The sequence below is a fragment of the Mesorhizobium sp. M1B.F.Ca.ET.045.04.1.1 genome (assembly GCF_003952465.1).
Taxonomy (GTDB): Bacteria; Pseudomonadota; Alphaproteobacteria; order Rhizobiales; family Rhizobiaceae; genus Mesorhizobium; species Mesorhizobium shonense.
This window is the reverse complement of sequence record NZ_CP034448.1, coordinates 2881211-2992778: the sequence shown is the minus strand read 5'-3', so window position 1 is coordinate 2992778 and position 111568 is coordinate 2881211. Positions and strand designations below refer to the sequence as shown.

At 60.4% G+C, this 111568-nt stretch carries 112 protein-coding genes and 11 pseudogenes (2 of these 123 cut by a window edge); 57 read left to right on the top strand and 66 right to left on the bottom strand.

Annotation, left to right across the window (positions count from 1 at the left end):
* A protein-coding gene (locus tag EJ071_RS14485; protein WP_126098466.1) for a glycosyltransferase crosses the window boundary here: on the bottom strand, positions 1-159 show its beginning. It extends 3633 nt beyond the left edge of the window; the window shows 159 of its 3792 coding nt (coding positions 1-159); it begins with the start codon at positions 157-159; the stop codon falls past the left edge of the window.
* A 1170-nt stretch (positions 160-1329) separates the two neighbouring features.
* Here EJ071_RS14485 and EJ071_RS14480 point away from each other — a divergent pair.
* The 7 genes and pseudogenes from EJ071_RS14480 (at position 1330) to EJ071_RS14460 (ending at position 12652) form a co-directional block, all read left to right on the top strand.
* Entirely contained in the window at positions 1330-1644 is a 315-nt protein-coding gene (locus EJ071_RS14480; RefSeq protein WP_126098465.1) for a hypothetical protein, read from the top strand.
* Between the two features lie 91 nt (positions 1645-1735).
* Positions 1736-2185, top strand: a pseudogene (locus tag EJ071_RS39425) (DUF4347 domain-containing protein); the annotation flags it as partial.
* Positions 2186-4943: 2758 nt separating this feature from the next.
* On the top strand, positions 4944-6557 hold the full coding sequence (locus tag EJ071_RS38475; RefSeq protein ID WP_245460238.1) for a hypothetical protein: 1614 nt from the start codon (positions 4944-4946) through the stop codon (positions 6555-6557).
* 286 nt (positions 6558-6843) lie between these two features.
* Entirely contained in the window at positions 6844-7023 is a 180-nt protein-coding gene (locus tag EJ071_RS39420) for a hypothetical protein (RefSeq protein WP_245460237.1), read from the top strand.
* Positions 7024-7212: 189 nt separating this feature from the next.
* Positions 7213-9501 carry a peptidase domain-containing ABC transporter gene (locus tag EJ071_RS14470; protein WP_245460236.1) on the top strand — a complete coding sequence of 763 codons (2289 nt, stop codon included), beginning with the start codon at positions 7213-7215 and terminating at the stop codon, positions 9499-9501.
* 12 nt (positions 9502-9513) lie between these two features.
* The gene (locus tag EJ071_RS14465) at positions 9514-10920 is read left to right on the top strand and encodes an HlyD family type I secretion periplasmic adaptor subunit (RefSeq protein ID WP_126098464.1); all 1407 of its coding nucleotides are present in this window, start codon (positions 9514-9516) and stop codon (positions 10918-10920) included.
* A 1-nt stretch (position 10921) separates the two neighbouring features.
* Positions 10922-12652 (top strand): SEL1-like repeat protein, encoded by a 1731-nt coding sequence (locus tag EJ071_RS14460; RefSeq protein ID WP_126098463.1) that lies wholly within the window; start codon positions 10922-10924, stop codon positions 12650-12652.
* Positions 12653-12703: 51 nt separating this feature from the next.
* On the opposite strand, the gene EJ071_RS14455 is transcribed toward EJ071_RS14460, so the two are convergent.
* On the bottom strand, positions 12704-13339 hold the full coding sequence (locus tag EJ071_RS14455) for a Crp/Fnr family transcriptional regulator (protein WP_189521471.1): 636 nt from the start codon (positions 13337-13339) through the stop codon (positions 12704-12706).
* Positions 13340-13908: 569 nt separating this feature from the next.
* Positions 13909-14199 carry a DUF982 domain-containing protein gene (locus EJ071_RS14450; protein ID WP_126098461.1) on the bottom strand — a complete coding sequence of 97 codons (291 nt, stop codon included), beginning with the start codon at positions 14197-14199 and terminating at the stop codon, positions 13909-13911.
* 940 nt (positions 14200-15139) lie between these two features.
* On the opposite strand from EJ071_RS14450, the gene EJ071_RS14445 reads away from it, so the two are divergent.
* On the top strand, positions 15140-15361 hold the full coding sequence (locus EJ071_RS14445; RefSeq protein ID WP_126098460.1) for a polymerase: 222 nt from the start codon (positions 15140-15142) through the stop codon (positions 15359-15361).
* Positions 15362-15363: 2 nt separating this feature from the next.
* On the opposite strand, the gene EJ071_RS14440 is transcribed toward EJ071_RS14445, so the two are convergent.
* The 5 genes and pseudogenes from EJ071_RS14440 to EJ071_RS14420 all read right to left on the bottom strand — a co-directional run bounded on the left by EJ071_RS14440 (position 15364) and on the right by EJ071_RS14420 (position 17895).
* Positions 15364-15663, bottom strand: coding sequence for a DUF982 domain-containing protein (locus tag EJ071_RS14440; RefSeq protein WP_126098459.1), 300 nt, complete (start codon positions 15661-15663; stop codon positions 15364-15366).
* Between the two features lie 140 nt (positions 15664-15803).
* A complete protein-coding gene (locus EJ071_RS14435; RefSeq protein WP_126098458.1) occupies positions 15804-16313 on the bottom strand; it encodes an Hsp20/alpha crystallin family protein in 510 nt (169 codons plus the stop codon).
* 79 nt (positions 16314-16392) lie between these two features.
* Positions 16393-16860, bottom strand: coding sequence for an Hsp20 family protein (locus tag EJ071_RS14430; RefSeq protein WP_126098457.1), 468 nt, complete (start codon positions 16858-16860; stop codon positions 16393-16395).
* Positions 16861-17256: 396 nt separating this feature from the next.
* A pseudogene (locus EJ071_RS14425) lies at positions 17257-17525 on the bottom strand (protein usg).
* A 22-nt stretch (positions 17526-17547) separates the two neighbouring features.
* Entirely contained in the window at positions 17548-17895 is a 348-nt protein-coding gene (locus EJ071_RS14420) for a hypothetical protein (protein WP_126098456.1), read from the bottom strand.
* 336 nt (positions 17896-18231) lie between these two features.
* On the opposite strand from EJ071_RS14420, the gene EJ071_RS14415 reads away from it, so the two are divergent.
* The 4 genes and pseudogenes from EJ071_RS14415 to EJ071_RS14400 all read left to right on the top strand — a co-directional run bounded on the left by EJ071_RS14415 (position 18232) and on the right by EJ071_RS14400 (position 20920).
* Entirely contained in the window at positions 18232-18546 is a 315-nt protein-coding gene (locus EJ071_RS14415) for a co-chaperone GroES (RefSeq protein WP_126098455.1), read from the top strand.
* A 59-nt stretch (positions 18547-18605) separates the two neighbouring features.
* Complete coding sequence (gene groL, locus EJ071_RS14410; protein WP_126098454.1) at positions 18606-20234, top strand: chaperonin GroEL; 1629 nt, start codon at positions 18606-18608, stop codon at positions 20232-20234.
* 60 nt (positions 20235-20294) lie between these two features.
* Positions 20295-20525 carry a hypothetical protein gene (locus tag EJ071_RS14405; RefSeq protein WP_189521470.1) on the top strand — a complete coding sequence of 77 codons (231 nt, stop codon included), beginning with the start codon at positions 20295-20297 and terminating at the stop codon, positions 20523-20525.
* 74 nt (positions 20526-20599) lie between these two features.
* Positions 20600-20920 (top strand): annotated as a pseudogene (locus tag EJ071_RS14400) (DUF982 domain-containing protein).
* Between the two features lie 483 nt (positions 20921-21403).
* Here EJ071_RS14400 and aroQ read toward each other — a convergent pair.
* From aroQ to EJ071_RS14350, 9 genes and pseudogenes are all read right to left on the bottom strand, one after another.
* On the bottom strand, positions 21404-21853 hold the full coding sequence (gene aroQ / locus EJ071_RS14390; protein ID WP_126098452.1) for a type II 3-dehydroquinate dehydratase: 450 nt from the start codon (positions 21851-21853) through the stop codon (positions 21404-21406).
* 26 nt (positions 21854-21879) lie between these two features.
* The gene (locus tag EJ071_RS14385; protein WP_126098451.1) at positions 21880-22248 is read right to left on the bottom strand and encodes a 5-carboxymethyl-2-hydroxymuconate Delta-isomerase; all 369 of its coding nucleotides are present in this window, start codon (positions 22246-22248) and stop codon (positions 21880-21882) included.
* A 15-nt stretch (positions 22249-22263) separates the two neighbouring features.
* Positions 22264-23124, bottom strand: a complete 861-nt coding sequence (locus EJ071_RS14380) for a shikimate dehydrogenase (protein ID WP_126098450.1) — start codon at positions 23122-23124, stop codon at positions 22264-22266.
* 15 nt (positions 23125-23139) lie between these two features.
* Positions 23140-23895 (bottom strand): amino acid ABC transporter ATP-binding protein, encoded by a 756-nt coding sequence (locus EJ071_RS14375; RefSeq protein ID WP_126098449.1) that lies wholly within the window; start codon positions 23893-23895, stop codon positions 23140-23142.
* A gap of 24 nt (positions 23896-23919) precedes the next feature.
* Positions 23920-24744, bottom strand: coding sequence for a transporter substrate-binding domain-containing protein (locus EJ071_RS14370; protein ID WP_126098448.1), 825 nt, complete (start codon positions 24742-24744; stop codon positions 23920-23922).
* Positions 24745-24780: 36 nt separating this feature from the next.
* Entirely contained in the window at positions 24781-25431 is a 651-nt protein-coding gene (locus EJ071_RS14365; protein ID WP_126098447.1) for an amino acid ABC transporter permease, read from the bottom strand.
* A gap of 10 nt (positions 25432-25441) precedes the next feature.
* A complete protein-coding gene (locus EJ071_RS14360) occupies positions 25442-26110 on the bottom strand; it encodes an amino acid ABC transporter permease (protein ID WP_126098446.1) in 669 nt (222 codons plus the stop codon).
* Positions 26111-26164: 54 nt separating this feature from the next.
* Positions 26165-26986 (bottom strand): sugar phosphate isomerase/epimerase, encoded by an 822-nt coding sequence (locus EJ071_RS39415; protein WP_126098445.1) that lies wholly within the window; start codon positions 26984-26986, stop codon positions 26165-26167.
* An 8-nt stretch (positions 26987-26994) separates the two neighbouring features.
* A pseudogene (locus EJ071_RS14350) lies at positions 26995-27723 on the bottom strand (GntR family transcriptional regulator); the annotation flags it as partial.
* 261 nt (positions 27724-27984) lie between these two features.
* Here EJ071_RS14350 and EJ071_RS14345 point away from each other — a divergent pair.
* The 4 genes from EJ071_RS14345 to EJ071_RS14330 are packed head-to-tail and all read left to right on the top strand — an operon-like array spanning position 27985 to position 31154.
* A complete protein-coding gene (locus EJ071_RS14345; protein WP_126098443.1) occupies positions 27985-28878 on the top strand; it encodes a dioxygenase in 894 nt (297 codons plus the stop codon).
* Between the two features lie 26 nt (positions 28879-28904).
* Positions 28905-29687 carry a 2-oxo-hept-4-ene-1,7-dioate hydratase gene (gene hpaH, locus EJ071_RS14340; RefSeq protein ID WP_126098442.1) on the top strand — a complete coding sequence of 261 codons (783 nt, stop codon included), beginning with the start codon at positions 28905-28907 and terminating at the stop codon, positions 29685-29687.
* 7 nt (positions 29688-29694) lie between these two features.
* Entirely contained in the window at positions 29695-30459 is a 765-nt protein-coding gene (gene hpaI, locus EJ071_RS14335) for a 4-hydroxy-2-oxoheptanedioate aldolase (RefSeq protein ID WP_126098441.1), read from the top strand.
* Positions 30460-30470: 11 nt separating this feature from the next.
* Positions 30471-31154 carry a transporter substrate-binding domain-containing protein gene (locus EJ071_RS14330; RefSeq protein ID WP_245460234.1) on the top strand — a complete coding sequence of 228 codons (684 nt, stop codon included), beginning with the start codon at positions 30471-30473 and terminating at the stop codon, positions 31152-31154.
* Positions 31155-31984: 830 nt separating this feature from the next.
* Here EJ071_RS14330 and EJ071_RS14325 read toward each other — a convergent pair.
* The 5 genes from EJ071_RS14325 to EJ071_RS38470 all read right to left on the bottom strand — a co-directional run bounded on the left by EJ071_RS14325 (position 31985) and on the right by EJ071_RS38470 (position 34078).
* Positions 31985-32572, bottom strand: coding sequence for a hypothetical protein (locus EJ071_RS14325; RefSeq protein ID WP_126098440.1), 588 nt, complete (start codon positions 32570-32572; stop codon positions 31985-31987).
* Positions 32562-32858, bottom strand: coding sequence for a hypothetical protein (locus EJ071_RS14320; RefSeq protein WP_126098439.1), 297 nt, complete (start codon positions 32856-32858; stop codon positions 32562-32564). Before EJ071_RS14320 ends, EJ071_RS14325 begins: the two co-directional genes overlap by 11 nt.
* 155 nt (positions 32859-33013) lie before the next feature.
* Positions 33014-33274, bottom strand: coding sequence for a hypothetical protein (locus EJ071_RS14315; RefSeq protein WP_189521469.1), 261 nt, complete (start codon positions 33272-33274; stop codon positions 33014-33016).
* Between the two features lie 97 nt (positions 33275-33371).
* On the bottom strand, positions 33372-33773 hold the full coding sequence (locus EJ071_RS14310) for a hypothetical protein (protein ID WP_189521468.1): 402 nt from the start codon (positions 33771-33773) through the stop codon (positions 33372-33374).
* Between the two features lie 146 nt (positions 33774-33919).
* Complete coding sequence (locus tag EJ071_RS38470) at positions 33920-34078, bottom strand: hypothetical protein (protein WP_189521467.1); 159 nt, start codon at positions 34076-34078, stop codon at positions 33920-33922.
* Positions 34079-34239: 161 nt separating this feature from the next.
* On the opposite strand from EJ071_RS38470, the gene EJ071_RS14305 reads away from it, so the two are divergent.
* From EJ071_RS14305 to EJ071_RS14290, 4 genes are all read left to right on the top strand, one after another.
* Positions 34240-34716: a hypothetical protein gene (locus tag EJ071_RS14305; RefSeq protein ID WP_126098438.1), complete on the top strand. Its 477-nt coding sequence runs from the start codon at positions 34240-34242 to the stop codon at positions 34714-34716.
* A gap of 53 nt (positions 34717-34769) precedes the next feature.
* Positions 34770-35009, top strand: coding sequence for a hypothetical protein (locus tag EJ071_RS14300; RefSeq protein ID WP_126098437.1), 240 nt, complete (start codon positions 34770-34772; stop codon positions 35007-35009).
* Positions 35006-35449 (top strand): type II toxin-antitoxin system VapC family toxin, encoded by a 444-nt coding sequence (locus EJ071_RS14295; protein WP_126098436.1) that lies wholly within the window; start codon positions 35006-35008, stop codon positions 35447-35449. The genes EJ071_RS14300 and EJ071_RS14295 overlap by 4 nt, the downstream gene beginning before the upstream one ends.
* Before the next feature lie 124 nt (positions 35450-35573).
* The gene (locus EJ071_RS14290) at positions 35574-35924 is read left to right on the top strand and encodes an antitoxin Xre/MbcA/ParS toxin-binding domain-containing protein (protein WP_126098435.1); all 351 of its coding nucleotides are present in this window, start codon (positions 35574-35576) and stop codon (positions 35922-35924) included.
* Positions 35925-36127: 203 nt separating this feature from the next.
* On the opposite strand, the gene EJ071_RS14285 is transcribed toward EJ071_RS14290, so the two are convergent.
* From EJ071_RS14285 to EJ071_RS14270, 4 genes and pseudogenes are all read right to left on the bottom strand, one after another.
* Positions 36128-37681 (bottom strand): response regulator, encoded by a 1554-nt coding sequence (locus EJ071_RS14285; RefSeq protein ID WP_210211918.1) that lies wholly within the window; start codon positions 37679-37681, stop codon positions 36128-36130.
* Between the two features lies 1 nt (position 37682).
* Complete coding sequence (locus EJ071_RS14280) at positions 37683-38030, bottom strand: Hpt domain-containing protein (protein WP_126098433.1); 348 nt, start codon at positions 38028-38030, stop codon at positions 37683-37685.
* A gap of 224 nt (positions 38031-38254) precedes the next feature.
* Positions 38255-42631, bottom strand: a complete 4377-nt coding sequence (locus EJ071_RS14275; RefSeq protein WP_189521466.1) for a GAF domain-containing protein — start codon at positions 42629-42631, stop codon at positions 38255-38257.
* 245 nt (positions 42632-42876) lie between these two features.
* Positions 42877-43748: pseudogene (locus EJ071_RS14270) on the bottom strand (acetylxylan esterase).
* 275 nt (positions 43749-44023) lie between these two features.
* Here EJ071_RS14270 and EJ071_RS14265 point away from each other — a divergent pair.
* From EJ071_RS14265 to EJ071_RS14240, 5 genes are all read left to right on the top strand, one after another.
* Positions 44024-45130 carry an efflux RND transporter periplasmic adaptor subunit gene (locus EJ071_RS14265; RefSeq protein WP_245460327.1) on the top strand — a complete coding sequence of 369 codons (1107 nt, stop codon included), beginning with the start codon at positions 44024-44026 and terminating at the stop codon, positions 45128-45130.
* Positions 45127-48330, top strand: a complete 3204-nt coding sequence (locus EJ071_RS14260) for a multidrug efflux RND transporter permease subunit (RefSeq protein ID WP_126098430.1) — start codon at positions 45127-45129, stop codon at positions 48328-48330. Before EJ071_RS14265 ends, EJ071_RS14260 begins: the two co-directional genes overlap by 4 nt.
* Before the next feature lie 292 nt (positions 48331-48622).
* Entirely contained in the window at positions 48623-49375 is a 753-nt protein-coding gene (locus EJ071_RS38465; RefSeq protein ID WP_189521465.1) for an MFS transporter, read from the top strand.
* Positions 49376-49486: 111 nt separating this feature from the next.
* On the top strand, positions 49487-49930 hold the full coding sequence (locus tag EJ071_RS14245) for a hypothetical protein (RefSeq protein WP_245460233.1): 444 nt from the start codon (positions 49487-49489) through the stop codon (positions 49928-49930).
* A 36-nt stretch (positions 49931-49966) separates the two neighbouring features.
* Positions 49967-50509, top strand: a complete 543-nt coding sequence (locus EJ071_RS14240; RefSeq protein WP_126098426.1) for a dihydrofolate reductase family protein — start codon at positions 49967-49969, stop codon at positions 50507-50509.
* Positions 50510-50692: 183 nt separating this feature from the next.
* On the opposite strand, the gene EJ071_RS14235 is transcribed toward EJ071_RS14240, so the two are convergent.
* A complete protein-coding gene (locus tag EJ071_RS14235) occupies positions 50693-51595 on the bottom strand; it encodes a LysR family transcriptional regulator (protein WP_126098425.1) in 903 nt (300 codons plus the stop codon).
* Between the two features lie 141 nt (positions 51596-51736).
* Between EJ071_RS14235 and EJ071_RS14230 the strand changes: the two genes are divergently transcribed.
* The 4 genes from EJ071_RS14230 (at position 51737) to EJ071_RS14210 (ending at position 54989) form a co-directional block, all read left to right on the top strand.
* Positions 51737-52138, top strand: coding sequence for a RidA family protein (locus EJ071_RS14230; RefSeq protein ID WP_126098424.1), 402 nt, complete (start codon positions 51737-51739; stop codon positions 52136-52138).
* Positions 52139-52770: 632 nt separating this feature from the next.
* On the top strand, positions 52771-53070 hold the full coding sequence (locus EJ071_RS14225) for a DUF1236 domain-containing protein (RefSeq protein WP_126098423.1): 300 nt from the start codon (positions 52771-52773) through the stop codon (positions 53068-53070).
* A 665-nt stretch (positions 53071-53735) separates the two neighbouring features.
* Positions 53736-54155 (top strand): VOC family protein, encoded by a 420-nt coding sequence (locus EJ071_RS14215; RefSeq protein WP_126098422.1) that lies wholly within the window; start codon positions 53736-53738, stop codon positions 54153-54155.
* A gap of 405 nt (positions 54156-54560) precedes the next feature.
* Complete coding sequence (locus tag EJ071_RS14210) at positions 54561-54989, top strand: nuclear transport factor 2 family protein (protein ID WP_126098421.1); 429 nt, start codon at positions 54561-54563, stop codon at positions 54987-54989.
* A 609-nt stretch (positions 54990-55598) separates the two neighbouring features.
* On the opposite strand, the gene EJ071_RS14205 is transcribed toward EJ071_RS14210, so the two are convergent.
* Together EJ071_RS14205 and EJ071_RS14200 are read right to left on the bottom strand one after the other, a co-directional pair.
* Positions 55599-55859: a DUF4242 domain-containing protein gene (locus EJ071_RS14205; RefSeq protein ID WP_126098420.1), complete on the bottom strand. Its 261-nt coding sequence runs from the start codon at positions 55857-55859 to the stop codon at positions 55599-55601.
* Between the two features lie 45 nt (positions 55860-55904).
* Positions 55905-59459: an adenylate/guanylate cyclase domain-containing protein gene (locus EJ071_RS14200; RefSeq protein WP_126098419.1), complete on the bottom strand. Its 3555-nt coding sequence runs from the start codon at positions 59457-59459 to the stop codon at positions 55905-55907.
* A 309-nt stretch (positions 59460-59768) separates the two neighbouring features.
* On the opposite strand from EJ071_RS14200, the gene EJ071_RS14195 reads away from it, so the two are divergent.
* On the top strand, positions 59769-61151 hold the full coding sequence (locus EJ071_RS14195; protein ID WP_126098418.1) for an FAD-binding oxidoreductase: 1383 nt from the start codon (positions 59769-59771) through the stop codon (positions 61149-61151).
* Between the two features lie 452 nt (positions 61152-61603).
* On the opposite strand, the gene EJ071_RS14190 is transcribed toward EJ071_RS14195, so the two are convergent.
* Together EJ071_RS14190 and EJ071_RS39410 are read right to left on the bottom strand one after the other, a co-directional pair.
* Positions 61604-61882, bottom strand: a complete 279-nt coding sequence (locus EJ071_RS14190) for a hypothetical protein (RefSeq protein ID WP_126098417.1) — start codon at positions 61880-61882, stop codon at positions 61604-61606.
* 1326 nt (positions 61883-63208) lie between these two features.
* Entirely contained in the window at positions 63209-63553 is a 345-nt protein-coding gene (locus EJ071_RS39410; protein WP_126098415.1) for a hypothetical protein, read from the bottom strand.
* 995 nt (positions 63554-64548) lie between these two features.
* Here EJ071_RS39410 and EJ071_RS14170 point away from each other — a divergent pair.
* Complete coding sequence (locus EJ071_RS14170; protein ID WP_245460232.1) at positions 64549-65382, top strand: methyltransferase domain-containing protein; 834 nt, start codon at positions 64549-64551, stop codon at positions 65380-65382.
* A 519-nt stretch (positions 65383-65901) separates the two neighbouring features.
* Here EJ071_RS14170 and EJ071_RS14165 read toward each other — a convergent pair.
* Together EJ071_RS14165 and EJ071_RS14160 are read right to left on the bottom strand one after the other, a co-directional pair.
* The gene (locus EJ071_RS14165; protein ID WP_189521463.1) at positions 65902-66507 is read right to left on the bottom strand and encodes a BRCT domain-containing protein; all 606 of its coding nucleotides are present in this window, start codon (positions 66505-66507) and stop codon (positions 65902-65904) included.
* Between the two features lie 128 nt (positions 66508-66635).
* The gene (locus tag EJ071_RS14160) at positions 66636-67337 is read right to left on the bottom strand and encodes a thermonuclease family protein (RefSeq protein WP_245460231.1); all 702 of its coding nucleotides are present in this window, start codon (positions 67335-67337) and stop codon (positions 66636-66638) included.
* A gap of 128 nt (positions 67338-67465) precedes the next feature.
* Between EJ071_RS14160 and EJ071_RS14155 the strand changes: the two genes are divergently transcribed.
* Positions 67466-67687 (top strand): KTSC domain-containing protein, encoded by a 222-nt coding sequence (locus EJ071_RS14155; RefSeq protein WP_126098414.1) that lies wholly within the window; start codon positions 67466-67468, stop codon positions 67685-67687.
* Here the strand turns inward: EJ071_RS14155 and EJ071_RS14150 are convergent.
* Positions 67684-67869 carry a hypothetical protein gene (locus tag EJ071_RS14150; protein ID WP_126098413.1) on the bottom strand — a complete coding sequence of 62 codons (186 nt, stop codon included), beginning with the start codon at positions 67867-67869 and terminating at the stop codon, positions 67684-67686. The genes EJ071_RS14155 and EJ071_RS14150 overlap by 4 nt on opposite strands.
* 82 nt (positions 67870-67951) lie before the next feature.
* Between EJ071_RS14150 and EJ071_RS14145 the strand changes: the two are divergent.
* From EJ071_RS14145 to EJ071_RS14120, 3 genes and pseudogenes are all read left to right on the top strand, one after another.
* Positions 67952-68850, top strand: a pseudogene (locus EJ071_RS14145) (ATP-dependent DNA ligase).
* Positions 68851-70338: 1488 nt separating this feature from the next.
* Positions 70339-70827: a thermonuclease family protein gene (locus tag EJ071_RS14125; RefSeq protein WP_126098410.1), complete on the top strand. Its 489-nt coding sequence runs from the start codon at positions 70339-70341 to the stop codon at positions 70825-70827.
* A gap of 277 nt (positions 70828-71104) precedes the next feature.
* Positions 71105-71335, top strand: coding sequence for an exopolysaccharide production repressor protein (locus EJ071_RS14120; protein ID WP_126098409.1), 231 nt, complete (start codon positions 71105-71107; stop codon positions 71333-71335).
* Positions 71336-71430: 95 nt separating this feature from the next.
* Here EJ071_RS14120 and EJ071_RS14115 read toward each other — a convergent pair whose 3' ends face one another.
* From EJ071_RS14115 to EJ071_RS14105, 3 genes are all read right to left on the bottom strand, one after another.
* Positions 71431-71709 (bottom strand): hypothetical protein, encoded by a 279-nt coding sequence (locus tag EJ071_RS14115; protein ID WP_126098408.1) that lies wholly within the window; start codon positions 71707-71709, stop codon positions 71431-71433.
* Entirely contained in the window at positions 71699-71947 is a 249-nt protein-coding gene (locus EJ071_RS14110) for a hypothetical protein (RefSeq protein WP_126098407.1), read from the bottom strand. The genes EJ071_RS14115 and EJ071_RS14110 overlap by 11 nt, the downstream gene beginning before the upstream one ends.
* A gap of 1160 nt (positions 71948-73107) precedes the next feature.
* Positions 73108-74127, bottom strand: coding sequence for a GSU2403 family nucleotidyltransferase fold protein (locus tag EJ071_RS14105; protein ID WP_126098406.1), 1020 nt, complete (start codon positions 74125-74127; stop codon positions 73108-73110).
* A gap of 284 nt (positions 74128-74411) precedes the next feature.
* Between EJ071_RS14105 and EJ071_RS14100 the strand changes: the two are divergent.
* Positions 74412-74798, top strand: a pseudogene (locus EJ071_RS14100) (IS21 family transposase); the annotation flags it as partial.
* A 12-nt stretch (positions 74799-74810) separates the two neighbouring features.
* Here the strand turns inward: EJ071_RS14100 and EJ071_RS14095 are convergent.
* Positions 74811-75047, bottom strand: a pseudogene (locus tag EJ071_RS14095) (VOC family protein); the annotation flags it as partial.
* A gap of 661 nt (positions 75048-75708) precedes the next feature.
* Here EJ071_RS14095 and EJ071_RS14085 point away from each other — a divergent pair.
* Positions 75709-76002, top strand: a pseudogene (locus tag EJ071_RS14085) (site-2 protease family protein); the annotation flags it as partial.
* Positions 76003-76007: 5 nt separating this feature from the next.
* Here the strand turns inward: EJ071_RS14085 and EJ071_RS14080 are convergent.
* The 4 genes and pseudogenes from EJ071_RS14080 to EJ071_RS14075 form a co-directional block, all read right to left on the bottom strand.
* Positions 76008-76292: pseudogene (locus EJ071_RS14080) on the bottom strand (DUF488 domain-containing protein); the annotation flags it as partial.
* Between the two features lie 134 nt (positions 76293-76426).
* Complete coding sequence (locus EJ071_RS38460; RefSeq protein ID WP_189521462.1) at positions 76427-76567, bottom strand: hypothetical protein; 141 nt, start codon at positions 76565-76567, stop codon at positions 76427-76429.
* A gap of 262 nt (positions 76568-76829) precedes the next feature.
* Positions 76830-76958, bottom strand: coding sequence for a hypothetical protein (locus EJ071_RS40030; protein ID WP_281058913.1), 129 nt, complete (start codon positions 76956-76958; stop codon positions 76830-76832).
* A gap of 109 nt (positions 76959-77067) precedes the next feature.
* Positions 77068-77343 carry a LysR family transcriptional regulator gene (locus EJ071_RS14075; RefSeq protein ID WP_126098403.1) on the bottom strand — a complete coding sequence of 92 codons (276 nt, stop codon included), beginning with the start codon at positions 77341-77343 and terminating at the stop codon, positions 77068-77070.
* Between the two features lie 121 nt (positions 77344-77464).
* Here EJ071_RS14075 and EJ071_RS14070 point away from each other — a divergent pair, with 121 nt between their 5' ends.
* From EJ071_RS14070 to EJ071_RS14060, 3 genes are all read left to right on the top strand, one after another.
* Complete coding sequence (locus EJ071_RS14070) at positions 77465-78127, top strand: 5-formyltetrahydrofolate cyclo-ligase (protein ID WP_126098402.1); 663 nt, start codon at positions 77465-77467, stop codon at positions 78125-78127.
* Positions 78128-78231: 104 nt separating this feature from the next.
* Positions 78232-79827, top strand: coding sequence for a cytochrome c oxidase subunit I (gene ctaD / locus EJ071_RS14065; RefSeq protein ID WP_126098401.1), 1596 nt, complete (start codon positions 78232-78234; stop codon positions 79825-79827).
* Positions 79828-79872: 45 nt separating this feature from the next.
* A complete protein-coding gene (locus EJ071_RS14060) occupies positions 79873-80490 on the top strand; it encodes a Tim44/TimA family putative adaptor protein (protein ID WP_126098400.1) in 618 nt (205 codons plus the stop codon).
* Positions 80491-80725: 235 nt separating this feature from the next.
* On the opposite strand, the gene EJ071_RS14055 is transcribed toward EJ071_RS14060, so the two are convergent.
* From EJ071_RS14055 to EJ071_RS14020, 8 genes are all read right to left on the bottom strand, one after another.
* On the bottom strand, positions 80726-81022 hold the full coding sequence (locus tag EJ071_RS14055; protein ID WP_126098399.1) for a hypothetical protein: 297 nt from the start codon (positions 81020-81022) through the stop codon (positions 80726-80728).
* 57 nt (positions 81023-81079) lie between these two features.
* Positions 81080-82642, bottom strand: a complete 1563-nt coding sequence (locus EJ071_RS14050; protein ID WP_126098398.1) for an FAD-dependent oxidoreductase — start codon at positions 82640-82642, stop codon at positions 81080-81082.
* Between the two features lie 257 nt (positions 82643-82899).
* Entirely contained in the window at positions 82900-83556 is a 657-nt protein-coding gene (gene fsa / locus EJ071_RS14045) for a fructose-6-phosphate aldolase (protein ID WP_126098397.1), read from the bottom strand.
* Between the two features lie 126 nt (positions 83557-83682).
* Positions 83683-84054: a DUF488 domain-containing protein gene (locus EJ071_RS14040; protein ID WP_126098396.1), complete on the bottom strand. Its 372-nt coding sequence runs from the start codon at positions 84052-84054 to the stop codon at positions 83683-83685.
* Positions 84051-84272, bottom strand: a complete 222-nt coding sequence (locus EJ071_RS14035; RefSeq protein ID WP_126098395.1) for a hypothetical protein — start codon at positions 84270-84272, stop codon at positions 84051-84053. Before EJ071_RS14035 ends, EJ071_RS14040 begins: the two co-directional genes overlap by 4 nt.
* 42 nt (positions 84273-84314) lie before the next feature.
* Positions 84315-84722 (bottom strand): cytochrome c family protein, encoded by a 408-nt coding sequence (locus EJ071_RS14030; protein WP_126098394.1) that lies wholly within the window; start codon positions 84720-84722, stop codon positions 84315-84317.
* 118 nt (positions 84723-84840) lie between these two features.
* Positions 84841-86610 carry a GMC family oxidoreductase gene (locus tag EJ071_RS14025; RefSeq protein WP_126098393.1) on the bottom strand — a complete coding sequence of 590 codons (1770 nt, stop codon included), beginning with the start codon at positions 86608-86610 and terminating at the stop codon, positions 84841-84843.
* A gap of 27 nt (positions 86611-86637) precedes the next feature.
* The gene (locus EJ071_RS14020) at positions 86638-87486 is read right to left on the bottom strand and encodes a gluconate 2-dehydrogenase subunit 3 family protein (RefSeq protein WP_126098392.1); all 849 of its coding nucleotides are present in this window, start codon (positions 87484-87486) and stop codon (positions 86638-86640) included.
* Positions 87487-87555: 69 nt separating this feature from the next.
* Between EJ071_RS14020 and EJ071_RS14015 the strand changes: the two genes are divergently transcribed.
* Positions 87556-88443 (top strand): LysR family transcriptional regulator, encoded by an 888-nt coding sequence (locus tag EJ071_RS14015; protein ID WP_245460230.1) that lies wholly within the window; start codon positions 87556-87558, stop codon positions 88441-88443.
* Here the strand turns inward: EJ071_RS14015 and EJ071_RS14010 are convergent.
* The 3 genes from EJ071_RS14010 to EJ071_RS14000 form a co-directional block, all read right to left on the bottom strand.
* Positions 88433-89290, bottom strand: a complete 858-nt coding sequence (locus EJ071_RS14010; RefSeq protein ID WP_126098391.1) for an ATP-binding protein — start codon at positions 89288-89290, stop codon at positions 88433-88435. The genes EJ071_RS14015 and EJ071_RS14010 overlap by 11 nt on opposite strands.
* Before the next feature lie 106 nt (positions 89291-89396).
* Positions 89397-89921 (bottom strand): plastocyanin/azurin family copper-binding protein, encoded by a 525-nt coding sequence (locus EJ071_RS14005; RefSeq protein ID WP_126098390.1) that lies wholly within the window; start codon positions 89919-89921, stop codon positions 89397-89399.
* Positions 89918-90331: a DUF5602 domain-containing protein gene (locus EJ071_RS14000; RefSeq protein WP_126098389.1), complete on the bottom strand. Its 414-nt coding sequence runs from the start codon at positions 90329-90331 to the stop codon at positions 89918-89920. Before EJ071_RS14000 ends, EJ071_RS14005 begins: the two co-directional genes overlap by 4 nt.
* Before the next feature lie 597 nt (positions 90332-90928).
* Here EJ071_RS14000 and EJ071_RS13995 point away from each other — a divergent pair.
* The 7 genes from EJ071_RS13995 (at position 90929) to EJ071_RS39030 (ending at position 96826) form a co-directional block, all read left to right on the top strand.
* Positions 90929-91453 (top strand): PTS sugar transporter subunit IIA, encoded by a 525-nt coding sequence (locus tag EJ071_RS13995; protein ID WP_126098388.1) that lies wholly within the window; start codon positions 90929-90931, stop codon positions 91451-91453.
* Between the two features lie 469 nt (positions 91454-91922).
* Positions 91923-92387 (top strand): group III truncated hemoglobin, encoded by a 465-nt coding sequence (locus EJ071_RS13990; RefSeq protein WP_126098387.1) that lies wholly within the window; start codon positions 91923-91925, stop codon positions 92385-92387.
* Between the two features lie 60 nt (positions 92388-92447).
* The gene (locus EJ071_RS13985) at positions 92448-92909 is read left to right on the top strand and encodes an Rrf2 family transcriptional regulator (protein ID WP_126098386.1); all 462 of its coding nucleotides are present in this window, start codon (positions 92448-92450) and stop codon (positions 92907-92909) included.
* Positions 92910-92956: 47 nt separating this feature from the next.
* A complete protein-coding gene (locus EJ071_RS38455) occupies positions 92957-93100 on the top strand; it encodes a hypothetical protein (RefSeq protein ID WP_189521461.1) in 144 nt (47 codons plus the stop codon).
* 60 nt (positions 93101-93160) lie between these two features.
* Positions 93161-93370 (top strand): DUF2945 domain-containing protein, encoded by a 210-nt coding sequence (locus tag EJ071_RS13980; RefSeq protein ID WP_126098385.1) that lies wholly within the window; start codon positions 93161-93163, stop codon positions 93368-93370.
* A 671-nt stretch (positions 93371-94041) separates the two neighbouring features.
* Entirely contained in the window at positions 94042-94710 is a 669-nt protein-coding gene (locus tag EJ071_RS13975) for a uracil-DNA glycosylase family protein (protein WP_126098384.1), read from the top strand.
* Between the two features lie 211 nt (positions 94711-94921).
* A complete protein-coding gene (locus tag EJ071_RS39030; protein WP_210211916.1) occupies positions 94922-96826 on the top strand; it encodes a cytochrome ubiquinol oxidase subunit I in 1905 nt (634 codons plus the stop codon).
* A gap of 111 nt (positions 96827-96937) precedes the next feature.
* On the opposite strand, the gene EJ071_RS13960 is transcribed toward EJ071_RS39030, so the two are convergent.
* The gene (locus tag EJ071_RS13960; RefSeq protein ID WP_245460326.1) at positions 96938-97612 is read right to left on the bottom strand and encodes an NYN domain-containing protein; all 675 of its coding nucleotides are present in this window, start codon (positions 97610-97612) and stop codon (positions 96938-96940) included.
* Between EJ071_RS13960 and EJ071_RS39405 the strand changes: the two genes are divergently transcribed.
* Positions 97566-97937, top strand: coding sequence for a hypothetical protein (locus EJ071_RS39405; protein WP_245460403.1), 372 nt, complete (start codon positions 97566-97568; stop codon positions 97935-97937). The genes EJ071_RS13960 and EJ071_RS39405 overlap by 47 nt on opposite strands.
* On the opposite strand, the gene EJ071_RS38450 is transcribed toward EJ071_RS39405, so the two are convergent.
* The 7 genes from EJ071_RS38450 to EJ071_RS13930 all read right to left on the bottom strand — a co-directional run bounded on the left by EJ071_RS38450 (position 97887) and on the right by EJ071_RS13930 (position 100043).
* Positions 97887-98042: a hypothetical protein gene (locus tag EJ071_RS38450; protein WP_189350210.1), complete on the bottom strand. Its 156-nt coding sequence runs from the start codon at positions 98040-98042 to the stop codon at positions 97887-97889. The genes EJ071_RS39405 and EJ071_RS38450 overlap by 51 nt on opposite strands.
* Positions 98043-98166: 124 nt before the next feature.
* Positions 98167-98418, bottom strand: a complete 252-nt coding sequence (locus EJ071_RS13955) for a DUF982 domain-containing protein (protein ID WP_126098383.1) — start codon at positions 98416-98418, stop codon at positions 98167-98169.
* A gap of 82 nt (positions 98419-98500) precedes the next feature.
* Positions 98501-98776, bottom strand: coding sequence for a DUF1488 domain-containing protein (locus tag EJ071_RS13950; RefSeq protein WP_126098382.1), 276 nt, complete (start codon positions 98774-98776; stop codon positions 98501-98503).
* On the bottom strand, positions 98773-99108 hold the full coding sequence (locus EJ071_RS13945; protein ID WP_245460229.1) for a hypothetical protein: 336 nt from the start codon (positions 99106-99108) through the stop codon (positions 98773-98775). The genes EJ071_RS13950 and EJ071_RS13945 overlap by 4 nt, the downstream gene beginning before the upstream one ends.
* On the bottom strand, positions 99093-99335 hold the full coding sequence (locus EJ071_RS13940) for a hypothetical protein (RefSeq protein WP_126098381.1): 243 nt from the start codon (positions 99333-99335) through the stop codon (positions 99093-99095). Before EJ071_RS13940 ends, EJ071_RS13945 begins: the two co-directional genes overlap by 16 nt.
* An 88-nt stretch (positions 99336-99423) precedes the next feature.
* On the bottom strand, positions 99424-99783 hold the full coding sequence (locus tag EJ071_RS13935; RefSeq protein ID WP_126095063.1) for a hypothetical protein: 360 nt from the start codon (positions 99781-99783) through the stop codon (positions 99424-99426).
* Positions 99780-100043 (bottom strand): hypothetical protein, encoded by a 264-nt coding sequence (locus EJ071_RS13930; RefSeq protein WP_126098380.1) that lies wholly within the window; start codon positions 100041-100043, stop codon positions 99780-99782. The genes EJ071_RS13935 and EJ071_RS13930 overlap by 4 nt, the downstream gene beginning before the upstream one ends.
* A 199-nt stretch (positions 100044-100242) precedes the next feature.
* Between EJ071_RS13930 and EJ071_RS38445 the strand changes: the two genes are divergently transcribed.
* The 6 genes and pseudogenes from EJ071_RS38445 (at position 100243) to rpsU (ending at position 103104) form a co-directional block, all read left to right on the top strand.
* A complete protein-coding gene (locus EJ071_RS38445) occupies positions 100243-100407 on the top strand; it encodes a hypothetical protein (protein WP_189521460.1) in 165 nt (54 codons plus the stop codon).
* A gap of 455 nt (positions 100408-100862) precedes the next feature.
* Positions 100863-101054, top strand: coding sequence for a hypothetical protein (locus EJ071_RS13925; RefSeq protein WP_126098379.1), 192 nt, complete (start codon positions 100863-100865; stop codon positions 101052-101054).
* A 104-nt stretch (positions 101055-101158) separates the two neighbouring features.
* A complete protein-coding gene (locus tag EJ071_RS13920; RefSeq protein WP_126098378.1) occupies positions 101159-101341 on the top strand; it encodes a hypothetical protein in 183 nt (60 codons plus the stop codon).
* Positions 101342-101467: 126 nt separating this feature from the next.
* Positions 101468-101686, top strand: coding sequence for a hypothetical protein (locus EJ071_RS13915; RefSeq protein ID WP_126098377.1), 219 nt, complete (start codon positions 101468-101470; stop codon positions 101684-101686).
* Between the two features lie 819 nt (positions 101687-102505).
* Positions 102506-102685, top strand: a complete 180-nt coding sequence (locus tag EJ071_RS13910; protein ID WP_126098376.1) for a hypothetical protein — start codon at positions 102506-102508, stop codon at positions 102683-102685.
* A 121-nt stretch (positions 102686-102806) separates the two neighbouring features.
* Positions 102807-103104, top strand: a pseudogene (gene rpsU, locus EJ071_RS13905) (30S ribosomal protein S21).
* A gap of 298 nt (positions 103105-103402) precedes the next feature.
* On the opposite strand, the gene EJ071_RS13900 reads toward rpsU, so the two are convergent.
* Entirely contained in the window at positions 103403-103714 is a 312-nt protein-coding gene (locus EJ071_RS13900) for a hypothetical protein (RefSeq protein WP_126098375.1), read from the bottom strand.
* Between the two features lie 135 nt (positions 103715-103849).
* Between EJ071_RS13900 and EJ071_RS13895 the strand changes: the two genes are divergently transcribed.
* Positions 103850-104032 (top strand): hypothetical protein, encoded by a 183-nt coding sequence (locus EJ071_RS13895; RefSeq protein WP_126098374.1) that lies wholly within the window; start codon positions 103850-103852, stop codon positions 104030-104032.
* A gap of 334 nt (positions 104033-104366) precedes the next feature.
* Here EJ071_RS13895 and EJ071_RS13885 read toward each other — a convergent pair whose 3' ends face one another.
* Positions 104367-104576 carry a cold-shock protein gene (locus tag EJ071_RS13885; RefSeq protein ID WP_126102573.1) on the bottom strand — a complete coding sequence of 70 codons (210 nt, stop codon included), beginning with the start codon at positions 104574-104576 and terminating at the stop codon, positions 104367-104369.
* Positions 104577-105319: 743 nt separating this feature from the next.
* Here EJ071_RS13885 and EJ071_RS13880 point away from each other — a divergent pair.
* Positions 105320-105748 carry a hypothetical protein gene (locus EJ071_RS13880; RefSeq protein WP_126098372.1) on the top strand — a complete coding sequence of 143 codons (429 nt, stop codon included), beginning with the start codon at positions 105320-105322 and terminating at the stop codon, positions 105746-105748.
* Positions 105749-106113: 365 nt separating this feature from the next.
* Here the strand turns inward: EJ071_RS13880 and EJ071_RS13875 are convergent, their stop codons facing one another.
* From EJ071_RS13875 to EJ071_RS13865, 3 genes are all read right to left on the bottom strand, one after another.
* Complete coding sequence (locus EJ071_RS13875) at positions 106114-109584, bottom strand: AAA family ATPase (protein WP_126098371.1); 3471 nt, start codon at positions 109582-109584, stop codon at positions 106114-106116.
* Positions 109581-110840, bottom strand: a complete 1260-nt coding sequence (locus tag EJ071_RS13870) for a DNA repair exonuclease (protein ID WP_126098370.1) — start codon at positions 110838-110840, stop codon at positions 109581-109583. The genes EJ071_RS13875 and EJ071_RS13870 overlap by 4 nt, the downstream gene beginning before the upstream one ends.
* 426 nt (positions 110841-111266) lie before the next feature.
* A protein-coding gene (locus EJ071_RS13865) for a HipA domain-containing protein (protein WP_126098369.1) crosses the window boundary here: on the bottom strand, positions 111267-111568 show its 3' end. Its footprint extends 928 nt past the window's final position; only the last 302 of its 1230 coding nucleotides appear in the window; its start codon lies beyond the right edge, outside the window; it ends in the stop codon at positions 111267-111269.

Below are 111568 nucleotides of genomic sequence, written 5' to 3'. Positions count from 1 at the left end.
GAAAAACGATCTGATGAAATCCTGGCTCCCGTCATTCGAGCCGGTATCACCTATGACCCAGCAGTCGATATAGTCGGCAACCGCTACAAGACAGCGCTGCAGGTTCGCGATCTCGTTCTTGACAATCATGTTAAGGCAGAGGCGCTTGCCGTTCGTCATCTGAGAATTGCCGGCTCAGTTTGAGTTCCGTTTGATCCTGACGACGACCAAGGCGGCTGACTGCCTAGACACCAACGGCCCGATCGCCCGCTTCTTCACGCAGTGATTTCGTTCAGCATAACCTCCATATCCGAACATCGGATCATTCGTTCTATCGCCCTAATCGTTTGGCGAAACTGCGCTTGACCCTACTCCTTATGGCTTACAGTACCTAATCCTACTCCTTATGGCTATCGCGAGCCAACTTTCGTGCAGCTAGTAGTGCTGGGAGCCGAAAGCCAAGCCTTTGAGGTCTCGAAGTTTTTTTTCAAGCTAAGAGACCTTGAGCAACTGTCGCATGCCTGCCCGCCGTTTCCGAATTCCAGATTTTCATAGTTTACAAATTCCTAATTTTCTAATTTACTAATATTTGGCAGAGGGGGCCGCAAGTCTCGTGGTCATTGCGCCATGAAATTTTCAGACATGTGGGTGAAGAGGGAGTCTGGGGTAATAGAGCCAGTTCGCGTATGAGGAAAGAGCACGCTCGTTTTGCGTGCTTGTTGTAGGCCGCGTTCAACCTGTCATCGGCGGAAGACAGACGGCTTCCCATTCCAGAATCTCCTCGCGAGTGATTGCCGAGCGATCGGTGTCACCTGACGGGAGTGCGTTGTGGTGCTAGCGTCGTTGCGAGCGAGCTGGAGAGGGTTCGATGCGGCCCCCCATTGCAATGCTGTTCCTCGCTTCAGCAGCCCCCCAGCTCAGGTTCAGCCAAGTTGCGATCTCGACGCCCTAGCCGGCGGCCGCGAACTGACGGCCACCACGTCCGACGCTTTCGACCATGACCCACAGCAGGACCGACGCAGCATCGGTCCTTTCGTCTGCCTCGGCAATTCCGCAAAACCTGAGTGCCCGTCCAACCAAGCCCGAAACCTGCGGCCAAAGGTCGAAGCAAAGGCGCTTGGCCCCGCCGTGTTGGCCAGGGGCTTGGCTGCGTCGGCGCTAGCCGGCTGGCGCGTTGAAGCGTCGGAGCGCGCACCATCGGCGCAATCCGCCTGGATTGGCTATCGCACGCTATTTGAGCGAGGGCGGCTTCTACCCTCATCCGACCGCGGGCGTTCGGTGATCTTCGGAAATCAGGAAAGCAAAAACAGGAACACGGCGGTGCTTTAGCCGCTGATCGAGGAGAATAAGATGAGCTACACAGCAGGCTTTGCGGCGATGGAGGTCACTGTTCGCGGCGTTCTGCCAATCGGCGACACGACCGAAAATGTGACCTATTTCATTCTGGATACGCTCAAGAGCGCGATCGTCGGTCAGGTCATGCTCCCCAAGGCGGTCAAACGAAGCCTTGCTGTCTCCCTCACCGTCAAAGTCCCAAGCAGCGCCGGCTCATTGGCGATCGGCACGTTTGATGATGGCGGGAAATTCGAGGTGGCCAGCTTCCTGCGGGTAGAGGTTCCCGCTGTTCAAAATCCCGGCGGCGCCGTCGGGACATCCGGAAGGTGATTCCGTCCAATCCAATTGCCCGTAGCCCTCGCCTGCCAAGCCGGTGGGCGGCTTCCCGCTGAAATGAATTCAAAGCCAACAGGAGCCAGTCATGGCCCGCGCCTCTGAAATTCTTTTTGTGGATCCTTCAGTTTCCGACATCCAGACCGTTCTCGGCAATTTGAGGCCGCAAGTCCGGGCTGTTATGCTCGATGGCTCCCGGCCCGCAGCGCAGCAGATCGCCGCCGCGCTCTCGGGGCACGAAGGGCTCGACGCCGTACACGTGATGGCGCATGGCGCGCCGGGCAGAGTTCAATTCGCTGCCGGAGAGTGGTCAACCGAGACCGTGGACGAGGCGGCCGATGATTTCGCTGCGATCGGCAAGGCGCTTGCCCCAGACGGCGAGTTGCGGCTTTGGAGCTGCAAAACGGCGTGGGGAAATGCCGGTGAGAGGTTCGTAGCGACGCTGGGCGATGCAATGGGCGTGGAGGTGCGCGCGTCGCGATCACTTGTCGGCGCGGCGAGCTTAGGCGGCGCCTGGCGATTGTTCGAACGCGAACATTCGTTGGCGTCTCTTCCGCCGCTGACTGCACACGGAGTAGCAAGTTACGCTGGGATTCTTACGTCTGGTGATATTACTCTTACTGGAACTACCGATACTGGCAGCAGTAAAAATATTAACACATACTATCTTATTGATACAAATGGCACTGTATCTACTGCTGACGATACAGTTGTTGGTAGCTTCGTTCTTAACTCGGCGGCCAACTCCGTAGCTCATAACTTTGCTATAACTATAACAGTCCCTGATATTACTCATACATACCTTATCTACGACTCCGGCTTCCACTTATATGGTACGCTTACTCCTATCGCCGACATTGACCTGGTCACTCCGGGCAACCAACCGGGTTATCATTTCGACACCACGCCTATTAATAGCCCCGGCGGCTCGGGCAATGATGGCAATCATTTTACTGGGGGCGATGTAAGCATCGCCGCTGCCGGCACCCCCGGCCCAACTGGACCCACGGGCGCCACAGGTGCGACTGGTGCAACCGGCGCGACTGGAGCAACCGGGGCGACGGGCGCTACAGGTGCGACCGGTGCAACGGGTGATACCGGCGCAACGGGCGCGACCGGCTCAACTGGAGCCACAGGTGCGACCGGAGCGACGGGCGCCACAGGTGCTACCGGCGCAACGGGTGATACGGGTGCAACCGGGTCGACCGGCGCGACCGGAGCAACGGGTTCAACTGGAGCTACGGGTGCAACAGGGGCGACGGGCGCCACAGGTGCGACCGGCGCAACGGGTGATACCGGCGCAACGGGCGCAACCGGCGCAACTGGAGCCACAGGTGCGACTGGCTCAACAGGAGCCACGGGCTCGACGGGTGACACTGGCTCGACCGGTGCGACGGGTTCAACCGGTGCCACTGGTTCAACTGGAGCTACGGGTGCAACCGGGGCGACGGGCGCCACAGGTGCGACCGGCGCAACGGGTGATACCGGCGCAACGGGCGCAACCGGCTCAACTGGGGCCACAGGTGCGACCGGAGCGACGGGTTCAACCGGTGCCACTGGTTCAACTGGAGCTACGGGTGCAACCGGGGCGACGGGCGCCACAGGTGCGACCGGCGCAACGGGTGATACCGGCGCAACGGGCGCAACCGGCTCAACTGGGGCCACAGGTGCGACCGGAGCGACGGGCGCGACAGGTGCTACCGGCTCAACCGGAGCCACAGGCGATACCGGTTCAACCGGAGCGACTGGTTCAACAGGAGCTACCGGCGCGACCGGTGCGACTGGAGCGACGGGTTCGACCGGAGCGACAGGCTCGACCGGAGCAACCGGTTCGACTGGAGCCACAGGTGCGACCGGAGCGACCGGAGCTACGGGCGCAACGGGTGACACTGGCTCGACCGGTGCGACGGGTTCAACCGGTGCCACTGGTTCAACTGGAGCTACGGGTGCAACCGGGGCGACGGGCGCCACAGGTGCGACCGGCGCAACGGGTGATACCGGCGCAACGGGCGCAACCGGCTCAACTGGGGCCACAGGTGCGACCGGAGCGACGGGCGCGACAGGTGCTACCGGCTCAACCGGAGCCACAGGCGATACCGGTTCAACCGGAGCGACTGGCTCAACAGGAGCTACCGGCGCGACCGGTGCGACTGGAGCGACGGGTTCGACCGGAGCGACAGGCTCGACCGGAGCAACCGGTTCGACTGGAGCCACAGGTGCGACCGGAGCGACCGGAGCTACGGGCGCAACGGGTGACACTGGCTCGACCGGTGCGACGGGTTCAACCGGTGCCACTGGTTCAACTGGAGCTACGGGTGCAACCGGGGCGACGGGCGCCACAGGTGCGACCGGCGCAACGGGTGATACCGGCGCAACGGGCGCAACCGGCTCAACTGGGGCCACAGGTGCGACCGGAGCGACGGGCGCGACAGGTGCTACCGGCTCAACCGGAGCCACAGGTGCGACCGGAGCGACCGGAGCTACGGGCGCAACGGGTGACACTGGCTCGACCGGTGCGACGGGTTCAACCGGTGCCACTGGTTCAACTGGAGCTACGGGTGCAACCGGGGCGACGGGCGCCACAGGTGCGACCGGCGCAACGGGTGATACCGGCGCAACGGGCGCAACCGGCTCAACTGGGGCCACAGGTGCGACCGGAGCGACGGGCGCGACAGGTGCTACCGGCTCAACCGGAGCCACAGGCGATACCGGTTCAACCGGAGCGACTGGCTCAACAGGAGCTACCGGCGCGACCGGTGCGACTGGAGCCACAGGTGCGACCGGAGCGACCGGAGCTACGGGCGCAACGGGTGACACTGGCTCGACCGGTGCGACGGGTTCAACCGGTGCCACTGGTTCAACTGGAGCTACGGGTGCAACCGGGGCGACGGGCGCCACAGGTGCGACCGGCGCAACGGGTGATACCGGCGCAACGGGCGCAACCGGCTCAACTGGGGCCACAGGTGCGACCGGAGCGACGGGCGCGACAGGTGCTACCGGCTCAACCGGAGCCACAGGCGATACCGGTTCAACCGGAGCGACTGGCTCAACAGGAGCAACGGGCTCGACCGGAGCGACCGGCTCAACCGGAGCGACGGGCTCGACTGGGGCCACCGGCGCAACCGGCTCGACCGGGGCAACCGGCGCGACTGGTGCGACGGGCTCGACTGGAGCCACCGGCGCGACCGGAGCAACCGGCTCGACTGGAGCCACCGGCGCGACTGGAGCGACGGGCTCGACTGGAGCCACCGGCGCGACTGGAGCGACGGGCTCGACCGGGGCAACCGGCGCGACTGGTGCGACGGGCTCGACTGGAGCCACCGGCGCGACTGGAGCGACGGGCTCGACGGGCTCGACCGGGCAACCGGCGCGACCGGGGCAACCGGCTCGACTGGAGCAACCGGCGCGACTGGTGCGACGGGCTCGACTGGAGCCACCGGCGCGACCGGAGCAACCGGCTCGACTGGAGCAACCGGCGCGACCGGTGCAACCGGCTCGACTGGAGCAACCGGCGCGACTGGAGCGACGGGCTCGACCGGAGCCACCGGTTCGACTGGAGCAACAGGCTCGACCGGCGCGACTGGAGCGACTGGAGCAACCGGCGCGACTGGTGCGACCGGAGCGACTGGAGCCACCGGCGCGACTGGAGCGACGGGCTCGACCGGGGCAACCGGCGCGACTGGTGCGACGGGCTCGACTGGAGCCACCGGCGCGACCGGAGCAACCGGCTCGACTGGAGCCACCGGCGCGACCGGTGCAACCGGCTCGACTGGAGCAACCGGCGCGACTGGAGCGACGGGCTCGACCGGAGCCACCGGTTCGACTGGAGCAACAGGCTCGACCGGCGCGACTGGAGCGACTGGAGCAACCGGCGCGACTGGTGCGACCGGAGCGACTGGAGCCACCGGCGCGACTGGAGCGACGGGCTCGACCGGGGCAACCGGCGCGACCGGAGCCACAGGTGCGACTGGAGCGACTGGTGCCACGGGTGCGACAGGAGCCACGGGTGCGACTGGCGCAACTGGAGCTACCGGTGCAACAGGCGCGACGGGAGCAACTGGTTCGACCGGGGCAACTGGAGCCACGGGTGCAACTGGAGCCACGGGAGCAACCGGCGCAACCGGAGCGACTGGTGCCACTGGTTCGACCGGAGCGACCGGGCATACAGGTGCGACCGGAGCGACGGGCGCGACCGGAGCAACCGGCGCAACTGGAGCCACCGGGGCAACTGGAGCCACGGGTGCAACTGGAGCCACGGGAGCAACCGGCGCAACCGGAGCGACTGGTGCCACTGGTTCGACCGGAGCGACCGGGCATACAGGTGCGACCGGAGCGACGGGCGCGACCGGAGCAACCGGCGCAACTGGAGCCACCGGCGCGACCGGAGCGACGGGCTCGACTGGGGCAACCGGCGCAACTGGAGCCACAGGTGCCACCGGAGCGACTGGTGCCACTGGTTCGACCGGAGCGACCGGGCATACAGGTGCGACCGGAGCGACCGGGCACACAGGTGCGACAGGAGCAACTGGAGCCACAGGTGCGACCGGAGCCACGGGTGCGACTGGAGCTACGGGAGCAACTGGAGCGACTGGTGCAACCGGCGCGACCGGGCATACAGGTGCGACCGGAGCAACTGGAGCCACAGGTGCGACTGGAGCTACGGGAGCAACCGGAGCAACTGGAGCGACTGGTGCCACCGGAGCGACCGGGCACACAGGTGCCACCGGAGCGACGGGCTCGACTGGAGCGACCGGAGCCACAGGTGCCACCGGAGCGACGGGCTCGACTGGAGCGACCGGAGCCACAGGTGCCACCGGAGCGACCGGCTCGACCGGAGCAACCGGCGCCACCGGTGCAACAGGCTCGGCTGGTCCGACAGGGCCGACCGGAGCAACTGGCCCAGGCGGTGAAACCGGTGATCATGGTGGTCAGCAGGGCAATAATGGGCACGGCAATGGGCAGCAGGACGCGCCTGGTAATTCCGGCGACCATAACAATGGCGACAACAGCTCACACCAGGGACAGGGCAACTCCGCCGGTGGCCAAGGCAAAGGAAACGGTGGTGGCAACGCCACGGTCTCGGCCAATACGCTAGGTCTGAAGGACGCGAAACAGTTCCTGCAGTCCACGTCGGCTGGCGGCGACACTGACGGCCACACCTCGTTCCGGCAGCTTGTCAGCCTCGCTGTGGGCTCGGTGACGACCGACCTCTTGAACGTGCTCAACACAGTCAAGGGTTTTGGTCAGAACCAGAACAAGCCGTCCGGTGCGATCTCCGACCTCACGTCGGACAAGGGCAAGCAGGGCGCCGGATACGCGCAGACGGATGACACGCTGAAGAAGGCTCTGAAGGACATCCTGAAGCCGCATGACTGAGTGTTGGTCCAACAAAGAACGCGCGGACCCCGCAGGAAGCCGGGGCCCGCGCGTTCACCATTTCCAGATGAAGACCGGACTCGCGCGCCGACTCCCTTGCGAGTATGATCGGGTTCGCCAGAAGTCCCGGCTGGGACAGCTTGCCCGGGGCGTTTGTGCACCCTTGCCTGCAGGCAGGAAGGGAAATCGATGGCGAGCGTGATTGTGCAACCGGGTGTGCAGCCCATCCGCTCCGATGCGGAACCGGCTACCGACAATGTGCCCAAATCGGTGCTTATTCCTGGAAGGCCCGAGGGTTTCGACCAGATCGCCCCGCGCCTCAAGGCGATGATCCGGGTGGCCCGCTACCACGGTATCGAGCTTGAACCGAACGAATTCAGAGCCGCGAGCGCAAGCGCGCTCCCAAACGCGGCCGACCTCTCCCAATGGGCGCAGAACGGCGGAATGTGGTCGCGCGCGCTGCGCATCCGCTGGTCACATCTCCTGCGCTTCGAGCACACCGGGCCGGTCGTTCTGCTTTTCAGCGACGGCGGCGCGGGCATCCTTACCGGAGCCAGTCCCGAACGAAATGTCGTTTTCCTCAAGAGCGTCGATGCACCCGACGACGCGCAAGGCGTACCCATTGATGAGCTCCGGTTGCTGCAGGTGTGGTCGGGTGAGACCGTTCTGCTGCGGCCGGCTCGCTCATATATCGCAGCGGACGCGCCCTTCACGTTCGGTTGGCTGGTCGATCTCGTGCGGATCGAGAGCCGACCCCTGCGCGACATCGGCATTGCCTCCTTCACCCTCAGTATATTGACCATTCTGCCCCCGCTTATCGTGATGACAGTGGTCAACAAGGTGCTGCAGTTCAGCAGCATCTCGACCCTGGTATTGCTGACTGCGATCATCGCCGTCGTCTTCGTCTATGAGACGCTGCTCGGTCATGCGCGACGGCTGATCATCAATGTCATCGGCGCCCGCCTGGACACCAAGCTGAACTTGCACGTCTTCAGCCGGCTCTTGCGCTTACCGCTGGACTATTTCGAGCGTCATCCCGCCGGTGAGACCTTGTACCATCTCGCGCAGGTCTACCGGATCCGCGAGTTCCTCACTGGAAAGCTGCTCAGCACATTCCTGGATCTGATCACGCTTTGCGTTCTGATCCCGGTCATGTTCTACATCAACGCGACACTCGCCTGGATGGTGCTCGCCTGCGCGGTCGTGATCATGGCGATCATCTTCGCCTTCCTTGCTCCGCTGCGCCGGAGATACCAGCAGGTGGTCGACGCAGAAACCTCGAAGTCGGCGGCGCTCGGCGAAACCGTCGTCGGCATCAAGACGGTCAAGGCGCTCGGTCTCGAACCGCAACGCAAGGCATTATGGGATGAACGGGTGGCAGAGGCGGGTAAGGCTCGTCTTGCCTTCGGGCAACTCGCCAACTGGCCGCAGACCCTCGTCACGCCGATCGAGCGTGTCATGGTGCTCGGCACCATGCTGATCGGCGCTTATCTCGCGATGAGCGACCGATCCGGCTACATGGTCGGCAGCCTGTTCGCCTTCATGATGATCGCCCAACGTGTGGCGCAGCCGCTGGTCGGCCTGGCTCGACTGGTCGAGGACTACGAAGAGGTCGGGGCTGCGATCGGCGAGGCCGCGTCGGTTCTCAACCGCCCGTTGGAAAGCGGTTCCAATTCCGCTGGCTTGAGGCCGAAACTCATCGGCGAGATTAGTTTCAGCGATCTGACCTTTAGTTATATCGGCACCAAGACGCCGGCGCTCGACAAGGTCAGCTTCGACATACCGGCAGGCGCGATGTTCGGGATTGTAGGGCGCAGCGGGTCAGGGAAATCGACGATTGCGCGGCTGTTGCAGGGTATCAATCGCGACTACAGCGGGTTCCTCAAGTTGGATGGAGTGGATCTCAAGGAAATCAACCTGCGTCATCTTCGGCAGGGACTTGGCGTCGTCCTTCAGGACAATTTCCTTTTCCGCGGTTCGATCAGGGACAACATCATCGCCGGGCGCGCCGGCCTGACGCTTTCCGATGCCATGCGTGCCGCTCACCTTGCCGGCGCCGCCGAATTCATCGAACGCATGCCGAGCGGCTACGATACCTATATTGAGGAGGGCTCGCCCAACCTTTCGGGCGGCCAGAGACAGCGCTTGGCGATCGCGCGGGCGCTCATTCACGATCCGACCATCCTGATACTCGACGAAGCGACAAGCGCGCTCGACCCCGAGAGCGAGGCGGTGGTCAGCGCCAATCTGATGCGCATCGCCAGTGGCCGTACTATGATCATCGTGTCGCACCGGCTCGCTTCTCTGACAGAGTGCGACCAAATCCTCGTCATGGATCAGGGCAAGGTTCTCGACGTCGCGCCTCATTCCGTCCTGCTCGAGCGGTGCGGTGTTTACCGCCAGCTTTGGTTCCAGCAGAATCGCCATCTTGACGGGCGACATGGCCATTTGGCGGCCGTACCGCCTCGGCTGGCTTGAAATCGGCCGGCCATGAGCAGCACCACCTATACCACCCTTCCTGTCCGCCGGCGCCTGACAGACGCTCGCGATCCGACGGCGCCTGCCATCCTCGAATTCCAGTGGCCGTCGACGGCGGTCGCCAATGCGCCCATTCCGCGCGTGGCGCGCGGTATCGTCTGGATCATCTTCAGTCTGGTCGTCGCGTTGATCACGATTGCGGCCCTGATACCGGTCGACCAGGTTGTCACGACGAGGGGCCTCGTCGTCTCGCAATCGCCCAACATGATCGTCCAGCCGCTGGAGACAGCGATCGTCCGCTCAATCGAGGTGCGCGAAGGGCAGCGTGTGAAGGCCGGTCAAGTGCTGGCTCGCCTTGACGCTACTTTCGCCTCGGCTGACCTAACGGCGTTGGCCACCCAGGTCACGACGCTCGAAGCCGAAGTGGCGCGCCTGAAGGCGGAGGCCGATGACAAGCCTTTCAGCTATGACGGACTGGATCCCAGTTGGACATTGCAAGCTTCCATCTTCGAACGCCGCAAGGCTGTCTATGACGCCAAGCTGGAAAGCTTCGACCGGCAGCGCGACGAGCTCAGTTCGGTGATCTCACGCTCGCAGTCCGATGCCGAGGGCTACCGGCAACGGCTGGCAGTGGCGGCGTCGATCGAAAAGATGCGCCAGCAACTCGAAGAACGACAAGTCGGAAGCCGTCTCAATACGCTCCTTGCCGAGGACAACTCCGCGGAAATGTCGCGCTCGCTCAGCAACGCCGAACAGACGACTGAGGCCGCCAGGCGCCAGCAGGCAGCAGTTGTGGCCGAGCGTGACGGCTACATTCAAAGCTGGCGTGCCGAGGTATCGCAGGGCCTGTCGGAAGCCAATTCGCGCATGTCCGACGCCCGCGAGCTGCTCAACAAGGCGAAGCTTCGCAAACAGCTGGTGGAGTTGAGGACCGAAGCCGACGCTACCGTCCAGTCGGTGGCCAAGGTCTCGGTCGGCTCGGTCCTGCAGTCCGGAGAGCGGTTGATCACGCTGGTTCCGGCCGACGCCGTGCTTGAGATCGAGACGAACATTGTCGGGCGCAGCAGCGGCTTCGTCCATGTCGGCGATCCCGTGGCCATCAAGTTCGATACCTTCCCCTATTCGCAATATGGCTTGGCTCACGGAACGGTTCGGACGGTCAGCCCGGACTCTTTTTCGGCCAGGGAACAGGCGCGCGATCCGAACAGCTCGTTGGCGATGCTGCCGTCGGATGCTGACCAGTTCTATCGCACGCAGATCTCCATCGACGACGTCGCCCTCCATGGCGTGCCCGCGGGCTTCGCGATCAGTCCCGGCATGCCCGTCACCGCGGACGTGAAGGTAGGTCGCCGCACGGTCCTCAAATACATTCTGGGTGCGATACTGCCACTAGGTCAGGAAGCGATGCGGGAGCCGTAGAATGGCGATCCTGGATTGGCTGAGCCGCTTGCATCCTGCACTGGCTATGCGAAGAGCTGTCCAGCTTAACGCAGGTGGCAAGCCCGCCGAAGCTTTTCACCTCATGGCGATCGCCGCTCGTGCGGGCATTCCAGAGGCCGAGTACCGCGTCGCTCGTTGCTATCTCGAAGGCTTGGGGGTGCCGCCAAGCGGGTCGGAAGGCACGCGCTGGCTGCGACGGGCCGCCGATCATGGAAGCGCCGATGCGCAGGCGCTTCTCGCCGCGCTTTGCGTCGCTGGACTGGCAGGACACGAAGACAGCGGTGGTGGCCACAATTCGGAAACCCTGTTCAAATCGGAATTCGCACGAGACCCCGATTTCGAGACAGCGCTCCAGTTCGCTCGAAAAGCCGCGCAGGCCGGCTCCCCAACCGGGCAGGCAATACTCGGGTACATCCTGAGCAGAGGTCCGAAGGCAATGCGCGATCTCGATGCCGCGCAGGACTGGTATGAGAAATCCGCGGCAGCCGGTTGTCCGGAAGGATGCCTTGGCCTTGCCTTTTCCCTTTCCCGACGCGGGGAGGCGGAGCACAAAACCAGAATTGCCGCAGAGGTACGGCGCGCCGCGGATGCCGGCCTGCCGACCGCGATTTATCTTCTTGCAATCCTCACCGAGCACGGAATGGGCGTGCCGGTGGATTTGGAGGCGGCTGCGCAGTTGTATCAGCTTGCCGCGGAAAAGGGCCTAGCCTCGGCTCAGTTTCGGCTGGGACTCGCTCTGATCGAGGGCAGCCTGGCGGATCAAGATCCCGTCGCCGGCGAGGCATGGATGCGCCGCGCTGCACTCGCCGGAAATCTCGACGCCGCCTATCGTCTCGGCGAGCGGCATGTGAGGGGTCCTCGACCAGAGTATGCGGAAGCCGCGACATGGTATCGGCGAGCTGCGGAGGGCGGTCACCAGTCGGCAGCCCGCGCTTTGGCTTCGCTCTATCTCTCGGGGAATGGAGTGGCCCAGGACCCCGAAGAAGGAAGGCGCTGGCTGCGTGCCGCCGCAAACAGCGGCAATCGCGAATCTCAAGTCGACCTCGCCAATCTGGTCCTCGAAGGCGCAGGCGATCCCGATGACGGTCTCAGCGTCGCAGGATGGTTCGGGGCGACTGCTTCGTCGGGCGACCTGACCGCGGCCTTCAATCTCGGCCTTTGTTTCGCCGAGGGAGTTGGAGTGCGCAAGGATCAGGAGCGCGCGGCACATTGGATGAGGCGCGCGGCCGAAGGTGTGGCTGAGGCGCAATATATGTATGCTCGCATGCTCCAGAATGGACGCGGTATGACCGCAGACGAGAAGCAGGCCCGCGTCTGGTTTGAACGGGCGGCCAACGCCGGCCTGGCGGAGGCGCAGGTGGCACTCGCCGAAATGCTCTATAACGGGCGCGGTGGAGAACGCTCTTCCGTAGCCGCGGCACATCTTTTCAAGCAGGCTGCCGCTGCCGGTCACGCTGGTGCGATGTTCGCGATCGGTGCGCTGTACGAGACTGGGCAGGGCCTGGCTCTAGATTACAAGGCAGCACAGAATTGGTTCGCGGCAGCCGCCGAACGAGGTCATGGGCACGCGCAACTCATGCTAGGCCACTATCTCTCCAGGGGCATCGCCGGTGAACACGATCCAGTCGCCGGCCGTATCTGGCTTGAGCGGGCAGCTGCTCAGGGTCTTGATGAAGCCGTCGATGAGCTTGCCGATGCCGAGCCAAGTTAGAGCCGATCTTGCCGATAGGCAGAACGCGTGCCTCGCAACACAGCCGGACTGTCAGGTCGAGATATAGGGCCGGTCAAATCCGGCCATTTCGATAAGCCCCTGATGGTCGTGCAACTCCACCACGCCACGGCGGAACGAAGCCAGGCCTGCCTCCCGCAATGTCTTCAGCACGCGACTCACATGCACGGCCGAGAGACCCAACGCATCCGCCAGTTCGGTCTGGGTCAGCGGGCAGTCATAGCGGTCCGGATAGCTCGTTGCCGATCGTTGCGTGCGGCATGCCAGTTCGAGAAGAAGATGGGCGGTGCGCTCGACGGTTCCCCTTCGGCTGACACTCGCCAGATGTTCCGCGACCCTTGAATACCGGCTCGCCGCAGCCGCCAGCACTGCCTCGCAAATGACCTGTGGGTAACGCGAAAAAACGGAACGGATGGGACCTGCGAGCTCAATCGCGGCAACGTTCGACAGTGCCGTCACCGTCTCGCTCATCTCTCCGGTGAACTCGATCAAGGCCATTTCGTGCGGCAGCGCGAAATCGACGATCAGACGCGAGCCGTTCGGCAGCATTTTTGCAAATGCCGCCCAGCCCGCGGTTATGATCAAGATAGTCGATCTGGCCTGATATTCGCGCGCAATCGTTGTGCCCGCCGGATGGACACGCCGGACGGCTCCGGGCAGTTCGGACACACGCTTTACCCAACTTGAGTCGGCCAACGCGGGTGTCCGCCCGGATGCCAGAGACTGTTTTGATAAACCCATCTCGCCCCGAATTAACTCAATGCTCAGGCAACCTGAAGCTGCAAAGCTAATTCAACTACGCCGAAGGGTCCATTCATGATTTCACACAACCGATGTTAAACATAGGCCGATTATATATTTGACAGACCCGTCGAAAAAACACCCGCTGCATCGCGGGGAGCAGCGGGTGTTTAGCTTAGCAGCTATGACTGACGATAAAGGGACTCACAATCGCCAGTCCGGAAGCAAATAAGATAGCGGGCTATATGTTTCCTGGCACGGACCTATGCGCTTGGCTGCGGGACTTCAGTCGCAGCCAAATGACTCGAAGCTGACTTTTTTGGTAGAGCTCGCCGGAATGATCGGTTCGTCATTTGCGAGTCGGGGAACACCGACCTCTTCTGATTGACTGCTGGAGCCTGGGCCGGATTCTCGGGTTTGGCTGGCTGGCCGATTTTAGAAAATCAATTCACGCTAGAAGTCAGTTCCGGCAGAGATGACGCGGGTAGCCACTGGGCTCAGGCGCTTAACCATTCCTGAGCATAGTTAGACGCTGCTCGCTCGAGCGCTTCCTCCGAGAGAATACCCTTGGTGCGGGCAAAGCGCTCGAATGCTCCACGCGCGTCTTCAGCCGTCTGGTCGCCGTTAAGGGCTTTCCTACAGACTTCGAGGGCACCATCATGGTCGAGATCGGGGATGCCATTCCATTCGAGCAGAAGATGGTAGGCGTCCAAAACGGTTGCGACTTCGTGAGGAAAGCCAAGACCTACGAACACTGAAACAGGCTCGTTAAACATACGATTGGTCATAGGTTTCAAACTCCTTCGATGGGCTGCATTTGCAACGCCAGAAATGGGCACGACCGAGATTGGCTTCGTCACAAATGAAGAATGAGCGTCACGAAATGCACCGAGGCAGCTCTGCAGATCCGGTTTAGCGGCGGCCCCCGAGAGTCTGTTGCCGGACAACAGATGCTAAACGCGCTAATTGGGGTCGCCCGACCTCGAGCCCCCGTGCGCACCCGCCGCCGTAGCTGTCGGAGTGACCTTTGCTGAGGTCTATTATGGGCGACCTTGTAGACTTGACCACTAGGGCCGCTGTGAATGTGGTTGTTATCCCCCCATCCGTCGCCCGGACGTAACCCACCCGATTTCGCGATCGCCCTGGAGTTCAAGCTTGTGCCGAGCAGAAGCGTTATGGCTGGTGCTGTCACCGCCGCGAAGCGGCCGGCCTTGTTGAGAAAATCGCGCCGTGCCTGTGCCTCTGAAAATAGATTTTCAGGCATCCGCTTCATATATTTTTTGCTCTCAATTGCCATGTTAGCGACCCTCTATTTTGAGGTTTACTTTAGTCTTTCCTTGCGAACGTAATACTTCTCCAAAGGGCTTAGCCATTGCCGGTTGGCGATTCAGTGTGCATCGCGCCCGGGACCCGCCGTGAGCGCCAAAGGGTGAATGGTTCATGCTTTGAGCTTAGGTGCCGTTGCTGCAAACCCTGCTTGCCTCGGCGGTAGATTCGGCTCGTTGTTAGCCAGGCGGCTGCGCACGGGCTGTCGAGGGTTTGGCGTTTGGCGGCCGGGAGGCAAACTGTTCCCCCTGCTCAAGCACGTGCAATTGCAACAGAAGTCCGATGCGCTGTCGCATTGGACCCAACCCTTTAGGAACCGTCGAAAATGAGTCCCTTCATCGTCGGTTGTGGGACGCCCGCCGTCACCTGCAATGGAGCGGGCGTCCCTTACTGGAGGAGCGCATGCAACTGGGCTCGATCATCGCGAACATTTTCGCCGCACTCTTGCTCATATGCGCTCTTGCAATCGGGTTCTTCATCTTCGGGAAACCACTCTGGCCTGAGGACCGGGCACGCATGGCAATCGTTCTGCCGATCGACACCGCGACCACTGCTTCGGTGAAACCGACCAGCCCGCGCGCCGATGTCCCTACCCTATGCGCGCCCAAGAGCAGCCCGGGCTGAAGTCAGGGCCCGCGCTCAGAAACGGACGGCTTTCGGTCAACCCCTGCCAGTGGCGAAAAATCGGATTTGGCCAGCACCCCAGCTATCCTGGCAAAGCTGACAAATGCCTGTCGCGCCTGTTCGGTTGTCATCTGCCCGGCGATCGCGGCGTTGCAGCTTCTCACTGCGCAGCTGTATACCGGTCCCCGACGGACCTTCGGCCATTGATTCAAGAATACGAGCGCCTCCCGCACCGAGTTGATGTCGTGTATCGCGTCAGTAGTCTTAACCTGCACGGGGGCAAGGAAAGCCAGACCGGTCATTTGTTACCTCCCTGTGATTGCGAGGGCGTGGTCCAGCATCCCATGATGCGGCTCTGTCGAGGCTGTCGGATGTCATTTGGCCATCCTCGCTATCTGCGAGGGCCGGAGCTGGACGAGCCCCGGCCCTCCTTCACGAACCGTCATTTGCTGCCATTGATTGCAATGCGCTTGGCGTTTGCCTGGGCCTTTTTGGTCTTCGGCAGTGTCACGGTGAGCACGCCGTTCTTGAACGTGGCCGCCACCTTGTCTTCTTCAATCTCACGGCCGAGACTGAAGCGCCGCTCAAAGCGCCCATAAAAGCGTTCGCTGAACTGGCGGTCCTTATCCTCGGTCTCTGCCTTCTTCTCGCCGCGAAGCGTCAGAACACCATCATCCAGCATGACTTCGACGTCGTTTTTATCGAGGCCAGGGATTTCGGCCGTCACCCGAATTTCCTGATCGGTTTCCGAGAACTCCACGCTTGGCCAAGTGCCGTTGTTAGGGCTCATGCGGCCCAGCATCGAAGGCGTGTCAAAACCGCGGAATACCTCGTCGAATAGCCGGTTGACATTGCGATGCAGCGACAGGAACGGATCCATTCCTTCATTGCGATAAATGCTCGGCGCCTGGCTGCCGCCACGGCTCCAGGGAATCAAGTCACGCACGCTCATTTGTCCTTCTCCTTTCGAACTTTGGGTCGTAGCCAGGCGCACCACGACAAACGGGGTGGAGGCAGGTCGACCGCTAAGATCAGGCTGCCGCGTTTTCAATGCGCTTGGACGCGGCCTTCTTGCCGGTATCGACATTGATCGCGATGCGGCGCGGCTTCATCTCCTCGGGGATTTCTTTCTTGAGGTCGATGATCAGCAGACCGTTCTCCAGCTTTGCCCTCACAATAGTCACATGGTCGGCCAGCTCGAAGCGGCGCACGAACGGCCTCAGCGCCAGGCCATGATGGAGGTACTGAGCCTCGTCGTTCTCTGTCTTGGCGCCCTCGATCACGAGCATATTTGGCTCGTGCGTGATCGTAAGCTCGTCTTCATCGAAACCGGCGACCGCAAGGACAATGCGATAGGTGTCTTCGCCATGCTTGGCGATATCGTAGGGCGGCCAGTTGTCCGCGTTCTGTGGCGGGCTGGCGTTTTCGAGCAGGGTGAAGATGCGGTCAAAGCCGATGCTCGACCGATAGAAGGGGGAAAAGTCCAGGTTCGTTCTCATAACTACATCCTCCTTGGAGCAACATAGATACGAGGGAACGCCAAGAAGCCTGGCGCTCCCTGACACATCGGTCCCTTACTCGGCGGCCGACAACGATGAGTTGGGAATCGGTTTCCGGGGCGTCAAGGGGGAAAATAATCGCTAAGGCGGCTTAGCGCCGGTCTTCAAATGCTCAATGGCAAGCGCTTCAACGAGTACGCATCTGCTTCGCTGCTATGCACGACCACTGCAATGCTCGTTCTCGTTCCACAGGAACTGATCGATCCGAGCGCATCGGTTTTTTGTGGCTGCTGCACGCCGCCAACCAACAAAGAGGCTTTGGTGTGACGGTCTTTGGCCAATAGCGCTGACGTCGGCAGACCTAGCGGGCCTGGCCGAAGCGAACCCGGGCGCCGTCTATTGAATTGTCACGATGCCGTCTACGGTCCGCCATTCGGAAGGCCGGATCAGGCGGTGATGGGCGGCGCGCACGGAATGGAGCGCGCCTTCGAGTTCGCGCTCCCAGTAGTCCAGGAACCCCTTCAGGGTTGGGAATTCCGTGCAAGATCGTATTCCTGCCAAACGTAGAGCTGCAAAAGGCTTGGATGATCGGGAAGATGGTAGTGGATTTCCGCGGTTGTGAGACCGTAGCCCTCCATTTGCAGCCGGAATTCCCTGCTGACCATGCGTCCCTCCTATAGCACGCGCTCAGGCATCAAGTCTTTGCGGGCGTTTTCTGTCCCGCCGTTGCTTGAAGTCACAGCCAAATTCGGCGCGAGTGTTGTCCAGTCGGCCAAGTGCATCCATGACTGCGTCAAACGTCACCGGGCTCGCAGTGCCCGGTGGCTTTCGCAGCGCAGGCAGGGATTCGACGGCGCAAGCATCCGACGCCCATGAGGCAAGAATGGCGCGCTTTTCCTGAATATCGAGCGTGCGATCGCACACCACCTCGTCGGGGTGATTAAAATGCCGCGCCGGGAACAGCAGGCGATCAAGCGAAGGATCAGACGTTTCAGGGGCGATCGAGGGGATGTTTTTCGGCAAGGTTCGTTCCATCGATGGTCTCCGCTTACTGACAATCTCCTTGGCATCGTTTGTGTTGCAGTGAGGCCTTTTGGGACTCCAACCGCAAAAAATTTCGTGGAGTTCGGGCCGAATTTCAAGACCCAAAAATCGCGCGCCCTAGCAAAATAGCTTCATGATTTCATGTCGCTAGCACTCCGAAGTGCCGCGTGCCAAAAATTTTTCAGCGACCTCTTGAAACTCAAAAAATGCAAAACTAGCTCGATATGCGCGATGCCTGAAGAGGGGTCGCGGCGCCCCGCACCGGCCGATATTGCCGGCCCGGTGTTGAGGAACCTCAAAAATCTGTTTGTCCTGAAGGAGAACGAAATGACGTTCCGTCCATTGCACGACCGTATCCTGGTTCGCCGCATCGAGGCCGAGGAGAAGACGGCCGGCGGCATTATCATTCCCGACACTGCCAAGGAGAAACCGCAGGAGGGCGAAGTGATCGCTGTCGGCCCGGGCGCGCGCGACGAAAGTGGCAAGCTGACGCCGCTCGACGTCAAGGTCGGCGACCGCATCTTGTTCGGCAAATGGTCCGGCACTGAGATCAAGCTCAACAGCGAAGACCTGCTCATCATGAAAGAAACCGACGTGATGGGTGTGATCGAGAACGAAATCCAGGCCAGGAAGGCCGCGTAGGCGACGCGCCTGATCGGGTCTTAATTCGTCAAATGCTGCCTAAGGGAAGGAGGTGCAAAATGGCTGCCAAGGACGTCAAATTCCATACCGAAGCCCGTGAGAAGATGCTGCGCGGCGTCGATATCCTCGCCAACGCGGTGAAGGTCACCCTCGGCCCCAAGGGCCGCAACGTCGTCATCGACAAGTCGTTCGGCGCGCCGCGCATCACTAAGGACGGCGTTACTGTCGCCAAAGAAATCGAGCTCGAGGACAAGTTCGAGAACATGGGCGCTCAGATGGTGCGCGAGGTTGCCTCAAAGACCAGCGATATCGCCGGTGACGGGACGACGACCGCAACGGTACTCGCCCAGGCGATCGTCAAGGAAGGTGCGAAGGCCGTTGCCTCGGGGATGAACCCGATGGATCTGAAGCGCGGCATCGATAAGGCCGTCGAGGCGATTGTGCGGGAGTTGAAGACCAACGCTCGCAAGGTGACCAAAAATGACGAGATCGCCCAGGTCGGCACCATCTCGGCCAATGGCGATGTCGAAATCGGCCGCTTCCTCGCCGAGGCGATGCAGAAGGTCGGCAATGAGGGCGTGATTACGGTCGAGGAAGCCAAGACCGCCGAGACTGAGCTGGAAGTCGTCGAAGGCATGCAGTTCGACCGTGGCTATCTCAGCCCCTACTTCATAACCAACCAGGACAAGATGCGCGTCGAGTTGGAAGAGCCCTATGTGCTGATCCACGAGAAGAAGCTCTCCAATCTCCAGGCGCTGCTTCCCGTGCTTGAGGCTGTGGCGCAGTCGTCCAAACCGCTGCTCATCATCGCCGAGGATGTCGAGGGTGAGGCCTTGGCGACGCTGGTCGTCAACAAGCTGCGCGGTGGCCTCAAAGTCGCCGCTGTCAAGGCGCCCGGCTTCGGCGACCGCCGCAAGGCTATGCTGGAGGATATTGCCATCCTCACCGGCGGCACCGCTATCTCGGAAGATCTCGGTATCAAGCTCGAAAACGTCACGCTCAACATGTTGGGCCGCGCCAAGAAGGTGGTGATCGAGAAGGAGAACACCACCATCGTCGACGGCGCCGGCTCGAAGGGCGAGATTCAGGGTCGCGTCAGTCAGATAAAGACGCAGATCGAGGAGGCGACCTCCGACTACGATCGCGAGAAGCTGCAGGAGCGGCTGGCCAAGCTCGCCGGTGGCGTCGCCGTCATCCGCGTCGGCGGCTCGACCGAGGTCGAGGTCAAGGAGCGCAAGGACCGTGTCGACGATGCCATGCATGCGACGCGCGCTGCGGTCGAGGAAGGCGTGTTGCCAGGTGGCGGCGTAGCGCTTCTGCGGGCGGCAAAAGCACTGGACACCGTGCAGGCCGAGAATGAGGATCAGAAGCACGGTATCGAGATCGTGCGCCACGCGATCGAAGCACCTGTGCGGCAGATCGCCGAGAACGCCGGCGCGGAAGGTTCGATCATCGTCGGCAAGCTGCGGGAGAAACCGGAATTGGGCTGGGGCTGGAACGCACAGACCAATACCTTCGGCGACCTCTACAACGAGGGCGTCATCGATCCGGTGAAGGTGGTGCGGACGGCGCTTCAGGATGCGGCATCGGTTGCCGGCCTGCTGGTGACCACCGAAGCGATGATTGCCGAGAAGCCAAAGAAAGAACCCGCCGTTCCGGCAATGCCCGGCGGCGGCATGGACTTCTGAGGAAAGGCAGCGGTGTCCGCGCTCCATGGGGCGCGTACGTCTCTGACATTGGGTGAGGCCATGAACGTGATGAAACTGGATGTCATCCCGCCGCCCTCGCGCGCGGCCATCGACCTGAACTACGAAGCGGATCTGAAAACCGCGCTGGACCCGATCCTGTCGGAACTGCTTGACCGGGCAGAACACGCAGGTTGGGATCGGCGCAAAGTAGCATACACGGTGATGTTTCTGGCCGCGCGGAATCTTAGCGACGGCAAACAACACCCGGCGAACGGGAGTTCGACAGGCTAAGAGGCCAACCTTTCACGAAACGCGCCGTGGGGAGTCTTGCGATCGATGAACTAACCCCGTGAACGGATGAAAACATGGAACACAATCGATTTCAGCATCCCGTGAAGGGTGCTCGTGGGTCTTGGGTTTCCGACCGACATTCAAAGCGTAAAAGAGGCCTTCGTCCTGCTGGATGAATGGCCGCCATCGAAGCGGAACGCTGCTCAGGGCATCGCGCTCAATGCCTGTCGGGCAGCCCTCGCGGCGAGGTGGATGCCGAAACCGCTCGCAGTACTTTTGTCGCATTTGCCCGCCGCATGGATTTGCTTGTACCGGCCGCGGGAGACATCGTCGCGGCCAATGCAGTCGGCGCCTTCGGAATCGCTTCGGGAGGCCATTACAACAAATCGATGTAATCGATCTGTCGGAACGGAGAAAATCACGAGGGGTGTTCGATTCCCCGAACCAATGAGACCAGTCCGCAAGGGGAGCGCATCGTTGCCAGTTCCTGGGAACCGCTCGAGTGCCTTCACGACCAATGGCCAGAATGGGCGAGAGGACCAAGCTATCGAGCAGGCTGCCGCACGTAGCCCCATGGAAAACGCTGCTAAAGCAACATTATGCGGGCTTGGCAGCGGCTCGCAGGTCCTTCTGTGTCCACGAGTGAACGCCTGAAGAAGCGAATGGGAGCGGTTAGTTGAATCTGTAGGGTTCCGCTTCGCGCGCCAGACCTTCAAGCCTCCTCGGGTAGCTCGTTCGAGTCCATTGCTCTAAAGCCGGAAGCGGATCGGCGATGGCGCTGAGCGTCGCCTCCGGTTCCGACAATACGTGCTGGACATGGCGCTTCCCGATGAGGCCGGCACCCTTGACCGCCAATCGTCGTTCTCGTCATCGCATTCTCATCCTGTGCCCTTGGGCGTGATCAGTGAGGCGACACGTCGAAGCCCAAGTTGATAGCCTTCGGTCCCAAGCCCGCAGATCACACCGTCCGCGCGGTGGGACACGAACGAGTGGTGGCGGAAGCTCTCGCGTTTGTGGACATTCGAAATGTGCACCTCAATCACCGGGCCCTCGAAGGTATTCAGCGCGTCCAGGATCGCCAAGGATGTGTGTGTGAAAGCCGCCGGGTTGATGACGATGCCCGCGCCGTCTTCGCGCGCCTCGTGAATCCAGTCTATGATCTCGTATTCCCGATTGCTTTGATGGAAACGTATTTCTTGGCCCAGTTCGCTCGCAAGTCGCCGGCAATCCGCCTCGACATCTGCCAGCGTCTCATGCCCGTAGATGTGGGGCTGGCGTTTGCCGAGCAGATTCAGGTTCGGGCCGTTCAAGACGTAGATGACGCTCATGGTTGGCTCCTTTGAATGTGGCATCGTCACGGAATCGAGCTGGCCGAAATGGCGAGCTCGGGATTGGACTCATAGAGGTCCGCTCTAAGGCCGATCCGACCGTCGGTGAGCGCGACCGCGGCCACGCCTCGCGCCGCCTCGAACACGCGCTGAAGGAGCTGTTTCTTCACCTCCGGTTCGCGGCCCGGTGCCATGCGCACGATGATCTGGATGAAATGGTTCTGCGGATGCTCGTCGGCCACCAGGGACACAGTCGCCTCTCTGGCCAATGTTCTGACCGCGGTGGGCTTCACGAGCCCTCCATCGCGCACCTCGCGATGAACCGCGCGGGCCAGGGCCTCCAGGTCGACGACTTCGGAAGCGCCGCGGCTGTAGTCGATGATGATGTGCGGCATTTGCCCGTGTCCTCTTCACGCCGACTGGCGGCACAGCACCTCGAAATAGCGAGACATCCTGTCAGCGTCAGGCTCGACGCCTGTGAACAAGTGAAAGGCAGCGGCCGCTTGGAAGACGGTCATGCCTCCTCCGGGCAGTACCCGGCATCCCTTTGCTCTGGCCAGCGACAAGAGCTCTGTCACGAGCGGCATGTAGACGATGTCGGCGACCCAGTGGCGCGGTTGGAGCCATTGCGGTTCTATCGGCAATCCCGGATGGCCCTTCATCCCCATCGGCGTCGCGTGGATCAATCCCGACGACTGCTCCAAGGCCGCCCCTACGTCGGTTATGGCTTGTGCGCATTCGCGGCCGAAGCGTTTGTTGAGTTGGTTAGCCAGGGTATGGGACCTCGATGGGTCCTGGTCGAAGATATAGAGCATCCCCATGTCGAGCTTGATCGCCGCATGTGCGACTGCCACCCCCGCGCCCCCTGCACCGAGCAAGACCGCCCGGGTCTTGTCGACGTCGGCAAGCCCGTTCGAGAAGTTCCGATAGAACCCGTGCCAGTCGGTGTTGTGCCCGATGCGTTTGCCTTCCCGCATCACGACCGTGTTCACCGCCCCTAGCATGTCGGCGTCCTCGGACAAGCCGTTCAGAAGAGGTATGATGGACTGCTTGAACGGATGGGTGACGTTCACCCCCGCAAAGCCTCTCCTGTCCGCCTCCGCGAGCAAGTCGGGCAATGTCGCGCCTACACGAGGCGGTTCGGCGGCATCGAGAAGCTCATAGGCGTATTTCAGGCCTAGCACGCGGGCCTCCTCCTCGTGGAGGGCCGGCGATTTCGACATCTGGATGCCGGCACCGATGAGGCCGACGTGAAAGCCATCGCTGTTCATCTGGGAGTTCCGTGCTCAGTGGTGCGCGAGGATTTCGCCGAGGAAGGCTTTCGTGCGTTCGTGCTTGGGCGAAGTGAAGAAGACCTCGGGTTGCGCCTCTTCGACGATTTGCCCGTTGGCCATGAAGATCACGCGGTCGGCCACCTGCCGAGCGAACCCCATCTCGTGCGTCACACACACCATCGTCATGCCGTCGCGGGCCAAGCTGATCATGGTGTCGAGCACCTCCTTCACCATTTCCGGATCGAGGGCGGACGTCGCCTCGTCGAAGAGCATCGCCTTCGGCTCCATGGACAGAGCCCTGGCGATGGCGACGCGCTGCTGTTGGCCACCCGACATTTGCGCGGGATACTTGTCCGCCTGATCCCCTATTCGGACGCGTTCCAGGTATTTTCGGGCCAGCTTCTCGGCCTCGGCGCGGCCCAAACCCCTGACTCTCATCGGCGCGAGCGTACAGTTTTGGAGTGCGGTCATGTGTGGAAACAAATTGAAGCTTTGAAACACCATGCCGACCTCGCGACGGATCGCGTCGACGGCCTTGGCCGACCCATCGAGCAGTTGCCCCTCGACAGTGATCTTGCCTTCCTGCGTTTCCTCCAAGGCGTTTATGCATCGGATCAAAGTGGATTTGCCCGAGCCAGAAGGTCCGCAGATCACGATTTTCTCGCCTCTGCGGACCTCTAGGTTGATGGACTTCAACGCATGGAAAGGGCCGTACCATTTCCCGACCCCGTTAAGGGCGATCATGGTGGACTGATGATTGGGGGACATGGAACGGTCTCTTCGATCTGCGGTTTACTTGACGGTGAACGGGATGTTGGGGATCGATTCAGGGAATTTCGGAAGATCGATGCCCATCCACTTCTTCGTGATCGCGGCGAGTTCGCCATTTGCCTTGATCTTGTCCAGGAAGGCGTTGACCGTCTCATTCCAATCCTTTTCGCCCAAGCGCGTGCCCACGCCGTTGTAGGTCGTCAGAAAGTCGATCTTGCGCTCGTAGGTACCGGCGCTGGCAGCGTCGAGGCGCTGTCCGTAGAACTGGTTGCCGCCCACCGCCTTGACCTGTCCCGACAGCAGCGCCTGAATCGTCGCGGCGTCGTCATCGAAGCGGCGCACGGTCGCGCTCGAGCCAACTGCTGCGGTCACGGCCTTGTCCTGGGAACTGGACTTTGGCACGCCGATCTCCCAGCCCGCCACATCCGTCGCCGATTTGGCGGCGTCGGTCTTGGCCGCATAGAGGGAGATCGTGTTGGCGGCATAGGGCTTGCTATATTGGATCGACTTCGCTCGCTCTTCGGTCATCGCCATCGTCGCAAACAGGATGTCGACCTTTCCGGTGGTGAGAGCGGGAATGCGGTTGGCGACCGCCAGCGGCTGGAATTGGATTTCGACGCCGAGCTCCTTGCCGAACAGCTTGGCTATGTCCGCGTCGAAGCCGTCCTGGATGCCGCTGGAGTTGACGAAACCCCATGGCGCGTTGTCGCCCTGGATGCCGACGATTAAGGTCCCCTTGGCCTTGATTTCCTCGACCGTCGCGGCGACGGCCAGGCTCGATCCGATCAGGGACATCGCCGCTACCGCCAGGGCCGTTTTCATGACGTTTCTGCGTGAAATGCTCATTCTATTTCCTCCTCTTGGTGTGCTTCCTACGAAGCGTTAGCGGGCGGCTTTCGCCATCCGTTTCTCGATGCCGCTGCCCAGATGGGAAAGCGGCCAACAAATGATGAAGTAGATCAGGCCGACGATCCCGAAGACGAGAAGGGGTCGATAGGTCTGGTTGGAGACGATCTGGCCGGCTCTCGTCAGTTCGATGAAGCCGACGATCGCCGCGAGCGAGGTTCCTTTGATCAACTGGACCAGGAAGCCGATCGTGGCCGGCATCGATATCTTCAGGGCCTGCGGAAGAACGACGTCCTTCATGCGGGACACGTAGTGCAGCCCGAGCGCCTTGGCCGCCTCTGTCTGGCCCCTCGGCACCGCCTCGATCGCGCCGCGCCATATCTCGCCGAGGAAGGCGCTGGCGTGAAGCGTAAAGGCGATCGCCACCGCTATCCAGGCGTTGACGTCAACGCCCAGAAGCGCCACGCCGTAATAGACGACGAACAGCTGCATCAGCAGCGGCGTGCCCTGGAAGACGGCGATGTAGCCGGTCGTGACGGTGCGCGCCACGCGGTTCTGGGCGGTGCGTAGCAGTGCGATCAGCACTCCGAACGCCCCGCCTCCCAGGAAGCCGATGACTGCGAGCAGGATGGTCCACTTGAGGCCCTGCAAGAGGAAAAACAGTTCGTTTTCGCCGATAGGTTCCATCTGGCGCCTCCTATCGGGTCGGATAGTTGAAATAGATGCGGGAGATGATGGTGAAGAAACCCATCATCAGGGTCGAGATCACGAGGTACATCACGGTGACCGAGAAATAGACTTCGAAGCTGCGGAACGTGTCGGACTCTATGATCTGAGCGGCCGAGGTCAGCTCGTAAGCGGCGATGGAGGTGCAAACCGACGTCGTCAGCGTGAGCATGACGAACTGGCTCGTAAGCGAGGGATAGATTGCCCGCAAAGCGGGCTTGAGCACGATCTTCCTGAAGACCTCGCCCTTGTGAAGGCCGAGCGCCAGGCCCGCTTCGATCTGGCCTTTGTTTATGCTTTCGACGCCGCCGCGGATGATTTCGATGGCATAGGCACCGCCGTTGATGCCGAGTGCTATGATTGCGGTCAGTGTCGGATTGAGCCGGATGCCCATGAGCGGAAGAGCGAAGTAGATAAAGAAAATCTGCACTAGGAACGGGGTGTTTCGCACGATCTCCACAAACGCAACGGCGGGCGCGCGCACGGCCCATACCTTTGATGTTCGCGCCGCGACGCCGAAGATCCCGATGACCAACGCGAGAGCCATCCCGGCGAGCGCGAGACCCAAAGTTCCCAGTGAAGCGAGCAGCAGCTCGGGTGCGCGGTCCCAGACCACGCTGAAATCGAACTTGTAGCCCATTGTTTTCTTTACCTCCCCAAGGGGCGCGTCGCCCCTTCGGCTGTGCTGGCACCGTCAACGCCGGCTTCGTTCCAGGAGACTTTTCGCGGCGGTTGCGAGCCGCGAGAGGTGATCGTCTGGAGCCTTGTCGCCCGTCAACGGGACCTCGACCGAGAACCTCGTTCCTGGCCGCGTCGCCGCGACCAGTTCGGCGAGACCGAGCTCTCCTGCACCCGGGGCAAGTCTCCCGCCACGGGCTTCTGCGATCATTTCCTCATTGGTTCGCGGGGCAGGCCCTCGCGCGTCGCAGAGCTGAACATGCGCGACCCGCCAAGAGTGTTCCCGAAACTCCGACACAGTGGCCCCATTGCGGAAGAAGTGGATGCCATCGACGAGGACCCCGGCATTTTCAGCGCCGGCTTCTTTCACGAGGGCGGCACCGTCCTGGAAGGTCTTGATGACCCGCCAGCCCATGTTCTCGATGTCGACGGACATGCCGTGACGCGCAGCGATCGCGCACAACGCGGCGAAATTCGCCACGAGGCGTCCCCGGTCCCAGTCGTCGCCGCAAACGCTCAGCCGCCTCGCTCCGAGGTCGGCGGCGGATTCGATGACGCGCTCCACGGCAGACGCCTCGAAGGAAGGGTCGATGACGAAGAACTCGATGTCAAAGACCTCGAGCCCCTCGGTATCCAGGACGCTCTTGAATTCCCCAGAAGCGCGCGAGCCAAGGGGAAGCTCATAGTAGGGGGCGCCCTGGAAAGCCGGGTGCAGCCTCAAGCCGATGGAGCCGAAACCAGCCCTTGCCGCAGCCCGGGCGAAATCGTGCGGGGGCAGCATGATGGCGGAGAAATGTGCGACGCCGAGCAGATCGACGCCATGCGGCATGTCGACCATTTACTTGATCCCTTCTCGGCCAGATGGTTGCGCAGATTTGTCCCGGTCCGATGTATGTGCTGGCGCAGCTTGTCGCTCGAATACTCGACGTCGCGCGCAACCGCCCCCTGCGCGATCTCGCTGTGCTCCTGGGCGACGTTTCGATCCCCCGACGTGCGGGTGAGGAACACGCGCCTGTAACGGTCGTTAAGGTTGAGCAGCAGGTTGCAGAAATGAAGCAGCAGCGGCTTCTGGCATCCCGAGATCAATGTGAGGTGGAACTCGCGGTGCATAGCTTCCCACTGTTCCAAAGTCTCGGGTCGAGAGGCGTCGCGCTCGGTCCTGCTGAGGCGGTGCAGCGCTCGCATGACGTTGCCTTCCCATTCGACGTCGCCGAGACGCATGGACTCCCGAAGCGCGAAGATTTCCAGCTCCTCGCGCAGGGCTGTAATTTCCTCAAGATTGGCCAAAGATATGGGGGACACCCGGTAGCCGCGGTTGTCCTCGAATTCGACGAGGCCGTCCGAGATCAGACGCGCGAGGCCCTCGCGCAACGGGCTCAGACTCACATTGAACGACTGCCGCGCCCTGTCGAGGTTAATCTTGCTTCCCGCCGCCAGGTCGCCGGAAATGATGGCCTCGCGTAGCCTTGAGGCGAGCTGGCTTCCAATAGTGTTCTTGCCGTCGTCGGCGAAGCCCGAGCCGGAGGATGTTGTCTCCGGCCTCGATCCTTCATCACTGTGGATGTCGGCTTGCATGTTTCCTCCCGTTGGCGACGATGCCGCCAAGTGTCGATGATCAATCTCATAAACGATTATTTTTGTCAATCAGCGGATGGTCGCCGAGGTCGAACTATTGAGGTGGCATTAAGATGTCTCAGATTTTACGTAACGTTATCATGGCATTAGTTCGGATATCGTCTCTCATGATGGCTTTGGTCGGGCAAAAGAACCCCGTAACGAAGCTTGACAAATAATCGATTATTCTCGTAGTCATGGAGGCATTGGAGGGAAGCTTGCATGCCTATCGAATTAGAGAGCGATCTCACACCAGCAGTGCTCGCGGTCATGGAGCGGACGCGCGACCCCCGCCTGCGGGAAATACTGGTCGCTCTGGTGAAGCATCTGCACGCTTTTTGCCGCGAGGCCCGCCTTACTGAACCCGAGTTCCGCGACGCGACGGCCATTCTCAATGAGATCGGACAACTCCAGACAGACAGCCACAACGAGTTTGTGCTGATGGCCGGATCGCTTGGCGTTTCCTCGCTCGTATGCCTCCTCAACAACGGCAACAACGGGCAGACGGAAACATCACAGTCCCTGCTCGGTCCATTCTGGCGGCTCAATTCACCTCGCGTCGAGAACGGCGGCACCATCATCAGATCGCAGACGCCCGGTACTCCGCTATTCGTCCAGGGCAAGGTCGTCGACCGCGTCGGACACCCGATCGCGGACGCGGAAGTCGATATCTGGCACGCATCGCCAGTCGGTCTCTACGAGAACCAGGACCCCGATCAGGCGGAGATGAATCTGCGCGGCAAGTTCACGACGGACGACCACGGTCGTTTCTGGTTCCGAACGGTCAAGATGGTGGGCTACCCGATTCCGACGGGCGGTGTGGTCGGCCGGTTGCTCGCTGCCCAAGGTCGCCATCCCTATCGTCCCGCCCACCTGCACGCGCTCATTTTCAAGAAGGGTTACAAGACCCTGATCTCCCAGGTGTTCGACCCAAGCGACCCCAACATCGATTCCGACGTCCAGTTCGGCGTCACCTCGACCCTGACAGGAGACTTCGTACGCCATGAAGGTCCCCACGGGGAACACGCCGACGTGGCGGGTCCGTGGTTCTCGCTCGACTACACTTACGTGATGGAACCGGGCGAGGCGGTCTTGCCCCGCGCGCCAATTCAGTAACCGGACCGAACAGGAACCACGACAGCATGATATCCGAACGAGATCGGCAGGCCGCCGCAGCCGCGCTTTTGCAGGCCGAGCGTGAGCGCAAACCGATACCCCAGCCGAGCAAGACGTATCCCGATTTGGAACTGGAAGACGCCTACCGCATCCAGGACCTATGGGCGGAGGAGCGAATCGCCCAAGGGGCAAGGATTGCAGGGCACAAGATCGGCCTGACGTCCCGCGCCATGCAGATGGCGTCCAAGATGACCGAGCCCGATTACGGCCGCATCCTGGACGACGCGCTGTTCAACGACGGCGCGCAGATAAAGGCCGACCTGTTCATAAAACCGCGCCTCGAAGTCGAGCTCGCTTTCATCATGGGCGAGGACCTCAAGGGCCCAAACACGCGCATATATGACGTGATGCGGGCGACGGAGTTCATTGTCCCCGCAATGGAGATCATCGACTACCGGACCGAAGTTCCGCGCGCCATCACCGACACCATCGCCGACAACGCGGCATTCGGCGCTATCGTGGTCGGAGGCAGGGTCGTGCGCCCGATGGACGTGGACATCCGGTGGATCGGAGCCACGCTTTCGAAGAATGGCATAATCGAAGAATCGGGCGTTTCGGCCGCGATCATGGGACATCCCGCCGCCGGCATCGCCTGGCTCGCGAACAAGCTCCATCCGCTGGGCTCGGGCCTGACCAAAGGCCAGATCGTGCTTGCGGGGTCGTTCACACGGCCAGTGGACATCATGAAGGGCGACGTGATCCAGGCGGACTTTGGTCCGATCGGGGCGATCGGCGTCTCATTCGTGTAGGTGCCGCATGAAGATGCCCATAAATAAGTTCAAGAAGCGCCTGATCGACCGAGAGTGCCAGATCGGGCTATGGTGCGCTCTGCCGGGCGGCTACACCGCGGAGATAGTAGCGCCGTCGGGCTTCGATTGGCTTCTTTTCGATACCGAGCACTCTCCCAGCGATGTGCTGACCGTGCTGCCGCAGCTTCAAGCTGTAGCGGCCTACGACGTCTCAGCGGTGGTGCGGCCTGCGTCAAACGACCCGGTCCTGATCAAGCGCTATCTCGACATCGGCGTTCAGTCGCTTCTCATCCCTTATGTTCAGAACGCTGACGAGGCGCGTGCCGCCGTCGCCGCCGTCCGTTATCCTCCCACGGGAATCCGTGGCGTTTCTGCCCTTACGCGCGCCACGCGGTTCGGGCGCGTGCCGGAATACGCGCAAAGCGCCGACGCGGAAATCTGCCTGCTGCTGCAGGTCGAGACACGCCAGGCTCTGGACAACCTGGAGGCCATCGCGAACGTCGAGGGCGTGGACGGCGTTTTCATCGGACCTGCCGACTTGGCCGCGAGTCTGGGGCACGCAGGAAACCCGGGCCATCATGAGGTGGTCGTAGCTGTTGAAGACGCGATAGCAAGACTCGTCAAGCTTGGGGTGCCGGCAGGGATACTCACTCCAGACCAGAGCTTCGCCACAAGGTGTATCGAGCTCGGCACGCTGTTCACCGCCGTCGGCGTGGACGTTGCCGTCCTGGCGCGCGGTTCCGAAAGCCTGGCTCAAAGGTTCAAACCGTAACGCACTTGAGCATGGCCATTCCTTCTCGTGAAGTCGTCGCCGAACTCGCTCCCAACGGGACAATCCGGGCGGCCATCAATGCCGCCAACGCCGCCCTCGTGCAGGTGGACCCTTCATCAGGAGAGATCGCGGGACCGAGCTCGGATATCGCCCGGCGGCTCGGATCGGAACTCGGCGCGCAGGTATCGCTGGTGAGGTACCCCACGGCGGGAGGAATAATGGCCGCGATAGATCGAGATGAATGGGACATCGCGCTGATCGCCGAGGACCCCTCTCGGGCCGATCGGCTCTTCTTCTCGCCGCCCTATGCCATCATCTCGGCCACCTATGCCGTGCGCGTTGATCTGCCCTGCCGGACGTTGAACGACGTCGACGCGTCCGGGGTCCGTATCGCCACGGCGCGAAGCGCTGCGTACACGTCAAGACTGGAGCGCTTGATCAAAAGGGCGACCCTGGTCTACGCCGACGATCCTAGCTCGGCCTTCGCACTGATGGTCGGCGGCGAATGCGACGCAGCGGCGGGGATTCGGGAGTCACTCGCGAGGTTCGCGGTCGGCACGCCCGGCGTGCGCGTCGTCGACGGCGCGTTTTCCGAGATCAAGCAGACCATCGCGATACGCCACGGCTCGCCGCAGGCGGCGGCACATCTGACCGACTTCACGGTTCGGTACATGGACATGGCTGAAGCTCGATAGCTGCGCACCGGATCGTGTCGGAACCGATCGTAGCGCAGCAGCGGCAGATGGGCATCGTAGATGTCCTGCGCAGCCACGCGGTCACCGACCTATGATATGCAACCACACCGCAGCATTTCGGAGAACGCGTATCAGGTCAAGGCCCCATCGGCCCCGCGCGCCATCTCGCAGTCCATGAAGAGACCGCCGTTCCCGCATAGAACTGCTTCGTAACGCATTGGCGAATAACGATTATGTTAGTCGCTTAGGGTCGGTGTTTTCCACGGAAAATCAATACTTAGCGGATGATTCGCCAACCCATTTCCTTCGTATTCTCTCGTATGGTCTGGCGAACCTAAGGAACAGGAGGAGGACTAGTTTCCGTGCGAGCGGTGTCGATCGCGGCAGGGGATCTACCCTTCCCTGGCGTGCTGCGCTGGGTAGTGGGTCGGTTTGAAAGCAATGACGGAAAAGCACCCAAAGCGCCCGCGCGATCCTAACCAGTGGCGAAGTCGATCGCCGATCTGGTGACGACTCAACGGCAACAGAGCAAAGCAAGATCGCCAAAAAGCGGCTAGCGCCCCTTGGAAAAAAGGTCTTCCTGCTCGGGAGCAGACAGAATAGCCATCGCGTTTCGTCAACGAGCTTGTCGGCTATGCCCTTCATCAGAACATAGGGCAGCATCGCGGAATCGGTGAACCGAAAGCGATAGGGTTGAGAATGTTGCCGCGCTTTGCCGACGCGAACTCTTTGAAGTTTGCGTTGAAGTGGTCGACGCGCCTTGCTGCCCCAACGATCCGGCTAAATGGTATCTCTACATCCTTTGGCGTGAACCATCCGCTCGCGTCCGTTCACACGGATCGCGACGCTTCTGGGGTGCGGTACAGAACAATGCGCCCTGTCGGAACGAGTTGGGAAAGAAAGTCGAAGTCCCGGATGTTTCCCGTGAGCACGCTTGCACCTAGTTGACGTGCCTGTAGGAAAACCAGAGCGTCGTTGACGAACTTGCGTTCGTGACCTTCGCCCTTTGGCAAATTGCTCATTCGGAAGAGCAGACCAGCGAGGATCCCGGCTTGCCCCCAGACGGCAGTATCGGGGGTATGAAGTCTGTGCTCCGGTATGTCCGCGATCGTGGCTTGGATCGTTTCCAGAACAGCCTTCGTAGAGATACGCTTCGGATCCAGCCGGCCGAACAGGTGTGTCAACTCGGAAAGGCTCACCGCCGAATGGTGGCACAGCCGATACGTTAAAAGCGTATCCACCCCTGCCGGCGATCGACCCTGCAGAACATCCAGATAGACGGTAGTGTCCAGAAACAATGGACCGCCGATAATCGGTTCGTCGTCGCTCCATGGCAGATCGTCATCGGCCCGGCGCGCGAGTGTTCCTTTTTTCTGGGGCTTGAGTGCTCGCAGAGTTTCGGAAAGATCAAATCCCAAGGTCGATATCCGAGGGAATGCTGCCTTTGCGCTTGACGAGACGAGCCCCCAAATCGTCCTCCAGCGCCAGGCGCGACAGCGCAAGCTCCAATAACTCGGTGTCCGAAGTGACGTGGGCGCGCTTCTTGGCCGCGGCGATCAGGTCCGACGATACACGCCCCGACAAACGCGTGTTCTTAGCAGAGCCGAGCAGACCAACGGCCCTCGCCTGCTCAAGGACGAGCTTGTTACGGGTCAGCGCGACCTTTGCTTCGCTGTCTGCAGCAGTATGGATCTGAGCACCCATGCCAACCTCCTGTGTTGAACATAACGTAGTTTACGTTCAACATATTTGCAATGAGCACTCGGTTCTTGGCCCTTTGACAGGAATGCATAGACTGTCGACTGGCATCGATCAGCGATCGCCCTTCACTGCGACGCCCACTGCAGCGATCGCTTTGGTCACCGCAGCTTCATCGAAGGGCTCAGCCTTCTCGGTCGCAGCCAGATCGGCGCGTGCGGCGCGCAGTTCTCGCAGCGCTTCGAAGGTCGGGCGCGATTATCGCGCATGACCGTGCGGAATCCCTCGCGCACCTCCGGCGAATAGGCGCCCGCGATTTCAGGGATCAGCCCGCGCGCCGCCGCGGCCTGGCGTAGGCCGTGAGCGGCATAGCCGATGAAGAAGAAGTTGAGGCCGAGCGACAGAGTGAGAAGCACGAGCACCGCCAGGAGCTCCGAATCCTGGGCCTCGTCCTACAGGCGAGCCACCTGGTAGCCGGCGACCGTGCGCATTGGTCCACCGATCTTGATCGACCGGCAGTCACTTAACGCCAAGAGCCTCCTTGAGCTCTGCCAGTTTTTTCATGCACCCTTGCTCGTCGCCAGCTTGGGACATCTTACGCGCTTCAGCCATCAGTTGGCTGGGATGTTCGGCGCTTTGACCGCTGCGGGCGCCAGTCACTTGCTCCTGATGAGGTGTTGTGGGCTTTACAGCTCCCGCCGTTGATCCAGTGACCTCGCTGTTGCCGCCCTGTTGCTTGCCGGCCAGGACCTCGGCTTGGTGCTTCGTCGCCGGAATACCCGACTTGTTGTCAGGGACTGCGCCCGTTTCGGCAGTGGTGACGTTAGGCTCGAGTGCCTTCAATTCATGTGCGCAGTCGGCAAAAGCCGGCGAAGCGATCGCTAAGATGAACGCCGATGCGGTGGCTATTCGTATAGACATGGACACCTCCCAATAGGACTTGGTTCTTAACGAGGAACGGCCCTACCTCCCGCGGGTTCCTCAAATCGAAAAGCGCAAGGAAGAAGATTGGTTGGTTGGCTTAACTGCGCGGGCTTCGCCCTTCGCGAATAGGGAACCGCCAAGTCTCAGATCGAAAGGAGGTAGCCAACGGTGGTTGTTTCGAACATAGCCCTCAACTGCGGCTCATCCACCTTGGCGATATCCTGGCGCAGGTGGTCCATCGTCTCCTGCAGCCGAATTTGCATCTTGTCCGTACTGGTGACGAGGGTCTCTGTCGCGTTCACTTGCCATGAGGGCGCTCCTTCGACGACCCGCCGTCAATCCGGTCGAGCTGTTCGAGCCACAGCGCAGTCTCGAGCTTCCACGGCAAGCACGGTCGGACTTGACGCGCGCCCTCGCCCCGCATGCTTTCGGACGAAGACTGGATCGACAAGCCGCTGTAAGGATGTTCGACCTCCAGCGGCGTTCGGTGGAGGAGCAGAAGTCGATCCTTCAGCGCCGGGAAGCCGAGCTGAAGCAGGAAATCGCCGCGACGGAGCGCGAGAACGAAGGCCTGTCCGAGCAGATCCGGATCATGGAGGAGGAGGTGGTCGGCAAGGAGCGTCTCGTGGAAAACGGCCTCCTGCGCAAGCCCGAGCCTCTGGCCCTTGAAAGGGGGCGGGCCCAGCTTCGCGCCAACATGGCTTCCAACGAGGCGATGATCGCGCGCTCGGGGCAGCAGATCGAGGAGACCGAGATTTCAGTCCTGTCATCGGAGACCGACTTCAACAGCAAAGCCAGCCAGGAGATGGAGCGCGTGGGCGGCGAGCTGGCGCAAGTTGAGCAAGACGTCGCCGCCACGGAGGACACGTTCCGGCGCACGGAGATATCCGGAACAGACTGCGAGTTTGGCGAGCTGCGCCGAATTCGGCGCAAATCTTGATCAGGAGGACATCGATTGCTATCTTTGTGCTCAATGAGATCATGGAGGGCCCCGTGGCCGGGAATCTGCACGTCCGTAATCTGGACGACGATCTAATCGCCAAGCTCAAGACGCGGGCCGCCCGACATGGGCGCTCGGCTGAAGCCGAACATCGCGAGATTCTGAGACAGGCTTTGGAAACGGAGGTCGAACTCTCGTTCGATGAGCTGGCGGCCCAGTTGCGGCAACTAACTGCGCAGCGCAAGCAGACACCCGCCGAGGTCTTGCTGCGCGAAGGACGTGACGAGCGGTGACGGAAACGCTCGTCATCGATGCCAGCATCGCCGTCAAATGGGTGGTGGAGGAAGATGGCACGCCTCTCGCGCTTGGCTTGCGGCACGGTCATCGTTTCGCAGCGCCGGAGCTTCTGACGGTCGAGTGCGCCAACATTTTCTGGAAGAAGGTTCAGCGCGGCGAGCTCAGTCGCGAGGAGGCGAAGCTCGCCGCGAATTTGCTTGAGCGCAGCGATATCGAATTGTTCGGCATGCGCGGACTGCTCGCCAAGGCGACCGAACTGGCTACGGACATTGGCCATCCGGCCTACGATTGCATGTATATCTGTCTGGCGATGAGCCGGAACTGGCGCTTCGTGACCGCCGATGAGCGGCTGACCAGGGTGCTCAATCAGAAGGCTCCTCGAGAAATAGCCAATCTATGCGTGACCCTGGACCAGCTTTCATCCGGCTCGCATTGAGGCCAAGGAAAAGCGCTACGGTCATGCCGCTTCGAATGAGAAATCACCGTGGTGGGACAGGGCGTTCACTTTTTTTGACGCTATTTTGCGGTCACAATTATTGATATTGCACGGAGGTGCTGCGATGGGTCTGGCACAATATGCCGATGACGGTTTGTTCGCGCCCAAGAAGATCGCGGATGCTTTCCGCACCACGAGCGAGGAGATCGCGCGTACCGCTGGTCTGGGGAAAGACGCGGTTCAGCGCCGGGAGCGGGTGCGTTCAGACAAAACACAGCGCCGCCTGCGCGAGCTGGTGGAGATCGTCAACAAGGTCGAGCCGCGATTTGGCTCCGCGCTCATGGCCTATGCCTGGTACCGCTCCGAGCCGCTGCCGGGATTTTCGGGGCGGACGGCCATGCAGCTCGTTCGGGAGGGGCGGGCCGACGAGGTCCTCGACTTCATCGACGCGGTCGATGCGGGGATTTACGCCTGACCGTCGGTGCCATCACCTATTCGGGTCGGCTCTACCGCGCCCTCAAGCCAGTGTATGCCCGCGATCGACCTCGACCTTGCATTCCGGGAGCACTGCCCGCCCTTGCGCTTAGTAGCCAGCTTGGCTGCCAGTGCCGAAACTGATGTTAGGGAATTGTCAGGTTGAATTCGCGATGCCGCCTGGTGACCGTTGACTCGATCTTTTCATTCAACGGGAGACGGCGCCAGATCAAGCCGCGGGACGAATTCCTCCAATTCGTCGTCGAGTAGCGGCGGTTCTTCTTCGGCCTCCTGCTTCGGTTCGACCATTAGCAGGCCGACCACGATCAGCGCTAACGAAACCCAAGTAAGGGCCGGTATCGCTTCGCCCAGCAGCAGCATGCTCCACCCTATGCCGGCCGCGGTCACGGCGTAAGCGTTCTGGCTTGCGAACACTGCACCTGTGCTCGAGATCAGCGCAATGAAGAGCAACATAGCCAGATTGCCGGCGACGGCCATCAGAACGACAATCAAGCCAAGCCTTCCGGTCAACAAATCAACAGGTATGAAATCCCCATAGAAAGCCGCCAGCGGGATCAGCATCAGAAGCGAAGCAACCAGGACCATGCCGAACAGAGCGACGCTGTCGATTGCAACGGGCTTGAACTCCGAGAGGTAAATGTCTTCGGTCGCATAAGTAACCGGAATGACGAGCGCGATGGCAAGCCACAACCAGTTGGTATTCATTTCCCCGGGCTCGCCAAAGAAAAGGATGATGACGATGCCGACGAGACCCAATCCAAGTCCCAGAAACCGTTTCATGCTGGGCGCCTCAGTCCGCATCAAGGCGGCGAACAGGAATACGGCGAATCCCTCTAGTACGATCACAATAGAGACGATGAAGGCTGGAAGCTTGCTTGCCAGCCAATAGACAAGCAGCTGATTGATCACCGAGCTGATGAACGCGAGCACGATGATGAACCTCCAATCCGAGCGCGTAAGGGCAGACAGGCTTGGCATTGTCCCGCGCTTCACGCTTATCCCGAGGCAGAACACGGCTCCGATAACGTCGATAAGGATCGCCAGTCCTATCGGGTGGGCTTCAACGAGCGAAGCCATTTTCGACAGCGGCACCACAAGGCCCCACAGTCCTCCACACGCCAACAGTAGCAAGGCGCCACGGAATGTGCGGATGTTCTGTCGCATCTTCCGCTCGCGCTCATAAACCTTCTGGGCCATCGTGGCGAAGACAGTGGCAAGCTTGCCCAGACCATCGGCTCGGCCTGCCACATCGCTGATGCCCAGCTTTGAAGGGTTGAACCTCCCGCTTTCCAGGGTTGCGGCCGCCTTCGTCAACTTGGCCACCTGGCGCAGATATTCCTTCTCTATGTCACGCAGCCGCTTCTTCTCGATGCACGTGGAAATCCGCGCCTTGAGAAGCGCCAGTTCAAAATCCTTGGGCAAGAAATCCTCGGCGCCCAATTCGATCGCCTTCACGACGCTGCTCATCTCATCGTCGAGCCCGGAAATCACGATCACCGGCACGTCCCGTGTTCGGGGTGACGCCTTTAGACTCGTGAGCACCTCGAAGCCGTCCATCACCGGCATGATGATGTCGAGAAGAACAAGATCGAAAGTTTCGGTGGCGAGCAGATCGAGAGCTGCTCGTCCGTCCTCTACAGCCTCGGCTTCATGGCCGAGAGCCTCGACCGATTTTTTGAGCTTGATCCTGATGGTCCGAGAGTCGTCGACGATGAGAATTCGGCCAGGGTTGCTCACGCTATTTGCCCAGATTGAAGATTGTTCGAAGCTCGGTAATGGCGGCATCGAAGGCACGCTGTGCGTTATCAATTTCGACCAAATCCGCCGGCTCGCCGCTCGCGCACCGCGCCTCCACCCGGGCGCAGATCTGGCTGAGTTCGGCCGCACCCATATCCCGCGCATTGGATTTCAGGGAATGAGCAGCCCGTCGGCTGGCCGCCAAGTCGGAAGCCCGAGCCGACGACCACATGTCCTGCATGATGGACGGCCCCTCCTCGAGAAAGGACTCCACGAGCTCTACAAGGTCAGCCTCTTCGCCACCGACAAGCTCGCGCAACTTGTCCAGTGCCCCCCTGTCGATCGCCACGACGCCCCCCGATGTTCGTTTCTTCTGGCTATAACCACTGACCGCGAGTTTCGCCCGGCACTAGTGAAGTAGGATTGAAATCGAACCCTGATTGGATTCGTCAGAGTTCCATCGCGTTTAAAATGCAGACTATCGCAGACATGCTAAATTAGCGATAGCGCATAACTCCCATCAATGCCGCCACGGCGCTGGTGGCGATTGCTCCAAGGTGCGTCCTTTATATTTTAGAGCCTTGCCACGCCGGGTTCATCGAAATCTGTCGCTGCAACGGCAGGCCTGTGCCCGCCAGCCAGCACCGCCCTGTTCAGCGATGCGATGAGGTCTTCGACGCGCAGCGGCTTGCTGAGATAGTCATCCATCCCCGCATCCAGATACCTCTCGCGATCGCCGGCCATCGCGTTGGCGGTCAGAGCCACGATGAACGGCTGGCGCGCATGCTGGCGGCCGGGCGCGCGGATCAATCTTGTCGCTTCGAGACCGTCCATGTCAGGCATTTCGATATCCATCAGGATAACGTCATGACCGCTGTGGGTGTATGCAGCGACGGCCGACCGCCCGTCCACCGCCAGCTCCGGCTTGTAACCCAGGCGCTCGAGCACCTTGGAGCCAAGCTTCCGGTTGGTGGCATTGTCGTCGACCAAGAGGACGTTAAGCGGAAACTTCTGCGCCATCGTACTATCGAGAGCCGGCCCCTTCTGCTGATCGGACCGGATGGAGCGTGTCGGAGCTCCGACAAAGATGGACAGGAATGTATTGAGCAACGGCGATGGCTTGATCGGCTTAGAAAGTGTGGCCGCGAACCTCAGGCTCTCCATTTCCTTTTTCCTGTCCTCCGACATCGGCGCCATTGAACTGAGCAGCACCAGCGGAACGGCTTCCCTGCCGTCGAGGGCGCGTATCTTTCTGGCGAGTTCGATCCCATCCATGTCAGGCATGTTCATGTCGAGAACGACGACATCGAAGACTTCACCTGCCTCAAGCTTTCGCAGCGCGTCGGCCGGATGTTCGCTTGCGGACGCCATCATATTCCATGACTGCGCCTGCAGTGACATGATGCGCCGGTTCGTTGCGTTGTCATCCACGACCAGCAGCCGTTTGCCGGCCAGTTCGCCCGTTGCCGGCAGTGCGTTCGCCGCTTTTTGACTCGAAGCCACAGGCGCCCGGATCGTGAAGAAGAACGTTGTGCCTTTTCCTTCCGCGCTATCGACCCAGATCTCACCACCCATCAACTCCACCAGACGCCGGCTGATAGCCAGACCGAGCCCGGTCCCGCCATAGCGCCTGGTCGTAGAGGCATCGATCTGACTGAAGGATTTAAAAAGGCGATCCATCCGATCCTTGGGTATGCCGATACCCGTGTCGCGCACGGCAAACTGAAGGGTGCACATCTTTCGCCCGTCATCGCGGTGCGCGTTGGCTTCCTCGGCTTTGGACGACAACTCCGTGACAGTGAGGACGATTTCTCCTCGCTCGGTGAATTTGACGGCGTTGTTGAGCAGGTTGATCAGAACCTGGCGTAGTCGGTTGCTGTCGGCCACAATCGTTTCCGGCGCACCGGGCTCGACGACGTAGCCGAGGTCCAGTTCCTTCTCTGCCGTCCTTGGCGCGATCAGGTCTACCGCGCTTTCGAGACACTCGCGCAGTTCGAACTCCCGAGGATCGAGATCGAGCTTGCCCGCCTCTACCTTGGAGAAATCGAGTATGTCGTTGATGATGGTCAGCAGTGCTTCAGCGCTGTTGTTTATCGTCTCGCCGATTTCCCGCTGCTCGTCGTCAAGCTTCGTGGCGAGCAACAGGTTGGCCATGCCAATAACGCCGTTCATCGGCGTCCGGATTTCATGGCTCATAGTTGCCAGGAACGTGCTCTTAGCCTCGTTGGCCGCTTCGGCCGCTTCTTTCGCCTGCTGAAGAGCGAGGGACAGCTGTTTGAGCTCGGTTACGTCCTGGGTGGACGATACAATCCGCGACCAGTCATTTGCCGGATCCTCCGGAAGCTGAACCGTCTCGACGAGATAGAGATCGCGTCCGCTGAAATCCTTGTCGACGACCTCCGTCGACGTGTGCAGGCGACCATCGAGATATTGGGCAACGGCATCTGGGTAGGTTGCCCAGGAATGTTCCCCGGTGTCTTCCTCCAGCCGAGCCCGCAACGCATCTTTGCTTTCAGCTCCGTAGAGCCGAACCAGCGCATCGTTGAAATCGATCCAGCGCACGGAATCGTGGAGAGACGCGGCAATTTGCGGGTTATCGCGGAGATAGCCGCGGACATCGCTGATCCCCTGCCGCACCAGGCCATCGACGATAACTTTAAGGCCGGACCAATCCTCTTCCCACAGCGGAATTGGAGCTGACTCGAAAAGTTGGCGAAACCGTCCTTCGCTCTGGCGGACGGCGGCCTCAGTGTACTTGAGTTCGGTGAACAGCTGCGCGTTGTGCAAGGCGGCACCGGCCGTGGCGGCAATGGTGGAGAGCAAACGAAGAGAGTCATCGTTGAACATGCCCTCGCGTGTCGTGCTCTGCACACTGATAACGCCGACATTTCCCTGGCCAGTCCTGATGGGAACTCCGAGGTAGGAGAGCGCATCCTTGCCCACAGGCGTTGCCCCAATTTCAGCGCCGCGTTCGGCGACATCCTGATTAATAAGCAAGGGCTCACCTGTTTCGAGGATTTTGCTCGTCAGGCCTTCGCCCAGCCGAAGTGTCGTGAAGGCTTCGCCGAACTGGTAGGGGAAATGAATGAGCTTCGTCTTGGGATCGAGCAAGGCCACATAAACGATGTCGGCGCTGAAGATTTCTTGCATCTGATCGCCAATCAGCTGGATCGTATTGCCAAGTTCAGCTTCGCCGACCAGCGCCTGACTGACCTTGCTGATGGCGCCCAGTTCGGCCGCGCGCTGCTGCGTTTCCTTTAGAAGTCTCTGGGTCTCGTCGAAGAGGCGGGCGTTGGCGATGGCAACTCCCATGTTGGAGGCTATCGTCTGCAGCAGGCGCACATGGTTCTCGTCGAATGCGTTCTTTTCGTAGCTTTGCACGCTAACCACGCCGAGCGTTCTTTCGCCCGAATTGATAGGCACGCCAATGTAGGAAGAGGTCCTGTCCTCTTCGAACGGGAAATAGGCGCCGCGCCTTCTTCCTTCCTCCACGGTGCTGAAAACCAACGGCTTTCCCGTCGAGATGATTTCCGATGTAAGTCCTATTCCGAGCGGGAATGCCTCGATGGTCTTGTAACCCCTGTAGTAAGCGTAGGGGACTCGAACCAGCCCGGATTGGCTGTCGTGCAACAGAATCTCGCTGACCTCAGTGCCGAACGCCTCCCTCACTTTATCCCCCACCAGCTGAATAAGAGTGTCGACATTCAGCGACTTTGTCATCGCTTCGCCGACGCTGTTGAGAATGGCCATCTCCTTGGCGCGGTCTTGAGCAATCTTGAGCAGCCGCTGCGTCTCGTCGAATAGGTACGCGTTGGCTATGGCAACGCCCATGCTGGACGAGAGCGCCTGCAGCAGGCGCACATGATCTTCGTTGAACACGTTTTTCTGGTAGCTCTGCACGCTGACCACACCGAGGGTTCTGTCTCCGGCAATGATTGGGACGCCCAGGTAGGACTCTGTCTTGTCCTCCTCCGTCGGCATCAGCGCGCCCAGAGCGATGTGCTCGTCAATATTGCCCAAAAGCAGTGGCTTGCCTGACAAGATGACTTTAGAGGTCAGACCTTCGCCCATGACAAACGGTTCAGGCTCCTGGTAGTCGCGGTAATACGCGTAAGGGACAGTAATCAGATCGGACGTCTCGTCGCGCAGCAGGATCTCGGTAACTTCGGCGCCAAACATCTCGCGAACCTTGTCGCCGACGATCCGGGTCACCGTCTTGACATTCAGCGTTTTGGCGGTCGCTTCGCCGACGCTGTTGAGAATGGCCAGTTCCTTTGCGCGGTCCTCAGATACTTTCAGCAGCCGCTGCGTTTCGTCGAAAAGGCGTGCATTGGCAATCGCTACGCCCATGCTTGATGACAAGCCTTGCAGCAGGCGCAAATGATCTTCGCCAAAGGCATTCTTTTCGTAGCTTTGAACGCTGACAACGCCCAGGGTTCTGCCACCGGCGATGATTGGCACGCCGATATACGATTCTGACCTCTCCGCTTCGCTGAGGGCGATCACATCGAACTCGAGGGACTGTTCAAACGTCCCGAGAACCAGTGGTTTTCCAGAGAGGATGACCTTGGAGGTCAGCCCCGCGCCCAAAGTGAAAGGCTCGACGTCCTGGTACTCGCGGTAGAATGAGTATGGCACGGTGATGAGATCGGAGGCCTCGTCGTGCAACAGAATTTCGGTTATGTCCGCCCCGAATATTTCTCGTACCTGATCACCGACGATGCGGGTCACTGTTTTTACGTTCAGAGCCTTCGCCATCGCTTCGCCAACGCTGTTGAGGATGGCCAATTCCTTGGTGCGTTCCTCGGCGAATTGAATCAGACGCTTGTTTTCAGCGGAAAGACGGTCAAGCTCAATCGCCGCGACTGCATTGATATTTTCCAGTTCGGCAATACGCCTGTCGGCGGATGCCAGGCGACTGGCAAGGTCGCCTTCAACTGAGCTCTGCATGTAGGCTTCTCCCAAGAGGGACATTCCGCAAGTCCGAGCAGAATGCCTTCCCCAACCGATTATATATTAGCAAATAGTGTTACATGCCGGGCGACTGATTAACAGTACCCGGCGTATCGTGGCCTGCTGCAAAAATGGAAGTGCGTAGAGCAACAGAGGCGGCTGATGGCCCGTTGGAGCTTAGATTGCGCGGCCAAGCAGAGGCGCGCCGCGAAGGCGAAACGCCTAGCGCTGGGCCGCTCGCGTCAGCCGACACCGAACAGCTCGCTGAGCCACGCCATCTGTTGGCGCTCCTGGTAGCCTTGCCCACCCTCGTGGTTGTTGAATTCGTATTCTACGATGGTCTTTTCGCCTGCGTAGGCATTGAATGCGCCATAAACCGTAGATGGCGGGCAGACTTCGTCCATCAGGGCCACCGAAAACAGCGCCGCCGCGTTGGACTGCCGGGCGAAGTTGACGGAGTCGAAATAGTTGAGCGTTTCAAAGACCGCCGCCTTCTTTTCGCGATGCTGCGCCAGAAACCGAACGATTTCAAATAGGGATCGCGCACGGCAGTCTGCACAGCGCGCGGAAAGTCGCACAGAAATGGCACGTCAGGCATGACGGCCTTGACGCGCGGGTCGATGCCGCCAACGGCGAGCGAAATACCGCCGCCCTGACTGTCACCGCAAACCGCGATGCGTTCGGGATCGACGAAGTTCAGCCCTAGGAGAGCATCTATCGCCCGCACCGCATCGGTGAACAGGCGCCGGTAATAGTAGTCATTCTTATCCAGCACGCCACGCGTCATGAAGCCGGGAATGGACGAAGTCGAGCCGACAGGATCGGCGGTCTCACCGACGCTCCAGTCGCTTCCCTGCCCACGTGTATCCATTCGGAAATACGCAAAGCCTGACGCCGCCCAATGCAGCTGCTCATGCGCCAAGCCGCGGCCGCCGCCATAGCCGATGTACTGCACGACGGGGGGAGCCGACCTGTGTTCTGTAGTCGGCAAGATCAGCCATCCTTTGATTGGATGACCGCCGTATCCCGGAAACGTGACGTCGAAGGACTGGACCGTCTTCAGTGTCGTCCGCGCCCGCACGATGCTGACCTCGCCGCCGGCCTGGCGCCCCATCTTGGCGGCAACGAGGACGGACGGCGGGGCAGCCACAGGATGGACATTTCAGCCCACATGGAAAATGATCATGTTGCCATGCACAACACTGCAGTGCTCTGATCTCGACGACAAGCCTTCGTAAAAGCGGATCAACCGACCTCCGGGTCCAGCGAGCGGGGACGCAAATGGACACCCCAGGGAATGGGCAATTGCATCGCGACGCGGGCGGGCGACCCCGTCGATCGGCCGGCTGGCTTGCCCGCGCCGCCGTGTCGGCGGCATTCCTGCTCGGCATGGCGTTCAGCAGCACTACGTTTGCGCAGGACCAGCAGCTACCCGTGGTGACGGCGGCCAAGCCGGTGGTGCGTGAAATCGTCGAAGACGACGAGTTCGTCGGGCGCTTCGAAGCCGTCGACCAGGTCGCCATCCGTTCGCGCGTCAGCGGTTATCTTGACAAGGTCAGCTTCCAGGACGGCGCACTGGTCAACAAGGGCGACCTGCTCTTCACCATAGACCAGCGTCCGTACCAGGCGGCTTATGATGCCGCCAAGTCGCAAGTGGACGTCGCCAAGAGTCTGCTCGAATTCTCCAAGATGCAGCTGGATCGCGCCGACGCACTCGCCAAGACCGGCAACATCTCGCCCGCGACGGTCGACGACCGCCGGCGGGAATACCTTTCGGCGCAGGCGCAGATGCAGGGCGCGACGGCTGCGCTGACGACGGCCAGCCTGAACATGGAATTCACCGAGATCAAGGCGCCCTTGTCCGGCCGCATCGACCGCCGGCTGGTGTCGGTCGGCAACCTCGTGCAGCCGGATTCCACCTTGCTGACGACCATCGTCACGCGCGACCCGATCGACTTCTATTTCGACGTCGATGAGCGCCTGTATTTCAGCTACGCCCGCGACGCGAAGACGCGTGGCGGCAGCATGCAGGAGGGCGCCGGCGGGCTCGATGTGGCGGTTCGCGTCGCCGACCGCGCGGAAGCGGTGTTCAAAGGCAAGCTCGATTTTGCCGAGAACCGGATCGACAACGCGACCGGCACCATGCGGGTGCGTGCGACGTTTCCCAACGCCGACGGCATTCTCCAGCCAGGCATGTTCGGGCGCATCAACGTGCCGGGGTCGCTGCCGCATAGCGGCGTGCTGGTGCCCGACGAGGCGATCGGCTCCGATCAGGATCGCCGCATCGTCTTCCTGGTGGATGAGGTCGGGATGGTGTCGGCGAAGCCCGTGCGCACCGGCCCGCTTCTCGACGGCTACCGGGTGATCCGCTCGGGCCTGACCGGCGGCGAGACGATCATCGTCAACGGGCTGATGCACGCCAGGCCTGGCACCAAGGTGAAGGTCGAGATGGTGACGTTGCCGCCCAAGGCCGAGACCGCCGGGTTGCAGCAATGAGGTTCGCACATTTCTTCGTCGACCGTCCGATCTTCGCGTCGGTCGTTTCGATCGTCCTGCTGATCCTCGGCGGGATTGCTTATACCCAGCTGCCGGTCGCGCAATATCCCGAGATCGCGCCGCCGACCATCGTCGTTCGCGCGCAGTATCCGGGCGCCGATGCCGAGACGGTCGCAGCGACGGTGGCAACGCCGATCGAGCAGGAGATCAATGGCGTCGAGGGCATGCTCTACATGTCGTCCTATTCGTCGGGCGACGGGGCGATGGCGCTGACCATCACCTTCAAGCTGGGCACCGATCTCGACAAGGCGCAGGTGCTGGTGCAGAACCGCGTGTCGGTCGCCGAGCCGCGCCTGCCCGAAGAAGCCCGCCGCCTCGGCATCACCACCACCAAGAGCTCGCCCGACCTGATGATGGTCGTGCACATGCTGTCGCCCGACAATACCTACGACCAGCTCTACGTCTCGAACTACGCCCGCTCGCGGGTGCGCGACATACTGCTCAGGCTCGACGGCATCGGCGATCTCATCATCTTCGGCGAACGCGAATATTCGCTGCGCATCTGGCTAGATCCGGAAAAACTGTCCGCCCTGGGGATGACCTCGGGCGATGTGGTGCAGGCGCTGCGCGACCAGAACGTCCAGGTGTCGGGCGGCTCGATCGGCGCGCCGCCGACCGGCACCGGCACGGCGTTTCAGTACACGGTCACCACGCAAGGCCGCTTCAACGACGCACGCGACTTCCGATACGTGATCGTCAAATCGACCGACGACGGCCGTCTGATCTCGCTGCAGGACGTGGCGCGCATCGAGCTCGGCGCCAAGGACTACGTCACCAACTCCTATCTCAACGGCAAGCCGGCGGTGGCGCTCGCCATCTTCCAGCGGCCGGGCACCAATGCGCTCGCCGCAGCCGCGGAGATCCAGGACAAGATGAAGGAGCTCTCCCGCGACTTCCCGAAGGGGTTGAGCTACGACATCGTCTACAATCCAACCGAGTTCGTCGCCGAGTCGATCCATGAGGTCTACAAGACGATTCTCGAGGCGATGCTGCTGGTCATCATCGTCATCATCGTCTTCCTGCAATCGTGGCGCATGGCGATCGTGCCGATCGTGGCGATCCCCGTGTCGCTGATCGGCACGCTGGCGGTGCTTTACGCCGCCAGCTTCTCACTCAACATGCTGACGCTGTTCGGCCTCGTTCTGGCGATCGGCATCGTCGTCGACGATGCGATCGTCGTGGTCGAGAACGTCGAGCGCAATATCGCCAGAGGGCTGGCGCCCGATCCGGCGTCGCACCTGACCATGGACGAAGTCGGAACGGCGGTCATCGCGATCTCGCTGGTGCTGATAGCCGTGTTCGTACCGACAGCCTTCATCCCCGGCATTTCTGGGCAGTTCTACCTGCAGTTTGCCATCACCATCGCGGTGTCGACAGCGATCTCGGCATTCAATTCGCTGACGCTTTCGCCGGCGCTGGCCGCACTGCTGTTCAAGCCGCACGACGCCGCGGCGGCGCCGCCGCGCTTTTTCCTGGCGCGGTTCGGACGGGCGCTCGGCGACGGCTTCAATCGCGGCTTCGACAGGGTCGCCCACTGGTATTCGAGCATCATTCGCGTGCTGGTCGGCTCGTGGATGACGATCGCCGCCATCGTGGCCGTTTTCGCGGCCCTCATCTACGCCACGGTCTACATGGTGCAGGCGGTGCCGCGCGGTTTCATTCCGTCGCTCGACCAGGGCTATGCGATCGTCGTCGTCCAGTTGCCGGACGGCGCCTCGCTGTCGAGGACCGATGCGGTCATTCAGCAGGCGTCGCAGATCATCCAGAAAACGCCAGGCGTCGACTACGCAGTCGCCTTCGCCGGCTTCTCCGGCGCGACCTTCACCAACGCCAGCAACGCGGGCGTGATCTTCGCCAGATTCAAGCCGTTTGACGAGCGACTGAAAGCCGGCCAGTCGGCGACCCAGGTCATCGGCAATCTGTTCGGCAGTCTGCAAAGCATCAAGGAAGCCTTCATTATCGCACTGCCGCCGCCGCCGATCCGCGGCGTCGGCAATGCCGGCGGTTTCAAGCTGCAGATTCAGGAGCGCAACAGCGCCGACATGCGGCAGATCCTGGCGCTTGCCTACGAAATCGCCGGCAAGGCCAACAAGACGCCGGGGCTGACGGGCGTGTTCACCACGTTCTCCGCGTCGAGCCCGCAATTCTTCCTGGCGATCGATCGCGACAAGGCGCGCATCCTGAACGTGCCTATCCCCAACATCTTCGAGACCCTGTCGATCAATTTGGGCACCGCCTACGTCAACGACTTCAACGCTTTCGGGCGCGTCTACCAGGTGCGGGCGCAGGCCGACCAGGCGTTCCGCCTCGATCGCGCCGACATCTTGAAACTGAAGGTGCGCTCGGCAACCGGCGCGCTGGTTCCGCTCGGCACGTTGATCGAGATCCGCGACGTCACCGGCCCGGCGCTGGTCCAGCGCTACAACATGTACGTCTCGGTGCCGCTGCAGGGCAACGCCGCGCCCGGCGTTTCCACCGGCGACGCGCTGGCATTGATGGAAGGGATCACGGCAAAGACGCTGCCGGCCGGTACCTCCTATGAATGGACCGAGCTCGCCTATCAGGAGCGCAACACCGGCAATGCCGCTGTCTATATCTTCGGACTGTCGGTGCTGTTCGTGTTCCTGGCGCTGGCGGCGCAATATGAAAGCTGGATGCTGCCGTTCGCCATTGTGCTGGTGGTGCCGCTCGGCGTGCTCGCGGCGTTGCTGGGCGTGACTTTCCGAGGGCTGGACAACAACATCCTCGTGCAGATCGGCCTCATCGTGCTGATCGGGCTTGCCGCCAAGAACGCGATCCTGATCGTCGAATTCGCGCGGCAGGCTCAGGAACGCGGCCTGTCGGCCGCCGAGGCTGCCGTCGAAGCCTGCCGGCTCAGGCTGCGGCCGATCCTGATGACCGCCTTCTCGTTCATCCTCGGCGTCGTGCCGCTGATGATCGCAACGGGGCCGGGCGCAGAAATGCGCCAGTCGCTCGGCACCGCGGTGTTCTCCGGCATGCTCGGCGTCACCTTCGTCGGCCTGTTCCTGACGCCGGTGTTCTACGTCACGCTCAGGTCGCTGTTTTCACGGCGCAAGCCCCGTGCCGAGGCCGGGCCTTCGGAGCCGGCAGAGGCGCCATCGGAGACGGCCGCCGAGTAGCGCAACCGCGACCTCCGGAGTCCTCGCTTGCGATGTCTGCTTTGAGGACGCTGCAGCTGATCTCTACGGCCTAAATAGGGCCGATAGCGGATGGACCGGTTCACAGCTGCTGGAGCACCATTCCAGCCTTTCGTTTCAGCATTTTGGCGAGTGACCGATTCCGACCCATTGCGGATACCAGCCAGAAGCGAATTCGAACCTCGCTTTACACAAATGAAATTGCGGCGAGTCCGCGCCGGAGCTTTCGGCTCATTGCGGACGTTAGCGGCGCGCTTCACAGGATTGCCACCTCATGAGCGAGCAATCGCTGACGGAGAATGTCTTCCCGGCCGGTGCCGACAGTGATCCGGATCCGACTAATGCATGTCGTCCAGAAGTGTACGCGGTTCTGGGACAACGACATGCATCAAAACAAGGACTTAATGTTATCGCACTCGGGGCCACCGCCGTCCTTCCGGTCGATATCAGTCGTGACGATAACCGGGACCACAGGATGCCGCCATGGAGCGTCGTTGCCATCCCGGCGACATCGTTGGCCTGCGGTGCAATCCTCGTCGGCGCTGCCGTCACCATTCTTCCATTGGCGCATCCCGAGGCGAGCAGTGGTGCGATCATGCTTGGACTGCTGTTGCAGGGTGCGGGCGCCGCCTTCACCCGCTGGGCCTCTGCCCGGCAGGTCGATCGCCATGGGCCAAGGGTTCCGACCGGTGCAGGCCTTGCGAGCTGCGCACTTGCCGCGGTCTGCCTGGCTCTCCCCAGCCAAGCCGCGATGCTTGCCGGGATGCTGCTGAGCGGGATGGCCTTCGGCGTGCTGCAGAGCGCAACCGTTGCTGACATTTTGTCGCGGGCCGCTCCCTCGCAGGCGGATGGCGCGGGGGCCTTGTGGAACGTGGCCTATGATGCAGGCTTGGGAGTCGGCGGACTGGCCGTCGCCGCACTTGCCACTTCGGTGGGCTTTAGTGTCGCATTCGTTGCGACCGCCGCCTTGTTCGCGCTCGTCACGCTGTTCGCTCTCAAGCCGGATGGGGGAATCGCCCAATGCTGAAACGCCAGTTCCTCATCGCGGGGGGCTCCATCCTCGCCTCCGCAGCGCTTCCAAGGAAAAGGAGAAAGCCATGACCCAGGTGGATGATCTAATGCAGGCAGACGTACCATCGTGGTGGTCGGCGCCACCAGCGAAGTCGGCGCCGCAGCGTCGGCAAGGCTGCAGCAACAAGGCCATCTAGTGAGGGGCGTGGCCCGCAGCCTGGGTGTTGCGCTCTCCGATCGCGGCGCTCTGAACCGCACCTTTGCTGGCGCGGACAGTGCCTATCTCATGATCCCTTTCGACGTTCAGGCGCGGGACCTTCACCGCTTCCAGCGCGATATCGGCAACCGGCTGGCCGAGGCGATCTCGGCCTCCGGCGTGCGTCGCGTCGTCCTTTTGAGTGGCCTCAACGCGCATGTCGGCGAGTTCGCGGACGCGCTGATCGAGACGGCGACGAGTTTCAACAATGGCGGGCGCTGGGCGCTCAAGGCGCCGGGCCCGCGCAACACCTCCCCAACCACCCTGGAACGCTGGGCCGACGATGTCTTCGGTGCATCGCGTCACGCCGCTTGAACTGACAACCACTTATTGAACAGGAGGATTCTGAAGATGAGAAAGCTGATCGAAACTACGCTGATGTCGCTGGACGGTGTGGTCGGCTCGCCGTGGGCCTGGACCGGGTCGTACTTTGACGCGGAGAGCCGCGGCCACGCGCTCGCCGCGCTGGACCGCTACGACGCTTTCCTGTTCGGTCGCGTCACCTACGAGACGTTCGCGGCGACCTGGTCGCAGGTGAGGGACGACGCCTACCTCGACCGGATCAACGCGATGCCGAAGTATGTCGCCTCGACGACCCTGCGCGAGACGACCTGGAACGCCACGCTGCTCAAGGGCGACGTCGTCGAGGAGATCCGCCGCCTCAAGCAGCAGCCGGGCAAGGATCTCATCAAGTACGGAACCGGCAAGCTGGATCGAACGCTCCTCGAGCACCATCTCATAGACGAGATCCAGGTCTGGATCATCCCGGTCATCGTCGGGACGGGGCAGCGCCTCTACGACGCAATCGACCCTGCAAGCCTCAAGCTCAAGCTCGAGGCGCAGAAGGTGTTCGGCAACGGCTCCGTCCTGCTGACCTACGTTCCGGAGCGATGAGGACCAGTTACGCGGGCCGGGGCTCTCGAAGGGCCAAGCCGGCGCAACACGGCCCCAAACCGGTCATCGTAAATGCAGAAACCCGTTCGCATAACGATTAGAGGCAGAACACATGTCGGCTGGTGTAGGAGGTGAAACCGCTAGCTCAACGACCAGTCATGGTGCGGCCGCTCGTCGCTTCGGTTAAGGTCCTTTCTTCCGCAGCTCTTTGACAATATCGAGAAAGGCCCGCAGTGCGGGCGGTACGGCTCGATGTCCAGGGTAGTAGACCGCAACTTCTTCTGGAGCGGGCACCCAAGCGGTCAGAATTTTGCGCAAACTGCCTTCGGACAAGGCCGCCTCGACGGCCCAATTGGCGACGTAGGCGACGCCCAGACCCCCTATTGCAGCTTCGACCATCAGCTCTTCGTCGTCGAGGACGATGGTGCCGTTTGCCTCGAGTGCGAGTTCCTGACCCGCGCGCTCGAACTCCCATCGATAGAGCTTGCCGCTGGGCATGCGGTGACCGATGCAATGGTGGCGCAGCAATTCCTCGGGGGTTCCCGGCTCGCCGAAGCGATCGAGATAGGCGGGCGAGGCGACACAGATGAACGTCAGCGGGCGCGCAAGCAACACGGTGATCATGTCCTTGGGGACCGATCCAAAGGGGCGCACGCCGGCATCGAAGCCGCCGGACACGATGTCTATGAGTCGCCCATCGACGACAATATCCACTGTCACATCAGGATGCAGCTCCGCCATCCGGGGAAGAGCCGTGCGAACGAGAAGGCCAGCCACCAGCCGCGGTGCGTTAATGCGGACTGTGCCCGCAACTTTGCCCCGAAAACCCGCGACGCTGTCGAGCGCCTCGTCCAGTGAGGCAAGCGCCGGTTGAAGGCGGCCAAGCAATCGGTAACCTGCTTCCGTCGGCGAAACGCTGCGTGTGGTGCGGTTCAGCAGGCGCACGCCCATACGTTCCTCGAGCGCTCGCATCGCATGGCTCAATGTCGAAGGCGCCGTGCCGATCTCGTCAGCTGCGCGTCGGAAGTTGCGGTGCGTGGCAACGGCCACGAAGGCGGTAAGGTCATTGAGCGAAGGGCGAGCCATTGATGGGGATTCTGCATCATCCCATGTCGATTTCAACGGCTAACACACGCAATCCGATTGCCTTATCTCTCACTCGCATAAAAACCGAGGCGGCTCAGCTCCGACCGCTGTCGCACCGCACCAGACTGAAAGGAACCCGAAATGCCTGCACGTGACGCCGTTTATCCTGCCAAACGCCACGCGTTATACGACATTCATAGATATTCCGCCGCCATTCGCTCGGGCGACCTTCTCTTCGTATCGGGTCAGGTCGGGAGCCGCAACGACGGCTCGCCCGAGCCCTTGTTCGAGGATCAGGTTAGGCAGGCCTTTGCCAATTTGCGCGAGGTCTTGGCCGCCGCCGGATGTAGCTTCGATGACGTCGTCGACGTCACCACTTTTCACACCAAACCGGACGAACAGATCGAAACGGTGCTGGCCGTCCGAGCCGAAGAGATTGGCCAACCTCCCTATCCGAACTGGACGGCAGTTGGCGTCAACTGGCTTGCCGGCTTTGATTTCGAGATCAAGGTTGTCGCCCGCATCCCGACGCCGGTCGACTGACGAATGCTGATCGGGTCGCAAGCAATGTACTGGTGCGAACGACCGTTTGGGAACGCGGTAATATAGCTGGACTCGTGTGTTCACCGGGCGCTTACATTAGGATCGGATGAGGCCATGCCATTCGAGCTGGTAAACGATCACTAGAACCGCAATGACGGCGTCCCCAATGCCTGGATGGCTCATGCACGATCTCTCTTACGCGGCAGCCCTCACTGCGTAGGCCGAAGCTGAGCCATTAATGTTCCCTGAGCTTAGCATGATGCCGAGCAGTTGGCTCAATGCAGCATCAACCCTGCGAATACGACAATAAGCTCCACAGAAAGCGGAACGGCAGGAGCCAGAGCAGTTCCAGGCCAGCGGATTGTTCAGTGTGCCTCATCTTGGGTCCCGGAGTAGGAGTGTGGGCTGCAAAAACGCGCCGTTTTACCAAGCGCTCCTTGGTCAGGCACACAGCCCCCAGACGACATAAGACCTAAGTCTGATCCCCGGGCGCATTGGGCCCTCGTCTTTTTTCACTGAAACATCAGCGCCGGAATATCATTGCTTTAGCGGACTGACGAAGACGATCCCCTATCGCGGTCCTGCTGGCCTAGCCGGCATTCACGATGGGACATAACTGATGGAGTGAACAAATGAAGTCGCTATTCACCAATTCTGTCGCAGGCCTGATGCTGTTGTCGGGCCTCAGCGTGGCAATCGCGGATACGGTGGTTCTAGCGCCGGAGCAGGAAACTACGATCCGAGAGTATGTGAAGAAGGAGCCGCTTGCGTCCATCAAGTTGCCAGGCGTTGAATTGAAGGTCGGTTCCACGGTGCCGGAGAAGGTCGAACTCCACAAAGTGCCGAACGTGAAATACGAGTACACCGTGATTGACGATCAGACCGTTGTCGTCGACCCGGAAACTCATACGATCGTCAAAATCCTTAAGTGACGGTCGTCTCTGGCGGGGAGCGCCGAACGCGGCGCCCCTCGTTTCTAACTGGGCCGCCTGTGCGCTACCGAGATCCCCAGACCCAAGGTCCATCGCAAGTTCTCCCAAATAGGCGGCTGGCTTTTTCTCTCCTCAATTCTGGCGCAATACTCGGCAGCGAGCCTATTGTCGCTGAGTAACCCGGCTGCCAAATCCTGTGTCGCCTCGATCAGCTAGGCCGAGCGGTTCAGCCTTGCCGACCGACCTTGCAGGACTGCCACCGGGAAGGAAACTTGAAGCGGCCGCCGGTCTTGATTCAGGTGAGCGCGCGGGCTTTGGAATTCCTCGACTGGTGGCAGCACGGATGCAACGACGATTTACATCGATCGACATCTGCCGCGCACCATCAGGTGGAGAGGCAAGGACGTGCGGCTCGAACCGTTTCTGGTGTGCCACGAAATTGTTGAAAAAGCTCTCTTGGATGAGTTCATTATCTGCACGCCCACCAAATCGCCTCGCGCGTCGAAAGAGACGCGGTCAGAGGAGCTGGCCTGAGCCTCGGCATCCCGTGCCGCTGCGCTAGCGATTAAAAAATTGAGATGCCGTGTCGGTTCTGCGGGCGGTCAACCGTCTTCAAGCAGACGCCACTCGCTGGACTGGCATCCCAACAACGAAAGGAATGATCGATGAGCAAGAGGATTTTTGTGAGCCTGCCAGTTACCGACGTGAAGGCGTCCATGGCTTTCTATGAATCCCTCGGCTTCAGGAACAATCCCAAGTTTACCAGTGAGACAGCTGCGGGGATGGTGTGGAGTGAAGAGATCAACTTCATGCTGCTCAGCCGGGAAAAATGGCAGACTATGACCACCCGCCCCATCCCGCCATCAACGTCTAGCGAGGTAATGCTGGCGCTTTCCCTGGACAGCCGCGACGCCGTCGATGCGATGGCCGCAGCAGCTGCTGCGAACGGCGGCACAGCTGACATCAATCCAGTTGAAGATCATGGGTTCATGTACACCCGAGACATTGCTGACCCCGATGGGCATGCCGTTGGCGCAATGTGGGTGGACGTTTCGGCAATGCCTTCGGGCGACAAGGCGGGCTGACATAGTTGATCCCGATCAGTCTCAAGGCCTGAGCACCAAACTATCTTTTTTCGTGGGTCGAAGTGAGGCGATCCACGCCGACTCGTCACGCGGCATGCTGTCGGTGAACGAGTGAAGCCAAAGATGGCAACTTGGCAGCAATTAAAGGCGCGCCACCCGCCATGCCCCAACCCAACGCGGTTGACCTCGGTCGATCAGCCATCTTGCTGGTCGGGCTCTTAGTCGTATTGGCACTGGCGGTGGGCCACTAGAGCGTCGGATGATGCGATGTCCGGCAGATGAGGGGCTCATCACTCTTATACCACGATGCAACAGCAGCTAGGACCGGCGGTGTTTGTCACGAATGGTGACGTGTCGATGTCAGATTGATCGCCCCGTCGTTCCAGAAAATGAAGGAGCAACGATATGCCTGAAAAGGAAGTCTTGTCTGTCATCCGGGGCCAGGAAGACGCAACTGCCAAGGGGGATGCCCGTGCCAACGTCGATGCCATGGACGCGGACGTCGTGGTTTTCGATCTGCCGCCGCCGCTTGCCTATCGAGGCGAACAGGCCCGCGACATCGAAGGGATAAATGCTTGGTTTGCAACTTGGCGCAACGGCGTCACCGTTCACATGGCTGACCCGCAGATCATGATCGAAGGCGATCTTGCAGTGGCCTTCGGGCTGTCGCGCATGACTGGCATCAAGACCGATGGCACAAAGGTCGACTCCTGGAGCCGGCGAACCATCGTGCTAAGGCGCATCGCCGGTTCTTGGAAAATCATTCACGAACATGCCAGCTTCCCTATGGCAATGGACGGAAGTGGGCGCGCTGTGACGGATCTCTTGCCGTAGTTCCAGAATGCCGGTCGATTTTTGAGGCGCACAGCGGAACCTCCCTTTGGGTGCCGCCACCGCGGAAACGCAGTCGATGGGGCTCGAGGGCCGCGGCGCATGCCGTCAACGTCCGCGACGTCATGGTCAGCCGGTTCGAAAGCCTGCCGGCGACCGCGACCCTCAACGAGGCGGCACAGGCCCTGTTGCGCACGACAAAACACGAGTTCCCGATCGTCGACGGTGGCGGCAGACTTGCGCGGCGTGCTGACGCGTACGGGGGCTCGTCACTGGCCTGCAGCAGCGCGGCGGTCAGACGCCTGTGATCGAAGCAATGGCCGCGAATATCCCGGTGGTGCGCGACCATGAGAAGCTCATCAAGGCGCTCGAGCCCCTGAAGCAGCACCTGCCGTCGGCGTGGTGGATGCCAGGGGCCGTTTGGTCGGCTATGTCATCTTCGAAAACATCGGCGAGCTCATGCTGCTGCGCAGCGCCGTCGCAAGGTGACAGATCTCGGCCGGGCCGCGGCGTGTGGATATACGGCTAGCGCGTGAAAATGCGCTTGCGCGAGATGGCACGGACCGTACGCGCAGCAAAAATTCACCCACTCTTGACTTCTGTCACGAGTAGCTATGCGAACATATTCGGTCCGATTTCTCCGCCAATTTCGATGATCACATCGGCGGGTATGTTGTTTCTTCGCGCTGCGGCGCGAATAGCCTCGGGATTAGGCGCCTCGTAAAGGCAATAGGTCTTTTTCCTGTCCGCGCTAAGGAAAGAAAAGATCCACTGCACGCCTTCTTCGGCATTGACCAGATTGACTCCCTCGACCCCCTCCTTCGTGAGGTTCAGCTGATCCGCGAAGTCCCGTTCTATGACATAGCGTGGCATGGAGGCTCTCCCGAACGCATGTTGACGTCGTGATATGAGCAAAGCCTAATGCACGGTAGGCTGCAACCTCTTTTGCAAGCGGACCATGTCCAGCTCGACCGCGGTTACGGTGGCTTGCTCCGCCAGTGACATTGCCCTCTCGATGGCTCTCTTGTTGCCGGTTCTGAGGAGCAGATTGGCGTACTCGGCCTGCGCATGGGCTAGCCATGGTCGTGAACCGATTGCCGCGTTCATTTCGACCGCGTGCTCGAAGTGGTCAGACGCCCTAGCAAAGTCGCCTAGCGTGGCCGACAACATTCCTAAATACCGGCTTGCCGCTCCAAAGCAGACCGTTGCGACACCTGCGGTGATGGTCATGTCCTTGTACTCGAGCATGAGGTCGTAGATCGTTCTTGCCGCCGCCGAGTCATCGAGGCTCACGGCAACTTCAGCTAGTAAGGAGAGAGACGTGCTTCGCCTAGCATCGAGCGGCATCATGAAGCCAGTTTGCGCCAGTTCATTCAACCTGCGCCGGGCTGCGTCTCCAAAACCCAAATCCGCGGCGATTAGCGCAAAACCGGGCAACCATGTTGTTCCCTCGGGGTCTTCTTCAATGAAGCGTTTCATGACTGGTGCAACTTCCGACAGGCGGTTCTGTTCGCGCCGGATGGTGAACATTTGCATGCCGTACACGCCCTCGACTTCCACGCCATGCGTCTGCCTTCCTAGGCTCAGCGCCTCTCCAGCAAGGGCCTCCGCATTTGCGAACCTCCCATCGATAATAGCCATCATGGCGCGCGCGTTGCGCGCGAGCCACAAGATGTTCAGGCGTTGACGCTCGGTTCCGAGTTCTTCCAAGCCGTCCACTGCGCTGTCGGCTCGTGCCCGATTGCCCAACTCGGTCGAGACGTAGACGTCCAGTGCAAACGCTCGACCGCGAACGTCATCGTCGTTGATGTCGGCCGACAAACGTTTTAGCTCATCCACCCGGGCGATCCGCTCGTCTGCCTCCGCGCCGGATCGTACCGTCGTCGGTGTCAGGAAAGGCAGGACGGTGAGTTCGAAAAGCGATGTCTTGTCGCCGAGCCGTTGAGCCAGATCGACGCCCTCCTTATAGCATTTCGTACTGTTTCTTCTGTCGCCGACATAGAAATGTGCTCGCGCAAGGCGGGTGAGTAGCTGGCATCGAGACCTCAGATCGTCAGGATCGATCTTGGTCATAGCCTCCGTGAGAAGATCGAGCGATTCGCCGAGTGGCTTTGAAGACAGGAACTGAGCGCCGTCGAATCCGAGCGCGGCGCGGACGAAGGTCTTGTTATCCTCGGCCTCGCGCGCGAGGTCAGCGGTCAGCTTGTATTTGGCCAAGGAGTCGGACAGACGGCCCGCTGCGCTAAGCGCCTCGCCGAGCTTAAGCGTCGCCTCCAGTACTTCTTCCTTCCGGGCCGGTCCTGGCGGAAGGTTTTCCGTGATGGCGAGGGCGTTCTGAAAATGATCGACAGCCTCGTAGTTGGCAGATCGTCCAAGCGCCCGTTCGCCGGCTCTCATCCAGTAAGGGAACGCGAGCTCGTCCTGCTGTGCCTTGACGAAGTGCTGGGCGATGAGCTCGGGCTGGGTCACGGCGAGATCGGGATACTCGTCGATGAGGACCTTGGCTATCGCCTCATGATAGTGCCGCCGCCGGCGGCTAAGAAGGGATTGGTAAGCAGTATCCTGGATGAGTGCATGGCGGAAGACGAGCGCGTCGCGCAGAATACCGCCAACGACGACGAGTTGGGTGGACATGAGCTGGTGGAGCGCCCCGTCGAGAGCTCGTTCGTCACGCCCGGCGACCTTTGACAATAGGCCACGTTCGAATTCCCTCCCTATCACGGACGCAATTTGTGCGACTTCCTTGGCGGCGGCCGATAAACGATCAAGTCGCGCCATCAAAGACCCTTGAAGACTATCCGGTATCTCGACGTTGAGCGATGCCGCCTTGCCGCTCTCGATGATCGAGCGCGTCAGCTCTTCAACAAACAGGGGCACGCCGTCGGTTCGCTTGGCGATCGTCTCAGCGAGCTGGTCCGGCACGTCGGCGAGTATGGATTCGATCAGCTCGCGCATATGCTGCCTCGTCAGACGCCCAATGGCGAGCGTGGTTGCTTGCGCCAGCTCGGCAGCCCAGTCCGCAACCCATTCCGGCCGGTGTGTCACGACGACGAGTATAGCCGCGCCGTGCAAGCGTCCCACAATCTCCTTCAGCACTTCATCCGTCGACGGGTCGATCCAGTGCGCATCCTCGACGACGAGAAGCACCGGCGCGATCTTCGCGGCGAGGAGCACGCGGTTCGACAGTGTGCGGACGATAAGTTCCTTGCGCTGCTGAGGAGGAAGATCGAGCGGCTTGAATTCGTCGCCAAGGTCCAGCGACAGGAGTTCGGCGTAGATCGACCCGACCTCCAAGGGTTTTTCGCCGTACCGCTGCACGATCGTGCGGAGTTTGTCGGCACGCGCTGCCTGGTTGTCGGTGGCCGAAAAACCCGCGAACCGGCCCAGCCGTTGGATGATGGGGTAGAAGGCCGAGGTCGCGTGATAGGGCGAACACTGCAGCCGGATGAGCTCGTGCCGGTTTTCGTGCAGCCGTTCCTCGAACGCTTCTACAAGGCGGGACTTCCCTATCCCCGCCTCTCCCGAGACGAAAACCGCTTGACCCTGCCCTGACTTCACCAGCTCCCAACGGTCGAGCAGCATGCCGATTTCGTTTGCTCGGCCGACAAACTTCGATAGCGTGCGCCCGTGCGCAGCATCGAACCGGCTTTCCACCTCCCGCTCGCCGCGAACCGCGAAAAGGGCAACCGATGACTTGAACCCTTTGAGCTCCTTCGCTCCGAGGCTCTCGATCTCGAACGACTGCCCGGCGAGCCGGCGCGTGCTGTCGGCCATTACGATCTGACCAGGTGCGGCGACGGCTTGCAGCCGAGCTGCGAGGTTTGGTGTGTCCCCGGCGATCGAGCCACGTTCGTTTGCGCTGCTGCCCGCAATGTCGCCTACGACTACATGCCCCGACGCGATGCCGATCCGCGCCTGCAATTGCTGGCCGTCAGGCGATTGAAATGTCTCGACTGCAGCGAGTGCCTGGAGTCCTGCGCGAATGGAACGCTCTGCGTGGTCCTCGTAAGCCATCGGCCATCCGAAATATGCAAGAACCCCATCTCCCAGGTATTTCGCCACGTAACCGCCAAAGCGCATGACCGCGCCGGCGACGCTATCCTGATAGCGGCGGGTTAACTCGTGCATGTCCTCAGGATCGAACTGCGCTGAAAGCGCCGTCGAGCCGACCAGATCACAGAACAGCACACTCAGAATCCGTCGGTCCGCGGTCGGTTCGTTCGGCATTTCGGCGGTGCGAAGCTCAGGCTCTTTGATGGTAGCTGAGCCCTGATTCGGCTCTAACAGCCTTGGCTGCCCCTCTCCGTTGATCGCAGCCAAGATGATCTTACGGTGACCGAGCGATACGCCAAGCTCCTGGAGGTCGGACTCAGTGATATGGGGCAGCGCTCGAAGGTCGACGTCGTTCTGAACGAACGCCTCCGCGTATTTGCCAAGACCATGTTGGCTCAGCCAATCCTCAATCGTCTGCATCGATCCGTGCGGCCAATGGCACGCCAGACTGGCGCGAATGTCTCGCCGCACCGCATTGCAGCGATCACCGCCAGCCAAACGCCCAGAGACGTCGATCGCCTAAAACGGCTCGGCGTCCGCATCAATGCTACACCCAATTGACCTTGGACCGCACACGCTTTTTGGGGCAAGGTGAAGCGTTCGGGAGCAGTGCTCGCTGTCGCTCAGGGTCCAGACTGATCTGGAAGAGACGGCGGCGGTAGGTCGCAGAAGATGTCCGGCCGAAATCCGAACGTGAAAGTCGTACCTTGCGCCTCTTGGGAGGAGGCAATGAATGACGAGAACATTAGCAAATTAGCGCAGAATCTCCTCGGTCCGCTCATTGGTCGCGATCATGTCGACTACGATGAAGTTCGGAAGCTTTATAATGGGATGATTGAGAAGCGTCCGCTGTTTATCGCGCGGTGCGTGGATGTGGCGGACGTAATTGCGGCCGTGAATTTCGGCCGCGAAAGCGGACTTATGATCGCCATACGCGGGGGCGGCCACAACGGAGCCGGATTTGGCAGCGTCGACGATGGCCTTGTCATCGATTTGTCATTGATGAAGGGAGTGCGTGTCGAACCAGCGAAGCGCACTGTGCGGGTTGGGGCGGGTTGCACGACTGGCGACGTCGACCACGCGACCCATGCGTTTGGACTGGCAATCCCCTTCGGGATCGTTTCGACTACCGGGGTTGCGGGCCTGACGCTGAGCGGTGGGCACGGATATCTTAGCCGCCAGTACGGCCTCGCAAGCGACAATCTTCTTGAGGCTGACGTGGTGCTGGCAGACGGTACATTCGTCACCGCCGCTAAAACAGACAATTCCGATCTGCTGTGGGGCTTGCGCGGCGGTGGCGGAAACTTTGGGGTGGTGACCAGCTTCCTGTTCCAAGCGCATCCGGCCAACGTGGTCTATGGCGGCCCGATCTTTTGGGAGTTGAAAGACGCGGCGACGATAATGCGTTGGTACCGCGATTTTCAGGCAAGTGCGCCGGACGAGTTCTATGTCTTTCTCGGGCTACAGACGGTTCCATCAGGCGATCCTTTCCCGAAAGAGCATTGGGGCAAGAAGATTTGCGTGCTCCTGATTTCACACAACGGGGCGGCTGCCGACGCTGAGAAGGCCGTCAACTCTGTGCGTGCAGCTCTTCCCAAGCCAATTATCGATTTTGCCGGCTTGGTCCCTTACACGGTCCTGCAGGGCATGTTCGACGGGCTCTATCCGAAGGGCTTGCAATGGTATTGGAAAGGCGACTTCGTCCAGATGCTGCCCGACGCTGCCATCGACGCCCACATCCAACAGGCTGCTAAGGTGCCCAGCGAAGTCTCCTGCATGCACCTTTATCCCATCGATGGCGCGGTCCATCGCATGTCGGAAGAGGAATCGTCATGGAACTGCCGCGATGCCACCTGGTCGATGGTGATTGCCGGAGTGGGCTCCGATCCGGCCCAGGCGCCGGCCCTGAAGAAATGGGCAAAAGATTACTGGGAGGCGGTTCACCCGTTCGATCTCGGCGGCGCCTACCCGAACTTCATGATGAATGACGAAGGCGAGGCACGCCTCAAGGCGACCTATGGCGAAAATTACAAACGACTCGGCAAACTGAAGAAGAAGTACGATCCGGGGAACTTGTTCAGGGTGAACCACAACATCCGCCCGGCCGCCTGACGCCGCCGATCGCACCGCCTACTTTGCCACAGACGTTCGCCTGCCGGAGCGCAGGCACTTGCTTGTCGCCCGCGCACAGATCCCTGCGAGCGGTAGTACCGCTGCTGGAAAGAGACTGGTCGAAGCTCGCCTATCAGTTCGGGCACGAGCTCGGCCACGTCCTCGCCAACAACTGGCACCAGGAAGCCAAGCGGCACCGCCCTGCCAGTGGCTCGAAGAAGGGCTGGTCGAAGCGGTCTCGCTTCATGGCCTTAGGCGGTTCGCGAAAGACTGGAAGAGAATCCTGCTTTCGCCGGAGGCAACGCCTTCGGTGACTCTTTTGGCAAGTATAGCGAGGATATAATCAGAGGCTATGGCGGGCTCGCCGACCAGCAGGGGCTTACCCGCGACGCTGCGGTGTGGTTCGCCAATCACCGCGACGAGATCGAAATACCTGGCCTCAATCCTTTCGCTCAGGCAATATCCGTATCCTGCTCGCCGAATGCGACCGCACGCCCGAGTGTATCGAGGCGCTGGGCGCGCTCAACTGCTCGCCTGGCCGCAGCGGGTTCCAATCGCTGAATATCTCCGCCAATGGAAAAGAAGCTGTGCCGAATTGCATGCCTCGCCGCATCTGCCGGTTCGACCAGGAATTGTTGCATGCTTTCCAGCTGCGGCGCTAACCAATGCTCGGCAATGTGGCGGGAATCTTGCGAGCGGAAACATACCGGGCCTGCGATGACCGGCGACATCGAGCAGCGATTCGTTGTTATGCGCCAAAACCCAACTTCAACGCATGCCTTCCGTTGAAGCGTGGCGGATTCGCAATGACCTGCGTTATGCGCACTCCGCTTTACCGTGCGGGCGCTACGGGTATCCAACCAAAGCAGGGTCAAGAAACCTTAAGGCGGTACTTGGTTAGCGGCCGTCCGTATGCCGTGGCTGATGCGGAGCGGGCTGTTGTTTGATAGCGTCGGGATTACTCGCCTCCGCTTTCTGCTCGGAGTGTCGCCGACCATATAGAAGCCTGAACACAATCCCGAGATACCCGACCTGCAACAGAACCGCGGCGAGAAGGGTCCAGGCAACACTCATCCAAACGGATCCTGTAGCCGCATAGGCCCAGGTTCCGACTACGCTCGACGCCATCAGCATTCCGACCAGAAACTGAGGAAAATACATCTCCCCAATCCTGCTTCCATCCTCGCGATCAAAGCGAAAATTTCACTATTTTAGCAATCGAGCAAGTATCGCCACTTTACCAAATTCGATGCAGCACCGAGTGAGCCGGCGCAGCGCGAAGGGAAGTTCACTTACCATCACTCGGAGCTCACAGGTGATGACGGGTCGCCTGTCTCGAACTTACTATTCGGCTTGCTGCTGTGATCCCGGCCTTGGTGACCGCCATGCTGGTAGTGATCGTCGTAAGGGCGATAGTCTGATCGAGTGACCGCGAGCAGTCCCTGCGCCGATCACGACTGATCACCCAGAGAGCCCCGCGCCAAAGATGTTTCGTTGCAGGGCGGCGCTAAAGGCGCCCTCGTTCGCAAATCGATCCCAGAGGGCGAAACAGGTTGCGAGCGCGGCCAGAGCCAGAATTGTGCGCATTGGTACTCCCCACAGAGCGTTTGAAAACGCCAATGGCGCGTCTTCTTCGAATATATCTATTGCTATTAAAGTAGGTGGCCCAGCCCGATCACTACGCCGATCGAGAGCAAGCCGGCTTAGGCGTTCTCCCGCGGGCCGGCTTTTTGCCTGCCTGCCGCGCCACTATTGGTGCCGGCGACACCAGCCTCACCTTCGGAAGACCGGTTGGCGATGGGCCCCCGGCGGTAAAGACAACGACGGCTCGCTCAAAATGCCTGGCGCATGGCGAGTTTCCTTGGGCTCGGAATCCTGTGACCATTTTCAAAATCACTGATGATTCCCTGGCCAAGATTGGACTTAGCGGAAAGTCTCACTTGCGACCAGTTCGGCAGCCTTCGCGACGGTCACCTGTCAGGTTCCTCCAGCATGTCTCAAACCGGAATCGAGGGCGAAGGTTCACAAACACTCAATCGAAAAACGGCGGCGAGCACCTAGTTTGGATCGCCGGCCCTTGAGCCGCCGTGAGATCCGCCACCATAGTTGTCACCGCCGGAGCGGCCTCCACCGGAATTGAGGCTTCGGCCGCGAGGGCGAGGGTGAAAGTGATTGCCTCCCCCTCCGTTGCCCGGAATTGAACCGCCAGAATTGCCTGGAGTTGATCCGCCAGATTTCGCGATAGCCTTGGAGTTCAGGCTTGTGCCCAGAAGAAGCGTTATAGCCGGCGGAGTTACCACTGCGAAGCGGCCAGCCTTCTTGAGAAAATCACGACGCGCCTGGGCCTCTGATACCACGTTCTCGGGCACCAAACCTTTAAATTTAGTGCTTTCCGTTGCCATACCGGCACCCCATTCTTTGCAAAACTTACATTAATCCTTCCATGCAAATACAGTAGCTCTCCAAAAGGCTTAGACGTCGCCGGTCGGCTTGAAAGATTTGTCCGCCGGGCGGCGAGAGGACCTCCGCGCCAGACAAAGCAACCTCTGACCCAAGGGTAGATCTAAAGCAACATGCCGATATGCGAGGGGACTCGATGGGACTGTCGACAGAGGGGGCGCCGCCGGCCGACCGCTCGCGCTGGCATAGCATCGGGCCAAGGTGTCGGCGCCCCAAAAGGCGGCCAGATTAGCACGCGAAAGGGCAACCGGGGATCGTGGTTAGCGTTGGCCCTCATGTCGGCAGGAGCGGCCCCGGAGCAGGGGCACCGGGTCCCGCCGGCGGAGACTTAGTGTCGCTATGAGGCGTACCGGCTGACGAGCAAATATACGCTTCTGCTTATAGTTGGATCGCATCCCTAGCACGAGCAGGGAACAGCTGTCAGGGTAGCCGCCGGCTTTGGCGCGGAGCCTTGGAGGGAGGCGGCCCGGCACGGTGGCGGGGAGTGGCCAGCGCGGGCCGGGCCTAACCGGTGAGGATCGCTACAAGGCCACCAGCTGGCGAATAAATATACGCTCCCGCCAATAGCCGGAAACGCATCCATATGGATGAAGGTGGGTAAGCAACCAAGTCTGATTCGCCGCCGGGAGGGACGCGCCGACCTTGGAATTGCGCGGCTGCCATTGGACGGCAACGTGTTCGACTGGCGGGTCAGCCATGCTGACATTGTGGCAAATTAAACGGCGGGAGACGATCGAGGCCAGAAAAGGCCGCTATGTGGTCAACACCGATCATTCGCGACTATTTTCGAATTACCGAAACGGACCGCGTCTTGTCCGTCTAGCCTTCACATGCGGAGGTCAATGACCGCGCCGGACGCTCATAGATTCGCACCGCCATTGCGTGATGCCGTTCGGCACGCTTGTATCTGTGGCGCGTCAGAACGGGGAGTAGTCATTTGTCTGCCAGAAACGAAACGTCCGCCGGTCACGAAGCGAGCGACGCCGGCTGGCTCGACCTTCATTTCGAATCGTCGCGCCCCGAATACGAGGCGGCATTCCTCGACGCCGGCATCCGCCCAGGCTGGAGCGTGCTCGACGCCGGTTGCGGCGGCGGCAGCTTCCTGCCGCTCATCTCCAAGGCCGTTGGCCCCTCCGGCTTCATCGCCGCGCTGGACCTCGCGCCCGAAAACATCGCCCGGGTTGAGACACTCGCAGGCACGCTATCCCAGCCGCCGGAAAATGCCGCACATATCGGCAGCATCCTGTCGCTCCCATTCGCCAACGCATCGTTCGATTGTGTCTGGTCTGCCAATGTCATGCAGTATCTGACCCCGGCTGAGTTCGGGCTTGCCGTCGGCGAGGCCAAGCGCGTGTTGAAGTCGGGCGGCATCTTCGCTGTCAAGGATTTCGATTCGACCATCCTGCAGATCCTGCCTATAGATCGGGCTCTGTTCGCGCGTTTCATGGCAGCCAGGCTCCAGGGATTTCGCGACCGAGGCGTGCTCGGCACCGATTGCGGTTCCACCCTTCCGACGCGGCTGCGGCAGGCGGGCTTGGAGGTCATCCGCCGCAAGGGCTGGCTGGTCGAGCGCTGGGCGACCGCGCCTCGTTTCACGCATGACTATGTTCGCGACCTGCTAGCTTATTTTGCGAGCGTCGCACCTAGCTACGCCCTCCCTGATGCTGACCAGGCCTATTGGCGGGAACTGAGGGAGCGGCCGGATCGCCTGATCGACGATCCGGACTTCTGCTATCGCGAGTTCTTCGTCGTGGCGGTCTGTCGGATTTAGTGTTCTGCCGCCGGGTCGGGAGGAGCCCGCAGCGCACGCGACCTAAAACCAAGGAACGCGAGGGCGAAACCCATTGCTGAAATCCGGGATGCGTTGATATGAAAAGTGCATGGGGATACCGTTCCTCTTCGGCTGGTCGACATGCTGTATTATTCGGTCGATCTCCTGGTAGCTGAGATGGCCAGCTACTCCATCGATCATTTTCTGTAAGACTCATCTTGAAAAGATAAGCATCGTCGTGGGCTGTCAATTCGTGTTCTTGAAGGCTGCGGTCACCCACGCGACCAAGGTCATAAGCGCGGCAGCTGCCAACGGCACCCCGAATACCAACTCGGCCGTTTCGATATGGGAACGGGCCGGCAAATAGAGCCCGGTGAGGCACCAAGGACTTGCGCCGGTGAGATCAAACCCCAGCAGGCAAGGGACGTTGTCGTGCCAGGACCAAAAGCAGATCCAGGGAATCGACAACACCCACCATAGCCGGCGGAACCCTCGTTTAAGGTTCATACCGCCCAATACCTATAGAAACCTGACCCAATGACTTTCGGTGACAATCGAGATGGGCAGCCCCTGATCGCGCCAGGCTGTAGCTTTGACGATCTTGTCGCCGAACGATGAGTGCTTCCACGATTCAGTGGCATAGGCCCCAATCACCAAAACGTCCGCCTTTTGGGTCAGGTTTCCTGCGGCTCCGCCACGGTCTGCGATAGCCCGCTCACAGTGTTTTCGCTGACCGAAATTGAATGTGCCGGTGAAGCAGTACTGTCGGCCCGAAAAAGTCAAAGTCGGAGCCGGATCGCAGAGGGGTAGCGTTGTGGGCTTCAACACTTCTCCGAGTTCGAAATCGCGATTAGAGAAGCTATTTAGCGTGTCCAGAAGTTCGGAGTGTTCATCCGAATCGAGTACGCCGTCATCGAGGATTTCATTCACGCGCCGATACAAGGTTCGGATGATCGGCTGATTGCTGATCTCTGCATTCGCCGCTAGCCATTTCTGAAGAAACTCTACCTCGGCCTTGTTGATGGTTCCGTCTGCTGCCAAGCCGCGTGCTAATCCGATCAATTCGTCGATCTGGCGGGACGAGATGCGATCACCGCCCACGCGATTGTAAAACTTGTTGTCCACCAATCCCTCCCCCTAACACAGCGTTTCCCAAGCGACCCCGTCGCCATCGCGATCCAATTTGCGGCCCCACGAGCAGTTGTGCAGATACCTCGTCGCACGAGCTGATTTGCGAGCAGTACCGTCGCGGCTCACACGAATAGCCGCCACTCTGCGCGACCAGCTTGCGGCTGAGGTTGCCCAGCGGCTGGCTCGATGGGCGCCGCCCCGTCTGGCTGCGACGTGCGCCAATCCCAAGGCACTTGGAAGTTGCCGACCCACAGACCGACCTTGGCGGATTCCGCCTTCGCTTGCTGTTGTGCATAGGCGCCACGGCTGTACCGGGGCCAATCGAGCGCCTGGCCGTGCTCGACCATCCACACCGCCACGCTGGCGCCGTCGGCGCGCCGGCAATCGCCAACGAAGCGGTGATATCGGTCCCATGTGACGAACGTGCACTGCACGGGTCTCGAGGCGGCCAGGAAGCCATCCAGCGCCTCCGCCGATCGCCGGCCGCAGGGATATTCGAAACCCTTGGCATCGTCGCAGTACTGCTTGCTCTCAGGAGCGTCGATGCCGTTGAAGCGAATCCGTTGCCCATGGACTTCGATCGTGTCGCCGTCGATGACGGAGGCGACGCCAACGATGGGCGCCGGCTTCGGGCCGAGCAAATTCGAAACGCTGATATCCGGCAGGCTGTCGCTGTGCTGAATAGCCGTTTGCGCGGCCAGCGCGCCGGCTGCACCGACCGTCACAAAGATCAGGCGTCGCGGCACGCTCGCCCGCCGGAGCACGCGCGAGCGCTTTGCGCCGGTGCGCTTGCGCCCTTGATCAGATCGGTTGTCGCTGTCCAAGCCCCCCTCTCCCCGACGGGAGCATGCTCCGAAATGCCGCTTGGAGTCCAGATGAAGCGCCAAGGAACGTTCATGTCTCGTTGAGGTTGATTAACAGGCCTGCGCTTCGAGGAACTTGGAATAGTGTCATGCCGTCCACGTCGATAAGCAAAACAGCCTATGACCCAGAGAGCAGGATTCTATCGGTCTGGTTTGTGGCCAGTGGCAAACGCTACGAGTTCGAAGATGTGCCGCCAGAGACTTTTGCGGCATTCCGCGCGGCCTTCGCCAAGGGCCGCTTTTTCAACGACCACATTCGCAATCACTTCCGGTATCGTCGCATTCCAGGCGATGACGATCTTTCCCACTAGGCGTCCATCTCAAGCGGCTCATGCTCGGGCTGCTCATGCCAAGCGACCTGCCGCAGGTCACGCTTGTCGACGCGCTGTCCGCAGACTTTGCATGTGTAGAAATGATCGCTCTCGTTGGCCGGTTCACCGCCGACGCGCTTGCCAGGGCGGCTAAGCGGCGGGATATCAGAAAGTTTCGTCATTATCCTTCTCACATACAATTTCTCTAAAATGCCCGGAACCGGATCGCCTTATGCGGCTTGAATCGCGGTTGGGGCATTGTGCATGCGTAACGCCAAAGAGCGTTTGAAGTTCATCCGGCCGCTTGGGCCGACGCTGGTCGAGAAGCCTCCCGGGGGCGACGGATGGATTCACGAAGTCAAGTTCGACGGCTACCGCTCACAGATCGTCAAGGACGATGGCGACGTTCGCATCTTCACCCGTCGCGGTCTCGACTGGACCGCCAAATATCGCGACCTGGTGGAGACAGCGAAAGGACTCAACGCTCAAAGCGCGATCATCGACGGCGACATCATTGTCCTGAATGAGGCCGGAGTTTCAGACTTCGGCGAGCTGCGCAAGGCCATCAGTCGCCGGCAGCATGACCTGTATTTCGTCGCTTTCGATCTACTCCATCTCAATGGCCACGATTTGCGCGACATGCCTCTAGAGGACCGGCGAGAGGTGCTGCAGGCGATGATCTCTGCCGGTCAGCGGATCCAGTTCAGTGAGGCCCTGCCAGGCAAAGGTGCGGCTGTCTTCCATCTGGTCGAGCAGGCAGGGCTGGAGGGTGTCGTCTCGAAGCGAAAAGGCAGCAAATATCGTTCGGGGCCGTCGACCAACTGGCTGAAGGCGAAGTGCTACACGATCGACGAATACGAACTGCTCGGTGTCGAGCGGGAGGCGGGAAAGCCAGCGTTCGCTCTGATGGCCGAGCGTGGCACAGGGCGCTATGTCGGCAGCGCCTTCATCACCCTGAACCGGGAAATGCGCGAACGGCTCTGGCAGCGCGTCCAGGAGCATCAGGAGAGGCACCAAAGGGCATGAAGCGGCCGGCGACGCAATGGGTCAAGCCGGGGCTCATCGGCCGCGTGAAGCACCTGCGTGGCGAGGAAGACTTACGTCACGCGTCGCAGCAGGATTTCCGCGAGGAGCGAATTCAGTCTGGGGAGCAAGAGATGTGACCGAAGAGGCAATGGCTGCTGCTTTGGCAGCCAGGAATGAGGAGGCGCAGATCCTAGGTATTGTTGATACTACCACCGGATCCGAAGCCACAATCGATTCCCGCCGGTTAGGGGAAGCCATCCAGTTTGTGGCAAACGCTTCGATCCTGGGCTACGACGTCCGAGCCGCGATGGTTTTCTATGGCGGACTGAGATTGCACAGCCTCAGGTCCAGAGATTGCGAGCAGTTGTGGGCGAAGTACGGAGAGGCCCTGCTTCGACAGTAAAAACTTCCCGTTGCGGAGCGGGCCCTCTGGTGCGGCCGTCGGCTTCGTCAAGCGGCCGCTAATATGAAGCCGTGCGTCTTGCCATCGCGATCAGGAATATAATCCTTCCCGGTGCGGCGACCCCACTTTACGAGGATCGCCAGCGCAGCGCGGTCCTGGACGTCGCCGAACTGGTCAAACGGTTTGGGCCGGACCATGGGTGTCTGCACTGGGATCTGTTGAAGATCATTTTCTGCCACGAATGCCGCGGCGCCGGGCGCGACGATTAGGAACCTTCAGTTTACGAACCATGCTGTAACGCCGGACAAGCGCAACGGGCTGGACGCCTTGTCCCTAACCTAGGGTTCGTCCTTAATGGCGGGCCTGCTGGCGGGCCGGAAGGCCTGGAGCGCGGGAACCTTTCATCCGCGAGCCACTTTGTATGCATGTCCCGAGCCGTCGAACCACCGATATTGCCAAGGGGTAGCCCAGATCGGGACGTCAACTGTGAAGTCGCCTTGGAAGCCGCCATCGCAGCGCTGATGACTGCCTCAGAGGCGCAGGGGTGGACGCCGCGCGAAACAACTGCGGCCCTACTGAAAATCGCTACGGAGCGTGCCCAGCAATTTGGGCTTGTGCCGGCTGAGCCGCCAAGGTGGCGAACGCGAAGAGGTATATTGATCGCGTGTGCCGCGCTCGTGTTTTTGTTGTGCGCTGCCACCGTTTGGTAGGTGCTTAGGTGAGCGGTCAATCGGATAGCAGATCGCGCTGGCGAGGATTAGGCCGGTGATGGCGACGATGTAGAGCGGGACCAGGACCGCCGAACTCGCTTAACTAACCGTGCGGCGGTCTGGCTCTGGGTGGCAGGCTTTCACACGGATTTGCGGCCAATCTGGCGAGGCGCCGGTCTCTTAGCCGGAGGAATGTCTCTTTCCTTGCCAGCATCTGTTTACGATCGTCTTCAGCCGCCGATCGGCCCTGCATCGCGGCAATCACATAGTCGGCTCTGTTGGTCCGATAGTCCTCTTTTTGCACAGGCAACGTCGTTCCTCCCCGAATCGAGGCCCTCAGTCCCTCTTTTTTTGGCTTTGCAGGAACTAACTGCCGATGTGCCGTAGGAGTCTACCAATTGGGGATTGTGTAAAACGATGCACTCTGCAGTCGCGCCTAGGAGATCGGCGACAAGGTGAGGAGATCACGCCTGACAAGCCCGCGGAAATTTCGAAACGATCCACTTTTCAACATGACGAGAAGGCGCAATAATCGCATTGCCTCGGCCATGTTTAGGTTGACCCTCGCTCTCGCCTTCGTGCTCACCTGTGGCCCCGTGTCCGCAGTAGAGCATTGGTTTGCTCATGACGGCGACACGCTGTGGCATGACAAGAAACGAGTTCAGTTGCTCGGGATCGATGCCCCCGAACTTTCGCAGCCGTGTTTTGATGCCGCTGACAAGATCTGGCCCTGCGGCAGGTATGCGCGTGACCACATTCGCCATCTCATTGCCTCGGGGGATGTATCCTGCACCGTCGAAGGCAAGGACCGCTATGACAACGATGTCGGCGTCTGCTTCGTGGGGACCATTGATCTCGGGCGCGACCTGGTGAAACACGGATTGGCGGTAGCCGACACTCGATACCTTGCCGAAGAGCGCGAAGCCCGCATTGCCAAACGCAACTTGTGGGCAGGGAGCTTTATCGATCCAGGCGAATATAGGCGGGGTGGACGCCCATAGCTGCTATCGTCGCAGTGCGTCGCCGGCAGTCTCGATGGCAGCCGCGAGACGCTTGCCGGCCGCGATGACCGGAATTTGCAATTCACCAATCACGCTGTGACGCCGGACAAGCGCAAGAGGATAGGAGATGACTGACGAAGTCGGCAGCTTGTTTGCGGTGATCCTCGAGGCCATGCAGCACCGCGAGGACTGATTGACGCGGCCCACGAGGTACTACTTGCGCGACTGCTAAAATAATGAAAACTTTCGGCCCGTTGGGGAATGGAGATTGGGGCCGATGTATTTTCCGCGGTATCTGGTGGGAATGTTCGCCACGACAATCGTTGTGGGAACTTGGATCTATGTCGAGTCAGGCTCATTTTGGACGGCGATCATTTGGTCAGCGATCACATTGATCATCTTACAAGTTGGCTATTTCACGCTGGTTGTCCGATCGGTCTATGGGCCTGAACGCGAGGACGAGTTGGGAACGGCGTTGAAAAAGCGGGAAGAGAATCCCGTAGCCTAGCGGCAGGTGCACACCCTGACCCAGGTCCGTTCCGTGAAACAGGCCATTCGCGTCAGCGAGAAACACCAGAACGCGCGGCCGCTCGCTTGGGGCTGCTAGCGGCCCGGCATCTTGGCGGGGGTTCCACACAGGATGCCGGGCCTGACCGGCAGGAGCGGATGAGGAACCATCACCGGCTGCGGGAAAAGATATACGCTTCTGCCAATGTAATCGTAAACGACGGCCAGCAACACAGTGCCGTCAGCGGAGATAGAGAGCCAAGCCTGCCTGCGGGCAGTCCCTACGAAGTCGCGGCGAAGATCGAACCAGACGGCGCTGCCGAGCATCAGCGCTGTGATGGTGGAGATAAAGAGCGGGACGAGGTTATCGCTCAACGATGACATTGTGACGGTAGGAACGCCCTGCCAGCATCTTGACGCAGCCGACCACCCAGCCGAGAGCGCCTAACCCTACCACAACGAGCGGCAGCCCAGGTCGTGGATATGAAGTCGACAATTCGTTGAGTAGCCAGGCATAGCCAAATCCGCTTAGGACCGGTCCGCAGATGAACATGAACGCGCCCACACGGCCGTCATAGGTGAATTCCTGCTGGCTCTGAATTTCGATCTTCACGTTTCGCTCCCCTCTCGCGGTGGTCCTGTTGGCGACTAGAGGAAAGAATTGCGCTGATCGGGGCTAAAGACAAGTTGCGCCTAGCCGCCCTTCTTCAGCCTCACACCGGCGCCGCCGCCATTCTCTGGAATGAACTCGACGCCGGCCGCGCAGCTATTCCACCCGACCGGAGATCAGGCGCACACGATCCGCGTCCGACGCCTGTTAGAAATCCGATAGGAGAAGCGGGTGTGTGGCGGGATGAGACGTGAGCGTCGGCCGACGCAAGCCCAATGAGAGAGAGACGGCCGACGGGTACTCAGCCCTTCACTTTCACAATAAAGCGAACATTTAAGTACGGTGGCAGATTTGAGGTTTCGTTGACGACAACTAGCCTGCATTCGTCTCCCTCAGCCTGAAAGCCGCTGCCATTGTCCGCCCCTTTGCCGATGCCATGGCTGTGGCTTTCCGATCCGCCATGGCGTGAAGGTCCCCGACTAAAGCACCCGTGATGGGTTGAGTTCAGCGCTGGGTACACGGGCTGCCAGAGATGCGGTTGCTGGTCCGGTTCCAGGCGCCCTCGCACACAGTTTGAGGTCGCGAAAGGAATCTCTTGTCTGCAAAGGGTTGCCGGCAGCTTTGCGTCTCACGTGACTCACCTCCTGCCTTTCTTCTCACGACGTTCTGGCCAGCCGCGCCACCATTCGGCGCTCAAGCACCGCAGGCAACGCCCGGTTGATGTGCCGCGTGCCAGGCTCTGACGCTCGGCGTGCGCGACGACCGCCGTTTCCTCGCCAGCGATGTCGTGGCTTTGAGCGCTTCCTTCCGCGCGTGGTTAATGGTGGCCAGTCTACCCAGGCCTATCCCAGGCTGTCCCGTTCCAAACGACTTCGAACCGATAATGCGGCATTCTCCGATGGTGACCTGCGCCTGACCAGCCCGCATTCAAATTAGAGGGTCGGGGCAGAACCTTGCCCAGCCCTTCCGCCCGGCGGGGCGAGGAACCGCGTGGCAGTATGAGTTCGCTCCGGAAATCTTCGAGCGTTTAAAGCCTTCCTGAGCGCGATTCGGCAAAGCAGCAAGGCGCCCGTAGATCATCCGCTACGCGCTCACGGCCTCCTCCGGCTTAGTGCTCGTATTCGGTTGATGGCGCTTCAGTACCCGGGACATGCAACTGTCGATTAGGTGAGCGGACCCAGCCTAGCCTGAAGCGATGGCGACTTGTCGATCGACTTCTTGATCCGTTCGCGCCAGCGCTTTCCTCGTAACAGAGCATCCTCAAGGGCTTCCTGCAGATCATCCGGCCTGTCCAAGGCCAGAACGTTGATCAGAAATTCGGCCTGGAGCCGATCCTTGAGCGCCTTGAGGCTGTCTGGCCCATCAAGTCTCCGGTCCGCGACTATGAGCTTGTGGATCGCGAAGCGTTCCGGCCTGGGTATCTGGACGAGAACGCCGTCGCGATATGTGACTGCGGCCAGGATTGGCTCGGCGAGCAGATAGTTCAGGTGATGCAGCGATTGAGCGTGGACTCCCAGGGCAGGCAATGGCCGCAGGGGTTCGTCTTCGGTGAAGGACGGTGTCAGAAATTCGACCAGCATCTCGTTACGCGTTTGCTTCCAGCGCCATGTCTTGCCGGGCTCTAACGCGGGCGCCGGCTCAAATGAGAAATCCTTCAGGACATGGTCGAGCGGGCTCGATACGGTATCCTCAAGCGCTAAGGAAAGGCGCTCGAAGCTCGCTATGTCGATGTCGGCTGTTTGGGCTGTCTGGTCGAAGGTGAAACGAACGCCGAGTTCACCCTCGTAGAGCCGGAACGCCTGGGTTCCTACGACGGTCCCGCCAAGGCGGAATACGCCGGCTGAGGCAAGTGCGTGCAGAAGGCTGCCGATGGCTGCGTCGATGCCAAGAAACCCCTCGGCACGCAAAAGTCGGACCAGCCGGGCGCGGTTGCGCCTGCGATTCTCGCGTCCCTCTCGGAGGGCGCTAATGCGCTGGATCCGGGTGCGGAGCTCTTCGTTGTCTTCCCCAACATAAGTCTTTTTGACGTCAGAGCCGACACGGTAGGTGTCATACCAGTAGGTTCGGCCCCCGCGGTCTACTCGGGTCGGGGTTCCACGAATTTCCGCAATAGCCTCATCGCGCAAGGATGCAAGCAGATCATGATAGGCTGAATGGGCGATTGTCGAATGACGGTCCAACATCGTGCGTGCTCAACAAAAATAAGCTTTGTAGAACATACGCGATGTTCAACGAAATCGCAAACCGTTGAACAGACGGCCATCGACCTCCGCTGCACTGAGGCGTAAAGCTGACGTTCGAGGTCGACGCCTGCATTATGTAGGAGCGTCGGCATGCCATCGCAGCTTGTCTCAACCAGACTACCGATGTCACCCAATGGTTTTGGGCAAATCCAAACGCGACGTCTTTGGCAGGGCCGCCTGCCGTCATCAAAGAGTAATGGCGTACATGGCGCCTGGTTCGAGCGGTGTTCGTCGGCAAGGACCGGCAATATAATCGCCGCTTCCTGCAGATGTGCAGCCCCTATCTGGTGCAGCCGGTAGCCTGCACGCCGGCGTCGGGCTGAGAGAAGGGTCAGGTCGAGAACCAGGTCGGGCTGGTGCGCGAGCGCTTCTTCACGCCCAGGCTGCGCTTCAAGACCTACGAGGAATTGAACGCCTGGCTGCAGGACAAGTGCGTCACCTACGCCAAGGCGCACTGTCATGTCGAACAGCCTGAGCGCACGATCTGGAACGTGTTCGAGGAGGAGCGCGGCAAGTTGGTCGAATACCGCGGCCCCTTCGACGGATTCCACACGGTGCCGGCCTCGGTGTCGAAGACCTGCACGGTTCGCTTCGACACCAACAAATACGCCGGCGGCTTCCAGGCGCATAATAACGGGATCAAGATTCGCAACGGCAAATGCCAGATGTCTCAGACCCGTCGCCTCTGGATGGGACGGCCGCATCGTCGGTGCAGGGAAGGAGAACAATTCCAGCTGGACGGACCCGATCCGCAGATCCGCCTTCCATGACTGCCGCTCCTCACGAGAGACCTCCCGGATCAGATCGAGGCCGAGGAGTTCGACGTAGAACCGTCGCGACCTCTCGTAGTTGGTGCAGATGAGCGCGACGTGGTGAATGGGGTTCAGCAGCTACGAGCTCTAGCCAAGCTGGGATTTGAGGCCAACGTCACGATCGAGTACGCGGCACTTTGTTGATGTCGCCGTTCGCGAGGGTTGCCTCGTCCATGCGGATTTTCATCTGCCCAATCGGCGGCATAATGTTGCCTTTGCTCGCCGATTGGGCATCGATGAGTAGCGGGTTTCATGCTTACTATTCCAGCCGTCGACAGATCCCAACCGCGTTGCGCCTGCTTATCGATCTTATTCGAGAGATGCGGCCGCTGGCTGGTTGAGTCGAGCGTCCGCTATCGCACTCCGCAGGCTGAAAGCGGACGGCGGGAAAGTTCCGAAAGCCGGTCGTTCAAGCCTCCCGTGACGAGCCGGATGAGCGACTGGTAGATTGCGAGGATGGCGACGCGGCGCACAGTTGGCTGAAACGCGGCGCATTGCCGCCCGACTGCCTTGGAGTCGGAACCCGAAGCGGTTCAGCAGGCCACGAGGAAGAGCCTATGAAATCCCTTGCATTGACAGGCGGCCGGACCCGTGCGCTCGAACGAATGACGAGGCACTTGATGCGACTGCAGACGGGGGTATGCTCGGCGGGCGCGGCCTGCTTCCCGACCCCGGCGGAGTCACATCATGCAGTGGTCCTACCCGATCCTCCGTGTCGGCGGTCCTGTTCAACCTCATTCCAGCTTTTCCAATGGATGGCGGGCGCGTGCTGCGCGCCTTGCTCGCCACGCGCTACAACCGCGTGCGCGCGACGGAGATTGCAGGGACCGTTGGCCAGTTCGCCGCCTTCGCCTTCGGCTTCATCGGTCTCGTCGCCGGCAACGTGCTGCTCATATTCGTTGCGATCTTCGTCTACCTCGCTGCCACTGCGGAAACCCAGGCGATGGGGCTCGAGGCAGCGGCGCGTGCCGTTAACGTCCGTGACGTCATGATCAGCCGGTTCGACTAGTCGGCGTAGTTGTGAAAGCTCTGATTGATCCAGAATGCGTTGAGCGTCGGTGGAACGTCGTGTGCCTTGCCGCGCAGGCCGCCAAGCTCGGCAATGTACTCATACCCGATGCCGAACGGCACCAGGCTTTCCGGAAGCACCTCGCTGTTGAATTGCGGGTTCGCCCGCGAGCGTCTGACGGTCCTTATGTCGACCACCAAGGTGATTTCTCCAACTCGCAGCAGGGCAACGAATTCGGCGATCGACCGGGTCGAATGACCGATGGTGTAGAATGGGTAAAACATTTTCGGTCAATCCGTGGCGTCCATCCTTCCAGCCACATAGCTCGCGCCAGGGAGGACGACTTGCTTCGGGCCTCGAAGCGCCTCCTAGATATCGGCTATCGCCTCGCCTGCCTTGGGACAGACAGCATAGCCAGTTAGGTGAATTTCGGCGCGCCCTCCACGATCTCCAGTTGTCCCGCTTCGATCTGGGGAGCCGCGGCGCCCCTGCGGAAATAGCCCATTCCCTCGGCGCGCAGGATATAACTCAAGCCCAGCGGGCCGAGCCCGACCAGCACTCCTGGCTTCCGAATGTGGTGGAGCTGCCGCCATGCAGGGCCGCAAACAGTAAACTGAAACGCATGAACCGAGGCCCAGATCGGTGCCCGTCGGCGGACGAGGCGCTGCCTTGACTTCCGGACAGCATCGTGGGGCGTTGCGATATTCTCTTCCGGGTCTGCCCCATTGCGGTCTCGTGACCCCTAAAATCGTCGGCTATATTCCACCAGACGACTCGAGCGCCGTCGTAATGAGACTCAGCCGTCGCGATGCAGATCTTTACTACATCTCAACAAGGACGTAGGCGACACCAAATATAGCAGTCATCAGAACGAAGAAAAATCCCCAGCCTCTTAATGCGTGACGGACGTCCTCTGGCGAAGCGCCTTTCTGGTCGTCATGTTCGTCCATGGTAAACTTTCCTGTCGTCCGAGACGGAATCCAGCAATAGCTGGCATTTGTTGGTGCATATGCAATCGCCGTCGAATTGCAAGCGACGAACGAGATCATGGCGACCTTCTCAGTTCGACGAGTAAGTCCGCCGCCGTTTGACATATTCGACTGAGCCGAAGCCCACGCAGGCGGGTAGACAGGCGTGCCGCCGGCTCGGGCGTTCACACCCTCGGCAAGTTTCTCTGACTAGGAGCGGATTCCAGACACTGAGTTCACCGCCCCAGGCAACGACGCGTATGCGCGAGCTCACAATGGTCTGCGTGACATGCAGGCGATCCGCGGCCCTTAGGAAACTGCCTGAATGGACGATTTCAAGGACCGTGCGCGCGCGATCGATGTCCACTAACTCCTCCTGTTAATGCAATAATTTTGCACTCATACAGCATTTAATTCCGTTTGCCTTCCTGTTTCCTGCGGAGCACGTTCCAGCAGACGTAATGGGGCGCACGGACACGGAGCTAGCAATGACCGAGAAGAGCTGCAACGATCCTGAAGTCCGGGAATACGCGTCTCCGCCCTGTTTTGCCCACGAACTTTCATCCGCGTATGACGGACAATCGGGACCGGGGGATTGCTGGAACGATGTCCTGCGCTGGCGCAAGGCGGAGCGGCAGAGATTGATCGAAGAGCGCCTCGCTATCGACGCCGACGAGAGGAAGGCCAGGTCGGACCGCATCGCTCCGCGCCTCGATCTCGCCATCGGCAAGGTCAGCGGACGCATCGTCAGCGGCTATTGGCCCTTCCGCGGCGAGCCGGACCTTCGCAACTGGGCGATCAAGATCATCGAACGCGGCGGCAGGATCGCGCTTCCCGTCGTCATCAGGAAAGGCTGGCCGCTGGAGTTTCGGGTTTGGAGGCCGGGCGACCGGCTTGAACGCGGCGTCTGGAACATCCTGGTGCCATCACGCGGCCCCTCGGTCGTGCCGGACGTGGTGGTCGCGCCGGTGGTCGGCTTCGACGGAGCGAACTACCGCCTGGGCTACGGCGGTGGGTTCTTCGACAGGACCCTCGCAGCGATTCCCAGACGACCACTGGTCATCGGAGTGGGTTACGCCGGAAGCAGGCTCCGAACGATCCATCCGCAACCCCACGACATTCCAATGGACGTCATCGTCGCGGACGACTGAAGCACGAAGCAGACAGCGCTTGGTTTCCCGATCGCGACGGCGGCTGAACGTCGTCGATCGCGACAACCATCCTGCATGCCTGAATGAAAGGCAGGTAGAGCACCATGTCGAACCCAGCGGCATCCTTCGACGGACACAAGCCCCGGTTTCTTGTCAGGTGGCTGTACTCGACCAACCACAAGGATATCGGGACGCTCTATCTGCTGTTCTCGATCATGGCGGGGATTTTCGGCACCGCGCTTTCAGTGCTGATCCGGATGGAGCTCCAGGAGCCCGGTCTACAGATGTTCAGCGATCCGATGGCCTACAATGTCGTCGTCAGTTCCCACGGCCTTGTCATGATCTTCTTCGTCCTCATGCCTGCGCTGATCGGCGGCTTCGGCAACTGGATGGTGCCGATCATGATCGGCGCGCCCGACATGGCCTTCCCGCGCATGAACAACATCTCGTTCTGGCTGCTCGCGGCTGCGTTTATCCTCTTCGTCACCTCGATGTTCGTGCCGGGAGCGCCAGGCACGCTGGGCCATGGCGGCGGATGGACGCTCTACCCGCCGCTCTCGACCTCGGGACAACCGGGCCCCGCGGTCGACCTCGTCATCCTCTCGATCCACCTTGCGGGGGCATCGTCGATCCTCGGCGCGATCAACTTCATCACGACCATCTTCAACATGCGCGCGCCGGGAATGACGATGCACAAGATGCCGCTCTTTGCCTGGGCAATGCTGGTGACCGCCTTCATGCTATTGATGTCGCTGCCAGTGCTGGCCGGCGCGATCACGATGCTGCTCACCGACCGCAACTTCGGCACGACCTTCTTCGTCCCCGACGGCGGCGGCGACCCGATCCTCTTCCAGCACCTGTTCTGGTTCTTCGGCCATCCGGAGGTCTACATCATGATCCTCCCCGGCTTCGGCATCATCAGCCACGTCATCTCGACCTTCGCCAAGAAGCCGATCTTCGGCTACATCGGCATGGCTTATGCGATGGTGGCGATCGGCACGATCGGCTTCCTCGTCTGGGCGCATCACATGTATACGACCGGCATCTCCCTCGACAGCCAGCGCTACTTCGCCTTCGCCTCGATGGTCATCGCCGTTCCGACGGGCGTGAAGGTGTTTTCGTGGCTGGCCACGATGTGGGGCGGGTCGATCGAGTTCAAGACGCCGATGCTCTGGGCGACCGGCTTCGTCCTGCTCTTCACCATCGGCGGCGTCACCGGGATCATGGTCGCCAGCCCCGGCATCGACCGCTCGTTGCACGACACCTATTTCGTGATCGCCCACTTCCACTACGTGCTTTCTTTGGGCGCGGTGTTCGCCATCTTCGCAGGCTTCTACTACTGGTTCCCGAAGATGACCGGTTACATGTACAGCGAGGCCCTGGGAAAACTGCATTTCTGGACGATGTTCATAGGTGTGAATCTCGTCTTCTTCCCGCAGCATTTCCTCGGCATGGCGGGCATGCCGCGACGCTACGCCGACTATCCCGACGCTTTCGCCGGGTGGAATTTCGTGGCGTCGATCGGATCCTACATCTCGACGGCCGGACTGATTATCTTCTTCATCGCGGTCGCGGAAGCCTTCAGCCGCAAGCGCCCGGCCAGCGCCAACCCGTGGGGCGAAGGGGCGACCACGCTTGAATGGCAGCTGCCGTCGCCGCCGCCCTTCCATCAATGGGAACAGCTGCCCCGCATCCGTTGAGCAACCGGCTCGCTGGATGCTTCGACAAACTGTCTAGTGAATGTCATGAACGAGACCACAGACCCGACCAGCCAGATTCTGCTCGTTGCGATCTTCGCGTTTTGGTGGGCAATGCTGGGCAGTTGGAGCCAGCTTCTGTCGCGTTGGATCGAGGAGAGGGCCAAGCGGGACGATGCGTCGACGCGGCCGAACGGCAGTATGGAACCTGCGCCCTCTGTGGACACGCCCCTGGATGCGCTTCGAGAGATCGACGCGAACTTCGACCTCCCCGCATTCCTATCCGGCGCCAAGAGCGCCTATGAAGCTATCTTGCGGGCCTATGCGGACGGCGACATCCCGACGTTGAAACGCCTCGTCGAGGCTGAAGTGCTTGATGCGTTTGAGCGGGAGATCGCCGAACGTCGGAACTGTGAGGAGACGTTGCAACTCACCTTCATTGGCACGCGTGAAGCGAAGGTCGTCGACGCCCTCGAGGAGGATGGCGTCGCTGAGATCGTTGTCCGGTACGATTCCGACGTGGTCAGCGTCACACGCTCCGCCGATGATGCGGTCGTCGCCGGCGATCCACGGCAGATCGTCGAGATGATCGATACATGGACGTTCGCCTGTGAAACCCTGTCAAAGAAACGGAATTGGATGTTGATCGCCACGGAAGGCGAATAGCGCTATCATCGGGCGGCTTCTCAATCGGATCTGCTCGGCCAGAGCCGCGCCATATAAGACCGCCCCGCCAGCATGGCCCCTATAGCTCGGCGCGAAGTATCTCCAAACGTCAGCAGGCATCCTGCCTGGACACGTGACCTCGGCAACGCCGGAGGCCTCCCCGGCAACGCTCCAAAATCTTGTGAAGAACGATCAGGGAAGGGCTCCGGCTGGCCGTGATCGTAAAGACACCACCCTACTCGAACACGATCCGGGCGGTACCTCTTTTGGCGATTAACGCTCTCCGGACTTCCTGGATCCGCTGGGCCTGTTGTTTGGTATAGGGACCCATCGGCCGGGTCTTTTCATTGCCGCGACGCACCCGGCAGTACCAACGGCTGCCATCCGCGAAGATTTCAACCGAGGTCGGCATCTCGTCGGACTCTTCCTTGGCAATCTCCTCGGCGAACTCGACGATCTTTGAACAGTGCTGAGCGGGCGCAGGTGTGGGCAAACCGGCGACTGCGTCAAGTTCCTGCGGCAGTGTGGACATAGGTCGAACTCCTTTCGGTCACGATGAAACACCCGTTCATCCTGGTTGTGCTCCCAGCTACCCGCGAGCGTCTTCTGTTGCCATTTGCCGCTCCATCGCGACCTCGGCTTCAAGGCTTTCGATATCCCGGAAAATCGAGGCGGCAGCCAGCGTGCGTCCTTTGCTCCTGAACCGCAGCAGGCAGTCCCTGGCGGCGACATCGCCCTCGACGACGATCTCGTCCCATCTCTCGGCATGTCCGACATAGTTGATCGGGACGTCGTAATGCTGGCTCCAGAAGAACGGGACGGCGACGAACTTCTCGCGATGGCCGAGCATGTTGAGCGCGGCGGTCTGCCCCTGCCTCTGAGCAACCACCCAGTGCTCGACCCGGATGTTCTCGCCGCTGTGGGGATCGGGCCATCGCGCTATGTCGCCGGCCGCGAAGATCCCCGGCTGGCTCGTCTCCAGAAAGGCGTCGACGGCGACGCCGCGGTCAACGGCCAGCCCTGCCGCTTCGGCGAGCCCGATGCGCGGCCGCACGCCAATGCCGACGACCACGAAATCGGCCGCCAAGGTACTGCCGCCGCTAAGGTGCACCTTCCCGCCGTCGATGCTGGTTGCGGTTTCCTCCAGATGGAATACGGTGCCATGCTCTTCATGCAGGGCGCGAATGAAGTCGCCCATCTGTGGGCCCAGGACACGCTCCATGGGCCGCTTCTCCGGTGCCACGACATGGACGTCGATGTCGCGCGCACGCAAAGAAGCGGCAACCTCGAGCCCGATGAAGCTGGCGCCAAGCACGGCCACGCGGCGCGCGGCGGCGGCGCGTGCGATGATCGCCTTGCTGTCCGCGAACGAGCGCAACGTATGGACGTGCGGTCGGTCGGCCCCTGGGACGGTTAGGCGGACAGGTTCCGCGCCGGTCGCAAGCAGCAGCCTGTCGTACGGAATCCTGCTTCCGTCTGCGAGGACAACCTCCAAGGAACGAAGGTCGATGCGGTCGGCCTTCGTGTTGAGCCGCAGGTCGATGTTGTTCTTCGCATAGAACTTCTCCCCGCGGAGCGGGATCCAGTCCTCCGGGGCTTTTCCGGCGAGGTAGTCCTTGGAGAGGTTCGGCCGGTCGACTGGCGGCGCGCAATCGTCGCTGACCATGACGATGCTGCCCTGGAACTGTTCCCGCCGCAACATTTCGGCCGCTGCGAACCCCGCCGCGCCGCCGCCTATGATTACCATTTTGTCAGGCACCTGGCCGGAGCTTCTGGAGCGCGGTTTCCGAGCCGCCCGTTTCAGCTTCTCGCCGACGAATATCCGGCCATCCCGCTGCTCGACGGCCCAGCAGGCTAATGGATTGAAGGCGGGAGCGCGCAGCGCTTCGCCAGTTCGCAGATCGAAGCACGCGTGATGCCACGGACACCGGACGGTGTCCGCCACCAGGAGACCTTCCGCCAGCGGCCCGCCGTAATGCGTGCATGTCGCAGAGGTGGCGAAGACTTCGGTCCCTCGGCGCACGAGTAATACCTGTTCTCCGCTGCTATGGCCGACAAGTTTTCCGCCATCGGGAAGGTCGGACAACGCGATGCCTTGGACCAGATCCGGTCCGGCTAGCTTGGTAGCGCCTTCAGCCACGTTTTTCTCCATTGGCGATCCGATGTCGTAATCGCTCGCACACGGCCGAGAAGCGGCAAATCTTCCACCTGCGCAGCCTCGGATCGCATCGTGCCTGGCTGGATTTGCCCTCGTCGCACCGCTCGCGCCAAGCGCCCCGCCTGGTCACTGTCGCGAGATTGAGCAACGCTCAGGCGCGAGTTTCCTGCCATTTTTGGTGGCACGCAAACGAATTTAATCGGCAATTGCGTGCAACTTTTATGTTGGCCCAGCGATCCCAAGGCTGACAGCTATAGGATCGTTTGCCCCGTCTTGCCCCAGTCGGCGAGAAAGGATTCGAGGCCCTTGTCCGTGAGCGGGTGTTTGGCGAGGTTTCTGAGCACTGCGGGTGGCACAGTGGCGATATCGGCACCTGCAATCGCCGCCTGTTTGACATGGAGCGGGGTGCGAATTGAGGACGCGAGGATTTCCGTCCTCAAGGATTTGTCGTTGTCGTAGATCGCGCGGATTTCCCGGATCACCTCCATGCCGTCCAGACCGAGATCGTCGAGCCTGCCGACGAACGGCGAAATAAAGGTCGCGCCTGCTTTGGCTGCGAGCAGGGCCTGGTCGGCCGAAAAGCACAGTGTGACATTGGCCTTGTGCCCGAGCTGACTGAGCGCACGGCAAGCCCTGAATCCATCCCAGGTCGAGGGCACCTTGACCGCCACATTTGGCGCGATGCTGGCCAAACGCTCTCCCTCGGCGATCATGTCATCGAAGTGTATCGCCGTGACCTCCGCTGAAACCGGGCCCTCGATCGTCTGGCAAATCTCCTCGATTACATCTCTGATCGGTCGGCCGGTCTTAGCGATAAGGGACGGGTTTGTGGTCACCCCATCGAGGACGCCAGCGGCAGCGAGCTCGCGAATTTCAGATATATCGGCGGTATCGACAAAGAATTTCATTGCCATTCTCCTTAAGGCGAATGCGCCCAACGATGATTGGATGGGTTTTCACTGGTTTGGTTTCCGATGGATTTGTTCTCGGTGTCTTGATCGCACATGCCTGTGAACAGGAGCGACCTGACGTTTCTATCGATGTCTCAGCAGAATCTCTCTGAGGACGACGGCATCGTTGTGGGCCTCGTCATGAGCCGAGTAGACGAGTGTGACGGGGCCCGCTCGGTTCAGGTCGCGCAGCCGATCGAGTTCATCGCGATGCTCACGGATTTCCGCCGCATATCGCCGGCGGAATTCCTCCCAGCGGGCTGGATCGTGTCCGAACCATTTCCGAAGCTCGGTGCTTGGCGCGAGTTCTTTCATCCAATAGTCGATGGCGGCCTCGGTCTTCTTGACCCCACGCGGCCAAAGTCGGTCTATCAACACCCGCGTGCCATCGTCAGCAACAGGGCTCTCATATGCCCGCTTCAATTTTACTCTGTCGCTGAAGTTTTTTTCGCTCATCGACGTCGTGTCCCTTCCGTCTCCGTGTCGTCAACAGCATCGAGAACGCCGGAGAATTCTTTTCTAAGGATTGCCTCGTCGGCTTGATCCGAGACGAACACGAAGATGTCGCCGCGATATCGCTCGATCCAGTGATGGCCGGTTCCATGGCTGCGCAGATAGTCACCGATCTGATGAACCGTGGAATACCCCAGACCCCGATGCAGGACGAACTTCATAAGATTGTGCTTTGCAAAGCCGGGAACAGGTCGCCCTCTGACTCAGGGGGCGACCTTCTGTCCTTCGGCGTTGAACTGTTTCAGATAGGCGATCACATCGGCGATCTCCTGGTCCTTGCTGAGACCGGCGAATGTCATCTTTGTGCCTGGCACCAGTTTGCGCGGCGCGCGCAGATAGGTCGTCAGCGTCGGCTCGTCCCAGGTCAGACCCGAATTCTTGTTCGCCGCGGAATAGCTGTAGCCCGGATACGTACCGGCCGGGCGGCCGACGACCCCATTCAGGACAGGTCCTACTCCGTTCTTTGCGTCAGGACCGACTTGGTGGCAGGCCATGCACCTCTTGAAGACGACGGCGCCGGCCCCGGCGTCGCCGGGAGATGGATTCTGCGCCTGCGCCGAACTGATTACAGTAAGAATCGCGATTGCTAGTGCAGGCACGGTCGGTTTCATTTTTGCTGCCTTCAATGAGCGACGGATTGGATTCCGCCAAGTCTGCCTGTGGAAAAGATCCGGGTACGATGCGCGGCCAAGCCTGCCGGATCCGGCCTGCGGATCCGGCAGGCTTGTATCAGGCGTCAACCAGGGGGCCGGGATTCTTGAGGTACTGATGCTTGATCGCGTCCGCTGCCCAGTACGCCAGAGCGCCTACTGGCCCGGTCGGGTTCTTCCCGGCGTTCTGTGGAAACACGCAAGCGCCGGTGACGAACACGTTCGGAACATCCCAGACCTGAAGATACTTGTTCAGTACGCTGGTGCTTGGGTCGGCGCCGAAAACCGCTCCGCCTGTGTTGTGAGTGCTCTGATATGGCACGATCGAGTAGGGTATCAGCGGCACGCTTCGATCGACCCTGGTGGCGCCCATCTCCTTTGCGATGGTCACGCAGATGTCGGCCTGAGCGTTCATCTGTTTTATCTCGTTGTCCTGGAAGTCGAATGTCATCCTCATGAGGGGACGCCCAAAAACGTCCGTATAGGTCGGATCAAGGCTCAGATAGTTTTGGCGGTAGGCCATCACCGCGCCCTGATTGCCGACACTGGCCGCGTGGTCATAATTGTCGACCACTGCTTTCTTCCAGTCGGAGCCCCACCGCGGCGTGCCGTGGGGCGTTGGATGCGACTGGATGGGCCGGGCGCCCGAGTTGCTGCAGCTGATGCCGCCGCCGCCGATGTAGCCGGCTTTCACGAAATCGTAGTTGTCGCCGTTGAAATCATCCATGCAGGTGCCGAGCGCGCCGGCGCCCATGTAGCGATTGAGGATAGTTTTCTTGTCGAAGAAGGCGGTAGCCCCGCCACCGCACTGATAGGCATAGTTCCGGCCGACCACGCCCTTGCCCGTTGCGGGGTCGTAGGGCACACCGATCCTCGACTGCAGCAGCAGACTGACGTTGCCGAGCGCGTAGGCCGACAGGACGATGAGGTCGGCAGGCTGTTCGAACTCGCGGCCTCGTGCATCGAGGTAGCTGACGCTGACCGCCTTCTTGCGGGTCGAGTCGAGATTGACCTTCAGCACGATCGAATTTGTGCGCAGTTCGAAATTCGGGTTCTTCAGCGCCAGCGGAATGACGGTGAAGTGCGGGCTCGCCTTGGCATTGGCCTCGCAACCGAAACGTTCGCAAAAACCACAATAGTGACATTGGCCGAAGGCCACGCCATCGGGATTGACATAGTCCCTTGACGCGTTCGACGACGGGTTGGGGAAAGGGTGGTAGCCGAGGTTGCGGGTAGCCTTCTCGAACATCACCATGCTCTGCGCGGCAATCATCGGAGGATTGGGGTACTCTTCCTTTCGCGATCCCTCGAAGATGTTGCCGCCGTCGATCTTTCGGCCATTGATATTGCCGGCCTTGCCGGAGGTGCCGCAGGTCTTTTCAAACTTGTCGTAATAGGGCTCGAGATCGTCATAGGTGATCGGCCAGTCCTGCAGGTGCATGTCCGACGGGATGATCTTTTCGCCGTACTTGTCGACGGTCCGGGTGCGCGGCTGATGGTCCCACTCGAGCCAGCGCCAGGTCACGCCGTTCCAGTGCACGCCCGCGCCACCAACGCCCTGGCCGGGCAGGAACGAGCCAAGTTGACGCATCGGCAGCGCCGTTTGCGATCCGTTGTTGCGGAACGTGATGGTTTCCCGCCGCACATTCTGCATGAGGTCGTGACGGGCGGCGTAGCGCAATTCGTCATGGATTTCCGGGTCGATGAAGTCCGGATTGGTGTCGCGCGGGCCTCCCCGCTCGAGGGCGACGATCTTCAGCTTGGTGGACGCAAGCTCCTTAGCGATGATGCCGCCTGTCCATCCAAGGCCGACAATCAGGACATCGACAGCGTTCAGTTTGGTGGCCATGTCAAAGTCTCCTTCTTCTTCCGCCGGTCAAATGAGGTCCTGGATGCCCTTCGGCTCAGCCTTGTAGGGTTTGTTCCGGAACGGCTCGATCTTGTCCGCGTACATGGCGTCCGCGCCGGGGAAGCCGATCATCTTCCAGGCAGCCGCGCCTTTGTTCCCGCCATACATCGGGTCCGCGAAATAACCCTCGATCGTGAGCTGCAGCAGGAGCCCAAAGAAGGTCGCCGTCGGCACTGTCGGAAGCTCGACCTTCTTGCTGTCGAGGTCGGCCATCACTGCGGCACGGTCTTTTGCCGACAAGCCGTCGAAGGTGCTCTTGCGCTCCTTCTGCACATAGGCGCTGACATCGGCGATGCCGGCCCGAATCAATTCCGACGGCGTCATCGGCAGTTGATAGCCTTGCTCCGGCGTGCCCTCGCCGAACGGCCCTTCAAGGTACAGCCGGTCGCCCTTGCCGTATCCGCCGGCCATCTGCCGGTCGATGTAGGTCGCTACGCCAAGTTCCTTGGCGCCGGGACCGGTTGCGTCGCTTGGAATGAGTGTATCGACCGCCGCTTCGATGAAGGCGGACTCGTTCACGTTGAAGAATTCATAGCCAGGCCCTCCAGCATGAGGGTCAGTGGCGGCGGTCACGTGATGATGTTTCGTATCGGAGGCCGCAGCCATGGTTTCGTCCGCCGATGCGGATCCGCTAAACGGCAGGGTGCCTGCGGCCGCCCCGGCCGCGCCGAACAGTTTCAGAAAGTCACGACGTCCTACATCGCCCCGGTCGCTTTTCTCTTTCGTCGACATGATTTCTCCTGTGACGCTGCAGGCAAAACGGTGGGTGAGGTTGGAGAGGGCTCGCGCCCGCACCAACCCGGCGCTGCGCAGCATCCAGCGCTAAGCCTCGGTGGATTTCCTGAAGCCTAATGTTCGCGCTCGTTATGTGGCAAACGAAATTCATTGACATTTAAGCGCAATTTTTATGCTATCCGCGATATGGACATTGAACTCGCCCGTACCTTTATCGAGATCGTTTCGACCGGGAGTTTCATTCGGGCCGCTGAACGCCTGAACGTGGCTCAAACGACGGTGAGCGCGCGTATCCGCAACCTTGAGCAACAGCTCGGCCGCGCGCTCTTCGTCCGGCACAAGGGTGGAGCTTCGCTCACCCCTGCTGGCGAACAGTTCCTGCGTCACGCGCCGATGTTCGTCCAGCTATGGCAGCGCACCCTTCATCAGGTTGCCGTGCCGCCGGGCCGCCGAGCTGTTCTCACGGTCGGCAGCGAAGTCAGCCTTGCGCAACCTCTTCTGCTCGATTGGGTCCGATGGATGCGCCGCTCGCTTCAGGATATTGCGCTTAGAGTACACGTCGACGTGCCGCAGGATTTGATCAACCAGGTCGCGTCGGGACTGGTCGACTTGGCAATCATGTACGCGCCGCCCCACAGACCGGGTTTGAAGATCGATCTGCTTATCGACGAAAAACTCGTCCTCGTAACTACAAATTCCGAAGCGCGCGTCCTGGACGAATCCGATTATGTTTATATGGATTGGGGGCCGGATTTTGGACTCCACCACGGGATGAATTTCCCGAGTGCTGCGCCGGACCTTTCTTTCGATTTGGGACCGCTCGCACTGAGCTATGTTCTTGCGACGGGCGGCTCCGGATATTTCAGAATGAGCTCAGTGCAACCCCACATAGAGGCCGGTCGGCTTCATCTTGTGCCTGAAATGCCGCAGTTCTCCTATCCGGTTTACGCAGTGCAATCCGCAAGTGCGGACGAGAGTGCGGTAGGCCCTGCCTTGGCGGGACTGCATGCTGTTGCGGACGGCGACATCAAGCCATAGGTACTTTTGATGAGACCTCGGCTTCCGGTTGGATCGAAGGGAACAGCAGGTCGACTGTCGTCCCAAGCCCCGGTTCGCTTGCAATGCGGACATGGCCGCCAACCATCCGTATCAATGCCTGCACCTGTGACAGCCCTATGCCGGTGCCCTTCTCGCCTTTGGTGGTGAAGAACGGATCGAACGCCTTTCGCAGGACTTCCGCGGTCATGCCGCAGCCTTGGTCCTTGACGCGAACACAAACGAAGGTTCCTGGTCCCGGCGGGTCAGGCGTCGCGGTCTCCTGCACCAATGGCTCGGTTACGATCCCGATCTCGCCACCGTCGGGCATGGCGTCCCGCGCGTTGACGATGAGATTGAGCACCGCGGTGTCGAATAGCGCGGGATCGATCAGGCAATCCGGAATATCGGAGGAAAGTTCAAGCCGGACGCGTATGTCGGGTCCGGCGCCGTACCTCAGCAACGGCTCGAAGGACCTGAGGAATTCATTCAGGTCGCCAGCATGTGCTTCGAGTTCCCGGTGCTTTGCGAAAGCGAGCAGTTGCGAGGTCAAATCGATCCCGCGATCGATCCCTTCCCGCGCCATCGCAATGAAGGCACGCACACGTTCGGGCTCGTCGGCTCTTTTTTCCGCGAGCCTCAGCCCGGATTCGATGACCGCCAGCAGGTTTCTGAAATCGTGGGCGATGCCGCTCGTCATCTCGCCCAACGCGGCAAGCCGATAAGCCGTATGCTCGCGTCGTTCGATTGCGGTTAAGGCATCGAGGGAAGCGGCCGGCAACTGGGAGCGCCCGTCTCGTTCTAGTTGAGACTGCGATTTGTTTTCGCATGGATACACCTTGTCCGTCATGAAGCCGCCCCCTGCCGTCACTGACGATAGCCAAGGAAGCCGCGCCCCCAGTCTGATCGTCGTACTCAGTCCTCCTGTTCAGTCAGGCTTTCTTCGTGGGCATGATCTAACCACGCCGGATGATTCCTTGTGTCATGATGTCTTCGACGTTCGGAAATGCCCTGAGGGCCGCCTCCGGCAAATCGCCATCCGCGCCGACCATTTCACTCCAGTCATGCGCCTCAGGCGCGCCGACGATGATGCGGCCGACCATCCCCGCGTGCTCATGCGGGACGCAGTAGTAGTCATAGGTCCCCTGTTCGGTGAGGGTAACCGAAAAGCTCTCGTTGGGCAGGAGGTAGCCGGAATCCCAAGGTCTTGCCGTCTTGGGGATGCGGCGCGGCCGATCGGAGTTGGCCGGACTGTAGGCAGTTGCCGTGTGCGAATTGCCGGAATTGAGATTTGTCCAGCGGACAGTCTGCCCTGGCTTGATCAGAATGCCTATCGGGTCGAACCAGACCTGTGAGCCGTCGTCGCGCCCTTGCATCCTGATTTCCACCACGTCGTCGGCCCACGCGACCTGGGAAGAGAGGGAAAGGGCGGCGACGAGCCCGCCGCCCCCGCCCAGCACCTGACGACGCGTGAGCATCATTTGGCGACCCGCGCTTCGTCGGCGGCCGGGACATGCCACAGCACGACGTGGACATGCGGTTCCGGAACGCCCGGGTGCCCGGCATTGTAGTAAACGTCGACATGGTCGACATCGCCGCCCGGCGCCGCGAGCTTGTCAAAACCTTTGTCCGGATTGAGATCCTTGATCGGCAGCATGTAGATGGTGCTGACAAGCTTGCCGGCGTGGTCATAGGCAAGGAACGGACCCGCAGGCAATGTCGCCGGATCGACGAAGAGCTGGCCCATGCCCGGAAGGAAGTCGGGCAATTTCACGAGTTTGCTGACCTGTTCGTAAGGAGCGGGGGGCGGAGATTTGGTGACATCGCTCGCCGCCATGGCACAAAGCGAACTGGCCATTGTCACGACAACTGCGAGGGCAAGCTTTTTCATCACGGTAACTCCTTGGTTGGATAAGAAGCCGCGCGGCAGCCCAAAAATTGGAAGGCTTGAAATCCGATCCCTGTCGCGCTGACACGGCCCGTTCGGGCTCGCCCAGCAAGGAGAAGATGGCTATGTTCGTCAAACGAAATTAACTAGCATTTCAGTGCATTATTTTTGCGCTGTTTGGTTACGTTTGGAATCCGGTCCGCAGTCAGGCAATTCTCTTCACGCATTCGATAGCGAAACCTCTGGAATGCGCATCGCCAAGACTCCAAATCATGGCGATGGGGTCGCGAAACCGAGTCGAGGACGCGCCATGGTTGATTTGGGGGAACTCCTTGCAATACACCGAATAGGCCCCAAGGCGACCGCCGGCGTCGCGCCGCTTGATTTCGAAAAAGCCGTCATTACGTTTTAGTTGCTATGCATATTATGACTGTAACCTTCCGGCGAGACCCGCAGCGTCTCAAAGCGGGCCTCTAGCCCGGACGCGAAAAGGCCCTGGCTTTGCGTCCGGGGATAGTCAGGTTTCCAGTACAGATTGAACATGCCTTGGGTTGGCTGTTTGGCCGAGCCCCTGTTCGAGATCGCTTAGAGGCGACAGTGATGATCCCATACATCTTGTCGGAAGAAGACATTTCGCTTGACCTCGCGACAAAGGGAAAGCATTCGGCCTTGTCGAGAATAGCTGTCAGGATTGCACGGAGATCAGGACTCGACGAGCAGTTGGTTCTCCGTGGTCTTTGGCGCAGCGAATGCCTTGGCTCGACCGGCATCGGTCGTGGCGTCGCGGTCCCACACGTCTTGTTCGACACGATCTCTTCGCCTGTCGCGTCTTTCACGCGACTGGCTCCGCCCGTCGATTTCCAGGGGCCAGACGACGAGCCCGTCGACATCGTCTATACGTTGCTCTGGCCGTGCTCCGCCGTTTCCACTTTTCTCCCGGTTCTCTCACAGGCGTGCCGGGTGCTTCGGGCGCCTCGGACTCGAGAGGGACTGCGAGGGGCACAGTCAGCCAATGAGGTGATGGCGATACTCGGCACTGACCCGTTTCCGGCCCTTTCCACCAATTCGAGCCCCTGCAGAGCAGGCCTAGGCATTGTCACGCCGACGCAGTTCAACAATGCCTAGGCTCAATTTGTCGCGGAAGCACGCCGTCGGCGCCGGGTGGAGTATCGATTCCCCCTTGTCTGCCCAACACGTTAGCGTCTTCCTTCGCGATGGTGCGCCATGCGGAATGTCCAACCTGCCCGCGCTTTGACGACGCATTGCAGGGGGCGCAAGCACGTCATTCAGGATAAATCCTGCCGACCGAAGGGTGGGGTTCACCAGAAGGTCCGCTAATGGCACCTCGTTTTCACTAGCGGTCGCGTTAAAACATATATTGACAATATATGTTTTTGTTGGAATGCTGTGTCGACCATCAGGACCCCGTGAGCAAACTCATCGATCTTGCAAGACGTGGCTGCTTGCTTGCGGGTTTTCGGTGCGCGCGAAGCAGCTTCGCGCCGGCGGTCGGCAAGCACTCGCAAGAAACTCTCGAAGCCGGGGTCCTGGAGACAATGCTGAAATTGGCCTTGAGGAAGACGGTAACGCGCAAATGGGCGGAAACAGTCGGAGCAACAGAACGATCATCGTCGATGGCGTCCCGCTGTCGGATGTGCTGGATGAGACCATGATCCGGGATGTGGTCCACGGCTTTTATGATGAAATTCGCCGCGATGAGCTTCTAAGCCCTATCTTCCATGAGAGGATACAGCCTGGCGAGTGGCCGGGTCATCTGGCAAAAATGTGTGACTTCTGGTCCGCGACATTGCTGCGGACGGCCCGCTACGAAGGACGGCCCTTGCCGCCACATCTCGCGATCGTAGGCCTCAGCGAGGCGCATTTCCGGCGTTGGCTGAAGCTGTTTCGCGCCACGGTGCGCCACATCTGTCCGCCTGACGTTGCGGCGCTATTCATGAATCGAGCCCTGCGTATTGCCCACAGTTTTCGCCTGGCCGTCGCCTTCAGCCGGGGCGAGACAACGATTGGCATCGAACCGATCGCTGAGAACGACTTATGACCCAGAATTGGCAAATGAGTGCTTCCCATAAAGACAAGTCAATCCAAGGAGCAACCGCCGATGAGGCTGACCAACTTCTCGGACTTCGCCTTGAGGATGTTGATGTACGCGGCCTCGGCCGGCGATCGCCTGATCACGATCGAGGAAACCGCCCGCACCTTCAAGGTGTCGAAGACGCATCTCAACAAAGTCGCCAATACCCTGACGCGCGGCGGCTACCTGAAGGCGGTACGCGGCCGCTCCGGCGGCCTCGCTCTGGGGCTCCGGCCCGAGATGATCCGGATCGGCGACGTCATACGGCTGACCGAACCGGATTTCGCTGTTGTGGAGTGCTTTACCACCGGAAACCAATGCGTGCTCACCGGCTGCTGCAAGCTTTCAAGCATGTTCGGCGAAGCGATAGCCTCCTTCCAGAGCGTCCTCGACCGCTACACGCTTGCCGACATCAACCTGCCACTCAAGGACTTCCCCGGCGGCCCGACACCGCCCACCCGTACTGAGGCAGCACGCAATGGCAAATAATGTTGCGGAGCTTCGACCCACACTGATTACGCCGATGGAGACAAGCCATGGCTGAGCCGAAAAAGAACGACGAGCAGGCGATGGGGGAGATTGAGTCTGGTATCGATCCGGACAACAGCCTGCTGCCCATGCTGATCGGTGGGCTTGTCCTGATAGTCATCGGGGCGGTTGTCATCATGATGTTCGTCTAGCTTTCGTAAGACGCCCTGACATTTGGAGCGGCGCCTCACATGATTGGAGAAGAGAAGATCATGACGAAATATTCTATTGGCGACCATGTCAGCTGGAATTCAGAAGCCGGCCGGGTCAGCGGCAAGATCATCAAGGTCCATCACCAGGACTTCGACTACAAGGGGCATCGTCGCCATGCGTCGAAGAACGACCCGCAGTATGAAATCCTGAGCGACAAGACCGATCACGTCGCCGCGCACAAGGAAAGTGCACTGACAAAGATCGGCTGATGCCTGCCCGATTCAAAACCATCGGCCACTCCGCACTCAGCTCGAGGAATTTCTCGACATGCTGGGCGCGGCGCAGGTCGACCCACTGATCGACGTCCGATCCTTCCCCGGTCGCGTGCCAATCCACCCTGCAACATCGACCGGCTGCCTGTCGCAACAGTGGCATTGCCCGCTCTGGGTGGACGGCGGCTGAAACGTCGATGAAATTTTCAACTCCTTCTGGCGCGTCCGGAGTTCCGGGCGCCCGAATTTATCATCGCCTTCAAAGAACTGATCCGTTTTCGGCCGCGCCCGTCGCCCGGCCTTGATACGCTTGGAGACCGTCTGGTGGCTGTGCGACCGCCGCATCATAACCGACTATCTGCTCTAGAGCGGGCACGCCATCGACCATCTGAAGGGCTTGGGTCACACCCAACACGCCAGGCCCACTCCCCCCGCGTTACGCGCCGGCGACGGAAAATCTTCTATCCGGCTCCCGCCGCCCGCTGGGAAATAGCACCAAGAACGTGGATCGCAGACCAGCGAAACAGAAAAAAGACAGATCGCGCTAGCCGTGCTGAAGCAGATGAGAGCAACAAGCCAGCTACACTTACGATCTGCCCTCAAGAATATTAGGAGACCATCCGATGAATGGCATAATCTTTCGCAGCGCTCATCTCTGGTAGCGAAAGATGCAAGGAAAGAACAAATCCGACAGATTCAATACGATAGCGGATGAGCCGGAACCGTTCTCGACGCTTGTGAGCACCATTCGCGCCTGCAGGATCTGCCGTGACCAGCCTAGTTATGGCTTGCCGCTAGACCACGAGCCACGACCGATCCTTCAAGCATCAGAGGGGGCACGCATTTGCATAGCCAGCCAAGCTCCCGGAATCCGCGCGCATGAAAGCGGGCGACCGTTCGACGATCCTTCGGGAGTGAGGCTTAGGCAATGGCTGGGAATGAATGAGGAGGAATTCTACAACCCCTCCATGGTTGCGATTGTGCCCATGAGCTTCTGCTTTCCTGGCCTAAGCCCCACTGGGGGCGATTTGCCGCCCCGCCGGGAGTGCGCGGAGGTCTGGCGGGGAAAGCTGTTTGCACGCCTGCCGACCTTGGCATTGCTGCTAGTTGTCGGCGGATATGCGCATCGATGGCACTTTGGGTCAACATTTGCCGGAAAAGGCGTTAACGAGACTGTACGAGCCTGGCGCCAGATTTATCGAGCCGATCCCTCATTGCTCCGATTACCACTGCCGCACCCGTCATGGCACAACAATAGGTGGCTGAAACAGAATCCGTGGTTTGAGAACGAACTTCTTCCCACGCTACGAACCGATATACGTGCCCTGTTCCCCTGATTTCACTGTGGGAGTCAAATTACTCGGAACGACCCAATGACTGCACAGCCACGATGGTGGCACAAGCGAGCATCGATCAGGCGCTCGGTTCGTCCCCAATGTGCTGAAAGCCGCGTTGCCGCTTGGCTTTCGGACTTGTTCCCCATAGTCGCCGTGCTATCGTCCCCACGTGGTCCCTCCCTAACGGGGCCGAGCACACGCAAGGCCATCGATGGAACTCGATCCCCTGCTCCTTTCCCGGCTTCAGTTCGTATGGGTCATCGGCTGGCACATCCTGCTGCCAGCCTTCACCGTTGGCCTCGCGTCCTATATCGCCCTCCTGGAAGGCATGCATTTCTTCACCGGACAGGAGATCTACTTCCGCATTTCGGGATTTTGGATCAAGATTTTTTCCGTCGCCTTCGGCATAGGCGTCGTCTCGGGCATCGTCATGCCATTCCAGTTCGGCACCAACTGGAGCCGTTATTCCGATGCCACGGCAAATGTCTTGTCGCCTCTTTTCGCCTACGAAGGGTTGACCGCCTTCTTCCTTGAGGCCGCGTTTCTCGGAGTGTTGCTGTTCGGCCGGAATCTGGTTCCGCGCTGGGCGCACTTCGTGGCGGCGCTGATGGTGGCTTTCGGCACGCTGCTGTCATCTTTCTGGATACTTTCCGCCAACAGCTGGATGCAGACGCCGGTTGGTTACGAACTGGTCGACGGCCGCTTCTATCCGAAGGACTGGTTCGCGATCGTCTTCAATCCCTCCTTCCCGTACCGCTTCGGCCATACGGTGGTCGGCTTCTATGTCACCACAGCCTTCGTCGTCGTAGGGGTGGCGGCCTGGCTGGTCCGGCGAGGCCGCTCGGTGCCCGAGGGATCGCGCATGCTGTCGATGACCCTGTGGCTGCTGACGGTCCTGGTTCCGCTGCAGATCCTGCTCGGCGACGAGCACGGGCTGAGCACGCTCGAACACCAGCCGACGAAGCTGGCCGCTATCGAGGCGCATTGGGAAACCGGACGGCGCGTGCCGCTAGTGCTGTTCGCTCTACCCGATGAACGGAACGAAGCGAACCGTTATACGGTCGAGGTGCCCCTGCTTGGCAGTCTGGTCCTAATCCACGATCTCAATGGCGAGATCCGAGGCCTGAAGGAATGGCCGCGCGACCAGAGGCCACCGGTGGCCATTCCGTTCTTTGCCTTCCGCATAATGGTCGGGATCGGTCTACTAATGCTTGCGATGGTGGCGGCGAGCTGGTGGCTGCGCTGGAAAGGCAGGCTCTTCGATACCTCTTGGTATCTGCAGGCCTGCCAATGGGTCGCTCCGCTCGGGTTCGTGGCGGCCGTGTATGGACGGCTCTCCGTTAGCAAGGGGTTCTTCCAACTTCCATCTGCGCGACGTTTGCGGCTCGCATCGCGGAAGGCGCGCCATCGCCTCCACTGTCGCTCCGCCGTGAACGTGCGCGAGATGAGGAAGTTTCCTTCTCTGCGAGCGCCAAGACGGCATGCCGTCTGCGCAAACAAGATCAAGCGTAGGGTTTCGTCGATCGAAGAGGAGAAGGTCGCGAACACCAAGAGCTCGGCTGGGAATTCCGAGCGAGATATGGAATTGCCTCGCTATCCGTGTGGCAATGCCCTATCGACAGCAATGCAAAATCCCAAATTCATTCAGCCGGTGACGGTTCGGGCGCCAGCACCCAAGACCCCGAGACGGTCATCACCGACGTCTATGAATGCTCGTCATTTCTGCTTCGGAAGTGGCGGGGCAAGCGTGGGCCGTCACATCGCGCCCCGCTCCAGGCCTGCCACGATGCCAGCGCGGACAAAAAGCCCATATCGAGCGTTCGGCGGGCGTTCGCTTTGGCGGCGCGCCAGGCTGGTATTCTGGTCGGGCAGTAAACGGAAGACGACCGTCTTCGTCAGGTCGTTGGCAGACAGGCCAAAGGACGTTCTAATGTCCAACCCGTCCCGGGCATTCTACACAAGCTCGAGCGGCGACCGCTGGCTAGTCGGGGTCGGCGAGCGCGACGAGATTTTCGTGAGGCATGAGCCAAACCGGGCCTCGGGCGGTCAACCTTCCGAGGTTGACATCGAGACGTTCATGGCCCGCGGACCTGGCTCACCCGAAGCAAAGCCTTGATCGATCTGCTCGACCAACTGCGCACGGAACAGGACCGGGAGGACATGGAAAAGCTAGGCGGTCGATAGATAGCCAAACCTGCAAGGGACTCCGTAACGTGCACCGTACCGATTAGGTCTTCCGCCCGCCCCTTCGCGCTGCCTCCGGTTTGATTCTGATGCGTAACGCTCCGCCCTCGGGACGGTCGATTTCGAATGCGTTCGTCTTGCGAACGAGATCGCTCAGCTTGCGAAAACCAAAGGTGCGCGGATCGAAGTCGGAAGCCAGATTGGCAAGCTGCGTGCCAACCGAACCGAGCGGAACCCAGCCATCCTCGCTTTCCATCTGCGCGATGATCTTCCGGATGATCGGCACAGCAGCTGAAGGCGGCTGCAATGGCTTCATGCTCGATACTGCCTCAGGTTCGTTCGCGGGCGCGGACGGCAGCAGGTTCTCGGTATAGACAAATCGCCGGCATGCCTGGCGGAAACTCTCCGGTGTCTTCTGCTCCCCGAAGCCGAACACGTCGATGCCCTGCTCGCGGATGCGGGCCGCGAGCCGGGTGAAATCGCTGTCGGAGGAAACCAGGCAGAAACCGTCGAACCGGCCGCTATGCAGCAGATCCATCGCGTCGATGACGAGCGTGATGTCCGAGGCGTTCTTGCCTGTCGTGTAGGCGAACTGCTGCTGGGGTATGATGGCGTGCTTCGAAAGGACGTCTGCCCACGCTTTCGAGCGCGAGCTGGAAAAATCGCCATAGATGCGACGCACGCTGGCCTCGCCAATCTTGGCGATCTCCTCGAACAGCCCGTCGGCAATCTTGGCCGAGGCATTGTCGGCATCGATCAGAACGGCAAGGCGCGGCGACCGAGGTTCGGAAGGCGTCATAGGGCTTTCCTTAGCGCTGTTCATGCCACCTGAAGTTCTTGCTTTCAATGTCAATGATGTCGCCGCAGTTCGAGCATTCCATCTGGGTGTGAGTACGAATCCAGCCGACGAGCGTCTTTCCCTGATGATGGCAACGGGGACATTCTACGTCGATTTCGAAGTTGTCTGTCTCGCGCTCTGTCATCGCCATGCCTTAGCTTTCATCAGCAGCGGGCATCTGCGCTTCCTTCTTTTCTACGGATGAAGGTTTCTCCTTTGCAGCTTTCCCCGCAAGCTTGGCTTCTTTCTTGGCCGCCTTGGCCCTGTCTCGTTGACTCCGCTCGTATCGATAATTCGGCTTCATCGCCATTCGAACTCTCCGTATGCAGGTATGGTAGTCTCGCTAAGCAAAAGTGCTCGCTGAGATTTGGAATGGTAGATCGCAATCCGGCCAGCGCACGTGGCTAAAAACCGCGCAGTCGCTTGTCGCAAGCTCAGTAAATCTCAACCGTGCGGTCGTAGCTGATCCCCGCATCCTTAAGCGCGGTGAGGAATGCGACACTCGCGTCATCGGCAGCAGCATCTTCGGTGCAGCACTTCATTGCGTCCGACCAAGCCAGGCTGTCGTGTCCAGGCCAATGGTCAAACAGGAAATCGGATGCCTGTGCGACGGACTCAATGAGCGTGAAGCCGATCGGACCGGCGATGTAGACAACCACGGGAACCCGGAATTTTTTGCCAGCCATCGTGCAAACTACGCCTGATTGCGTGGAAAGACGAGCGTGGCAGGACGTATTATTAACCTGCCTTTATCGAATCCGAATGCTGCTACGGGAAATCGGCGGCGGTCAAAATATAGGAGTCGCGGCGGCTGCGGGCATAGACCTTGCCGGCCACATCCTGGATGGAGGTCCGTAAGGCGTCAAATGCCGAAAGACAGGCTGTCTCGGTGCTTACCTTCCCACCCAGGGCAACGCCGGATTTGGCCAGCGCCTCTACCTCGATGAAGAAACGGATTTGAAACATGCCGTCATGGCCGATGAAGCAGACGGCATTGCGCGCTTCATCGAAGCTACGGCTGGGATTGGGGAAGGCTAGAGTCATGATCGGCCTCCCGATATTTCGGGAACGCCAACAAGAACTGACCACGCGGCGATCCTCTCCTTGCGGCGCTCGCTGTTGCGAAGGTTGAGGGACAGCATGCTTTTGGTCGCTTCCGAACGGCTGAGCCCGATCATGAAAGCGCCGTCCACATACGCCGGGATGCCGGTGAAGACGTGATAGACGGTCCAGGAACGATCGGGCTCGACCCGGCGGCCATATTGATCCCTAAAGGCGCATGCCTGCGCGCCGCCTGCATCTTCCCGGCCCGGATGTGCCCAGGCGTTGCGCGCGACATGGGTGGGATGGTTGCTGGCGTTCATGATGTCGGCCATTTGTCTGTGCCCGCCTGCGCGGCAATGACGCTGGAATAGATCGTCGGGCCGTCGGCGTCGGCGATTGCGACGGCATCCGGCCACTGTGGCATGTTCAGCGTCCTTGCCAGTAGCCGCGCGATCTCGATCGCCGCGTCGAGGTCGGCCGCGTCTACGGTCTCACGGCCAACGACGGCGTGCGCGTCGTTGGCAACGCGCGTGCGATAGAATTCGATCACGACCTTCATCCCGAGCTGTCGCGCGCAAACATCCTGCCGTCAGCCTTTGCTCTTGCTTCGGGTGCCGCCGGCGCCCTTGATTTGGCCGAACGCACTCTCAGGCTTCACCGGAAGCTCCTCCTGCTTCGGCTTCCTGATCTCTCTGTTCGAGCGTTTCTGTCCCTTGGCCATGTCCGAATGTCCTTTCGATGAGCATTATGCCGCCGTCCGACGCTTCGTCGACTGGCTCCAGCCTGTCCTCCGTCACCACCCGCTCGTGCGGTTCGGCGTCGCTGCGAATGCGGTATTGCGGCGAGTTTCCCCTCGGCGGCAGGGTACGGGTGATGCGGTAGATTTCGCCGGTATTCGGACCGAGGCCGAGACCGCCCTTCAGCCGGACCGCCTGTCCGATGTCAAAAAGACGTGCCGGGGCTCCGTGCTGGATGGGGCGTGCGTTGCGTTGCATGAGGGTGGTCATGGTTGTCTCCGGTCCTTGTCGAGCGCCGCCTCGAGTGAGGCCGGTTCGATTGGCACCAATTGCTGCGTGGACCCCTTCGCGGAGATCGCTGGCAGGTGAATGAACGTGGCCACGCGGCGCCATGCGGTGCGGGAAGCCCCTTCGAGAGGCTCCTCATCGAGATCGACGCGATACTCTCCGGCCGGCTGCGGCGCATCGAAACCCGGCAGCATAAACGCCGCATTGAAGCGAACGATGGTCGGCGTGGTGCGAGTGGTCACTTGCGGCTTTCTGCGGAAGCGCGCATGCGCCTTCCGCTTCAATTCGAAGTCGAACCCGCGAAACAATGTCCGATGCCGCCAGTACATCCGTGGTCAGCGCTAGCATCATTTCAGGGTTCGAACGAAGCGAGACGCCGCGCCGGGAGCGGCGCAATGCATTCACTGTCGAAAATTCGGAGGCGGATGGCGAGGATTCACTATGACGAAGCCACCTCGACCAAATCAACGAATTTTATATATGCGCCCCAATTGCGCTGCGAACAAGGCGGTGGCGGCGTTTTATTTTTCTTGGTTAAATAAAAAAGCCAAACACAGGGTCAAAAAATCGGCAGGAATTCACCTCATCCAGGGCGATATTTTCTGAGTCTCGCAATTATTCCGACCGATAATTTAGCGGGCGTGGCAAATAATTTCGGTGCTCCTATCTATCGCGAGGCAAGCGGTCTATAGAAGGATATGCACACCCGTTCCGCCACCAGAAAGAAGTTGCCACCTGAAGCCTAGTCGCCCGATAGCCATGCCGACCGTGAAGCCTGGCATCCCGAGCATATCCGGGGTCGTGTCCGTGCGTGAACCGCCTCGGATGTTCGGTATGCTTGCCACGAAGGCGCCGCTCGTTGTCACGGCGGGGCGGGCTAGCGCGAATGGGATTGAGAACGTGGCGACGCGCATGGGGGGCGTTCTCTTCATACGGTCAACTCGCCTTGAAGATATATGTCGCGCTCTGGATCGTCGCTCTGCTGGCCCCGGTTTTCGTCAGCATAAAAGCCTGAACCCGGTCGGCATTCGTCGAGAGGCGAAAACGAGAAAGATGCGAGCATGGCAAACCACTACGCGCTGCGGATGGACGAGCCGAATAGCTGGACCGTTTTCGACATCTTCGCCGGCCAACCTGCCAAGTTCGAGAAGAAGATGATGGTCGGGATCAAGACGCGCCGGGCGGAAAAGATTGTTGGCGAACTGAACATTCAGGACGCCAAGCGGCGGGAAGAGGCCGGCCGGGAATCCTGATTGGCAAGGCCGATATTGCGGTTCAGCGCTCCTGGCCCGGTCATGGAGCAATCGCCGAATGTCGACTGCCTCCGGCAGTCATTTCGCTTGAAAGGATAATACCCATGAGAACCATGAAAACACTGGATGCCCCGTCCATCATGATCGTGGCCGTCGCCAAATCATCCAAGATTATGTCGGCGCGGCTGACGATCAGAACGGACGAGGCAGCAAGGCGCAGGATCGCCGACACCGACGGCACTCTAAGGCGGGCACGCGAACTCGCGGAACGCAACCGCCTGATTTGAACCAGGCCTTCGTTGGCCAAAAGGTGTCTACCGCAACAGCCGCCATCGTGATTAGAGCCGAAAACTGCATTTCCCAGCGAGGCAAGGTTGGGGTTCAGGGAACGGCTGACGAGTGGGAAAGTGACAATGGCAACTGTAGAATTGATAACAGTTGAGGAGCGGCCCGGTGGCCAGCTTCTATTTAATGTTCGCGTGACTTCACCCGCTGGCAAAATTGAACTGCCGATCGCCATCGAGGGCCAAGGATCTGTCGCTTCGAATGAAACGACGGTTCTTCAGTTGGCGCTTGGTTTTGCCAAAGACCTAGAGGCTTCGGTCCGGCTTCGTCTTGGAGTGGAGCAATAGGGGTCTTTAGCAGCGACGAGTCACTGTGCCAATGATCTGGTCCCGACACGATGCAAGACCTGGCAGATTGCTCTGGGCTAGAAAGCCGACCGTTCATCCAGCGACCGATTTGCGCCCGGGCGCTTCGTCGGGAACCGACGTCAAGTGTCGACGGCGTGGGCTCCGATAGTGGAGGAACCAACATCATTGGAATCATCGGCAAGACGGTGGCCGTCCAGAACGCCGCCTGTCGCTTTTTTGTCGGCAGCAGCGGCTTCCACGACTAACGCCGACCGAAGCCTTGGCCCTGCTTTCGGATCCCACGCCCGCCGAGGCGTGGCTTGAAGCAATAGGAACTGCTCCGCCAGGTGGCCATCGGGCTGTTGACGTTGGCCCTGTCGCAACCACCTCGGTCAGGACATAGTTGAGTCCTTCAAGGCATCTCGGGTTTGCATTCCTTGCTTTGCCAACCTTTAGTCCACGTGCCGTGTGCCAGCTGCCTGATGAGGATGAGCGCATCCTCCAAAAGCGCAGCAAGAGCATTGCCGCAAGAGTGTTAAAGAGTTGCGCACTCGCATTGCAGGTCCAGCTTTTGAACCATTCGGCGCATTCGGGCGTTGGGGGGCATGTCAGCCCACGACAACAGCCGTGACACCTATCTGCGAAGCATTCGCCGCGCTCGACGTCGCGCCGAGTTACGCTCTGATGAGACACAGCACCTCATCGATGAAAGCCGTCGCCTGATCGAACAATCCCACCAGATTCTAAAGCGGGTCAAATCAGGCAAGAATCCTCGGTCAGGGCATCTGACAAGAACTGACTCGTGCGAAGGCCCATCCCATGGCCGAGACCAAGCGAGAGCGCGAACTGCAATTGCAGGCAGCGAAGGAATTTCGGGTGCAGTTCCTTATGAACGAAACGGGCATTACCGAGGCCCAGGCCCGTGAACTTGTCGGTATGATCGGCTTAGATGCGAGCTCGCTTCTTCGCGAGGCGCGTCTTCTGAGGAAGAACAAGTAGCATGCACAGGCCCCGGTGGAGGTCGTCTTTCCTGTGAGAAGGACTATGGTGCGCGTCACGGTTCGCCAGGTTGGCAGACCGCAACGCCCGTGCAAAGCGACGGGACAGCAAGGGAGATGCAATGCAGGTACTCGTACGCGACAACAATATCGAACAGGCCCTTCGGGTCTTGAAGAGGAAAGCGTGAAGGCATCTTTCGTGAGATGAAGGCTCGCCGGGCCTATGAGAAGCCCTCCGAGAGAAAGACTAGGCAACGAGCCGAAGCCATCAGACGAGCACATAAGCTGGCCAGGAAGCGCGCACAGAGAGAAGGCCTGCTGCCTCAGCCAAAAGGAAAAGGTCCGCTACCGCGTCGGCCCGCGCCGGGGGCGCAACGAACTGTCGAAAGTGGAGGCAGCTTTAGGCCGTCGTCCTCGTGAGCGGCGGGATGCCACCGGTTCTCCGCACTTGTTTGCCGACTGCGGAGGGCGCTTCTCTCGCCCCGCTGTATCAGCGTCATGGATCGCGGGGGGGTCGTGTCCGGCAGGCATTCGGAAATTCCTGCTCTCGATGTCGATCACCTGCCCGCAACCGGGACATTCGAGCTGTACGTGCCTGCGAATCCAGCCGATGCTTTTCCTGATTCATAGTCGCAGGCGGGACAGATGATCCCGATCTCGTCGTCTTCGTAGTCGCTGGCCGGCATATAAGTCTGGCTCCGGTCGGCGGGCTTTTTTGTCAGTTCAGCCTGGGCCGTTCCTCATTGACGTAGCGAGAAAGGAAGCTCGCGATGTTCATGCAGAGTTGGACATCCGGCTTGACCTGCAAAGGGGGTGCGGCCGGGTCGTTCACAGTGCCGAGTATTGGCACCAGAAAGAAGTCGTCATAGCGCTGTCCGTCGGTGGTGACGACAAACGTAAAGCCAGCGAACTCGGCGTTCAGGCCGGCCTCGATCCTCATCAGCATCACTAGGTTGTCGAACTTGGCACCATGCGGCGGTACTACCAGAAAATGCCGACAAGGCCCCGGCTTGGATACTGCTGGTTTCATGTGTAGCGGCCCCCCTTAAAACGGGCACGCTAGGTCTGCCACGCTCACAAGGCAAATCACGTCTGCCTCGGCACGGAGCCTCGTTGAATTCCCGGTTACTATCCACAGGCCTCATTTGCCGTATATGTTCGGCGCATGGTGGCAGAACGTTACGATATCGAAAGCGACCCGGACGGTACCTTTTCGGTGATCGACGTTATGACCGGGCTTCCCCATGAGATCTGCGGCCTCCTGCTCGAAAGCATGCCTTTCTGGCTGGTGCTCGACTTAGTTGGTTTTCTGAATGACATGGACCGTCAGAGGAAACGCCCCCACTAGCGTCGGCTCGGCTTCCATAGGTCGGCGCGATAAAGCGTCGATTAGCGTTTCTTCGGCGGGGTCTCCGGCTCGGCTGTTTCTTTAGCAAGCCGCGCACGTCGCAAACGTTCGGTTTTCGCCTCCCTCGCTGCGGCCTCGTTCACTATGATCACCTTGGCTGCTCTGTTTGTGGCGTCCTGCTTCACCTCGCCGGGAGAAGCTTTCGGCTTAAAAACGCCATTCGGAATTGAGGGGCGCATAAATAAATCCTAGGCCGGGACATGCCCGACCTTCTCATCATCGCTTCGATGGCCGCGCCAGTACATCCGTGGTCGCAAGCCAGAAGGGTTGTCACTCACGCGGCCTGAAGGTTCTCAGCCGAACTCTTGCCGTTGCGGTTATCTTTCACGACGTCGAAGTTGACCTTCTGGCCTTCCGCAAGCGTGCGCATGCCGGCGCGCTCAACGGCAGAGATGTGGACGAACACGTCCGGCTGCCCATTACCCTGCTCGATAAAGGCGAAGCCTTTGGTAGCGTTGAAGAACTTCACTGTTCCAGTAGCCATACGATTTCCTTTCAAATCGGTGCAAATCATCGCGTCTGGCTGGCAGCCAAACGCTCCAGTTTCGAAATTGAGAGGAAAAATCGTCAGGGCGCCAATGCGCGAAAACAACGTTCGTTCAACAAGATCGACGCGCGAAACATAGCGCTTTTTTTCCTGCGGCAAGGTCGTCGGCGCGCTGGTGCTGCGTTGAAAGAAAGACTCGCCGGGCGAGGAACCCCAAGCACCTCAAGCCCGGCGAGAGCTTATTTTCCTGATCCCCCGATCAGGACCCGGTGGGAGGATTAGCACCGGCAATCTCTTCAGTTGCAAGGCGGGTGCCAGCATTTTGGTGCCGAAACGGGACATTGGCAAACCCAGGCCAGTGCAAGACCAGGCCAGCGCGCGCTGGTTATCCAAAACAGCGCATCTTGCCCTACGGCGCGGCGGCCGGCGCTTCGAAGTGCGGCCTCGGCGCTAGATGAGCCCGGCTTGCTTTTGGGGTTATGATTGAGGTTCGCAAGCCGGGCTATGCGCCGACTGATGGGCGGGGGCTTGGGTTTATCAGCCGGCGCGATCGGGAGACTGTCTGATTTGCCAGCAGGCCCGCAAATCGACCGAGGTCCAGACTTCCAAGCGCATTGGTCCGAATAAACGAAGCATATAGCCCCTTATTCCATTGAGACGGCGGCCTGCCCCTGGCAAATGCCAGGCGATCAGGAATATAATCTTCCCTGGTGCGGCGACCTCATTTTCGGAGATCGCCAATGACAATGAAATTCCCCTTCGTAGAAAACACGCCTGGCAAGAAGCTGGAGGCTGGCACAGGTCTCTCGGTCGACTGCTTGACCTGCAAGCGAAAAGCTCATTTAGACGTCGCCGAGCTGGTGAAGCGGCTCGGGCCGGACCATAGGTGCTTGCACCGGGATCTGATCGAAATCATCTACTGTCACGAGTGCCGAAACGCCGGCCGCGACGATCGAAACCAACAATTCACGGATCATGCGGTGACGCCAACAAGCGGAGGAGACCCGATGCGTGACGATGAGCTTACCGAACGACCTAGCCGCGGCTGGACGCCATGGAAGGAAGGCAACGGCGAGGCCGACATCGACAGGGCCAGGTGCCTGCATTTTCCCAAGCTCAACGTGTCAGTGTGGTTTGACGGGTCCGACATGGTCGGGCTAGCGCACTAGGGCTACAGGCGCGAGAAATGGTGCATGCGGCTGACGCCGAAGGACTGGCAACCATTGCCCGACGTCTACCGGCTCGAGCGGGAGCGTGGCAGCAGGAAGCGCTCAATCGCTTGAGGGCAGAAGTGAGCGCGCCGCACTTTGATCCGTTTGATAGAAAGCGGTGATCTGAAGCCGAGCCGAGTTTTGTCATAACTTGGGGCCGCTTGGATTTGCGGACGATCAGAAAGTCAAAACGAAGGAGCCAATACAGGATATGTCCGCTTTCCGGAGCTGTTCAAACTTGCTTGAGCGTCCGAAATCGGCGCGAAGCGGTCATTGGCGATGCCACTTATCTCGAGAACGCGCCAGCAACGATGCCGTTTGAATTACCGGAGCTCGTGGATGGCCACGTTAGGGACAACCGACTTCGCAATCTCACACAGGTGTTGATGATGCGTGAGGTAAATCACCTGGCCCACACTAGCCATCTCGCCGAACAATCGGAAAACTTCCTCCGACCGGAGATGGTCGAACGTTTCCATGATGTCGTCGGCGATGAACGGAACAGCCGGCCTGACCTTGGCAAACTCGTAATATCCGGCGAGGCGTAGAGCCAGGTAGAGCTGAAAACGCGCGCCCTTCGACAGAGCGTCCGCGACCTTCGATTGGCCATCTTTCTGTGTCGCGATGAGCACCTCGCCGCCCTTTACCGGCTGGGTCGTCAAGCCTGTGTACTGCCCTCGCGTGATCAGTGCGAAGGCGTCGGAGGCCTCGCTCATCATCCCGGAGCGGTGACGTTCGCGATAGACCCGCAGCGCACTCGATGCCGACATCACCCCAAGCTTCAACTCGATAAAGCGGACGGCCTTTTCCTCAATTTCGAGAAGGACGGTGCGACGATCGGCATCGATGCGGGCAACTGCGCTGTCGCCGCCGATCGCATCGAGCTTGTCGGTCGCCCGGGTGCGTCGGACGAGTTGCTGTTGCAGTGAGTCATCGAGGTCGGCGAGACGCCGCTCGACTTCGGCCTTTTCAATTGCAAGCCCATCAAGATCGAGGCCTTCCAGCAACGACCGGGCCTGGGTGAAGTCGTCGAGAGCGAGCTCGCTCGTCAGTCTTTCCTCAAGCTCGACCCTGGCACTATGGAGACCGTCTCGCTCGCGAAGCTGTTCGTCGCGCTCCCCGACCTCCGGCAGCGTTCTTACCCCGAAGGCATCGAGCACTGCCTGCTTTGTTGTCTCGTGTACCGCGACATCAGCGTTCAGTGCCTCTCGAACGTCCTGCAACTTTTGAACGTCAAGGAGTAGATTTGCCCTCGCCTCACGGGCACGCTCGGCTTGCTCCAGACGCCCTGTCAGCCTGACGCTCACCTGTTCTGGCGGCTCGTCGCTCGCGGGCTCCCCGGCCTGCGCACCAAGCCGGGCCACCTCTTCAGCAAATGCAGTCCTGTCCGCCTCCATCTTGCGGATGCGGATACGCATGGCCTCACGATCCTGCAGGGCCTTTGATAGCTCCGACAGCTGATCGAGGACGCTGCCAAGCCCGGTTCCGGCGATGCCTTCTTCCAGCCAGGTGCCCTTCAGCGTTTCCTTGACCTCGGCCTGCCATGCACCCTCTCGCCGCTCGGCGATTTCAACAGCGAGCCGCCTTGCGGCCAGCTCCTCTTCCTTCGCGGCGACGCTTCTTAGCGCTTCCGCTCGTTTCGCGTCGACCTTCGCCTGCCTGTCGAGAAAGCGGTCGGCGGCGACCACCATCACGTCCAGGGCTTCACCGGCTTCCGGCTGAATTCCAACGCTTCGAAGAGCTGAGGTCAGTCCGAGATGGATTCGCTCTCCTTCGGCTGTCGCGCGCTCAATCCTTGCGCGTGCGAGCAGGATGCCGTCCCAAGCGGCAAGCGCGTCAGCACGCGCGGAAAGGCGCTCCTCGAGAAGACCGATCAAGAGGTCGAGCGACTGCGCCTGGCAATCCTCAAGCAAGGCTCCGGCCATTCGCTTGATTTCAGTGGAAGCCATTTCTGCTTGCTCAGCCACACCACCGAGTTGGAGGCTTATGCGCTCTATTGCCGCTTCGATCTCCCCCGCCTTTTGCTTGATTGCACGCAGGTCCGCCAGCTCGCCCGAATGAGCCAATCGAGCCGCGCCGACCTGATCGTCCCTGGCCAGTGCCGCCGCAAAGACATCAGCCGTTTCGGCCTTTAGGTCCGCCCGGTGATTTCGCCAGGCCTCTTCCCTCTCACGCCGAATGGCTGCGGCGGTTTCGTCGTCGGCGATGTCGGCCGACGCGCGGACAGCAGCCAGACGAGCCGACGTCGGGATCCGGCTTTGTTCATGCTCAACCAGACGCTCCGAGAAGACCGCCCTGTCCCTTTGAAGGTCCGCGGCCAGTTTCTTCCAGACGGCCATCTGCGTCGGCACTGGAACCGACATTTTCGAAAGTGCTTCCGCATCTCCCGACCACGGCCGAAGGCGCCGCATCACATCGGCCAGCCCTGTTTGCCGCTCGTCCTCGAACGCGCACGCCTCTCTGATTTCCCGTGTGTGACCACTGGCCTTGGCCTCCGACACCGCTGCCATCAGCCTGGCTCTTGCTGGCTCGGGCACTGCCCTCTCCTCGTCAATGCGACCTCGCGCAGCGTTGAGTCCGTCGAGCGCGGCAGCGGCTTCATCGCGCGCCATCCGCAGGCTCGTCGTGATGCCGGAGCGTTGTTCGACCATGTTGCGAAGCGTGCCGACCACAACGGCCGGCAGGATGAGCCGGGACGGATCCTGTTCGGCCGACCTTCCAAGCGCGGCGAGACAGTTAGCCACCGTATGGTCGAGCACTTGGAGTTCCATTTTGCGGGTCGGCAGATCCATGCCCGCGGATAAATAGCGCGCCTTGCGGTCGGCCAGCCCTCGCACCTGCTCGGAGATTGCCAGCACAGCGTCGTCGACAGCGATTGCTTCTATCTTTGTCTTCGCCCGATCGATCTCATCGCCATTCGCCTGGAGACGGGTTCTCAGCCGCGCGTCCTGATCGATCAATTCCGCGACGCTGCCGCTCCAGGTCCTGGGAGGAGACGGCATGTCCGGCAGCTCAGCCAGCCTGGTTGCCTTGCGTTTTATTTCGGCCAGGAGCGGCACGGCGCGCACATATCGGTCAATCGTGGCGAGCCGGGCCGACATCGCCGCGCGTTCAGCCAGGCTGCGGTCATACTTCTCCTGGGCTTCCACGCGTTCCGCCTCGAGCGCCTCGAATGTCGAGGCCAGCGTGTCGATCGCCTCCTTGCGCGACTTGAGTTCCGCGAACCGCTTCTTCAGCAGCGCGATTTCCGTGCTCTGCGCCTGTTTTCGATGAAGACCATCGGCCTCCGTTTCCAATGCGGCCAGGACATCGCTGGCATGGCCAAGCCCAGCACTGGCGGTGAAAAGGAGCTTGCCGAGATCGCCGCGCGATTCAAGGATCGCCTTGCCGCCCGCTTCCAGCGTTTCGTCGTCCAGCGAGAACATGCTGCTGTAGGCTTCTCGCGACAGTCCGGCGAGCTGCGCGGAGATAGCAATTTCGCTGACCGGCTTGCCTTCGGCATCATGCAGGGAGTTGCTGCGGCTTTTGGTGCGCGAAACGGCAAGCGTCCGTCCCTCGAATTCGAGCAGCCCGCCGATGCGCATCGAGCTATAGTCGTGCAGGAAATTATACCGACTGCGCTCCTCGATGCCGAAGAGCAGATCAAGGTAGGCGGAAAGCGCAGTCGACTTGCCGGCCTCGTTGAGGCCGAAAACGATATGCAGATCGGGAGCTGAAATAGGCTTCTCTCCAAAGTCGATCGCCTTATCGGTGAACTTGCCGTAGCGGGTCAGATCAAGGCGCCGCAATCTCATCGCGTCGCACCTGGCTTGAGCCTTGCCGTGACCAGGTCAACGCTTCCGGCAAGCACATGGTCGAGAAACTGTTCTAACCCTGTTTCGTCCTTGCCGGCGAAGCCCCGCGCATCGGGCGGCAGGTCCGCGATCGTCTTCAACACGAATTCCCGCGCTTCCGCTCGAAATGCTTCAGAGCTCGCATTGGCGCGCATGGACTGGGCGAGCTCAAGCGTGGGATCGGCAACATTGCCCGAATCTCCGACAGCGGGGGCCGAAAAATCAAGCTCCAGCTTCTCCACCCAGGTGTCGCCCACCTGCTCCGCTGCCTGTTCGGCTTCTGCGACAGCCAGGTCCCGGTCACGCATCAGCGACCATGAAAGAGCAGACGTGCCCACCAGCCGAAGGCGGGCAACGAGATACCGCGATTTCGCCTTCTCCCTGGCTTGTTCCAGTCCTGCCCGGACGCGGATGATGGCCTCGTTCCATTCCGATGACCCGGTCAGATCGACGTTCACCCGCTCGAATTGCGCGACACTGGTGAGCCTCTCTTCTATTTCGACGGAGCGATCGTCGCGAATGGTGACCAGCGTGACCGACTTCTCGCCCGCCTCGTTGATGTCCCTCCCCTGAGGGATCCCTGCCATCACCAGCGTGCTCGCGCCGGAATACACCTGGCGAACGTGGATATGGCCAAGCGCCCAATAGTTGAAGCCATGGCCTTGCAGATCGGCGACGCTGCAAGGTGCATAGACGTCATGGCCTGGGGAACCAGCCAAGCTCGTATGCATGATGCCGATGTTCGCAACTCCCTCTCGGGGGCCTGCATATTTCGGCAGCAGGCTTTCGGGCGCCTTCGGGCTGGCGAAGCTCAGCCCATGGAATGTGACGTCCACCCCGGAGCCAGGCTGCACCACGGATTGGCAGCGGCCGCTGAAGATCGTCACCGTGTCTGGCAAGACGAGCTGCTTGGTAATCCGCGACATGGCGTCGTGGTTGCCGCGGATCATGTAGACCCTGACGCCGGCCTGATGGAGGCGCGTCATCTGGGAGGCCAAAAAGCGCGCTGTTTTCATCGAAGTCTGGTCGCCATCGTAAAGATCGCCGGCAACAACGAGAGCGTCGACACGCTGCTCCAGGCACAGATCCACGATCGCGGTAAATGCCTGGCGGCTGGCATCCCCGACGAGCTCGGCAAGCTCGGGATTGCGCAGCGCAAGTGAGCGCAAAGGGGAATCGAGATGGATGTCGGCCGTATGAACAAATCGAAATGCCATTGCGGGCGCTCTCCCGGCTGGAACCGAAACTCAGGCCAATTCTGTCGAAGTCCAGTTCGCCCACAAACCAGAGCGACCAAGTCAAAGCATCGGTAGCAAATCCCGACCGCGTTGGGCAGCGGAGGCGATCCAGATATGATGGCCCATGATCCTCGGCAAGGCGGGAAGGACAAATCGATGTCATCGAAGAAGCGGCGGATGATGCCAATGAGAGCGACGTTTCGGCCTTGGAGACCGTGCTGCCCTGCGGCGTCTTATTTGACGGTGCGCAATCTTCACGATGCGCATCGTCGAGACTGAAAACCGCGGCACATTTTACATTAAGACGCGCAAAATAGCAGAGGCTATACCAAAGACCGCCGAGACCAGATCGGATGCTCCAGATCGAATGCTCTCACGGCGACGGCGTGCTGAGGCGAGTCTTGATCATGCGAGTTCGCTAAACAGCGGCACGGTCGGAGCGTGCGCGTCGATTGCCTTCACGACGGTAGCGGCGAGAGGAAGGTGCGTTTTCTCAGCCTCCCAGACTTGCCGAAATCGTTGGACGGTTTCCGCGGCGGTGTCGACGACAAGCTTTTCCGGCAGAAGTGCCTTGGCCGCCAGATGCCGAAGCTCATCGGTATCGAGCTTGGCCATCTTCTTCGTGCGAGAGTAATTAAGCGCAGCCGTGTCCTCGCCCTTCATATAGGGAATGGTCGACACCAGGTCGTAGGCCGGCGAGAGCGCGG

What these genes read in the sequence shown, in the direction of transcription:
- EJ071_RS14440 (WP_126098459.1), bottom strand. Translation starts at nt 15,663, where the DNA reads ATGACCGGTCTGGCTTTCCTTGCCCCCGTGCAGGTTAAGACTACTGAC.
- EJ071_RS14000 (WP_126098389.1), bottom strand. Translation starts at nt 90,331, where the DNA reads ATGAAAAAGCTTGCCCTCGCAGTTGTCGTGACAATGGCCAGTTCGCTT.
- EJ071_RS13900 (WP_126098375.1), bottom strand. Translation starts at nt 103,714, where the DNA reads ATGAAACCAGCAGTATCCAAGCCGGGGCCTTGTCGGCATTTTCTGGTA.
- EJ071_RS38455 (WP_189521461.1), top strand. Translation starts at nt 92,957, where the DNA reads ATGGCTGAGCCGAAAAAGAACGACGAGCAGGCGATGGGGGAGATTGAG.
- EJ071_RS13945 (WP_245460229.1), bottom strand. Translation starts at nt 99,108, where the DNA reads ATGGCCGACATCATGAACGCCAGCAACCATCCCACCCATGTCGCGCGC.
- EJ071_RS14215 (WP_126098422.1), top strand. Translation starts at nt 53,736, where the DNA reads ATGAGCAAGAGGATTTTTGTGAGCCTGCCAGTTACCGACGTGAAGGCG.
- EJ071_RS38450 (WP_189350210.1), bottom strand. Translation starts at nt 98,042, where the DNA reads ATGGCGATGAAGCCGAATTATCGATACGAGCGGAGTCAACGAGACAGG.
- EJ071_RS14290 (WP_126098435.1), top strand. Translation starts at nt 35,574, where the DNA reads ATGGGTCTGGCACAATATGCCGATGACGGTTTGTTCGCGCCCAAGAAG.
- EJ071_RS14235 (WP_126098425.1), bottom strand. Translation starts at nt 51,595, where the DNA reads ATGGCTCGCCCTTCGCTCAATGACCTTACCGCCTTCGTGGCCGTTGCC.
- EJ071_RS13925 (WP_126098379.1), top strand. Translation starts at nt 100,863, where the DNA reads ATGGCAAACCACTACGCGCTGCGGATGGACGAGCCGAATAGCTGGACC.
- EJ071_RS14330 (WP_245460234.1), top strand. Translation starts at nt 30,471, where the DNA reads ATGGCCATTCCTTCTCGTGAAGTCGTCGCCGAACTCGCTCCCAACGGG.
- EJ071_RS14430 (WP_126098457.1), bottom strand. Translation starts at nt 16,860, where the DNA reads ATGAGAACGAACCTGGACTTTTCCCCCTTCTATCGGTCGAGCATCGGC.
- EJ071_RS14345 (WP_126098443.1), top strand. Translation starts at nt 27,985, where the DNA reads ATGCCTATCGAATTAGAGAGCGATCTCACACCAGCAGTGCTCGCGGTC.
- aroQ (WP_126098452.1), bottom strand. Translation starts at nt 21,853, where the DNA reads ATGAGCGTCATCTACGTCTTGAACGGCCCGAACCTGAATCTGCTCGGC.
- EJ071_RS14040 (WP_126098396.1), bottom strand. Translation starts at nt 84,054, where the DNA reads ATGAGCGAAAAAAACTTCAGCGACAGAGTAAAATTGAAGCGGGCATAT.
- EJ071_RS13875 (WP_126098371.1), bottom strand. Translation starts at nt 109,584, where the DNA reads ATGAGATTGCGGCGCCTTGATCTGACCCGCTACGGCAAGTTCACCGAT.
- EJ071_RS14305 (WP_126098438.1), top strand. Translation starts at nt 34,240, where the DNA reads ATGTTCGACCTCCAGCGGCGTTCGGTGGAGGAGCAGAAGTCGATCCTT.
- EJ071_RS14200 (WP_126098419.1), bottom strand. Translation starts at nt 59,459, where the DNA reads ATGCAGACGATTGAGGATTGGCTGAGCCAACATGGTCTTGGCAAATAC.
- EJ071_RS14125 (WP_126098410.1), top strand. Translation starts at nt 70,339, where the DNA reads ATGACGAGAAGGCGCAATAATCGCATTGCCTCGGCCATGTTTAGGTTG.
- EJ071_RS14210 (WP_126098421.1), top strand. Translation starts at nt 54,561, where the DNA reads ATGCCTGAAAAGGAAGTCTTGTCTGTCATCCGGGGCCAGGAAGACGCA.
- EJ071_RS14275 (WP_189521466.1), bottom strand. Translation starts at nt 42,631, where the DNA reads ATGCAGAGCTCAGTTGAAGGCGACCTTGCCAGTCGCCTGGCATCCGCC.
- EJ071_RS14460 (WP_126098463.1), top strand. Translation starts at nt 10,922, where the DNA reads ATGGCGATCCTGGATTGGCTGAGCCGCTTGCATCCTGCACTGGCTATG.
- EJ071_RS14260 (WP_126098430.1), top strand. Translation starts at nt 45,127, where the DNA reads ATGAGGTTCGCACATTTCTTCGTCGACCGTCCGATCTTCGCGTCGGTC.
- EJ071_RS14360 (WP_126098446.1), bottom strand. Translation starts at nt 26,110, where the DNA reads ATGGGCTACAAGTTCGATTTCAGCGTGGTCTGGGACCGCGCACCCGAG.
- EJ071_RS14385 (WP_126098451.1), bottom strand. Translation starts at nt 22,248, where the DNA reads ATGCCGCACATCATCATCGACTACAGCCGCGGCGCTTCCGAAGTCGTC.
- EJ071_RS14450 (WP_126098461.1), bottom strand. Translation starts at nt 14,199, where the DNA reads ATGACCAATCGTATGTTTAACGAGCCTGTTTCAGTGTTCGTAGGTCTT.
- EJ071_RS14190 (WP_126098417.1), bottom strand. Translation starts at nt 61,882, where the DNA reads ATGTCGCCGGTCATCGCAGGCCCGGTATGTTTCCGCTCGCAAGATTCC.
- EJ071_RS13985 (WP_126098386.1), top strand. Translation starts at nt 92,448, where the DNA reads ATGAGGCTGACCAACTTCTCGGACTTCGCCTTGAGGATGTTGATGTAC.
- EJ071_RS14365 (WP_126098447.1), bottom strand. Translation starts at nt 25,431, where the DNA reads ATGGAACCTATCGGCGAAAACGAACTGTTTTTCCTCTTGCAGGGCCTC.
- fsa (WP_126098397.1), bottom strand. Translation starts at nt 83,556, where the DNA reads ATGAAATTCTTTGTCGATACCGCCGATATATCTGAAATTCGCGAGCTC.
- EJ071_RS13870 (WP_126098370.1), bottom strand. Translation starts at nt 110,840, where the DNA reads ATGGCATTTCGATTTGTTCATACGGCCGACATCCATCTCGATTCCCCT.
- EJ071_RS14035 (WP_126098395.1), bottom strand. Translation starts at nt 84,272, where the DNA reads ATGAAGTTCGTCCTGCATCGGGGTCTGGGGTATTCCACGGTTCATCAG.
- groL (WP_126098454.1), top strand. Translation starts at nt 18,606, where the DNA reads ATGGCTGCCAAGGACGTCAAATTCCATACCGAAGCCCGTGAGAAGATG.
- EJ071_RS14405 (WP_189521470.1), top strand. Translation starts at nt 20,295, where the DNA reads ATGAACGTGATGAAACTGGATGTCATCCCGCCGCCCTCGCGCGCGGCC.
- EJ071_RS13995 (WP_126098388.1), top strand. Translation starts at nt 90,929, where the DNA reads ATGATCCCATACATCTTGTCGGAAGAAGACATTTCGCTTGACCTCGCG.
- EJ071_RS13980 (WP_126098385.1), top strand. Translation starts at nt 93,161, where the DNA reads ATGACGAAATATTCTATTGGCGACCATGTCAGCTGGAATTCAGAAGCC.
- EJ071_RS14465 (WP_126098464.1), top strand. Translation starts at nt 9,514, where the DNA reads ATGAGCAGCACCACCTATACCACCCTTCCTGTCCGCCGGCGCCTGACA.
- hpaH (WP_126098442.1), top strand. Translation starts at nt 28,905, where the DNA reads ATGATATCCGAACGAGATCGGCAGGCCGCCGCAGCCGCGCTTTTGCAG.
- EJ071_RS13975 (WP_126098384.1), top strand. Translation starts at nt 94,042, where the DNA reads ATGCAAGGAAAGAACAAATCCGACAGATTCAATACGATAGCGGATGAG.
- EJ071_RS14005 (WP_126098390.1), bottom strand. Translation starts at nt 89,921, where the DNA reads ATGATGCTCACGCGTCGTCAGGTGCTGGGCGGGGGCGGCGGGCTCGTC.
- EJ071_RS13880 (WP_126098372.1), top strand. Translation starts at nt 105,320, where the DNA reads ATGACAATGAAATTCCCCTTCGTAGAAAACACGCCTGGCAAGAAGCTG.
- EJ071_RS14415 (WP_126098455.1), top strand. Translation starts at nt 18,232, where the DNA reads ATGACGTTCCGTCCATTGCACGACCGTATCCTGGTTCGCCGCATCGAG.
- EJ071_RS13955 (WP_126098383.1), bottom strand. Translation starts at nt 98,418, where the DNA reads ATGGCTGGCAAAAAATTCCGGGTTCCCGTGGTTGTCTACATCGCCGGT.
- EJ071_RS14310 (WP_189521468.1), bottom strand. Translation starts at nt 33,773, where the DNA reads ATGTCTATACGAATAGCCACCGCATCGGCGTTCATCTTAGCGATCGCT.
- EJ071_RS13940 (WP_126098381.1), bottom strand. Translation starts at nt 99,335, where the DNA reads ATGAAGGTCGTGATCGAATTCTATCGCACGCGCGTTGCCAACGACGCG.
- EJ071_RS39415 (WP_126098445.1), bottom strand. Translation starts at nt 26,986, where the DNA reads ATGGTCGACATGCCGCATGGCGTCGATCTGCTCGGCGTCGCACATTTC.
- EJ071_RS13950 (WP_126098382.1), bottom strand. Translation starts at nt 98,776, where the DNA reads ATGACTCTAGCCTTCCCCAATCCCAGCCGTAGCTTCGATGAAGCGCGC.
- EJ071_RS14320 (WP_126098439.1), bottom strand. Translation starts at nt 32,858, where the DNA reads ATGGGTGCTCAGATCCATACTGCTGCAGACAGCGAAGCAAAGGTCGCG.
- EJ071_RS38465 (WP_189521465.1), top strand. Translation starts at nt 48,623, where the DNA reads ATGAGCGAGCAATCGCTGACGGAGAATGTCTTCCCGGCCGGTGCCGAC.
- EJ071_RS14155 (WP_126098414.1), top strand. Translation starts at nt 67,466, where the DNA reads ATGCCGTCCACGTCGATAAGCAAAACAGCCTATGACCCAGAGAGCAGG.
- ctaD (WP_126098401.1), top strand. Translation starts at nt 78,232, where the DNA reads ATGTCGAACCCAGCGGCATCCTTCGACGGACACAAGCCCCGGTTTCTT.
- EJ071_RS14375 (WP_126098449.1), bottom strand. Translation starts at nt 23,895, where the DNA reads ATGTCCCCCAATCATCAGTCCACCATGATCGCCCTTAACGGGGTCGGG.
- EJ071_RS14205 (WP_126098420.1), bottom strand. Translation starts at nt 55,859, where the DNA reads ATGCCACGCTATGTCATAGAACGGGACTTCGCGGATCAGCTGAACCTC.
- EJ071_RS39405 (WP_245460403.1), top strand. Translation starts at nt 97,566, where the DNA reads ATGCGACGCACGCTGGCCTCGCCAATCTTGGCGATCTCCTCGAACAGC.
- EJ071_RS14265 (WP_245460327.1), top strand. Translation starts at nt 44,024, where the DNA reads ATGGCGTTCAGCAGCACTACGTTTGCGCAGGACCAGCAGCTACCCGTG.
- EJ071_RS14480 (WP_126098465.1), top strand. Translation starts at nt 1,330, where the DNA reads ATGAGCTACACAGCAGGCTTTGCGGCGATGGAGGTCACTGTTCGCGGC.
- EJ071_RS14240 (WP_126098426.1), top strand. Translation starts at nt 49,967, where the DNA reads ATGAGAAAGCTGATCGAAACTACGCTGATGTCGCTGGACGGTGTGGTC.
- EJ071_RS13935 (WP_126095063.1), bottom strand. Translation starts at nt 99,783, where the DNA reads ATGACCACCCTCATGCAACGCAACGCACGCCCCATCCAGCACGGAGCC.
- EJ071_RS13885 (WP_126102573.1), bottom strand. Translation starts at nt 104,576, where the DNA reads ATGGCTACTGGAACAGTGAAGTTCTTCAACGCTACCAAAGGCTTCGCC.
- EJ071_RS14225 (WP_126098423.1), top strand. Translation starts at nt 52,771, where the DNA reads ATGAAGTCGCTATTCACCAATTCTGTCGCAGGCCTGATGCTGTTGTCG.
- EJ071_RS13920 (WP_126098378.1), top strand. Translation starts at nt 101,159, where the DNA reads ATGAGAACCATGAAAACACTGGATGCCCCGTCCATCATGATCGTGGCC.
- EJ071_RS38445 (WP_189521460.1), top strand. Translation starts at nt 100,243, where the DNA reads ATGACGAAGCCACCTCGACCAAATCAACGAATTTTATATATGCGCCCC.
- EJ071_RS14060 (WP_126098400.1), top strand. Translation starts at nt 79,873, where the DNA reads ATGAACGAGACCACAGACCCGACCAGCCAGATTCTGCTCGTTGCGATC.
- EJ071_RS14055 (WP_126098399.1), bottom strand. Translation starts at nt 81,022, where the DNA reads ATGTCCACACTGCCGCAGGAACTTGACGCAGTCGCCGGTTTGCCCACA.
- EJ071_RS14470 (WP_245460236.1), top strand. Translation starts at nt 7,213, where the DNA reads ATGGCGAGCGTGATTGTGCAACCGGGTGTGCAGCCCATCCGCTCCGAT.
- EJ071_RS14150 (WP_126098413.1), bottom strand. Translation starts at nt 67,869, where the DNA reads ATGACGAAACTTTCTGATATCCCGCCGCTTAGCCGCCCTGGCAAGCGC.
- hpaI (WP_126098441.1), top strand. Translation starts at nt 29,695, where the DNA reads ATGAAGATGCCCATAAATAAGTTCAAGAAGCGCCTGATCGACCGAGAG.
- EJ071_RS14010 (WP_126098391.1), bottom strand. Translation starts at nt 89,290, where the DNA reads ATGACGGACAAGGTGTATCCATGCGAAAACAAATCGCAGTCTCAACTA.
- EJ071_RS13895 (WP_126098374.1), top strand. Translation starts at nt 103,850, where the DNA reads ATGGTGGCAGAACGTTACGATATCGAAAGCGACCCGGACGGTACCTTT.
- EJ071_RS14120 (WP_126098409.1), top strand. Translation starts at nt 71,105, where the DNA reads ATGTATTTTCCGCGGTATCTGGTGGGAATGTTCGCCACGACAATCGTT.
- EJ071_RS39030 (WP_210211916.1), top strand. Translation starts at nt 94,922, where the DNA reads ATGGAACTCGATCCCCTGCTCCTTTCCCGGCTTCAGTTCGTATGGGTC.
- EJ071_RS14445 (WP_126098460.1), top strand. Translation starts at nt 15,140, where the DNA reads ATGCAACTGGGCTCGATCATCGCGAACATTTTCGCCGCACTCTTGCTC.
- EJ071_RS14070 (WP_126098402.1), top strand. Translation starts at nt 77,465, where the DNA reads ATGACCGAGAAGAGCTGCAACGATCCTGAAGTCCGGGAATACGCGTCT.
- EJ071_RS13910 (WP_126098376.1), top strand. Translation starts at nt 102,506, where the DNA reads ATGGCCGAGACCAAGCGAGAGCGCGAACTGCAATTGCAGGCAGCGAAG.
- EJ071_RS14435 (WP_126098458.1), bottom strand. Translation starts at nt 16,313, where the DNA reads ATGAGCGTGCGTGACTTGATTCCCTGGAGCCGTGGCGGCAGCCAGGCG.
- EJ071_RS14420 (WP_126098456.1), bottom strand. Translation starts at nt 17,895, where the DNA reads ATGGAACGAACCTTGCCGAAAAACATCCCCTCGATCGCCCCTGAAACG.
- EJ071_RS14050 (WP_126098398.1), bottom strand. Translation starts at nt 82,642, where the DNA reads ATGGAGAAAAACGTGGCTGAAGGCGCTACCAAGCTAGCCGGACCGGAT.
- EJ071_RS14380 (WP_126098450.1), bottom strand. Translation starts at nt 23,124, where the DNA reads ATGAACAGCGATGGCTTTCACGTCGGCCTCATCGGTGCCGGCATCCAG.
- EJ071_RS40030 (WP_281058913.1), bottom strand. Translation starts at nt 76,958, where the DNA reads ATGGACGAACATGACGACCAGAAAGGCGCTTCGCCAGAGGACGTCCGT.
- EJ071_RS14030 (WP_126098394.1), bottom strand. Translation starts at nt 84,722, where the DNA reads ATGAAACCGACCGTGCCTGCACTAGCAATCGCGATTCTTACTGTAATC.
- EJ071_RS14370 (WP_126098448.1), bottom strand. Translation starts at nt 24,744, where the DNA reads ATGAGCATTTCACGCAGAAACGTCATGAAAACGGCCCTGGCGGTAGCG.
- EJ071_RS14195 (WP_126098418.1), top strand. Translation starts at nt 59,769, where the DNA reads ATGAATGACGAGAACATTAGCAAATTAGCGCAGAATCTCCTCGGTCCG.
- EJ071_RS14230 (WP_126098424.1), top strand. Translation starts at nt 51,737, where the DNA reads ATGCCTGCACGTGACGCCGTTTATCCTGCCAAACGCCACGCGTTATAC.
- EJ071_RS14020 (WP_126098392.1), bottom strand. Translation starts at nt 87,486, where the DNA reads ATGCTGCGCAGCGCCGGGTTGGTGCGGGCGCGAGCCCTCTCCAACCTC.
- EJ071_RS14105 (WP_126098406.1), bottom strand. Translation starts at nt 74,127, where the DNA reads ATGTTGGACCGTCATTCGACAATCGCCCATTCAGCCTATCATGATCTG.
- EJ071_RS13915 (WP_126098377.1), top strand. Translation starts at nt 101,468, where the DNA reads ATGGCAACTGTAGAATTGATAACAGTTGAGGAGCGGCCCGGTGGCCAG.
- EJ071_RS14025 (WP_126098393.1), bottom strand. Translation starts at nt 86,610, where the DNA reads ATGGCCACCAAACTGAACGCTGTCGATGTCCTGATTGTCGGCCTTGGA.
- EJ071_RS13990 (WP_126098387.1), top strand. Translation starts at nt 91,923, where the DNA reads ATGGGCGGAAACAGTCGGAGCAACAGAACGATCATCGTCGATGGCGTC.
- EJ071_RS39410 (WP_126098415.1), bottom strand. Translation starts at nt 63,553, where the DNA reads ATGGCAACGGAAAGCACTAAATTTAAAGGTTTGGTGCCCGAGAACGTG.